Raw genomic sequence first — 115,343 nt, 5'->3', positions numbered from 1 at the left:
AATAAAAATAGAGGTGGCAATGAACATGAGGCTGGCAATTGATGCGATGGGCGGCGACCATGCGCCTAAGGAGATCGTCCTTGGTGCCATAAAAGCAGCCGACCTTTTTAGCGATATACAAATTACCCTTGTCGGGGACGAGAAAAAAATTAAGGAACACTTTTCAGGACATGACCGGATATCCATTTTACATACAGAAGAAGTGATCCTTGGGACAGACGAGCCTGTCCGGGCTGTGAGAAGAAAAAAGAATGCTTCGATGGTCCTTGCGGCGCGCCAGGTCGCTGATGGACAGGCAGATGCCTGCATCTCGGCCGGCAACACTGGGGCCCTCATGGCTGCCGGACTGTTCGTAGTCGGCCGGATAGAAGGGATCGACAGGCCTGCGCTGGCGCCAACATTACCGACAATCGGGAACGAAGGGTTTTTGCTGCTCGATGTCGGAGCGAATGTTGATGCAAAACCAGAGCATCTTTTCCAATACGGATTAATGGGCTCCGTATACTGGGAAAAGGTGGGGGGGACGGCGAACCCGAGGGTCGGCCTTCTGAATATTGGTACAGAAGAAAAGAAGGGCACAGATCTGACAAAACAAGCTTATGCTCTATTAAAGGAATCCAACCTTAATTTTGTAGGCAATGTTGAGGCTAGGGACTTGCTGAACGGAGTAGCTGATGTTGTCGTGACAGACGGGTTTACCGGGAACATGGTTTTGAAAACCGTCGAAGGGACAGCGATGTCAGTCTTCAAAATGCTTAAAGGAGCATTGACTGCATCTCTAAAAAGCAAGCTTGCTGCAGCTGTTTTAAAACCTGATTTAAAAGTGCTGAAGGATCAAATGGATTACTCCGAGTACGGAGGCGCGGCCTTGTTCGGGCTGAAAGCGCCTGTCGTCAAGGCGCATGGTTCCTCGAATGCACAAGCCATCTTTAGCGCGATTAGGCAAACTCGCGAGATGGTTTCTAACAATGTAACCGGACTAATTAAACAAGCTGCAGAAGATTCTGCTGCAGCCCGTACTGAATCTTAACATTGAGGTGTGAAAATGGGTAAAATTGCATTTATCTTTCCCGGGCAAGGTTCCCAGACTGTAGGCATGGGAATGGAACTTGCCGAAAATCATGAACCGAGCAAAACTCTTTTTAAAAAGGCAGATGAGTTGCTCGGATACAACTTAAGCAGCATCATGTTTGAAGGCCCTCAGGAAGTGCTTACAAAGACAGTCAACACACAGCCTGCTCTTCTGACTGCCAGCACCGCACTTTTGGCATTATTCCGTGAGTCTGGCATCGAAGCGGACTATGTAGCCGGACACAGTCTTGGTGAATATTCTGCGCTTGTTGCTGCCGGAGCTATTACCTTTGATGACGGGGTGCGCATCGTCAGAAAAAGAGGCGAATTTATGGAGGAGGCTGTGCCGGACGGCCTTGGAACGATGGCTGCTGTCCTTGGGCTGGATAGGGTTCCTTTGAGGGAAGCAACAGCAGCTGTCACTGATTCTGGTTATCCAGTTCAATTGGCAAATATTAATTGCCCCGGTCAAATTGTCATATCTGGAACAGTCGAAGGAGTAAAGCGTGCCGGTGAAAAGGCAAAAGAGGCAGGAGCGAAAAGGGTCATTATGCTCGAAGTAAGCGGACCCTTCCATTCGAGCCTAATGGAGCCTGCCGCCAACAGGTTGAGCGAAGTGCTGGATGGGGCCGAAATTAAGACTGCTTCCATACCGGTTATTGCGAATGCAGACGCCCTCCCAATGGAAGACGCGAATCAAATTAAACAGAATCTTGTGAAACAATTGTACTCCCCGGTTCTTTGGGAAGACTCGGTCAAGAAAATGATTGAGCTTGGCGTCGACACTTTTATTGAATTTGGTCCCGGAAAAGTCCTTGGTGGCCTGGTCAAAAAAATCGACAGAAACGTTGCCATTTATTCTGTTTCAAATGAGGAGACTTGCCGTGAAACGATTAGGGCCCTTAAGGAGGAAAAAGAATGAGACTGGAAGGGAAAGCAGCCCTTGTAACAGGTGCTTCAAGGGGAATCGGACGTGAAATCGCCCTTGAACTAGCCAGGCAGGGAGCAAATGTCGCCATCAATTATGCAGGCAGTGAAGCAAAAGCAAATGAAGTGGCTGAAGAAATTAAGGCTATGGGAAGAGAAGCGTTTGCTATCCAGGGAGATGTCTCTGACCCAGATGCCGTCGCCATGATGGTAAAAGAAACGATCGGCCGCTTCGGAAGCCTTGATGTTCTCGTCAACAATGCCGGGATTACAAGGGACAACCTTTTGATGAGAATGAAGGAAGACGAATGGGATGATGTCATCAATATCAACCTGAAGGGCGTTTTCCTTTGCACGAAAGCAGCCACGCGCCAAATGATGAAGCAGCGCAGCGGAAGAATTATTAATATTGCCTCGATTGTCGGGGTAAGCGGAAATCCTGGGCAAGCTAACTATGTTGCCGCAAAAGCAGGCGTAATCGGTTTGACAAAAACGGCCGCCAAAGAATTGTCTTCAAGGAATATTACCGTGAATGCGGTCGCTCCAGGTTTTATCACGACTGATATGACAGATAAGCTGACTGAAGATGTAAAGGCGGAAATGCTAAAAATGATTCCGCTGGCAAGATTCGGTGAGCCGCGTGATATCGCCAAAGCAGTTGTTTTCCTAGCATCAGATGACGCCTCCTATATGACAGGGCAAACCCTGCACATAGACGGCGGAATGGTCATGTAATAAGAAAAGCAGAGGCGGCCGTTTAGCGCCGTATGGACTGGAGGGCTCCGAACGAGATAAAGGAAACACGATGAACGGAGTGAATCGATGTTGACTTATCGTAAGGAGGAGACCGAAGTCCACTAGGCGTTGGCCGCCGCAGCTGGACAGAGAAAAGCGGAGGCGGCTCCCAGGGGTGACAGGCTTAAGACGAGCCGGCCAGAAGGCGTTCTTTGCCTTCTTGCAGGATTGGCTTAAGACCCCGAGCTCCTAGCCGCCGCAGCTAGATCATAAGAAAAGCAGAAGACGAAATTTCGTTCAGTTTTAACTTTATTCCTATAGGGAAATAATCTATAATAGCTTGAGGGGAGGTGACAAGCATGGCAGAAGTACTAGAACGCGTAACAAAGATCATCGTAGACCGCCTAGGTGTGGACGAATCCCAAGTGACACTTGAAGCTTCCTTCAAAGATGATCTTGGCGCTGATTCCCTTGATGTAGTTGAACTTGTTATGGAATTGGAAGATGAGTTCGATATGGAGATTTCAGACGATGATGCTGAGAAAATCGGCACAGTTGGTGATGCTGTTAACTACATAAATAGCAAAAAATAATCGCTGCTTATCTTCAAGGCTCCGTTTTCAAACGGAGCTTTCTTCTGTATTATAGAACTATTGGATCTATTCCTATAAGTACATATAAAAGCAAGGTGGAGACTTATGCGCAATAAAAAGGAAAAAACCTCAGCCGCATACCGCGCAAAAGAAAATTTATTTAAAGAATTCCAGGCCCGTATCGGCATCCAATTTACGGATGAAAAACTATTGAGGCAGGCATTTACCCATTCATCCTACGTGAATGAACACCGCCGTAAGCCTTTCGAAGACAACGAGCGTCTTGAGTTTTTGGGGGACGCCGTATTGGAATTAACCGTATCAAAGTTCCTTTTTAAAAAATATCCAATGATGAGCGAAGGGGAGCTGACAAAGCTCCGCGCTGCCATTGTCTGTGAACCATCATTGGTATCTTTTGCAAATGAACTTTCATTCGAAAAACTTATTTTGCTCGGCAAGGGCGAAGAGATGACGGGAGGCCGTGAGCGCCCGGCACTATTGGCGGATGTCTTTGAAGCTTTTATTGGCGCTCTTTACCTTGATAATGGGCTCCAGGCAGTCAATGGATTCATGGAGAAAATAGTGTATCCGAAAATTAATGCTGGTGCTTTTTCACATGTCATGGATTATAAAAGCCAACTGCAGGAATACGTTCAACGAGATGGTGCAGGAAACATCGAATATAAAGTACTTCAAGAAAAGGGCCCTGCCCATAATCGCGAGTTTGTCTCAAGGGTTTCTTTAGATGGCAAGGTACTTGGAACCGGGACGGGCCGGTCTAAAAAAGAAGCTGAACAGCTAGCTGCGCAAATGGCATTATCCCGGCTAAAGCCAGGGGAACAGCCATAACATCAGAGAAAACCGGCGCATGCCGGAGAAGGAGCAAGGAATGTATTTAAAACGGCTTGATGTGGTAGGTTTCAAGTCTTTTGCCGAACGGATTGGAATCGACTTCGTTCCCGGGGTTACAGCGGTAGTCGGTCCGAACGGAAGCGGAAAAAGCAATGTGATTGACGCCATCCGCTGGGTGCTAGGGGAGCAATCGGCAAAATCACTTCGCGGTACGAAAATGGAAGATATTATTTTTGCCGGAAGTGATTCGCGCAAGCCGCTCAATTTTGCGGAAGTGACTCTAACACTCGATAATGAAGACGAGAAGCTTGCCATTGATTATAACGAGGTCAGTGTAACAAGGCGGGTATTCCGCTCGGGAGAAAGTGAATTCCTAATCAATAAGCAGCCATGCAGGCTGAAGGACATCGTAGAACTATTTATGGATTCCGGCCTAGGACGCGAAGCTTTTTCAATCATCAGCCAGGGGAAAGTCGAGGAAATCCTTAACAGTAAAGCAGAGGACCGGAGGACTATCTTTGAAGAGGCAGCCGGGGTCCTGAAATATAAGCAGAGGAAAAAAAAGGCTGAAATGAAATTGGCCGAGACACAGGACAACTTAAACAGGGTCCAGGATATACTCCATGAATTGGAGGGCCAGGTGGAGCCTTTAAAAATCCAGGCTTCTATCGCGAGAGATTATAAAGATAAGAAAGAAGAACTTGAAACAATAGAAGTTGCTTTGACAGTCTACGATATTGAAGAACTTCATGGGAAATGGGAACAGCTCTCACAAAAGCTGAAGGAACATAAACAAGAGGAAATGAAACTTTCTGCAACGTTGCAAAAACGAGAGGCGGAAATTGAGCAGACACGGGACAGGATTGCCGCCTTAGACGAATCAATCAGCGATCTGCAAACGGTTCTGCTTCACGCAAGTGAGGAACTCGAAAAGCTTGAGGGAAAAAAAGAAGTCCTCAAGGAGCGCAAGAAAAATGCAGCACAAAACAGAAAGCAGCTTGAAAACAGCATTGGGGAGTTAACAGATAAAAAGAAAGCCCTTGATGCTGAAAGGAAAAAGCTCATTGATATTGCGGCAAATCTCGGCAGGGAGGCGGCTGACCTTCAGCAGCAGCTGAAGGACAGGCAAGCAGAGTTAAGCCTGTTCAGTGGGAACACGGAAGAAAAACTAGAATCACTCAAAAGTGAATATATTGAGGAACTGAATGCACAGGCGGGAGCGCGGAATGAGGCAATGCTTGTCGGCCAGCAGCTTGAACAGCTTGAGAGGAGAGGCGGACGCCTAGATGAGGAAAATCGGCGATTCCTCGATGAACGAGAGGGAGCAACAAGCAGAACGAAGGAAATTCAAGCGGAACTTGACATAGCTGCTAAAGAACTTGAAGGCCAGGTTAAAGACTACCTTGTTGAGAAGCGGAACTTGGAGAGTCTCGAAGCCGAATACCAAAGGCAGGAAAAGTTGCTCTATCAAGCCTATCAGTTTTTGCAGCAAGCAAAATCGAAAAAAGAAATGCTGGAAGATATGGAGGAGGACTATAACGGCTTTTTCCATGGGGTAAAAGAAGTCCTTAAAGCCCGGGGAGGAGAGCTTCAAGGAATTGAAGGAGCGGTCGCTGAAGTCGTCGATGTTCCGAAAGAATATCAGACTGCCATTGAAACAGCACTTGGCGCCTCACTTCAGCATATCATTGTGGATACAGAACAAAGCGCCCGGAATGCGATTCAGTTTTTGAAAAAGAAAGCTTCCGGAAGGGCAACGTTCCTCCCGTTGAGTGTCATTAAAGGAAGATTTCCCGGTGCTGCCCAGTTAGAACAAGCAGGGAACCATCCCGCTTTTATTGGGACAGCTTCAAGCCTGGTTACCTTTGAAGGGAAATACCGGCAAGTTATAGAGAATTTGCTTGGAAATGTGTTGGTTGCAAGGGATTTAAAAGGTGCTAACGAAATTGCCCGTGCTTTGCAATACAGAATGAGGGTTGTAACGCTAGAAGGGGATGTCGTCAACGCTGGCGGTTCTATGACTGGCGGATCAGTAAAACAGAACTCCTCTAGCCTGTTGAGCAGGAAAACCGAACTCGATGAAATAAAAGCGAAGCTTGGGGATATGGAAGAGAAAACGGTCCAGCTTGAATCATTGGTAAAAACGCTTAAAAGTAAAGTTCAGGCTAAAGTGGATTCCCTTGAAGAGTTTAGGAGGACAGGAGAAGAAAAACGTCTTGAGGAGCAGCGCTTGAAAGGGAAGCTGCGCGAGGCCGAGTTGGAACTTAAAAATATCAGTGAGCGGCTGTCTATTTATGATATGGAGAAAAGCCAAATTGAAGAAGATAGAAATAAGCTGCTAGCTAGAAAGAAAGAGCTTGAACAAAGTCTTCAATCCGCGAAAGATCGAATTTCTTCTCTGGATAAGAAAATAACTGAGCTATCTGAGCAAAAAGCAAAGGCCTTGACGTCCAGAGAGGCCTTAAATGATGAGATCAATAACCTAAAAGTGATGTTTGCTTCCAAAAACGAACAATATACGCATGCAAAAATTCAGGTTGAAAGAGTGACAGAGGAGCTAACCGCGCTAACTGAAAGGCTTGATACGCAAACGGAAGACTTGCAACTGCTCATTTCTGAAATGGATGGGAGCTCGTCAGGGGAAGAACAGCTTCTTGTCGCTGCTGAAGAAAAACTCAGCGATAAAGAAAAAACTCTGAAATTGATTTCCGAACGCCGCAAGGAAAGGATGAACCTTTTCGCTGCATTAGAGCAGTCCGAAGCTGAAACGAAAGAATTAAAAAGACAGCATCGCGGCATGGCAGAAGCATTAAAGGATGAGGAAGTAAAACTGAATAGGCTTGATGTCGAGCTGGAAAATAAACTAGTCCATCTTCGTGAAGAATATTTGCTTACATTTGAAGGGGCAAAGGAAAAACATCCATTGACGATACCGCCGGAAGAGGCACGCCGAAAAGTCAGGCTAATTAAACGGTCTATTGAAGAACTTGGTAATGTCAACCTTGGAGCAATTGAAGAGTATGAACGGGTCTCCGAACGTTATGAATTTTTGCTTGAGCAAAAAAATGACCTTCAGGAAGCCAAGGATACCCTTTTTGTTGTCATCGGGGAGATGGACGAGGAAATGATTAAGCGGTTTGAAGAAACCTTTTCTGCTATCCGGATGCATTTCGAGCCTGTCTTTAAGGCGTTGTTTGGAGGAGGGCGTGCAGACCTTAGACTGACAGTGCCCGAGGACCTATTGAACACGGGTGTGGACATTGTTGCCCAGCCGCCAGGTAAAAAACTGCAAAACCTGGGACTGCTTTCCGGCGGCGAGCGGGCATTGACTGCCATTGCACTCTTGTTTTCGATTCTTAAAGTAAGGCCGGTGCCTTTTTGCATACTAGACGAAGTAGAAGCGGCCCTTGATGAGGCGAATGTCTACAGATTCAGCCAGTATTTGAAGCGGTATAGCGCAGGTACTCAATTCATTGTCATCACCCACCGAAAGGGAACAATGGAAGAAGCCGATGTCCTCTACGGCGTCACAATGCAGGAATCAGGAGTATCGAAGCTAGTTTCCGTAAGGCTGGAAGAAACAAAAGAACTAGTCGGGCACTAAAACCATGCGGAAGCGGCCGTTTAGCGCCGTATGGACCGAAGTCCACTAGGCGCTGGCCGCTGAAGCTGGACAAAGAAAAGCGGGAGCGGCTCTCATAAGATAGTTGATAAGGATGTGTCAAAATGAGTTTTTTCAAAAAGTTAAAAGAATCATTCACCAAACAAACTGACAGTGTGACAGAAAAATTCAGGGATGGTTTAACGAAAACACGCGATAGTTTTTCCGGGAAAGTAAATGACCTTGTTGCCAGGTACCGTAAAGTAGATGAGGATTTCTTTGAGGAGCTCGAAGAAATTCTCATTCAGGCGGATGTAGGCTTTGACACTGTGATGGAATTGATTGATCAATTGAAATATGAAGTGAAACGCCGTAATATTACCGACACCGCTGAGGTCCAAACTGTCATTTCCGAAAAACTAGTTGACATTTATAATAGTGGCGAGAATCAAACCTCAACACTCAACATCCAGGACAATGCACTGACTGTCATTCTTTTTGTTGGAGTCAATGGTGTCGGGAAAACGACAACCATTGGCAAGCTTGCCCATAAATTTATTACTGAAGGCAAATCTGTCTTTCTCGCAGCAGGCGATACGTTCCGCGCCGGTGCTATTGACCAGCTGGAAGTATGGGGAGACCGAGTCGGTGCACCTGTAATCAAGCAAGCAGAAGGTTCTGATCCGGCGGCCGTTATGTTCGATGCCATCCAGGCAGCCAAGTCAAGAAATGCGGATATCCTTCTGTGTGATACAGCCGGCCGGTTGCAAAATAAAGTAAATTTAATGAAAGAGCTGGAAAAAGTAAAAAGGGTAATTGAAAGAGAAATTCCGGGCGCACCGCATGAGGTGTTGCTCGTCCTCGATGCAACAACTGGACAGAACGCCCTCATCCAGGCAAAAACTTTCAAAGAAGCCACGGATGTTACAGGAATTGTCCTGTCAAAACTTGATGGTACGGCTAAGGGTGGAATCGTTCTTGCAATTCGGAACGAATTAAAGATACCTGTAAAATTCGTCGGCCTTGGAGAAAGAATGGATGATCTACAGGAATTCGATCCTGAAAAATATGTATACGGCCTGTTTGCCGACCAGGTAGACAAAACCGATTAATAAAACTCGAACAGTATCGAAAATTTTTTCGATACTGTTTTTTTTCTAGATTGCTCTTTAAAAAATAAAAGTGTAAAATTACACCAAAGAATTCCGGTTTTTTGAAGCGTATTCCAATTTAATTACGTCTAATGAGTGAGGATTAGATAGGGGGAATCATGGTGGCTGGCTGCTATAGAAAATGTGCATTTTTTTTGATTTTCATTTTTGTGTTCAGCTTAATCGGAATGCCTGTACAGGCTGCCGAAAACGAAATTAAAATTACGACTAAAACAGGCTTTGATGGAAAAGTAAAAACAGGTCGGGGGTTTCCCGTCCAGGTAACAATCGAAAACAACGGCAAGGATTTTAAAGGAGACCTTCTTGTCAATTTTTACCCGACCTATAATTCAACAGGTTCGAAGGTACTGCACATTGATGTCCCAAAAGGGAGCACCAAAACATTTAATGTATCCCTCCAAGGTTTATCCGAGGAAAATCAATATAATAATCAAAATGTCCAATCATTGTTCCTTTACGAGGGCAGCTGGAAAAACGGTAAAGAAGTTGGGTTTCGCGGATCAAAAAACCTTTCGCCCAGATACACCGACCCGGAACGGAAAACACTCGGTTTACTAAGTGAAAACCCCGATCGGCTTAAAGAACTGAAATCGCTTCCTTCAGATGCGATGATTGATACAATTGTTATGGATGAAAGTATACTGCCTGAAGATCGTCTTGGCCTTGACTTGATTGATTACTTGGTCATTGACGAATACCCGTTTTCAAGCCTGAAACCTGCTCAGCAAGAGGCTATTTTAGAATGGGTGAAAAATGGAGGTATTTTAATTGCTGGTGGGGCTCCTGATGCGGTTCAGGCGTATGGAAGCCTAATTCATGACCTTCCGATGGAGCCTGTAAATGAAGCGGAAGCGAATTTAACAGGATTGAAAAGTGCCATAAAGCCTGGCAAGGAATTGGAAAAGGTGCCTGTATTCTACGGAAAAACGAAAGCGGATTCGGAAATCGTCTACAAAAGCGGCGATATTCCAATTGTGGCGAAGCGTATTTCCGGCTCAGGCGAAATATGGCAAACCGCTTTTTCAGCAGGGGCCCAGCCAATTGCATCATGGAAGGGCTATGGAGACTGGCTTGCCTTTCTTCTATCGCAAAGCCACGTATCCACAAATGTAACTTCGCAAGGTTTTATTAATCCATATGAACAGTATTATATGGATTTTGCGGAAGTGAATTCCTACTTTCCTTCTTCCCATTTCTCACTCGGGCAAATTTTTCTGATGCTGCTTGCTTATGTAGTCCTCATCGCGCCAGCTCTTTATTTCGCGTTGAAAAAGTGGGATAGACGGGAACAGGCCTGGTGGATCATTCCCTCTTTTGCCCTCCTTTGTTCGGCTGCTATTTTTGGCATTGGGGCGAAAGACAGGATTGCAAGCCCTCAGGTCAGCCAGATAGGAGTTTTTAAGGCCGAGGGAGGACAGCTGCAAGGGATAAAGGCCGTTTCACTTTTATCGAATACGAGTGGGGATTATGGATTTGCCTTCCCAAGGGGGGAATTTAGCGGTATTCCGGAATCTTCTTACAACTCACCGAAGCATTTTTCCGTTTTTGAGTCGGGCAGAAAAGAAGACATTGTCACATTCCCGAATGTTGAGTATTGGGCAACACGGACATTATATGGGCCTGCGACAAAGAAAGAAGCAGGGGAATTTGTAATGGACTTGAAGTTTGCGGGAAGTAAATTAACGGGGACAATTGAGAATCGGTTCCCGTATGATTTTGAAAATGTGTATGTCTGGTCGGGCTCAAAACAAATAAAACTAGGAAAATTGGACAAAGGCGGATCTTTAAAGGTCCATGAAACGCTAGGGCAAAATTATTTATCAGGCCCGTTAACCCCCGGCTATGGGCATCAGATGCCTAGTACGGCGCAGGATATTCCAAAAATGAAAAAATCCAAATTGGAGTATGGCGCAGTTGAATTTCTTTACAACAAGTCTAGGCTTAGAAATATTCCGATCGTGTATGGTTTTACAAAAGATCCAGTTGTAAATGCCGACTTGACCGGACAGTCAGAAAAAAGCACGAGCGTATCGCTCATTTATCAGGCTGCCGAAATCGAGATGGAAATGAGCGGCCCTTTTTCCCTCAAAGAGGAAGAGCTTTCGGCAGACCTTGTTGCCATTAAAGGGGAAGTATTCGAGGTTCCCCGGGGAGGACGCGAGGCATCGATTGATGTTGGGCAATATGAGTATATTCTTCATGTGCCTTCTCAGCTGAATAAAGATTCTACCCGATTTGAGGAAATTTCCGTTACCTTGATCCCTGGGAATGCGGTTTTTTCACTCATAAATGCGGAAACAGGGGAATCCATCAAACTTACAGACAAGACAACTAAATTCACTGACAAGCCAGGGAGATTTATTACAAAGGATGGGTTGATAAAAATCAAGCTGGAAAAAACCGGGCAGAATGACCCGTTTGTCAGAATGCCATCGGTAACGATCAAGGGGGTAGCGGGTAAATGATTGAAATTCATGGGCTTACAAAAAAATATGGTAGATTCACCGCGCTTGATTCGCTTACCCTTACGATAGAGAAAGGAACGGTTTTCGGCTTTGTCGGCCAAAATGGAGCGGGGAAATCAACGACTTTCTCAATATTGGCAACCCTGATGGCACCCACTTCGGGAACAGCTTATATTAATGGATACAATATTTCAAAAGAGCCTGCGAAAGTCAGAAGCCAAATTGGGTATATGCCGGACTTTTTCGGAGTGTATGATCAATTGAGAGCAGTGGAATACCTGGATTTTTATGGCGCCAGCTACGGGATTGGTACAGGGGAAAGGGAAAAGCTTATTCCCCAGCTGCTTGAGCTTGTCAACTTAACCAATAAGGCGGATTCGTATGTAGATGTTCTTTCCCGCGGAATGAAGCAAAGGCTTTGTCTCGCTAGGTCATTGATCCATGATCCTGAAGTTCTTATTCTTGATGAGCCGGCTTCAGGGCTGGACCCCAGAGCAAGGGTCGAAATGCGGGAAATACTGAAAGAACTGAAATATATGGGGAAAACGATCCTGATTTCCTCCCATATTTTGCCCGAGCTTGCTGAAATGTGCGACACAATTGGCATCATTGACCAAGGCAGACTTGTTGCGCAAGGATCAGTTGCAGAGATACAGCAGAGGCTAGCAGGTGAAAAGCTTATCACTGTAAAAGTTTGGGGAAGCTTAAATGAGGCTGTTGCCTATTTCGAGGATCACCATCTAGTCAGTCAACTTGAAAAGCGGAATGACGGCTCTGGCATACAGTTTGTATTCAGCGGCAATGAGGAGGAACAGTTCAGCCTTCTTCATAACGCACTTCTTGCAAAAATTAAGATTTTCAGCTTTTCAGAAACAGAGACAAATCTTGAAGATGTGTTCATGGAAATTACGAAAGGAGTGGAGCTTTCATGAAACTGTTGATGAATCCAGTAATGAACAAGGAATTCAAGTTACGGTTCCGCTCCTTTAAAAGTTTCCTGGGGCTGATGTTTTACCTGATTGCCTTATCGATCATTATAGTCGGTTTTATCTTTATTCAATCACAATCTTATGGAACCAATTATTTCCGTCCTGAGGAAAGCAGGATTATGTTTATGGTCCTCTCATTTATCCAGCTGGGACTAATTCTGTTTGTCACACCGGGGCTGACGGCCGGAGTGATTAGTGGAGAAAGGGAAAAACAAACACTGAATATCCTTTTGACTACGACACAGACTTCGGCAGGGATTATTATTGGGAAGCTAATTTCTTCTGTTTCCTTCCTGCTGTTAATGATTGTCGCGAGTATGCCAATCTACAGTATCGTGTTCTTATTCGGCGGCATTTCACCCCTCCAGGTTCTGACGGTACTCGGCTACTATATCCTCATTATTTTCGTATTTGGAAGTTTCGGAGTTCTGTTTTCCACACTCATCAGAAGAACGATCATTTCAATGATTACAACATATGGAACAGCCTTATTTTTCGCAGGAGGAACGGCATTCCTGTTCGTTGTATCGATGGAGTTCGGTGGGCTCATGCCGGGGTCTTCACCGGTACCATACTTTATTGCGATATTGAATCCGTTTATTGTTTTAATGGGATTTCTGGAACCTTCTCTCGTACAAGAAATTAACAGGCAGACAGGGATCTTGTTCCCGCTGTGGGCAAGCCAGCTGATTGTTTATGGTATCCTATTTTCTGTTGCATTGGCTGTAAGTATTAGGAGATTGAGGCCGAGAGCAGCAACAAAATAATTTTGCGAAGGGTGAATGGAAATGGATGATCAACAGCAATTCCTAAAGCTCCTCTCATCTGTCTTGAAGCAAATCCGGTTGAATTGGGCTTGGCAATGCTTTCAATATGGAATTGCGGGGGCTGGGGGAGCTGCCCTATGCATACTCCTTTTAGCCCGAATAATCGTTTTTCCATATTATCACCAGGCCGCTCTTTTCAGTGCGGCCGTTGCCCTGGCCATCTCTTTCATATGGGCTTTCCGGAGTTGGCCCGACTTCAAGGAAGCAGCGAATCTTTATAATCGATATGTTCCAGAAGACAGGGTGATTTCCGCTTTTTCCTTTTACAATAAGGATGGAATTGTGCAAAGGCTTCAGTTGGCTGAAACTGTTTCGTATATGAAAAGAGAAGAGAGTGCTGTCCTTAACCGGAAAAATAAATATCCTTTAACAAAATGGATTGCCATCGGGCTACTCTTTCTTGCATTTGGTTTTCTGTCGGATTTAGTACCAACAAAAAAAATGGAACTTTCCGAAAAACGAGAGACCGAGCTGGAGGTAGTGAAGAAAACCGAAAAGTCCCTTAAAAAGAAGATAGCACAAGAAAAAGATCCTTCTGCTAAGAAGGCTCTGGAGGAACTTAAAAAGGAACTTGCAAAAGCAAAGTCTCCCGAAGAAGCATTAAAAATGATGGATAAAAAGAAAAAAGAACTCGCGCTAAAAGAATTAAAAGAAGCTGAAAAAGGGAATGAACTGGCGAAGCTGGCAGATGAGCTGGAAAAAGCGGGGCTCGAAAAGCTGGCGGCCGCAATCGACCAGAAAGATATTGAAAAGGCGGTCAATGAGCTCGGGGAGCTGAACAAAAGCCGTAGCAGTTTGACAGATTCCCAGAATCAGGCTTTAAAGAATCTGACCGGTCAAGAAACGGAACTTTCGGCGGAACAGCTCGACAGCCTTCGCAAGAAGCTCGAAGAAGCAATGAAGTCCGACGAAAAAATGAAACAGCTTGCTTCCGCGCAAAATTCTGTCACGAATGTAGGGAAGGCGATGCAAAAACTCATGGCTTCCAACGGGCTGCCGCCGAGTCAAATAGCGATGGGTTCTTCTGGAGGAAACCAGCCGGGACAAAACTCTTCTGGAAAATCCGGAGGCAAGCCTCCATCGGGAAATGCTGGCAATCCTGGTTCTCAGCCCGGCAACCAGCCGCAAAATGGCGCTGCCGGCGGAAACAGCTCTGGCAGCGGACAAGGTGAAGGCCAGGAGAACGGCCAAGGAAGCGGGCAAGGAAGCGGGCAAGGCAATGGTCAAGGAAATGGTGGAACTGGCGCTGGAGCGGGATTGGGGCAAGGATCAAGGGAGTTCCTGACGATTCCGGAAATAACCGAAGGAAAAACAAATGTTGAGACCGATTCCGGGGGGCTCGGCGAAGGAGGCCCCCGCGAGCAATTTGAAAGTGACGGGCCGGTTCTCAAAGGGACGATTAGGCCGTACGAACAGGTCTACAATGACTATGCAGCCTCTTACCGGAACAGCCTTGATCGAAGAAAGCTACCCGGCGGACTTGAAAATATCGTAAAAAATTACTTTTCGGATCTTAACCCTAACAAGGAGTGATTCTATGGATGCTTTAAAAGATAAAGAAAATCAGTTCCGTTCTGCGGCCAATCAACTGGAAATGGTCAGGCAGGAAATAAAAAAATTCATCGTTGGCCAAGATGAAGTGATTGAACAAGTTCTTTGGTGCATCATTTCCGGCGGACATTCTCTATTGGAAGGCCTGCCTGGGCTAGGAAAGACGATGATGGTCAGGACGATTGCTGAGTGCATTGACCAATCCTTTAACAGGATTCAATTCACTCCGGATTTAATGCCGTCCGATATTACCGGTACGATGCTCCTCCAACCAGGATCAGATGGCAGGCAGGAATTCACTTTTCATGAGGGGCCTGTTTTTTCCAATATTGTCTTGGCTGATGAAATAAACAGGGCAACCCCTAAGACCCAAAGTGCCCTCTTGGAAGCAATGGCTGAACGAACTGTGACGGTTATGGGAAGCACAAGAGAGTTAGATAAGCCGTTTTTTGTCCTGGCGACCCAAAACCCTATCGATATGGAAGGGACTTATCCGCTGCCTGAAGCGCAAATGGACCGCTTTATCTGTAAAATCCTTGTCAGCTACCCGACCGCAACAGAATTAAAAGAAATTGCGAGACGGACAACAGGAACAGAATTTCCAGTTCTAAAGCAAGTAGTATCGGCGAAAGAGGTTTTAACCCTCCAGCAGCTAGCCAGAGAAATTCTTGTTTCGGAAGAGATGCTTGATTTGGCCGTATCCATTATTACGCGGACCCATCCTGAAAATGAGGGCGCCCCTGAAGTTGTCAGGAATTATGTCCAGTATGGGAGTGGCCCGAGGGGTCTGCAGAGCCTGCTGCAAATGGCTAAAGCCAGGGCTCTGTTTGCAGGGCGCTACCATATATCTACTGGAGATTTGAAAAAGTGTGCAATCCCGGTACTTCGCCATAGGCTGCTCATGAATTTTGAAGGGGAAGCGCGCGGGATTTCAACGGATGAAATTATTACAGACATTCTTGAATCCACCAGGCAAGGTGCTGAAGCGAAATGAGGAGCGGTCATGAAATGATGCTTGGCAGGCTGCACCGGAGGAAGCTTTATGTCAAGACTCGGAGGCGTGGAACCCAAAAAGGATCGCGGCGTGCGGGAAAGGCAGGAACTTCTTTGGAGTTTTCTGACTTTCGTTCCTATCAGCCCGGTGATGATATCCGCCTGATTGACTGGAATATTTACGGCAGGACCCAAAAGCACTATATTAAAAGATTCCTAGATGAACAGGAAATCCATGCCGCTATTTTGCTCGATGCTACCCTATCCATGCAGGCGTTAGACACGAAATGGGTTCGGGCAAAGGAAATTGCCGCTGCCTTAGCCTATATTGCATTAAACGGAGATGACCGGCTGACGTTCATACCTGTCTCGGCTTCGGCCGCCGGGAAAATAACCCGTAAAGGAACTGTTTATGCAAAAAATGTTTTTAATAGCATCCTTTCAGTCTCCGGCTCGGATAAGCCGGAATCCTTTACTGAAAGCATCCTCAAGGAAAGCCTAAAACATACGCAGACGGCAATCCTGATTACGGATGGTATGGAGAGTCTTGAAGGTTTCGAAGCGCTGTTCCGGAAGCTTGCAGGGTTAAGGATTGAAGGAAAACTTATTCAAGTATTGTCACGTGAGGAGGTTTTTCCTGAAAAAACAGGGGACTTAATGTTAATAGATAGTGAAACGGGGCAATCCGTCAATGTCAGCATGCACGAAAATGTCATAAAACTTTATCAAAAAAGGCTTGATAGCCATAATGGCAGACTTGAAGACTTGTGCAGGAAATACGGTTTTACCTATATCACCGTTACGGATGCCGACGATTTACAACAATTTATTTTCCATACTTGCACGGCCAAAAAAGTGCTGGAATGAGGTGAACTGATATGCACTTTGCCAATCCTGCCTATTTCTTTCTTGCAAGCCTGATCGCTTTTATCATTCTCCTCTATTTTTTCCGGAAACAGTATAAAACCGTTCTAAATCCTTCCAATCTTTTATGGACACAGGTAATGAATGAATGGCAGGCATCTCCATGGCTGAAGAAACTTCAGCATAATCTTATCTTTTGGCTCCAGATTGCCGCGCTTTTGCTATTGATGCTCGCCCTTGTAAAGCCTATCTGGCAAAGTGAAGGAATAGCGGGGGAACATCTGATTTTCATCGTGGATTCATCTGCGACAATGTCTGCGGTAAATGAAGGTGAGACGAAGTTCAATTTTGCAAAAAAAGACATGTTGGAAATATCGGAAAAAATTGAGAATCAGGAAGTGACGATAATTACCGCCGGGCAGAGGCCTGAAGTCGTTCTTAACAGGGAGTCAGCGAAAGGACCTGTTAAACGGGCAATCAACTCCCTTGGTCTTACCTATGAACATGACAATATTGAAGAAGCAGTAAAGCTGGCGGTCTCCATGTCCGGTGGGAAAAGTACTGCGATACATATATTTTCTGACTCCGCAACGAAAGAAGACATCCAATCATTTGCCGGTAAGCAGTTTATCCAGGTACATAATACGGGCAAAGCCATTGAGAATCTGGCTCTTCTCTCGTTCGGGGTCGCCAGGATGGATCAATCGATTTCCGCGGCGGCTGTAGTGGAAAACCAGGGCAAGGAAGAAAGGGAGACGATTTTCCGTGTCAAGAGCGAGGGGGAAGTGTTGTTTGAGGAGAAGGTAGCCATAAAGCCTGGAGCTCAGGAGATTATTGATATCCCAGTCCTGCAGGAGCATCGGTATTATATTGCCGAAGTGACCGCTGATGACGGATATCAGGCAGACAATGAGGCCGCAGCAGTGCTGGCACCCGCCGAACCTCCTGTTTTTGCAATCGGAGATGTAAACCCATTTTTGCTAAAAGGGTTAAGATCCATCGGGATTGAAAGCTATCAACTAAATAACGACTACGAGTCAATGAACGAAGGGATCCTCCTTTTTGAAGGCGAAGTGCCTGATCGTCTGCCGAATTTGCCGGTTTTACTTGTGAAAAAGCAAAAAACGAAAAAGATTACAGTAACAGAACAGGTGAAGACTTATCAATCACCGCTGCTTGAATATACAGAGTTTGAAAAAACGTATATTCAAAGCACTTCCGAACCTTTTAGTGAGGATTTGGAAACCGTAGCCGAAAGTGGAGGGCATCCATTAATCCAATCAGGGTTCTTAAAGGGGCAGCCGGCCATTGCAATCAATTTTGCAATAGAGGACTCTGATTGGCCGCTTCAGCCGGGGTTTCCAATCTTCTTATACAATAGCTACCATTGGCTGTCACAGCAGTCAGGGTTTTTAGGTTACTTTCAGCCAGGGGAGGAAAAATGGCTCAATATGGATGCTCCTGAAGGGAAGGTTGAGGTGTTCGATGTGAAAGGAAATAATCTTGGGGATTTCAATCCGGCAAAAGAAAACTTCAAGGCTCCCTTCACCCCGGGAATCTATCAGGCATCGGCCGGAAACCGGATTGACTATTTTTCTGTAATTCTGGATGACCGCGAGAAAACTCCTTCCCATTCGGAATCGTTTGTTTTAAACAAAGGTTCGATCGAAAGCCAGGAAAAGGGGATAAAGGAAAATGAGACATTCTGGCTCCTTTCAGGCATCCTTGCCCTGGCGGTTTTATGGATAGAATGGGAGGTGTACAGGCGTGGGTTTGGACGTTAAATATCCATTGATGTTCGCCTTAGCCCTCCCGGGGGCCTTCCTAATGTATTTGTATTTCAGGCGGGCAGGCACGGTAGAGAAAAAGGTGGTCGGCCTACTCCGGAGCATCGTTTACCTACTAATCATTTTCGCACTGGCCGTTCCCCAGCTTCTGCTCCCGGTAAAGACAGAAACAGTCGTTTTCCTAGCCGACCGGTCCAAAAGCGTCGAGAAGTCCGAGGAGGAAATACTAGACTGGATTAGCGAGGCTGTGAAAGGGAAAAAGGCTGAACAAAAGTATGCGATTGCCTCCTTCGCAAATGGGACGCAGATGGAAGGCTCGTTGTCAGGCAGCGGGAATATACCCGAACAATTCAGCGGACAGCTTGATCAGTCTGAAACAGATATCGCATCAGGCCTGCAATTTGCCTCCTCACTTATTCCGGGCGGGAAAGGCGGAAGGATCGTCCTTCTTACGGACGGCAATCATACAACTGGAGATGCGCTGTCCGCGGCGCGTCTATTGAAAAATAGGAATCTTGAAATCGATTACGTCCCGCTGAAGCATGTGAGCCTGATGGATGCTGCTGTCACTTCACTAAAAGTTCCCCCCTCTCTCTATGAAGGGGAGGAGACTTCTGTAAGTGTCACAGTTTCCAGCAACACGGCGGTCAATGCAACAATCAGGTTATCGGTGAATGACAAAGATATTTTACGGCAAAAGGTAAATGTCAAAGAAGGAGATAATGTTTTTACCTTCACACATAAGGCAGCCGAACCGGGCCTTGCTGTCTACAAGGCGGAACTGGTCAATGCCGGAGATGCCCATATTGAAAACAATTCACTCCATGCGGTATCGACAGTAAAGGGTACCCCAAGGGTTCTCGTTGTTGAAGGGAACACAGAGAGCCCGCTCCCGGGAATTTTAAAGGGGTCGGGCCTTGTTGTCGACTTATTGGCCCCGGAAAAACTTCCGACTGCTCTTGGCGGGTATCTTCGGTACGAATCGATTGTTTTTAATAATGTATCCGGCCATCGAGTCACTGAGGGACAAATGGAATTGATCGAAAAAGCAGTCCGGGAATTTGGAACAGGTTTTGTGATGACAGGCGGGGAGGACAGCTTTGGCCTCGGAGGCTATTTCAAAACGCCAATAGAAAAACTTCTGCCCGTTGATATGGATATTAAAGGAAAGAACGAGATGCCTTCCCTTGGCCTTGTTATCGTCATTGACCGGTCCGGGAGCATGAGCGGGAACAAATTCACCCTAGCAAAAGAGGCAGCGGCTCGCTCAGTCGAATTGCTCCGGGAGGAAGACACCCTGGGTTTTATTGCGTTCGATGACCGTCCCTGGGTCATTGTCGAAACGGCCCCAATGAAAAACAAAAAAGAAGTCATCAAAAAAATCCGCTCCGTTTCGGTTGGCGGAGGAACGAATATATATCCTTCCCTTGAAAAAGCCTATGAGGAGCTGCGTGAATTAAAACTGCAGCGGAAACATATTATCCTTCTTACAGACGGACAGTCGGCCACTGGAGGGGACTATGAAAAATTAATAGAGGACGGAAAAGCAAAAAATATTACTCTTTCAACTGTTGCGCTCGGCAGTGACGCAGACCGGGCTCTCCTTGAGGACCTCGCGGAAATGGGCAGCGGCCGATTCTATGATGTTGCCGATGCTTCTGTCATCCCAAGTGTTTTATCGAGGGAAACCGTCATGACAACGAGGACATACATTGAAGATAATCCGTTTTATCCTATTATTGCGCCTTATCCTGAATGGTCATCCCGGTTTTCAAAGGGCGTTCCACAAATGAATGCGTACATTGCTGTCACCCCGAAGGACCGGGCGAGAGTTCCTGTTTCAAGTGCAAAAGATGACCCTGTCCTTGCTCAATGGCAGTATGGGCTTGGTTCAACACTCGCATTCACTTCGGATGTTTCCGGCAAGTGGTCCGGTGACTGGGCAAGATGGGAGGGTTGGCCGGGATTTGTTAATCAGCTCATTACAGCGTCACTGCCCCAGTTCGATAGTGAGCCTTTTTCAATTTCAGTCGGGAAAGAAGAGGGGAATACAGTGGTTTCCCTGGCGAGCAGCAGCAAAGATCCGCTTCCTATTGAAGCGGCTGTATTGTCGCAAAAAGGCGAGCAGATTGATGCAAATACAAAGCTCGTTTCACCTGGTAAATATCAATTGGTTTATCCGGGTAAACCGGGGATGTACTACTTATCCACAAGGCAAATGCAGAAAAACGGGGTAATGAAAGTATATCGGACAGGTTTTTCAGTTCCTTATTCCGAGGAATTTTTGCTAAAAGGAACAAATAAAGAGTTTCTCAAAGAATTGGTTTCAGGTAACGGAGGAAGGGAGCTTACTGACCCGAAAGAAGCATTCAGGCCTTTGAAATACAAACCGGAGGACAAACAGCCGATCAGTGAATATTTGCTGCTTGTGGCATTTTTGGTCCTAGTACTGGAAATTTTCATTAGGAGACTAGGCATATCGGTATTTGGCAGGCTGTTGCCTAAACGGAAGCTTCAGGCAGAGAGCGATCTTCCTTCTGGGGGCGAAGCTGTTTTCGGCAGGCTTGCCGGCGCAAAAGAAAGGGCTGAGCGAAACCGTCTGGCTAAAGCGGTGGAACTAAATGCCGCGGAAAATGCCAAAGTTGTTCCCAAAAGGAAAGAACCACTAACGGGGGTCTCTACGGGAAAAAGGGACAAAGTAACGGTTGAACAAAAGCATGCTGTTCCTAAAGAATTGACTGCCGAGGAGAAACAGGACCGGATGCAACGGCTCCTTGAAGCGAAGAAGAGGAGAACATAAGCCGAAAACACCGCATTTATCCTGCGGTGTTTTGTTTTTGGGAATGATTTTGTACGCGTGGATTATGATTGGGCAACCAGCGATGGGGAAAAAAAGGGGAGATTTTCCCCTAATGCTGGAGAATAGGGCTCGGTTTGCAGGATATAAGGGAAGATTTTCAGCTTAAGCAATGCAAAATTACTCTTTTTTACGTTTTATTAGGAAATAGGAGAAATTTCTCCCTCTATTTAAGCTATTTTCAGTGCTATTTTCTAAATAAGAGAATTTTCTCCGCTTATTTATTAAACATTGATTTGTCAACCCTCGAAGCACCTTGACACCACTACGCCTTAACTGTAAACTAGCGATGTAAAGGTTTTTCACTTAACAAGGAGGGATAGCATGCTTGAGAAAACAACGAGAATAAATTATCTTTATGATTTTTACCATTCGTTGTTGACAGAAAAACAGCAGAGCTACATGTCTCTCTACTACCTGGATGATTATTCGCTCGGGGAAATTGCCGAAGAGTATGATGTCAGCCGCCAGGCGGTATATGATAATATTAAACGTACTGAAGCAATGCTTGAGGAATACGAAGAAAAGCTTCTGCTGCTGCAGAAGTTCCAGGGGCGCGTTGCCCTTTTAGGCAAAATCAAAGAGTTGATCAACTCCGATCCACCCCCTAAGCAAGCCCTGCTTGATGCAGTGGCTGAGCTTGAAAAACTAGATTAGGAGGCGGCATTATGGCATTTGAAGGATTAGCCGACCGACTGCAGAATACCCTCCAGAGAATCCGTGGAAAAGGCAAGGTAAATGAAGCGGATGTCAAGGAAATGATGAGGGAAGTCCGGCTGGCCCTGCTTGAAGCAGACGTCAACTTTAAAGTAGTCAAGGAGTTCGTTAAAAAGGTCAGCGAACGGGCTGTCGGCCAAGAAGTCTTGAAAAGCCTGACACCAGGCCAGCAGGTCATCAAAGTGGTCAAAGAGGAACTGACCGAGCTGATGGGCGGCGAACAAAGCAAAATCGCTGTTTCAAACCGGCCCCCAACCGTTATCATGATGGTCGGCTTGCAAGGTGCCGGTAAAACAACCACAACTGGGAAGCTCGCCAATCTGCTCAGGAAGAAATATAACAGGAAACCGCTGCTTGTCGCAGCCGATATATACAGGCCGGCGGCCATCAAGCAGCTTGAAACACTCGGGAAGCAGCTTGATATGCCGGTGTTTTCACTCGGTGACCAAGTAAGCCCTGTTGAAATTGCGAAGCAGGCGATCGCCAAAGCGCGCGAAGACCATAACGACTATGTCCTGATTGATACCGCGGGACGCCTCCATGTCGATGAGGCGCTCATGGATGAACTGAAGGACATAAAGGAACTGGCAAAGCCAAACGAAATTTTCCTAGTCGTAGATGCGATGACAGGACAGGACGCCGTCAATGTTGCCCAAAGCTTCAATGAGCAGCTTGGCCTGACAGGTGTTGTCCTGACAAAGCTTGATGGCGACACGAGAGGCGGTGCTGCGCTTTCCATCCGATCCGTAACCAACACTCCGATTAAATTCATTGGTCTTGGTGAGAAATTGGACGCCATTGAAGCGTTTCACCCTGAAAGGATGGCATCCAGGATTCTCGGCATGGGCGACGTCATGACCCTCATCGAAAAAGCCCAGGCGAATGTTGATGAGGAAAAGGCGAGAGAGCTTGAGCAGAAAATGCGGACAGCATCTTTCACGCTCGATGATTTCCTTGACCAGCTCGGACAAGTCCGAAATATGGGTCCCCTCGAGGATATCCTGAAAATGCTTCCAGGGGCCAATAAAATCAAGGGCCTGAACAACGTCTCCATTGATGAGAAGCAAATTGCCCACGTTGAAGCAATTATCAGGTCGATGACTCCAAAGGAAAAGGAACATCCCGAGATCATCAACTCGAAGCGCAAGCAAAGAATTGCAAAAGGAAGCGGAAGGACCGTACCCGAGGTCAACCGTCTGCTCAAGCAATTCGAGGACATGAAGAAAATGATGAAACAAATGACAGGCATGCAACAAAAAGGCAAGAAAAAAGGCGGCTTCAAGCTTCCGTTCAATCCTTTTTGATAGGAAACAGTTCGTTGAGTTTCTCCCTTTGTAGATTTGAGCGGAGGGCACCGACTCCGGCAGTATGTAGCGGCAAGGTGAAGACCCACAGGCGCTAATGCGCCGAGGAGGCTCCACTGACCCCCCGCGGAAAGCGTGTGCCTGGAGCGGAAATCTACAGAAAAAGCAGCATTATTTTCCTGATTTTAGGTGTTAAGAAAAAAAGCTTTACAAACTAAAAAACAATTGGTATTATACTATCTTGTGTGACACTATTCGGAGGTGCAAGTAAAAATGGCAGTAAAAATTCGTTTAAAACGCATGGGAGCTAAAAAATCTCCTTTCTATCGTATTGTAGTAGCAGATTCCCGTTCACCACGTGATGGACGCTTCATTGAATCAGTAGGAACTTACAACCCTGTAACTGCTCCTGCAACAGTGGACATCAATGAAGAATTGGTTCTGAAGTGGCTTCAAAATGGCGCAAAGCCATCTGACACAGTACGCAACCTATTCTCCAAAGCTGGCATCATGGAAAAATTCCACAATGCCAAGCTTGGCAAATAATAGCGGCGGTTCACGATGAAACAGTTGATTGAAACGATTGTAAAGCCTATTGTTGATTTTCCTGAGGATGTTCGTGTGAATGTTAGTGAAGAAGATCAACGCGTTACCTATCATCTTTCCGTCAACAAGATTGACATGGGAAAAGTAATTGGGAAGCAAGGGCGTGTTGCAAAAGCAATCCGTACCGTTGTCTACGCGGCAGGTGCATCAGAACAAAAGAAACTGTTTTTAGAAATCGGTGAATAATTTAAAGCGAAGGCGGCTCGTTCAGCCCCGACAAGCGCTGGAGGGCACGAAGGAGAAGTCGTTTTTTGACTTCACCTTCGGGACCGAAGCGACCTCGAGGGGCTAGCCGCCGCAGCTAGATAGTATTAAAGCGGAAACACCATTAAGGCGCTTTCGCAAAGAAAGGAGGGAGAAATCCCTCCTTTTTTGGTACGTTTACATAGGGAGGCTTTTTCATGAAAATTCTCCAAAACATAGCAGTGAAGCAAATATTGACTGAAGAAAGCCGCCAAAAGCTGTTAGCGCAATACACGGAAAAGAAGCTGCGGCTTGAAAAGGAATGCAGCCAGCTCCAGTTCGAGCAAAAGAAAATGGAGAAAGCGGGAAAACTGCCGTCTGGGCAAATAAAAAAGTATTTTGAATATGAAACCCGGTCCCGAAGAGAAAGAATTGAAGTAATCGAGTTTCAAATCAGCCAACTGCATATGCTACCATTAGGAAGTGAACTGAAGGAAACAGAGGTTCAGGCGATCATTGAAATAAAGCCAGGCGACATTTGGGAAGCAGGCCAGCATCAAGTGGAAATTATAATTCGAAATGGTAAAGTAGAAGAGATTCGCAAGAGGTGATACAGATGGATAATTGGTTTAATGTTGGCAAAATTGTCAATACCCATGGAATAAAAGGTGAAGTCAGGGTGATTTCGCGGACCGATTTCGCTGAAGAGCGGTACAAGCCCGGGAGCAAACTTTATTTGTTCCTGCCAAAAGAAAAAGAACCGCTTGAACTGACCGTAACAGCCCACCGGCAGCACAAAAATTTTGATTTGCTTATGTTTGAGGGATACCCAAACATAAATGATGTGGAAAAATTCAGAGATGGCATCCTTAAAGTGCACGAATCCCAGTTGGGTGAGCTTGAGGAGGATGAATTTTATTTTCACGAGATTATTGGTTGCAAGGTTTTGACAACAGAGGGAGAAGAGATTGGGAAAGTGACTGAAATCCTTACTCCAGGTGCGAATGATGTCTGGGTTGTGAAAGGAAAAGGCGGGAAGGAGCACCTAATCCCGTATATTGCCCAAGTTGTTTTAAAGGTCGATATACAAGGAAAACTGGTTGTGATTGACCCTCTGGAAGGCATGCTGTCATGATGAAAATTGATGTTTTAAGCCTTTTTCCGGAAATGTTTACAGGTGTATTCGGAAGTTCCATTTTAAAAAGGGCGGAAGAAAAACAGGCGGTTCATTATCGTGTCGTTAATTTTCGCGAGTACTCGGATAATAAGCATAAAACAGTCGACGATTACCCTTATGGTGGCGGGGCAGGCATGGTGCTTAAGCCGCAGCCTATTTTCGATGCTGTCCGCTATTTAACCGAAACGTCCGAAACGAGGCCAAGGGTCATTCTTCTTTGCCCGCAGGGGGAACGCCATACACAAAAGAAGGCAGAAGAATTAGCTGGTGAAGAGCATCTGATCTTTATTTGCGGCCATTATGAAGGGTACGATGAACGGATTAGAGAAATCGTTACCGATGAAATTTCGATTGGCGATTTTATCCTTACGGGCGGAGAGCTTGGTGCCATGACCGTAATCGATAGTGTCGTCCGCCTTCTTCCGGAAGTGCTTGGAAAAGAAGAATCACATCTTCAGGATTCCTTTAGCACTGGATTGCTGGAGCATCCTCACTATACGAGGCCCGCTGATTTCAGGGGGCATAAAGTGCCTGATGTCCTTCTTTCCGGCAACCATAAGCATATCGATGAATGGCGCGTGAAAGAATCGCTCCGAAGGACATGGGAGCGTAGGCCGGATCTTTTTGATCATATTGAGCTCGATCCACTCCACCAAAAATGGCTCGAGGAAATCAAAAAAGAAAGCCGCTAGTTATTGCCTAACCCCTATGTTTATGGTAAGATACATCTTGTGACTTAGGCCGGCCAGTCTTGCCTTTGTCTTAAAACGATGTTCCGCTGCACAAAGTATTTGATTGCAAGAGCATCTGTGGGAGGAGTTGAATACGATGCAACAATTAATCAATGAAATCACAAAAGAACAGCTACGCACAGATCTTCCTGCATTCCGCCCTGGTGACACAGTACGTGTACACGTTAAGGTTGTCGAAGGAACACGTGAGCGTATCCAGCTGTTTGAAGGTGTTGTGATTAAGCGTCGTGGTGGTGGAATCAGCGAAACTTTTACTGTTCGTAAAATTTCCTATGGAGTAGGCGTAGAGCGTACTTTCCCTGTCCACACACCAAAAATTGCGAAATTGGAAGTAATGCGCCGCGGTAAAGTACGCCGTGCGAAACTTTACTACCTGCGCAAACTACGTGGCAAAAAAGCCCGTATCAAAGAAATTCGATAAGAGCACAAGGAAGCGCCTTCGCCAGGTCCCGCTGCCATTTCGGCCGGTGCCCCGATGGCGCTTCATTTGTTTTTCCGGGGCTGTTCATCTAACAGTCCTTTTTTTGGCTTAAATGTGAACAGGCAAAGTGAAAGAAGATATTCTTTATTTGATGGAGCAATCGGTTTGTGCCGGAAGTTCATTTTGAAAGAGGCCGCTTTAAAAAATGTTTCATATTTTTTACAATCATCTGTCCAGACGCTAATAAATTCAAATAAATCGTGTTTACGTACATAATGTTATGTAAAATAGATGTAGGACAATATATTTTTTAAAGGAAATGGGTGGGAAGAAGTTATGACAAAAAAGAAAAACGAAGTATGGGAATGGACTAAAGCACTGCTTGTAGCAGTAGCACTAGCTGCAGTCATCCGCTATTTCCTTTTTGCCCCGATTGTCGTTGATGGACAATCCATGATGCCAACCCTGAAACATCAGGACAGGATGATTGTGAATAAATTCAGCTACCAAGTTGGCGAGCCCGAACGTTTCGATATCATCGTCTTTCATGCTCCGGAGCAGAAGGATTATATTAAGAGGGTCATTGGGCTGCCAGGAGATCACATCGAATATAAAAATGATGTTCTTTATGTGAACGGCAAGGCGTATAAAGAGCCATATTTGGATGAATATAAGAAAATGGTAGTTGACGGACCGTTAACAGACCCTTTCACTTTAGAGGAGAAAATCGGCAGGAAAACTGTTCCGAAAGGTGAATTATTCGTAATGGGTGATAATCGCAGGTATTCGAAGGACAGCAGGCACATTGGCACGATCCCGATGGAAAAAGTCCTCGGAAAAACGAGTATTGTCTATTGGCCGATCGAAGACATGCGAGTTGTTAAACCAGACGAATAAACAACAGCCTTGTAAAAGAAATAATAGGATTTTAGGAGGTGGCCGCTTTGACCATCCAATGGTTTCCGGGCCACATGGCAAAAGCCCGCAGGGAAGTAACAGAAAAACTTAAACTCGTTGATATTATTATTGAACTGATTGATGCAAGGATCCCTTATTCATCGCGAAACCCGATGATTGATGAGATCATCCAGCACAAACCAAGGCTCGTTCTCCTTAATAAAGCAGATATGGCCGACAGGGAAGCGACAAAGAAGTGGATTCGCCATTTTGCAGATAAAGGGGTCCGCGCCATTGCAATAAATGCCCAGGCTGGTGAAGGGCTGAAGCAAATTACGGCAGCTTCACATGAAATACTTAAAGAGAAGTTCGACCGTCTGAAAGCGAAAGGCGTCAAGCCAAGAGCCATCCGGGCCATGATTGTTGGTATCCCAAATGTAGGGAAATCGACATTGATCAATAGGCTCGCAAAAAGAAATATAGCTAAAACAGGCAATACCCCGGGTGTTACGAAAGCCCAGCAATGGATTAAAGTTGGCAAGGAGATGGAACTCCTTGATACTCCAGGGATATTATGGCCTAAATTCGAGGATCAGGTAGTCGGCAAAAAGCTTGCCATTACAGGCGCGATAAAGGATACACTCTTAAATCTTCACGATCTTGCCCTATATGGCCTGAAATTTCTTGAGGAAAAGTATCCTGACCGCCTCCAGGAGCGTTTTAAACTCACGGCCCTGCCAGAGGACCCAGTTGAACTGTTCGAGCATATCGGACGGCTCAGAGGGGCTTTGGGCGGTGGCGGGCTTGTTGATTATGATAAGGTTGCCGAGCTTGTAGTTAGGGAAATCAGGTCGGAAAAATTCGGTCCGCTAACATTTGAATGGCCTGAAGAAGGCTTGGCAGAATAAACATGGCGTGTTTAGCAGCGAAAAGTTGCTGTAAACTTGCCAATACCGTTTCTTGGCGAGTTTATCATATGAAAAGTAGGCGTATGTTCGACAATAAAGCATCTTGGCGAATTTAGCGGAGGAAAAGCCGTCCATAGTTCGCCAATAGCCTTCTATCGAGTTTGTATTATTTTAGCCGGCTCTCAAAAATGAGGGCCTTTTACTCTTTGTTATAAGCCGGCAGGTTCCGAAAATAAGATACATAGAGGGTGAAACAGGATGGAGAAACTTAGCATAGGTGAAATTGGGGCAATCCTTTCTTTAAAGAAGGACGAAACCGATCCCTTTATCTCAGAGGCTGAGAAAGATGGCCGCAAAGGCGTTCAAAAGCTGTTAATGAAATGGAAAAAGGATCGTGAAGAAGAGAAAAAGCTGAAAGAAAAGTTTTATGAGATGACGCTATTTGAGCGGAAAGCAAGGAGCAGAGGCTATAAGCTGATTGCTGGAATCGACGAGGCTGGACGGGGTCCGCTAGCTGGCCCGGTTGTAGCTGCAGCTGTTATTTTACCTGAAGATTTCTTTCTTCCAGGCCTGGATGATTCAAAGAAAATACCAGCCAGAAAACGGCATGAGTATGAACGAATCATTAAACAGGAAGCCCTGGCATTCTATGTCAGTTTTGTAAGTGCTCAAGAAATAGATAGGCTGAATATATACCAGGCTACCATAAAAGCGATGAAGACGGCCGCCGCTTCACTTAATCCCATTCCGGATTATTTACTCGTTGATGCTGTCAATCTTGAAACGCCATTTCCAGTTGAACCAATCATTAAAGGCGATGCAAAGAGTATTTCAATTGCCGCGGCTTCCATTTTGGCAAAAAGCGCGCGGGACAGGTTCATGGTTGAATTAGCACAGATGTACCCTTCTTACGGGTTCGAGAAGAACATGGGCTACGGTACAAAAGAACATCTTGGAGCGATTGAAAAATATGGTGCAACTCCATATCACAGAAAATCCTTTGCTCCAATAAAACCAACAATGTAAACGATAAAATTGACGTGTAAGACGAATGAAGCCAGCTTAATTTTAAGCTGGTTTCAATTTTTTATATTAAAAACTGAAGATTCTTAACATTTGGAGCAATAGGAATGTTTAACCCTAAAGTGTGGACAAGCCTGCAGGCATTATATAAAATGAAAGCGCAGTGCAATTATGAGATAGGTTGTTAGGAGGATGGGAAATGAATATCCACGAGTATCAGGGGAAGGAAATACTCAGGAGTTACGGGGTAACTGTCCCTAATGGAAAAGTGGCATTCACGGTTGAAGAAGCGGTCGAGGCTGCCCGTGAGCTTGGAACACAGATTTGTGTTGTAAAAGCACAAATTCACGCAGGCGGCAGGGGGAAAGCCGGCGGTGTTAAAGTTGCCAAAAATCTTGACGAAGTACGTACATATGCAAGTGAAATTCTCGGAAAAACGCTGGTAACGCATCAAACTGGCCCGGAAGGAAAAGAAGTGACACGCCTCTTAATCGAAGAAGGCTGCGATATTAAAAAGGAATATTATATCGGCCTTGTTCTTGATAGGGCAACATCACGCGTTGTCCTGATGGCATCCGAAGAAGGCGGGACAGAAATCGAAGAAGTGGCGGAAAAGACGCCTGAAAAGATTTTCAAAGAAGAAATCGATCCGGTCATCGGGCTCCAGCCTTTTCAGGCCCGCCGCGTTGCGTTTAATATTAATATTCCAAAGGAACTTGTCAACCAGGCTGTTAAATTTATGCTGAGCCTTTACCAGGCTTATATTGAAAAAGATTGCTCCATTGCTGAAATCAACCCTCTAGTTGTAACTGGCGACGGAAAAGTGATGGCACTCGATGCGAAGCTGAATTTTGATTCCAACGCCTTGTTTCGCCAAAAGGATGTCCTTGAGTACCGTGACCTTGATGAAGAAGATCCAAAGGAAATCGAAGCCTCCAAATACGACCTTAGTTATATTGCCCTGGATGGAAATATCGGCTGCATGGTGAACGGGGCCGGGCTTGCAATGGCGACAATGGATATCGTCAAGCATTATGGCGGGGACCCTGCGAACTTCCTTGACGTTGGCGGCGGCGCAACTGCTGAAAAAGTAACCGAAGCTTTCAAAATCATTCTTTCCGATTCAAAAGTAAAAGGCATTTTTGTCAACATTTTTGGCGGAATCATGAAGTGTGATGTCATTGCAACAGGTGTTGTCGAAGCAGCCAAACAAGTTGGCCTTGAAGTGCCGCTTGTTGTCCGTCTTGAAGGGACGAATGTTGAACTTGGCAAGCAAATCCTAAACGAATCCGGCCTGAATATCGTTGCTGCGGAATCAATGGCAGATGGTGCCGAAAGAATCGTTTCCTTGGTGAAATAAGAGGGGGGAAAAGTTGTGAGCGTTTTTATCAATAAAGATACAAAAGTCATTGTCCAGGGAATTACTGGCTCAACAGCACTTTTCCATACAAAGCAAATGCTTGAATACGGCACGAAAATCGTCGGCGGTACGTCGCCGGGAAAAGGCGGCCAGGAAGTGGAAGGCGTGCCTGTTTTCAATACGGTTCGTGAAGCTGTAGAGGCAACCGGTGCCAACGCATCCGTCATATATGTGCCGGCTCCTTTCGCCGCTGATGCAATTATTGAAGCTGTGGATGCCGACTTGGATTTGGCCATCTGCATTACCGAACACATTCCTGTCCTTGACATGGTGAAAGTCAAGCGCTATATGGAAGGGAAAAAGACCCGCCTTGTAGGACCTAACTGCCCTGGTGTCATTACGCCGGATGAATGCAAAATCGGCATTATGCCCGGTTATATCCATACAAAAGGGCATGTCGGTGTTGTATCCCGTTCCGGAACTCTCACATATGAGGCTGTCCATCAACTGACTCAGGCTGGCATCGGCCAGACGACTGCCGTTGGAATTGGCGGCGACCCTGTCAACGGGACGAATTTCATCGATGTCTTAAAAGCGTTTAATGAAGACCCTGAAACATATGCTGTTATTATGATCGGTGAAATTGGCGGTACAGCCGAGGAAGAAGCTGCCGAGTGGGTAAAAGCGAACATGACTAAGCCTGTTGTCGGGTTTATCGGGGGCCGAACAGCTCCTCCTGGCAAAAGGATGGGGCATGCCGGCGCCATCATCTCTGGTGGCAAGGGAACGGCTGACGAAAAAATCCGCGTTATGAATGAATGCGGTATTAAGGTTGCAGCCACTCCGGCTGTAATGGGCGAAACGCTTATAGAAGTTTTAAAGGAAAAAGGCCTATACGAAAAATGTAAGACCCATTAATAATGGACAATCAGGGATGAAGCCCTTCAGTTATTAGAAGGGCTCATTCCGGTACAAAAAAATACGGAGGGCATTATATGGAACCAATCAGAAGAAAGCTGATCGAGTTAATCCACTATCCCAACGCGACCTGGAATTCGACAGCCCGCGCAATGAAAAAAGAGCTGCTCCTAGAACAACTCCCCGAATCCTCTTTAACTGGCAACATGCAAACATTCGAATCTCCACTCCACGATGCCCCAACATCAATTCTTCAAACCGAAAGAATCTCCAGACTGCTTCTCCAATACGCAGCGAACAAAATCTCCATCATAACAATTTTTGATCCGGAATACCCCTATTGGTTAAAAAATATTTATCAGCCCCCCTGGGCACTTTTTGCAAAAGGCGACTTGTCGCTTTTGCAAAAAGAACCTAAACTCGCCGTCGTCGGATCCCGCCAGGCAACCTCATACGGAAAAAATGCCATTAGGCTTCTCTTTCCTTCGCTTATTGAAAAAGGGGTCGTCATTGTAAGCGGCCTAGCAAAGGGAATTGATACCTCAGCTCATGTTTGCGCGATGGGGAATGGAGGCAGAACAATTGCAGTTATTGCCGGAGGCTTGTATCATGTATATCCTGAAGAGAACAGACAGCTTTTTGGTGAAATGGCGAAGAGCCAGCTGGTCTTATCGGAGTTCCCTCCGGATACAAAGCCAGCACGGTGGCATTTTCCAATGCGAAACCGGATTATCAGCGGCCTTTGCAAGGGTACATTTATTGTGGAAGCGAAACAAAAAAGTGGTTCGCTCATAACGGCAAATTATGCTGTGAACGAGGGACGAGAGGTCTTTGCCCTTCCCGGCAGTATTTTCAATCCTTTTTCGAATGGAACGAATGATTTTATTCGGGAAGGGGCGAAACTTGTGACAAAAGCGGAAGATATCCTTGAAGAAATGTCTTTTTACAAGTAAACTTGGCAGGGACAGTCAGACAGTCGGAGTTCAGATAGGAAACGAAAATCAATCGTCTATATAGGCTGAACTTAAGATTTGCACCTAGTTGATTGGAGTGGAAGGCACGTAGACTCCTGCGGGATGCGGCGGCAAGGTGGAGACCCCACAGGCGCCAAAGCGCCGAGGAGGCTCCAATGACGCCCCGCGGAAAGCGGAGTGCCTGGAGCGCAAATCAGCGACAATGTTCAAAAGTTAAGTTCGTTTTATATAGATATTCTTAGGACTTTTCTTAAAATCATTCCAAAATCTCGTTTTTTTGGAAAAATTTGCGTAAAATTAATGAAAAAGGTTGAAATTATCAGGAAACTGGTATACATTTTGCAACAGGTATTAGAATAACCCTCGCAAGGAGGACGGCAGAATGGCAGAATTTCTTGTCATCGTAGAATCGCCTGCTAAGGCGAAGACAATAGAACGGTATTTAGGAAAAAAATACAAAGTAAAAGCGTCCATGGGCCATGTGATTGATTTGCCCAAAAGCCAGATGGGCGTTGATATAGAAAATAACTTTGACGTTAAGTACATCACGATCCGCGGCAAGGGTCCTGTTTTGAAGGAACTTAAAACAGCCGCCAAAAAGGCGAAAAAAGTATATCTTGCAGCCGACCCCGACAGGGAAGGAGAAGCAATTGCCTGGCATTTGGCCCACAGCCTTAATGTTGATGTGAATTCAGATTGCAGGGTTGTTTTCAACGAAATAACGAAGGATGCAATTAAAGAGTCCTTTAAACATCCAAGAGCAATTAATACGGATCTCGTGGACGCCCAGCAGGCTAGGAGGGTCCTGGACAGACTCGTCGGCTATAACATAAGCCCGTTGCTTTGGAAAAAAGTAAAGAAAGGCCTTTCAGCAGGCAGGGTTCAATCAGTCGCAGTCAGGCTGATTAATGACCGCGAAAAAGAAATAAAGGCTTTTGTTCCGGAAGAATACTGGACAATTAATGGAAAGTTCATAAAGGGAAAGGAAACCTTTGAGGCCTTCTTTTATGGTGTAGATGGGAAAAAGAAGGAACTCAATTCCGAGCAGGATGTAAATAGTGTGCTTAAAGGAATGAGCGGGGACCATTTCAAAGTCGCCTCCGTAACAAAAAAAGAGCGAAGAAGAAATCCCGCTCCACCATTTACGACTTCTTCCCTTCAACAGGAAGCGGCTAGGAAATTGAATTTCCGTGCTAAGAAAACCATGATGCTTGCCCAGCAGCTTTACGAAGGGATTGACCTAGGCAAAGAAGGCACAGTCGGATTAATTACGTACATGAGAACAGATTCAACAAGGATCTCCGAAGTAGCCCAGGCGGAAGCGAAAAATTATATTCGGTCGGCCTATGGTGAACAGTTTTTAAAAGAGGAAGCGGGCAAAGAGAAAAAACAGACCAATTCCCAAGACGCTCATGAAGCTGTTCGACCGACCTCTGCATTTAAGGAACCCGCGTCTTTAAAAGAATTTTTAACTAGGGATCAGCTTAGGCTGTATAAGTTGATCTGGGAGCGTTTCCTGGCCAGCCAGATGGCCCAGGCAGTCATGGACACAATGAGTGTCGACCTTATAAATGGAAATGTGACATTCCGTGCCACAGGCTCAAAAATTAAATTTCCTGGTTTTATGAAGCTTTACGTTGAAGGGACAGATGACCAGGTTGAGGAAAAAGACCGGATGCTCCCTGATTTAAAAGAAGGCGATGAAGTAAAAAAAGCTGACCTTGAACCAAAACAGCATTTTACACAGCCACCACCGCGCTACACAGAGGCTAGGCTTGTCAAAACCCTGGAAGAATTGGGTATTGGAAGGCCGTCAACATATGCGCCGACTCTTGATACAATTCAGAAGCGCGGCTACGTTGCACTTGACAATAAACGGTTTGTCCCTACAGAACTAGGAGAAATCGTCATTGACCTAATGATGGAGTTCTTCCCTGAAATCCTTGATGTCGATTTCACCGCAAAAATGGAACAAAACCTTGATGATGTTGAAGAAGGGAAAATGAAATGGGTAGAAATCATAAGTGATTTTTACGAGGACTTCGAAAAGCGTCTGAAAAAGGCAGAACTAGAAATGCAGGAAGTAGAGATTAAGGACGAACCCGCAGGCGAAGATTGTGAAAATTGCGGAAACCCAATGGTTTTCAAGATGGGCAGATTCGGTAAATTTATGGCCTGTAGCAATTTCCCTGATTGCCGGAACACAAAGGCAATTGTCAAACACATTGGTGTTACGTGTCCAAAATGTGAAAAGGGGCAAGTCATAGAGCGGAAAAGCAAGAAAAAGCGTATTTTTTACGGATGTGATCGTTTCCCAGAATGCGATTTCCTTTCTTGGGATAAACCGCTGCCAAGAAACTGTCCAAAATGTGACAATGTTTTGATAGAAAAGAAGTTGAAAAAAGGTGTTCAGGTACAGTGTTCCTCTTGCGACTATAAGGAAGAGCAGCAAAGTTAGGAGTGGGCGGACAGCCCGCTCCTTTCATTTGCAGCAGAATCATATGGTAAGTTTTTGTTTTCAACTTCATCCATATGAAACTTTTTGCTTGCCTGTACGTATTGATAAACGCATGATGGAGATGAATGAAATAACACAACCTTACATAAATTTATTTGGGGTATACATTTTTTATGGGTTATGTTGTTGGTGCTGGCAGTGAAGCTGCATGGCAGATTGCCAAAGAGGAAGAAAGCTACGATTTTATGAAAAGAAGAACCGAACCGCAATACACAAACAGAGCGCTTGAAACAATTCAGAAATTTGTGAAATGTTTGTAAAGTCCTTGCGCAGCTATTTTTATTATGATACTATTTAAAAGGCCGTGCGAGGTGATTTTAATGGGAAATGTGAACGTTTGTTTAAAGTTATTTGTTGAATATTTACAAATTGAAAAAAACTCCTCACAATATACAATTGATCATTATGAATATGCAATTGTTGAATTCTTCGAAATGTTGGCTGAACAGGGCATTGTAAACGTGGAGGAAGTTCAATATCATGATGCCCGTCTATATTTAACGCGATTGTTTGAGTTAAAACAGGCGCGGAAGACCATTTCGAGGAAAATTTCGAGTCTGCGCAGTTTCTACAAATTCATGCTTAGGGAAAACTTGATTAAAGAGAATCCTTTCTCACTGGTTGTTCTGCCGAAAAGTGAGAAAAGGCTTCCGAACTTTTTTTATGAGGATGAGCTTGAAGTTTTGTTTCAATCCTGCAAAACAGATACACCTTTAGGCGAGCGGAATTTAGCAATTCTTGAGCTTCTTTATGCGACTGGCATCCGAGTCAGTGAATGCTCGACAATTGCTGTCAAGGATCTGGATTTCTTCCTTTCTACAGTCTTGGTTAAGGGAAAAGGCGGCAAGGAAAGGTATGTGCCTTTTGGCACAAAGGCGGCTGAAGCTTTAAAACTGTATGTTGATAATGGGAGGAAGCGGCTTCTTGAAGGCAAGCCTAACCAGGATGCGCTCTTTCTTAATAGCCGAGGCGGAGCGTTGACTGCGAGAGGAATCAGGCTAATTCTGGATAAAATGATTGAGCAATCATCCCTTACTGCTAAAATTCACCCTCACAAACTCAGACATACGTTTGCCACCCATCTACTTAATAATGGAGCCGATTTGCGGACAGTTCAAGAATTGCTTGGGCATGCGTTTTTGTCATCGACACAAATCTATACGCATGTCACAAATGAAAAATTGAAGAAAACATATATGGCCCATCACCCAAGGGCATAATATAGTAATAATGCTCACTTTTTAGGAGGGACACGATGTCTCAATTTCACGCCACGACCATATTTGCAATTAAACATAAAGGGAAGAGTGCCATGGCTGGTGACGGGCAGGTCACCTTTGGCAATGCAGTAGTGATGAAACACACAGCAAAAAAAGTCAGGAAGATATTTAATGGTAAAGTAATAGCGGGATTTGCGGGATCCGTGGCTGATGCCTTCACTTTATTCGAACTGTTTGAAGCAAAGCTTGAAGAGTATAACGGAAACCTCCAGCGGGCCTCTGTGGAATTAGCAAAGCAATGGCGCAGTGATAAGGTTTTAAGAAGGCTGGAAGCGATGCTGATTGTAATGAATGAAGAGTTTCTTCTCCTGGTAAGCGGAACAGGGGAAGTCATTGAACCTGATGATGGCATCCTGGCCATTGGTTCAGGCGGGAACTACGCACTCGCTGCAGGCCGGTCACTAAAGAGCTATGCTGGGGAGCATTTGTCTGCGAGAGAAATCGCTAAAGCTTCTCTTGAGGTGGCAGCTGATATATGCGTTTATACAAACACCAATATCATAGTGGAAGAGCTTTAACGGGAAGGAGAATGCAAAAATGACAAACGCAGCAAATTTAACCCCCCGCCAGATAGTTGAAAAGCTTGACCAGTATATAATTGGCCAAAAAGAAGCAAAAAAAGCTGTTGCTGTGGCTCTTAGGAACAGATACCGCAGGGAGCGTCTGGACGAAAGGTTACGGGATGAAATCATTCCGAAAAATATCCTTATGATTGGTCCGACTGGGGTAGGAAAAACCGAAATAGCTCGCAGAATTGCAAAAATTACTGGTGCTCCTTTCATTAAAGTAGAGGCAACGAAATTCACTGAGGTCGGCTATGTGGGCAGGGATGTCGAATCAATGGTCCGCGACCTTGTTGAAACTGCTGCCAGAATTGTAAAAGCAGAGAAAATCCAGAGAGTGAAAGGGCGGGCGGAGGAAGCTGCCAACCGCAGGCTGATTGATTTGCTCGTACCGACCGCAAAAAAACAGACCAATTACAAAAATCCGCTTGAAATGCTGTTTGGCGGAAATGCTGAGCCGGAACCGGAAACGGAAACGACGGCTTCCGAGGAGTATTCAGTCAAGCAAAAAAGAGCTGTGATAAAGGAAAAGCTGGCGAATGGGGAACTGGAAAATGAAATTGTCAGTGTGGAAGTAGAGGAACAAACGCCATCCATGTTCGATATGCTTCAGGGGTCTGGAATGGAACAAATGGGTATGAATATGCAGGATGCACTGAGCAGTTTCATGCCGAAAAAGCTTAAGCGCAGGAAGCTAACGGTCAGAGAAGCGAGAGTGGTTCTGACAAATGAAGAAGCCGCCAAGATGGTTGACATGGATGAGGTAACCCAGGAGGCTGTCTTCCGAGCAGAACAGTCGGGGATCATCTTTATTGATGAAATCGATAAGATTGCCAGCCGGAACACAGGAGGGTCTTCTGCTGATGTTTCCCGGGAAGGAGTTCAGCGTGATATTCTGCCAATTGTAGAAGGTTCTACAGTGGTAACAAAATACGGACCGGTCAAAACAGATCATGTCCTATTTATCGCTGCCGGGGCGTTCCACATGGCTAAGCCATCAGACTTAATTCCGGAGCTGCAGGGCCGGTTTCCAATTCGTGTGGAGCTGGGCAAACTGACAGTCGATGATTTTTACAAAATCCTTGTTGAACCGGACAACGCTTTAATAAAACAATATATTGCATTACTTGAGACGGAAGGTATACAAATTGAATTTTCTGACGAAGCTATTCAAAAGATTGCCGAGGTTGCCTTTGAAGTGAATCAAAATACCGATAATATCGGTGCGAGGCGGCTGCACACAATTATGGAAAAGCTTCTCGAGGATCTGTCCTACGAAGCTCCGGATATCAACCTCGAAAAAATCACAATCACTCCGCAATATGTTGAGGAAAAACTAGGGCCGATTTCCCGTAATAAGGACTTAAGCCAGTTTATCCTTTAATGCGCTGTTTACAGCGTTTTTCAAAGGGTAAATTCTTATATACATTTAAAATTTTATTCAATTAAACGAAGTAATGGATGCAGCTAATAGGAGGAATAGAAAATGGATTTATTATCAAAAACGAGGAAGATCAATGCGCTTCTTCAAAAAGCAGCAGGAAAACCAGTTAACTTTAAGGAAATGTCCGAAACATTGAGCGAGGTCATCGAAGCAAATGTTTTTGTTGTCAGCCGCAGAGGGAAACTGCTAGGTTTTGCCATCAACCAGCAAATTGAAAACGAGCGGATGAAAAAAATGCTTGAAGACCGCCAATTCCCTGAGGAATATACAAATGGCCTGTTTAACATTAAGGAAACATCTTCTAACCTCGATGTTGAAAGTGAGTACACTGCTTTCCCAGTTGAAAACAAGGACCTTTTCCGCGAAGGCCTTACAACCATTGTTCCGATTATTGGTGGCGGGGAGCGCCTTGGAACATTGATTCTTGCAAGGCTCCATGAGAAGTTCCAAGATGATGACCTGATTCTTGGCGAATATGGCGCAACTGTTGTCGGTATGGAAATTCTCCGTGAAAAAGCGGAAGAAATTGAAGAGGAAGCAAGGAGCAAAGCTGTTGTCCAAATGGCGATCAGCTCCCTTTCCTACAGTGAGCTTGAAGCGATTGAGCATATTTTTGAAGAGCTGAACGGTACCGAAGGCCTTCTTGTTGCTTCCAAAATCGCCGACCGCGTCGGTATTACTCGCTCCGTCATTGTAAACGCCTTGAGAAAGCTTGAAAGCGCCGGGGTAATCGAATCCCGTTCCCTCGGAATGAAAGGTACTTACATTAAAGTTCTGAACGATAAATTTTTAGTTGAACTTGACAAACTGCGTTCAAATTAATTATCACCCGCCTGCCGGCCAACCGGCAGGTGTTTTTTTCAAAAAGAATAAAAAACGCTTTTTTCTGAGGTATTTCTTGATTGTCAAATCTACTTATGCTATATTACTACATGGTGTTAATCACACACGCCTGCTGATTCAAGCGGATGGTGCCGGCTGGTCCGGTTCCCGCTGAAACTGAAGCTGGCGGAGGAAAACAAACCATTAGGAGGAAAAAACATGTCAGTCATTTCTATGAAACAACTGCTCGAAGCTGGTGTACACTTTGGTCACCAGACACGCCGTTGGAACCCTAAGATGAAGAAATACATCTTCACTGAAAGGAACGGCATCTACATTATCGACCTTCAAAAAACTGTTAAGAAGGTTGAAGAAGCTTACAATTTCGTTAAGGAGCTTGCTGGCCAGGGCGGAACTATGCTGTTCGTAGGCACAAAAAAGCAGGCCCAGGATTCTGTTAAAGAAGAAGCAACTCGCTCTGGTATGTTCTACGTTAACCAACGCTGGTTGGGCGGAACATTGACAAACTTCGAAACCATCCAAAAGCGTATCGCGCGTCTGAAAAATATCGAAAAAATGGCAGAAGACGGTACTTTTGACGTCCTACCTAAAAAAGAAGTTGTTCAATTGAAAAAAGAGCAAGATCGTCTTGAGAAATTCCTTGGCGGTATTAAGGATATGAAGACTCTTCCAGATGCATTGTTCATCATTGACCCTCGCAAAGAGCGCATTGCTGTTGCAGAAGCACGCAAATTGAACATTCCGATCGTAGGTATTGTTGATACAAACTGTGATCCGGATGAAATCGATGTTGTCATCCCTGCAAACGATGACGCTATCCGTGCTGTAAAGCTTCTAACAGGCAAAATGGCTGATGCGATCCTTGAAGCGAAACAAGGTGAAGAAACAGCTGTACCCGCAGAACAAGCTTAACGGATTATTCATCTACGTATGAAAACAAAAAGGTGATTAGAGGGAACCCCTTTATCACCTTTTTTTAAAGTGGAAATCAGGTTTAGATTGGCCCAGGCCGGCTATGATAATAGAGTGAAAATCTGCACAGAGGCCGCAATTACGATTGAACCTTATGTACATAGATTAAAAGGAGGAAATATTAATGGCTATTACGGCGCAAATGGTAAAAGAACTTCGAGAAAAAACAGGTGCTGGCATGCTTGACTGCAAAAATGCGCTTCAGGAAATGAATGGGGATATGGAGAAGGCAGTTGATTTTCTTCGTGAAAAAGGAATTGCTAAGGCTGCCAAGAAAGGTGACCGTATTGCTGCGGAAGGCCTTGCTTCCATTAAAGTGGAAGGAAACGAAGCAGTCATTCTTGAAGTGAACTCTGAAACAGACTTCGTTGCTAAGAATGAAGGTTTCCAGGCACTTGTTGAAGAGCTTGCTTCCCACCTTCTTAACAACAAGCCTTCTACTGTTGAAGAAGCAGTAGGACAAAAAATGGGCAATGGCCAATCCGTTGAAGAGCATATTAATGCTGCAATTGCTAAAATTGGTGAAAAGCTTACCCTTCGCCGCTTTGAAATCAAAACAAAAGGCGACAACGACGCATTTGGAGCTTACCTCCATATGGGCGGACGCATTGCGGTTCTAACTGTTCTTGAAGGATCAACGGACGAGAGCGTTGCAAAAGATGTTGCCATGCATGTTGCTGCGCTTAACCCGAAATACGTTTCCCGCGATGAGGTTTCTGCCGAAGAAATCGAACGCGAGCGCCAAGTTCTTACTCAGCAGGCCCTAAATGAAGGCAAACCTGAGAAGATCGTAGCAAAAATGGTTGAAGGCCGCCTTGGAAAGTATTTTGAAGATGTTTGCCTTCTTGACCAGACATTTGTTAAAAATCCGGATCAAAAAGTTCGCCAGTTCGTTGAATCCAAAGGCGCTACAGTACGTGAATTCATTCGCTACGGAGTAGGCGAAGGCATCGAAAAGCGCGAAGATAATTTCGCTGAAGAAGTTATGAGCCAGGTTAATAAAAAATAAGGCGTTTGCAACTGTTTTAAATGGATAGGGAACACGGAGTGTTCCCTATTTTTAAAGATATGATTAACTTAGGACAAACAGCCTGGGTTTTAACCCGGGCTGGGTCCCTAATTAGTGGCATACAATGGCCTCAAACTACATAGGAGGTTTTTATGAGCAGTCCGATATACAAACGAGTTGTCTTGAAATTAAGTGGTGAGGCCCTTGCTGGCGAAGCAGGCTTCGGAATCAATCCTGCTGTTATTAAATCCATTGCTGAACAAGTTAAGGAAGTAGCCGAGCTGGGAGTCGAGGTTGCGGTCGTTGTTGGGGGTGGAAACATTTGGAGAGGGAAAATCGGCAGTGAAATGGGAATGGACCGTGCAACCGCCGATTATATGGGTATGCTTGCCACAGTCATGAATTCCCTTGCCCTCCAGGACAGCCTTGAGCAACTCGGCATAGAAACCCGTGTACAGACCTCAATTGAAATGCGCCAAGTTGCCGAACCTTATATCCGTCGCCGAGCAATCCGCCATCTTGAAAAGAAGCGGGCTGTCATTTTTGCAGCTGGTACAGGCAATCCTTATTTTTCTACAGACACAACCGCTGCGCTTAGGGCGGCTGAAATCGAGGCAGATGTCATCCTGATGGCTAAGAATAATGTGGATGGAGTGTATTCTGCTGATCCGCGCCATGATAAAAACGCCACGAAGTATGAGCATCTCTCATATCTAGATGTTTTAAAGGAAGGGCTTGCCGTTATGGACTCAACAGCATCTTCGCTGTGCATGGATAACGATATCCCATTAATTGTTTTCTCTATTATGGATAAAGGCAATATCAAACGTGCCGTGATGGGCGAAAAAATCGGAACTATTGTTAGGGGGAAATAATAATGCCGAAACAGGTCATCAGCAATACAAAGGAAAAAATGGAAAAAGCGATTCAAGCATACTCCCGTGAACTGGCAACAATCAGGGCAGGAAGGGCCAGCGCTTCACTTCTGGACCGTATCACAGTAGACTATTATGGTGCTCCTACACCTGTTAACCAACTAGCCGGAATCAGTACGCCAGAAGCAAGGTTGCTAGTGATTCAGCCTTATGACAAGAGCATCCTAGGGGATATTGAAAAAGCGATTCAGAAATCAGATTTAGGACTTAATCCGACGAATGATGGTTCTCTTATCCGCATCGCTGTTCCGCAATTGACCGAAGAGAGACGGAAAGAGCTTGTAAAGCTTGTGAAAAAAGAAGCTGAAGATGCAAAGATCGCCGTTCGGAATATTCGCCGTGATGCCAATGATGAACTGAAAAAGCTGGAGAAAAACGGTGAAATTACAGAAGATGATTTACGCGGTTATTCCGAAGATATCCAAAAGCTGACAGATGATCATATCAGCAAGGTGGATCAAATTACAAAGGATAAAGAAAAGGAAATCATGGAAGTATAATCTCCAATTCAGTACGTTAAAAGCCCCTTTACGGGGTTTTTTCACTTGAAAGCACTGAAAAACAGTTTTCATGCATCTTTAAAGAGATATCTTGATGCATTTTTGGTATGATAAAAACATCCATAAAATATACATAGAAAAGCGAAGGCGTCCGTTTAGCGCCGCAGCTAGCCAAATAGAAAAGCGAAGGCAAGCTGCTTCCTGAGAAACTTCATTGCAGCTTTGCGCCGAGCTGAACGAAGCTTCCCCGAATAAGCTGGCGCAGGAGCACCTTGGCATCTGGCAGCTAGACAAAAAGAAAAGTGGAAGCGTCCTTCTCTGCAAAATGTTTACCCTTTTTCGGAGGGAAGATCCATTGAATTGGAGGAGTAAGATAATGTTCAATAAATTAAAACGCTGGAAACCCCAAAATTCCTCTTCCTCTCTCCGAGATAGGATAGAATCTGTAAAAAAAGCGGGTGTTCCTTCCCATATTGCAATTATCATGGATGGAAACGGCCGCTGGGCAAAAAAAAGGGCGATGCCGCGAGTCGCTGGACACCATGAGGGTATGAAAGTTGTCAGGAAAATTACCCGGCTAGCTAACGAACTTGGAATCGGTGCTTTGACCCTTTATGCCTTTTCAACAGAAAACTGGAAAAGGCCTAAAATGGAAGTAGACTATCTTATGCAGCTTCCGGAAGAGTTTCTTGGGTCCTTTCTTCCGGAGCTCATTGAAGAAAATGTCCGGGTCGAAATGATGGGATATCAGGAAAATCTGCCGGTCCATACTTTAAGGGCCATAAATAAAGCGAGTGAAGAGACAAAGAACAATACCGGGCTAGTCTTGAATTTTGCATTGAATTACGGGAGCAGGGCTGAGATACTAGATGCAGTCAGGCATGTCTTAAAAGACTGTCAGAGTGGTATAATGGATGCTAATAGTCTGAATGAGGAAGCTTTTTCTTCTTACTTGATGTCATCCAAGCTGGCAGATCCCGATTTGCTTATCCGTACGAGCGGAGAAATACGGTTGAGTAATTTTATGCTTTGGCAGCTCGCTTATACTGAATTTTGGTTTACGGATGTATTATGGCCGGATTTCAATGAAGAACATCTCCTTAATGCTGTCGAAACCTTTCAGAACCGGCAAAGAAGATTTGGCGGAATACAAGGTTCTTAGTGTGACTGATTGAATGAGCCTGCAAGTGGGCCGGCCCGACTTTTTAAAAAGTTGGCTGTGTTAAAGGGTTCTTGATTTTCAACTACGTTGATTGGAGCGGAGGGGACCGACTCCGGCGGGATGAAGCGGCAAGGTGGAGACCTCGCAGGCGCTTTTAGCGCCGAGGAGGCTCCACTGACGCCCCGCGGAAAGCGTGTCCCCGGAGTGGAAATCAACAGCCATATTTAACATAGCCAAAATGTAAAGGAGGAAAGGCAATATTCCCTTTTTCTAGAGTTTTATTGGGGGCTATTTGCCTGAAGAAATATGAAGCAAAGAATTATAACAGCAGTCGTGGCAGCGGCCCTATTCCTGCCGATTGTCATTATTGGTGGTAGGCCGCTTATCCTGCTGGCATACTTGCTTGCAAGTGCCGGCTTTTATGAACTTGTAAAAATGAAGAAATTAAACCTGGCTTCCTTTCCCGGAATTGTGTCCCTCGTTACGTTGTGGCTTCTGATTTTGCCGCCAGACTATACTGAATGGATTGGGCGCTTTGGCTATGGAAAACAGGACATAGCCGTTATAGCAGTCCTGCTCCTTTTGGCATATACTGTTGCCTCTAAAAACCGCTTTACATTTGATGATGCGTCATTTTTAGCAATGGCCGTTGCCTATGTAGGCGCTGGCTTTTACTTTTTTATGGAAACAAGAAACGCTGGCGGGCTCTCATGGCTCTTTTATTCCCTGTTCATCATGTGGGCTACTGACTCAGGAGCTTATTTTGTCGGCAGGGCCAAAGGCAAAAGGAAGCTCTGGCCTGAAATCAGCCCAAATAAAACGGTAGAAGGCTTTTTGGGAGGAATTATGTGTGCACTGCTGGTCGCAATAGGCTTTGTCGTCTTTAGTGATTTGGGTGTACCCGCCGTTAAACTGCTTATAGTGACTGCTTTTTTGTCTGTATTTGGACAACTTGGCGACCTGGCGGAATCAGCTTTCAAGAGAAATTATCATATTAAAGATTCAGGCAACATCCTTCCTGGCCACGGGGGTATTCTAGACCGTTTTGACAGCCTCTTGTTTGTCTGGCCCTTAATTCATATATTTCAGCTGATTTAGTCCCGCCAAGCTGCATTTAACCTGCGGAAAGCTTTAGGAGAGATTAATTAATGAAGAAAATTAGTTTAATGGGTGCCACAGGATCAATCGGCATTCAAACCTTGGATATCCTTCGGTCAAATCCGGAATCATTCAATCTTGTCGCCTTTTCGGCAGGCCGGAATATCGGACTGGCCAGAAAAATTATCGAAGAATTCAAGCCCGCGTTTGTATCAATGCAGGAGAAGGAAGATGCGGAAAAACTCCGAAGTGAATATCCAGGAATCACTTTTTCGTATGGAGAAGAAGGCCTTTCTGGAACAGCAACTCACGAACAGGCGGAGATCGTCTTAAATGCGGTTGTTGGCAGTGTTGGCCTCAAGCCGACACTGGAAGCGATTAAATGCGGAAAAACAATCGCGCTTGCAAACAAAGAAACGCTTGTTACCGCGGGACATCTCGTTATGAGCGCCGCTAAAATGAAAGGGGTCAGCCTGTTGCCGGTCGATAGTGAGCATTCAGCCATTTTTCAATGCTTACAGGGTGAGAATGATAAAAACATTGAAAGGCTGATTATTACTGCATCAGGAGGAAGCTTCCGGGACCGAACCCGAGAAGAATTGGCTGATGTCGCGGTTGAGGATGCCCTTAACCATCCAAATTGGTCAATGGGAGCAAAAATAACAATCGACTCTGCTACAATGATGAATAAAGGCCTGGAGGTCATAGAGGCGCATTGGCTATTTTCACTTCCATATGAAAAAATCAGTGTTCTCCTGCACCGGGAGAGCATTATCCATTCAATGGTTGAGTTCCATGACTCAAGTATTATCGCGCAATTGGGGAGCCCTGATATGAGGGTACCAATTCAATATGCGTTGACATATCCGGACAGAATGCCACTTGAGTCGGCAAAAAGACTAAACCTTGCCGAGGCAGGGAAATTGCATTTTCAAGAAATGGATTTTGAGCGGTTCCGCTGCCTGCAATTGGCGTATGAAGCTGGCAGAGAGGGTGGTTCCGCCCCAACAGTATTAAATGCGGCAAATGAGATTGCGGTTGCTGCATTCCTTGATGGCCGTATCCGTTTCCTTGAAATAGATGACCTGGTAGAACGTGCTTTGGAGACCCATAGCCTAATAAAAGAGCCAGATTTGGAAGCAATTCTGGAAACCGACAAAAGAACAAGGCAATACGTCCAATCGCTACTTGCCTAGACAATTGGCGGGATAGTGCTCAGCCTAAAGTATAAAGGCTGTGCCCGTAATTACCCTTAAGCAAGACAAACCCCGGAAGTTCTTTCGGGACTCTTAAAAAAAGGTGGTAGGTCTTATGAGTACAGTCATTGCGTTCATCATCATATTCGGGGCGCTCGTCTTCTTTCATGAATTAGGGCATTTTATTTTCGCGAAAAGGGCGGGAATCCTTTGCAGAGAGTTTGCCATTGGCATGGGCCCGAAGGTTTTCAGCCATAAAAAAGGAGAAACGCTCTATACGATCCGTCTCCTCCCGATAGGCGGGTATGTAAGGATGGCTGGTGAAGATGCTGAAGCGGTTGATATTAAACCGGGATATCGGATTGGCCTGCTGTCAAGTCCTGACGGAAAAGTCGAAAAGATCATATTGAATAATAAGGATAAATATCCTGATGCAAGAATTGTTGAAGTCGAGCATGCCGACCTTGACCGTACCCTTGTTATTAAAGGTTATCCCGAGGATGAAGAAGAGACGCTTCGGGCATTCTTAGTTAACCCAGATGCGGTAACAATTGAAAACGGGGTTGAAAACCAAATAGCTCCCTATAACCGCCAGTTCGGTTCCAAAACACTGTGGCAAAGGACGCTGGCCATTTTTGCCGGGCCAATGATGAACTTTGTTCTAGCGTTTTTCATTTTTCTAATCCTAGCTCTTGTCCAGGGCGTCCCTTCCAATGAACCAAAGCTCGGAAAGATTACTCCAGATGGAGCGGCACTGCAAGCAGGCCTAAAAGAAGGGGACGTTGTTCAAAGTATATCCGGATCGGAAATTTCCAGTTGGACTGATGTCGTGGAAGTTGTCCGGAAAAACCCGGAAAAGGAAGTCAATTTTATCGTTGAACGTGACGGCAAGGAAAGGGAAATCCTCGTTACCCCACAGGCACGAGAAGCTGAAGGAGAAAAGATTGGGATCATTGGCGTTTACAGCCCGGTTGAAAAATCACCATTGCGCGCGCTAAGTTATGGTTTTGAAGAAACAGTATTCTGGACTAAGGAAATCTTTGTTATGCTCGGTAAGCTTGTCACGGGACAATTTTCGATCAATATGCTGAGCGGCCCGGTGGGCATTTATGTTTCAACAGACACTGTTGCAAAATCAGGCGTTTATTATTTAATGAAATGGGCTGCCATTCTAAGTATTAACCTTGGTATTATGAACCTTCTGCCATTTCCGGCTCTCGATGGAGGTCGACTAATGTTCTTTGCTGTTGAGGCTTTGAGAGGAAAGCCGGTAGACAAGCAAAAAGAAGGAATGGTCCATTTTATCGGATTCGCCCTTCTCATGCTCCTCATGCTCGTCGTAACGTGGAACGACATCCAAAGGTTTTTCCTATAAAGGTTTAAGCAGCGATTTTCCTGGAAACGATTGTTAATTATTTGAAAAGTCGCCGGCGGGAACCCTTTCCGCCGGCATACATATGCAAACGATTTATGTTTAGGCAAGTTTAGATAAAGAATGTTGGAGGCGAAAAAAGTGAAGCAAAGTATGACCTTGATCCCTACATTAAGGGAAGTGCCTGCGGATGCGGATGTAAAAAGCCATAAGCTTCTGCTTAGGGCCGGTTTCATTCGGCAGAACGCCAGTGGAATTTATAGCTATTTGCCCCTGGCTAAACGAGTATTAACAAAAATAGAATCCATTGTCCGGGAAGAAATGGACAAAGCCGGTGGGGTTGAGCTCCTCATGCCAGCTCTACAGCAGGCAGAGCTATGGCAGGAATCGGGGCGCTGGCAATCGTATGGGCCGGAACTCATGAGGCTCCATGACCGCCATCACCGGGAGTTCGCACTGGGCCCGACTCATGAAGAAGTCATTACAAGCCTTGTCAGGGATGAAGTGAAGTCCTACAAGCGGCTCCCCTTGACTCTATATCAAATCCAAACAAAATTCCGTGATGAAAAACGTCCACGGTTTGGATTGCTTCGGGGACGGGAGTTTATCATGAAGGATGCTTATTCCTTTCATTCGAGTAAAGAAAGCCTTGATGAAGTATATGATAGGATTTTTAAGGCCTACTCAACTATTTTTTCACGGTGCGGCCTTAATTACCGAGCTGTCATAGCAGACTCCGGAGCTATGGGCGGGAAGGATACACATGAATTTATGGTTTTGTCAGACATCGGCGAAGATACGATTGCCTATTCGGATACCTCCTCATATGCAGCTAATATTGAAATGGCACCTGTTACAGCTACATATGTTAAAAGCGGGGAAGCTCAACAAAAAATAGAAAAGGTAAAGACTGAAAACAAGAAGACAATTGCCGAGGTTTCTGAGTACTTGAATGTAAATGAGAACCAATGCATTAAATCACTGTTATTTAAAGTTGACGGACGCCAAGTACTCGTATTGGTCCGGGGCGATCATGAAGCAAATGATATCAAACTTAAAAATCTCTTCGAGGCCAGCACTGTCGAACTTGCAGAAGCTGGAGAGACGAAGGAAATCCTGGGCTGTGAAGTTGGTTCAGTGGGGCCGGTCGGCGTTTCAAATGTAGAAATCATTGCGGACCATGCAATCGAAGCAATTGTCAACGGGGTTTGCGGCGCGAACGAAGAGGATTATCATTTTATAAACGTGAATCCGGGCACCGACTTTGAAGTTACCCGCTACGCGGATATTCGTTTCATACAAGAAGGAGATCCTTCTCCAGACGGCCAGGGCAACATTCTTTTTGCAAAGGGAATTGAAGTCGGCCATGTCTTTAAACTTGGAACCCGTTACAGCGAAGCGATGGAAGCATTCTATCTGGATGAAGGCGGCAAATCAAAGCCGATGATTATGGGCTGTTACGGTATTGGGGTATCGAGGACACTTTCTGCTATAGCCGAGCAGTTCAATGACGACAGAGGCATAATATGGCCTTCAGCGGTTGCTCCCTATCATGTACACCTTATTGCGGTGAATATGAAGGATGAGGCTCAAGCCAGTCTTTCTGAAGAGTTATATGAATCGATTGGCCAGCAATTTGAGATTCTGTTCGACGACCGCCAGGAACGCCCTGGGGTGAAATTTGCCGATTCTGATTTGATTGGCATCCCAGTACGGGTGACTGTTGGCAAAAAGGCGATGGATGGAATTGTCGAAGTAAAGAATCGAAAAACCGGTGAAGTCATAGAAGTGCAGACCGAAAAACTTTTAGACACAATCCAATCGCTGCTTGAAAACAATTAAAGAAAAAGGTGCCGATTTGAATGCGGCACCTTTTTCTTTTTTGCAGCTTCATGCCGAAAGGGTTCGGTTTCTATGATATAATTAACTTTTGAAAAATAGACAGTACTAGATGGGGAGAGTGAAGAATGAACACCCATTCAGATGAAAGAATAGAACGGTTTCTAATTTTACTGCAACAGCTAGGCATGACAGACGACGCGATTGTCCCTCATTTTGAAAATGCCCGGATAGACCAGGTGCAAATCAGCAGAAAACAAAAAAAGTGGCATTTTTTATTTACAATCGGCAAGATTCTTCCTGCCAGCCTTTTTACTATGCTCGAAACACAGCTTAAAGAGAAATTTTCATCTTATGCAGAGGTTGTCTCTTTTGAAATAAATGTTTTAGACCAGGCTTTTACGAAAGAAATGATTTGGGATTACTGGAAGAGATGCCTAAATGAAATTGATGGCATGGCCCCTCCGCTCATGAATCTTTTGTACGGGCAAATGCCTGAACTTCATGGCACGAAGCTTTTGGTTAAGGTTAGGAATGAAACGGAAGGCGGCGCCATAAAAGGCAAATACAGCGCACTTTTTTCCTCTATCTATCAGTCTTTCGGATTTCCATTTCTTGTTGTGGATGTAGAGCTACAGGAAGAGGAAAAAAACGAGGAATATCAGCAATTCATGGAGGCAAAGCAAAAAGAGGACGACGAAAGAGCCATGCTTGCCCTCATGGAAATGCAGAAACGCGAGGCCGAAAAAGACCGAAATGGAGCAGGGGGAGATGGGCCGCTCGTTATTGGGTTGACGATAAAAGGGGATGCCGATTTCCGCAACCTTATTGAGATTGTCGATGAAGAACGAAGAATCGCAATTGAAGGGTATATTTTTGATGCGGAAACACGGGAGCTTAGAAGTGGCCGGACATTGCTGACGTTTAAGATAACAGACTACACTAGTTCGATCATGGTAAAAATGTTCTCGCGGGATAAAGAGGACGCAGCCCTTTATCAGCGGGTGAAGAAAGGCATGTGGGCAAGGGTCCGCGGAAGCATTCAAAACGATACGTTCGTCCGCGATCTGATAATGATTGGCAATGATGTCAATGAAATCAGGCCAGTCACTAGGCAGGATAGTGCACCGCCAGAGGAAAAGCGGGTTGAGCTGCATCTCCATACCCCGATGAGCCAAATGGATGCCGTCACTCCTGTTGCCTCACTCGTCGAGCAGGCGAAGAAATGGGGCCACCCGGCAATCGCTATTACGGACCATGCTGTCGCTCAATCTTTCCCGGAGGCTTTTGCTGCAGGCAAGAAAAATGACATAAAGATACTTTATGGGATTGAAGCGAATCTTGTGGATGATGGTGTTCCAATAGCCTATAACGATTCACACAGGAAGCTCGCCGATGAAACCTACGTTGTCTTTGACGTCGAAACGACCGGATTATCCGCCGTTTATGACACGATTATTGAATTGGCAGCTGTCAAGATTAAGGATGGGGAAATTATTGACCGCTTTGAGTCTTTTGCGAATCCTCATCACAGATTGTCAGCCACAACCATTAATTTAACAGGCATCACAGATGATATGGTGCAAAACGCCCCAGAAGTAGGGGAAGTTGTTCAACGGTTCAGGGAATGGACGGCCGATTCAATTTTCGTCGCTCATAATGCCTCTTTCGATATGGGATTCCTGAATACAGTGTATAGAAAACTGGGCTTTGAGAAAGCGAAGAACCCTGTCATTGATACATTGGAACTCGCTCGTTTCCTGTATCCGGAAATGAAAAACCACCGCCTGAATACATTGGCGAAGAAATTTGATGTGGAGCTAACCCAGCATCACCGGGCCATTTACGATGCCGAGGCAACAGGCTATTTATTGATGAGGATGTTGAAGGACTCACTTGAACAGGGCATTGAGTACCACGATCAATTCAACGACAACATGGGGAAAGGCAATGCGTTCAAGCGCGCGCGTCCTTACCATTGCACACTCCTTGCCCAAAATGAGACAGGGTTAAAAAACTTATTCAAGCTCATTTCAATTTCGCTGATCAACTATTTTTTTCGGGTTCCACGCATTCCAAGGTCTGTTTTGCAGAAGTACCGGGAAGGAATTCTAGTCGGCTCGGGATGTGACCGCGGCGAAGTTTTTCAAGGGATGATGCAAAAGTCGCCGGATGAAGTTGAAGAAGCAGCTGGGTTTTACGACTACCTGGAGGTTATGCCGAAACCCGTTTACGCTCCATTGCTCGAAATGGAACTGGTCAGGGACGAAAGGGCACTTGAGGAGATTATCGGCAATGTCGTAAAACTGGGTGAAAAATTGGAACTGCCGGTTGTCGCAACCGGGAATGTCCATTACCTGAATGAAAACGATAAAATCTACCGGAAGATCCTTGTCAATTCGCAGGGCGGCGCCAATCCTCTGAACAGGCATAATCTTCCTGATGTCCACTTTAGGACAACCAACGAGATGCTCGATGCTTTCAGTTTCCTTGGCACAAAAAAAGCTAAGGAAATTGTTGTGGAAAACACGAATAAAATTGCAGATATGATTGATGCGATTAAGCCAATCAAGGATGACCTCTATACGCCTAAAATTGAAGGCGCCGATGAGGAAATGCGGGAAATGAGTTATTCGATGGCGCGCAGAATCTACGGGGATCCTCTGCCTGAAATTGTCGAGGCCCGACTGGAAAAAGAATTAAAGAGTATCATTGGCCATGGCTTTGCGGTTATTTATCTCATTTCTCATAAACTTGTAAAGAAATCACTTGATGATGGGTATCTGGTTGGATCGAGGGGTTCGGTCGGTTCCTCCTTTGTTGCGACAATGACGGAAATCACCGAGGTAAATCCGCTTCCACCTCATTATGTTTGTGTAAAGTGCAAGCACTCTGAGTTCTTTAATGATGGGTCAGTTGGTTCCGGGTTCGACCTGCCTGATAAAAACTGTCCTGAATGCGGGGCTAAATACCGGAAGGATGGCCATGATATTCCGTTTGAGACCTTCCTCGGCTTTAAGGGGGACAAGGTTCCGGATATTGACCTTAACTTCTCCGGGGAATACCAGCCAAGGGCGCATAACTATACGAAGGAATTATTCGGAGAAGAGTATGTCTATCGCGCTGGAACAATTGGCACGGTTGCTGATAAAACGGCTTTCGGTTACGTAAAAGCGTATCAGCAGGAGAATAATCTTCAATTGAGGGGCGCGGAGATTGACAGGCTCGCTTCCGGCTGTGTCGGTGTTAAGCGGACAACCGGACAGCACCCGGGGGGAATCATTGTTGTCCCGGACTATATGGATATCTATGACTTTTCGCCAATTCAATTCCCTGCCGATGCGGCCACGTCGGAATGGAAAACGACCCATTTTGATTTCCATTCCATCCATGATAACTTGCTGAAACTCGATATACTTGGCCACGATGATCCGACCGTCATCCGTATGCTCCAGGATCTTAGCGGCATCGATCCGAAAACAATTCCGACTGATGACCCTGAGGTCATGAAGATTTTCAGCGGGACGGAATCACTGGGCGTGACAGAAGAACAAATTATGTGTAAAACAGGAACATTGGGTATTCCGGAATTCGGAACAAGGTTCGTCAGGCAAATGCTTGAAGATACGAAACCGACGACGTTCTCAGAGCTTGTCCAGATATCCGGATTGTCCCATGGGACGGATGTATGGCTTGGAAATGCTCAAGAATTGATCCATAACAAAATCTGTACACTGAGCGAGGTCATCGGCTGCCGGGATGACATTATGGTTTATTTGATTTACCAGGGCCTAGAACCTGCCCTCGCTTTCAAAATTATGGAGTCAGTCCGTAAAGGAAAAGGACTTACAGAGGAAATGGAAGCGGAAATGCGAAAAAACGAAGTGCCTGAATGGTATATCGATTCATGTAAGAAAATTAAGTACATGTTCCCCAAGGCGCACGCGGCTGCTTATGTTTTAATGGCTGTAAGAATTGCCTACTTTAAGGTACACCTCCCTCTTTTATATTATGCAGCGTATTTTACTGTCCGGGCGGAGGATTTTGATATTGAAGCAATGGCCAGGGGCTCTGAAGCCATCAGGGCGATCATTGAGGAAATCAATGCAAAGGGCCTTGATGCGGCTCCTAAAGAGAAAAACTTGCTGACTGTTCTTGAATTGGCCCTTGAAATGTGTGAGCGCGGATTTTCGTTCCAAAAAATCGACTTGTACAAGTCTTCTGCGTCTGAATTCACAATTGAGGGAACAACATTGATCCCTCCTTTCAATTCAATCCCTGGGCTTGGAACGAATGCAGCAGTGAATATCGTCAAAGCAAGGGAAGAAGGAGAATTCCTTTCAAAAGAAGACCTCCAGCAGCGTGGAAAAGTTTCTAAAACCGTCATTGAATATCTTGACAAACAAGGTTGCCTTGACGCACTTCCCGAGCAGAACCAGCTTTCCCTTTTTTAGGGGTTTTCAGGCAGTCCGCTTCATTTGCTTTCAGTAATTGTGTATGGTATAGTTTTATTGGAAATACTAAGCAAAATGTCCGGAAGAGTGGGGAAACCCACTCTTTCGTTGTTGTCCAGGGCATTTTTCGGGTATAAATGATAAAAGTCTCCGTTAGTAGTGCAAAATACCGGTTAGTAGCAGTAAAGGAGGTTAGCAATGAGTAAAGTGACAGAAATAGTAGAAAATTTGGCTACCCCGATTGTAGAAGAACTTGGATTGGAATTAGTTGATATTGAATATGTAAAAGAAGGCCGGGATTGGTTTTTGCGGCTATACATTGACAAGGAGAACGGGGTCGACATAGAAGAATGCGGAATCGTCAGTGAACGTGTAAGTGAAAAGTTGGATGAACTTGATCCAATCCCCCACAATTATTTTCTTGAAGTGTCTTCACCTGGTGCCGAAAGGCCGCTAAAAAAGGAGAAGGATTACCGAGATTCCATCGGAAAAAATGTTTACGTGAAAACATATGAGCCGATTGATGGAGAAAAGTCATTTGAGGGCATTTTGCTTGATTTTGACGGTGAAACCGTAAAACTGGAAATCAAAATAAAGACACGTAAAAAGACAGTTGAGATTCCTTTTGACAAGGTGGCAAACGCCAGGCTTGCAGTCACGTTTGGCTAATTCAGCCCTGCAGGCAAATATTCGCATGGGAATATTTACACACTGTGATCCTGGACTTAAGATAACTCATGACTGACTAAAGGGGGATAAGTACCAATGAGCAGCGAACTTTTAGATGCTCTGACAATACTGGAAAGAGACAAGGGTATTTCCAGAGATGTATTAATTGAAGCAATTGAAGCGGCCCTAATATCGGCATACCGAAGAAACTTCAATCAGGCGCAAAATGTAAGAATCGATATTAATACCGATAATGGGTTGATGCGTGTTTTTGCCCGGAAAGAAGTTGTCGATGAAGTTTTTGATCCGCGGCTGGAGATTTCCATTGATGAAGCCCGGGAAATCAATCCGAATTACCAAGTGGAAGATGTAGTTGAAATGGAAGTAACGCCGAAAGACTTCGGTAGGATTGCCGCCCAGACAGCGAAGCAGGTTGTGACCCAGCGTGTCCGTGAAGCGGAGCGGGGCATCATTTATTCGGAATTTATCGATCGTGAAGAGGATATTATGACAGGAATCGTCCAAAGGATTGATTCCAAGTTCATCTACGTCAGCCTTGGAAAAATTGAAGCACTTCTTCCGGTCAATGAGCAAATGCCAAATGAGCATTATAAACCCCATGACAGGATTAAGGTGTTTATTACAAAAGTGGAAAAAACAACAAAGGGTCCCCAAATCTTTGTGTCCAGAACGCATCCAGGCTTGTTGAAGCGGCTATTTGAAATTGAAGTGCCAGAGATTTATGACGGTACGGTTGAAATCAAATCAGTAGCCCGCGAAGCAGGAGACAGATCCAAAATTTCCGTCCATTCGGAAAATGAGGAAGTCGATCCGGTTGGTTCTTGCGTCGGCCCTAAAGGGACGAGAGTCCAAGCTGTCGTGAATGAACTGAAAGGGGAAAAAATCGATATCGTCAAATGGTCGGAAGATCCGGTTGTTTTCGTGGCGAATGCGCTCAGTCCGTCCAAAGTGCTTGATGTACTTGTGAACGAAGGTGAAAAGGCAACAACAGTCATCGTTCCGGATTACCAGCTTTCCCTTGCAATCGGCAAGCGGGGACAGAATGCACGCCTAGCGGCAAAGCTAACTGGCTGGAAAATCGATATCAAGGCTGAAACCGAGGCAAGAGAAATGGGTATTTTCCCTCGTGAAGAAACGATTAGGCTTTTTGACGAAGAGGAAGATTTTTACGAAGAAGATGAAGATTACGATTACGAAGACGATAAAGAGTAATAAGCGGAGGGAATAGACGTGAACAAAATGAGAAAAGTTCCGATGCGTAAATGTGTCGCAACAGGGGAAATGAAACCCAAAAAAGAACTTGTTCGCATCGTCCGCTCAAAAGAAGGAGACGTTTCAGTCGACCTGACAGGAAAAAAATCGGGCCGCGGCGCGTACTTGTCTTTAGACCGTGAAGCAATCCTTTTGGCAAAGAAGAAAAATGCACTGGCAAACCATTTGCAAACTGATATAGATTCAGCTTTATATGACGAGCTCCTTGAGCTTATGGAAAAGGAGAAACGGCAATCCTGATGAAATCAAATCAATGGATGTCATTGCTTGGCTTGGCAAATCGGGCACGAAAAGTCATTTCAGGAGAAGAGCTTTCCATAAAGGAAATCCGAAGCAATAAGGCAAAGCTCATCCTGTTATCCGCAGATGCTTCCGCTAATACATCTAAAAAAATCACCGATAAGTGCAAATCCTTTCACGTACCGTGGAAAATAGTCGATAACAGGTATGACCTCGGTTCGGCAATTGGAAAGGAAGCACGTGTGGTAGTTGCTGTATTGGATGAAGGGTTTGCGAAAAAACTAATGACACTGCTCGATTAATTTCAGCGGGGGTGAAAGAATGAGTAAAACACGTGTATACGAATACGCAAAGAAATACAATGTTTCTAGTAAAGATGTTATTGCAAAACTGAAAGATATGAATGTAGAAGTTTCTAACCATATGTCTACAATTGAAAAGGACGCCTATAATAAATTGGAAGCCATCTTCAATAAGAAGGATGAAAGGCAGGCAAAGCCTCAGCAGCCAAAGCAGCAGCAGGGAAGCCAGCAGGGCCGTCCGCAAGCTAGCCGTGAGGGAAGGCCTCAGGGCAGCCAGCAAAACCGTCCGCAAGGTAACCAGGAAGGGCAAGGGCGGTCCCAGACCAGCCAGCAAAGCCGCCCTCAAGGGAATAGGGATAACCGTCCGCAAGGGAGCAGAGATGGAAGGCCTCAGGGCAGCCAGCAGGGCAGCCAGCAGGGACGCGGGCAGGGGACCCAGCAAAACCGAAACCAGCAAAGCGGACAAGGCAGGCCGCAAGCAAGCCGTCCGGGTGCTCAAGGCCAGCAGAGCCGTCCACAGGGCGGACAGCAAAACCGCAGCCAGGGCGTGCAGCAGGGCAGGCCGCAACAAGGCGGGGCTTCAAACCAACAAAGGCCAAACAGGCCATCTGCTCCTAAGCCGGCAGATAATAAAAAGAATGAAAATAAACCGTTCAATAAAGGGAAAGCTCCTAATAGGCCAAACCAGGGCCAAAACAGGAACAGACCTGGCAAAAAGCAGCATCAGCAGCAGGCCGCTCCACCGGTTCGAAAGGAAAGGGAACTTCCGGCAAAAATTACTTTCAGTGAATCGCTGACAGTCGCGGAGCTGGCGAAAAAGCTGTACCGGGAGCCTTCTGAAATCATTAAGAAACTTTTCCTTCTAGGTGTAATGGCCACCATTAACCAAGAACTCGATAAAGATGCAATTGAACTCATTGCAAGTGAATATGGAGTGGAAGTGGAAGAGGAAATTAAGATTGATACAACCGACCTTGAGGTTTATTTCACTGAGGACGAATCAGGTGACTTGGTTGAAAGGCCTTCAGTTGTAACGATTATGGGACACGTTGACCATGGGAAAACCACCCTGCTTGATTCCATCCGCCATACGAAGGTAACGGAAGGTGAAGCAGGCGGGATTACTCAGCATATCGGTGCTTATCAAGTGGTAGAAAACGGCAAAAAAATCACTTTCCTGGACACTCCTGGACACGCAGCATTTACAACGATGCGTGCTCGTGGAGCAAAAATTACCGATATCACCATTCTTGTTGTGGCAGCTGATGACGGCGTCATGCCGCAGACTGTAGAGGCGATCAACCATGCCAAGGCGGCGGAGGTTCCAATCATCGTAGCGGTGAATAAAATGGATAAGCCGGCAGCAAATCCTGACCGAGTCATGCAGGAGCTGACTGAGCACGGATTAGTCCCTGAAGCTTGGGGCGGTGATACGATTTTTGTTCCGATTTCGGCTAAGAATAGGGAAGGAATCGACAGCTTGTTGGAAATGATTCTTCTCGTAAGTGAAGTTGAAGAGTACAAAGCAAATCCGAACCGTAAAGCAGTGGGAACGGTTATTGAAGCCCAATTGGATAAAGGGCGCGGTTCGGTTGCAACCTTGCTTGTCCAAAATGGAACCCTTAAAATTGGTGACCCAATCGTTGTTGGTGCCACATTCGGCCGCGTGCGCGCAATGGTCAATGACAAAGGGCGCCGCGTAAAAGAGGCAGGTCCTTCCACTCCGGTAGAAATTACCGGTTTAAGTGACGTTCCACAAGCAGGGGACCGCTTTGTTGTATTTGATGACGAGAAAACCGCACGCCATGTTGGTGAAGCACGCGCCCAGCAATCTTTGGCTGCTTCCCGCGGTGAGAAAACCCGCGTCAGCCTTGATAACTTGTTTGAACAGTTAAAGCAAGGGGAAATGAAAGATTTAAACATCATTATCAAAGCGGATGTTCAGGGGACCGCTGAAGCGATGGCCGCTTCACTGATGAAAATTGATGTTGAAGGCGTCAATGTCCGGATTATCCATTCGGGCGCGGGAGCAATCAATGAGTCTGACATTACCCTCGCAGCAGCTTCCAATGCAATTGTCGTTGGTTTCAACGTACGACCGGATGCGAACGCCAAACGGGCTGCAGACGCGGAAAAGGTAGATGTACGCCTGCACAGGGTCATTTATAAAGTCATTGAAGAAATTGAAGCCGCAATGAAAGGAATGCTGGATCCGGAATTCCAGGAGAAAATCATTGGCCAGGCCGAAGTGCGCCAGACCTTCAAAGTATCTAAAATTGGAACGATTGCCGGTTCATATGTCACAGATGGAAAAATCACCCGTGACAGTGGCGTGCGCCTCATCCGCGATGGCGTAGTTATTTTTGAAGGAACAGTCGATGCCCTTAAGAGATTTAAGGATGATGCCAAAGAAGTGGCACAGGGGTACGAGTGCGGAATCACCATTAAAAACTTTAATGATGTCAAAGAAGGAGATATCATCGAAGCATTTGTAATGGAGGAAGTGGAAAGGAAATGATTGTGGGCCTTGCAAGATGCGAGTGCATCATTTATGATGCCGGCTCGCTTAAGGATAAGCGGGCAGTCCTGCAAAGGATCATGACCCGCATCAGGCAAAGACTGAACGTTTCCGTTTCTGAAGTGGATTATCAGGATGCCTGGCAGCGTACCGCTATAGCGTTAGCTGCCGTGGCCTCCTCGAAAGTCCCTGCTGAAAAGGAAATACAGAATGCCCTAAAATTGATTGATTCCTTTCCGGAAATAGAAAGAACCATCACCGATATAGAATGGCTTTAAAAAGAGGTGACATAGATGAGTCTTAGAGCGAACCGGGTTGGAGAGCAATTGAAAAAGGAACTTGGTGAAATCATCGGCCGAAAAATTAAGGACCCGCGCATCGGCTTCGTTACCGTAACCGATGTCCAGGTAACTGGTGACCTTCAGCAGGCAACTGTATATATTTCAGTGTTGGGCGATGAGGAACAACGGGAAAACACCCTAAAGGGACTCGCAAAAGCCAAAGGTTTCATCCGTTCCGAAATTGGAAACAGGATCAGGCTCCGCAAAACCCCGGAAATTGCTTTCGAATTTGATGAATCCATTGACTACGGAAACAGAATTGAAACACTCCTCACAAAAATCCATAACGAAGAAAAACAATCTGGAAACGATAAAGAGGAGTAAAGCGGATGGATAGACGGAAGTCTATCCATCTTTTTTGAGCTTTAATCTGGAAATAAAAAAAGATATGGAGTGTAATCAGATGATTGAAGCGGAGGGCACCGCCTCCTCGAAAATGCTATCGCATTTTCTTCGTGCGATGATTATTCGAAGAGGCGGGTTTGTCCTGCGGGATGCGGCGGCAAGGTGGAGACCCCACAGGCGCTATAGCGCCGAGGAGGCTCCACTGACGCCCCGCGGAAAGCGTGTGCCCGCAGCGGAAATCATAGTTAAAACTTGAAAGGAGCAGGTGAAATGGAAGGAATTTTGCCACTATATAAACCAGCAGGCCTTACCTCCCACGACTGTGTCTTTAAACTCCGGAAACTATTAAAGACAAAAAAGGTTGGCCACACAGGCACACTTGACCCTGATGTAACGGGGGTCCTCCCAATCTGCATAGGAAGGGCGACCAAAGTGGCCGAATATATTACCGACGCGGGCAAGGCGTATGAAGGAGAAGTTACTCTTGGAGTTTCAACAGAAACAGAGGATGCTTCTGGAGAGATTATTGAAGAGATAGCCATTAATCGTACCATCACTAGGCAGGAAGTCCTTGATGTGCTTGCCTCACTGACAGGAGAAATTGTCCAAATTCCGCCAATGTATTCGGCTGTAAAAGTGAATGGGAAACGCCTGTATGAGTATGCCCGAAAAGGCGAGGTAATTGAGCGTCCGTCAAGGAAAGTGAATATTTATAAACTCGAATTACTGGATGGCCGGACGGAGTTCAGCGGTGATAAAATAGCTTTCCGGTTTAGGGCGGAATGCAGTAAAGGTACATATATTAGAACTTTGGCCGTCATGATTGGCGAACGGCTTGGTTTTCCAGCCCATATGTCTTCTCTTGTGAGGACCCGATCGGCCTCTTATACCCTAGAGGACTGTTTCCGTTTTAGTGAAATAGAAGAACTCGTTGAGAAAGGTGAAATACTCAATGCTTTAAGGCCGATTGAGTCTGCATTAATGCATTTGCCGAAATACAGGATAAGTGATAAAGTAGCAGAGAAAGTGAAGAATGGCGCGCGACTGCCGCTGCCTGAGCAGTTTGGCAAAGAAGCCGGCCCGATTGCTGTCGAAAATATGGCAGGGGAAGTTCTCGCCATTTATCGTAAACATCCGGACAAAGAAGAGCTGATGAAGCCAGTAAAAGTGCTCCGGATTGAATAGGAAATTTCATAAATACTTTTCCCCTGACATGTATTTTAGCTGGGGAATAGGTTTTTCTCAGGAAAGGTGAACCATTGTGGAAGTAATTAGGCTGGGTTATCCCCATTACAAGGATAAAAATAAATTGCCGGCAACAGCTGCTGCTCTTGGGTATTTTGACGGTGTCCATTTAGGCCATCAAAAAGTCATAGGCAATGCGATGGAAATAGCACGAGAAAAGGGTTTGGAATCAGCGGTTATGACCTTTTATCCCCATCCGAAGGCCGTGCTAGGACAAGTGAAACAGGAAGTAAAACATATTACTCCTCTGCCTGAAAAGATTTCTCTTATTGAACAACTCGGAGTAGATTATTTGTTCATTATTGATTTTTCAACTCAGTTTGCAAGTCTGACTCCTCAGGAATTTGTTGATCAATATATTATCGGGCTGAACATCGTTCATGTTTCTGCTGGTTTTGACTATACTTACGGCCGGATGGGAAAAGGAACGATGGAAACTCTGCCCTTTCATTCAAGGGGAATGTTTTCCTATGCTACTGTCGAAAAATTGGCCAAGGACGAGGAGAAGGTCAGTTCAACAAAAATCAGAGGACTCATTTCCAATGGACTGACAGACGAGGCTAAGGGCCTCTTGGGAAGGCCGTATACAACTGCCGGAATAGTCGCCCATGGAGATAAACGCGGCAGGACAATTGGATTCCCTACAGCAAATATAGAGTTTAATGACCCGTATGTCCTGCCTTCACCAGGAGTATATGCGGTCCGCGTCAGAATCCGCGGAACTTGGTATTATGGGGTCTGTAATGTCGGTTATCGTCCTACATTCGAGATTGATCAACCTAAGCGCTCCTTTGAGGTTCATATTTTCCATTTTAATGATGAAATCTATGGGGAACAGGCAACAATTGAGTGGCACAAACGTTTGAGGGAAGAAAAGAAGTTCTTAGGTATCGAGGAGCTTGTTGCCCAAATCTCGCTGGATAAACAGCGTACCGCGGCATACTTTGGAATAAGCGGGGATTGACCCTTACACCGTAACGAGCAGTTCAATGATAATGCTTGCTTTTTGCAAGAAAAAGATGTATTCTTATAAACGTATTAAAAAGAACCTTTGCTTGGCAAGACGAGTCACCGACGTTTGCTCAGTAAATGGGGATTGAAATTTTAGGAGGTGAACCAGGATGGCAATCACACAAGAACGTAAAAACGAATTGATCAATGAGTTCAAAACTCATGAAAACGACACTGGATCCCCAGAGGTCCAAATCGCTGTCCTTACAGAATCGATTAACAATTTGAACGATCACTTGCGCACACACAAGAAAGATCACCACTCACGCCGTGGTCTTCTGAAAATGGTTGGTAAGCGCCGTAACCTTTTGACTTACCTGCGTAACAATGACGTTCAACGCTACCGTGTGTTAATCAATAAGCTTGGCTTACGTCGATAGTCAAAAAAAGCGGGATTTTTCCCGCTTTTTTGTTAGGTAAAAATATGGCCAAGTCTCTATACATATTTTAAGTTACTTACAATTTGAGCATACTAACATTAATTTGTTATGAAATAAATGAGTTGCATTTTGAATGCATAGAGCCAGAAAGAGGGGAATAACTATATGGAATCAACGAAACAAGAGTTTTCCATGGACTGGGCGGGACGTAAACTGACCGTCGAAACAGGACAGCTTGCAAAGCAGGCGAATGGAGCGGTGCTTGTCCGTTACGGTGATACCGCTGTACTTAGTACCGCAACAGCTTCGAGAGAACCAAGAAACGTCGACTTTTTCCCGTTAACAGTGAACTATGAAGAGCGCCTTTATGCCGTAGGCAAAATTCCTGGTGGCTTCATTAAACGTGAAGGACGCCCAAGTGAAAAAGCGATCCTTGCGAGCCGCCTTATTGATCGTCCGATCAGACCGCTATTTGCGGAAGGTTTCCGGAATGATGTTCAGGTTATTAGTATCGTCATGAGCGTGGACCAGGATTGCCCATCAGATATGGCAGCCATGTTCGGTTCATCTTTGGCATTATGTGTATCCGACATCCCTTTCCAAGGGCCGATAGCCGGTGTTATTGTCGGCAGGGTGGATGGCAAGTTCGTCATCAATCCGACTGTCGAGCAAAGCGAATCGAGTGATATCCACTTGGCTGTTGCGGGGACAAGGGATGCTATAAACATGGTTGAAGCTGGTGCCCAGGAAGTTCCGGAAGAAGTTATGCTTGAAGCGATCATGTTTGGACATGAGGAAATTAAAAAGCTCATCGCGTTCCAGGATGAAATCATTAAGGCATGCGGCAAGGAAAAACGCAAGATTGCTCTTTATGAAGTTGACCAGGATTTAAAGTCAGAAGTACTCGAGCTGTGTGAAAAAGACATGATTGACGCAATCCAGGTACAGGAAAAGCATGCACGCGAAGTAGCCATCAAAGAAGTCAAAGACCGGGTCCTGGATAAATATATTGAACAGGAAGCTACGGATGAAGACCTGAAGCAGGTTAAACAAATATTGGACAATCTTGTTAAAGATGAAGTCCGCCGCCTGATTACAGAAGACAAAGTCCGCCCGGATGGACGGAAACTGGATGAAATTCGCCCACTATCCTCACAGGTTGGTGTTTTGCCGCGTACCCATGGCTCTGGCCTGTTTACACGTGGTCAAACACAGGCCTTAAGTGTTTGTACGCTTGGTGCGATGGGAGACGTCCAAATTCTTGACGGCCTGGGACTGGAAGAAGAAAAACGATTTATGCACCACTATAATTTCCCTCTGTTCTCTGTCGGGGAAACAGGGCCAATCAGGGGACCGGGCCGAAGGGAAATCGGCCATGGCGCGTTGGGTGAAAAAGCGCTTGAACCAGTCATTCCGGCTGAAAAAGACTTCCCTTATACAATCCGCCTTGTTTCTGAGGTGCTTGAATCCAATGGATCAACCTCCCAGGCAAGCATTTGTGCCAGCACTCTGGCTATGATGGATGCAGGTGTCCCTATTAAAGCACCGGTTGCGGGGATTGCAATGGGCCTAATTAAATCAGGTGAAAATTATTCAGTATTGACTGATATCCAGGGGATGGAAGACCACCTTGGCGATATGGACTTTAAAGTTGCCGGAACTTCTAAAGGGGTAACGGCACTGCAGATGGATATTAAAATTGAAGGGCTTTCCCGTGATATCCTTGAGGAAGCACTTCAACAAGCCCAAAAAGGCCGGATGCAAATCCTGGACTCCATGCTCGCAACGATTTCCGAACCAAGGCCACAGCTGTCTAAATATGCTCCTAAGATCTTAATCATGACAATCAATCCTGACAAGATCAGGGATGTTATTGGCCCGAGCGGAAAGCAAATTAATAAAATCATCGAAGAAACCGGTGTAAAAATTGATATCGAGCAGGACGGAACGGTTTTCATTGCTTCTTCCGATGAAGAGATGAACCAAAAAGCAAAGCGGATTATAGAAGATATTGTCCGCGAGGTCGAAGTAGGCGAAATGTATCTCGGTAAGGTAAAAAGAGTTGAAAAGTTTGGCGCGTTCGTCGAGATTTTTGCTGGTAAGGACGGGCTCGTGCATATTTCCGAGCTTGCTGAAGAACGAGTCGGAAAAGTGGAAGATGTTGTTAAGATTGGTGATGAAATGCTCGTAAAGGTTACTGAAATCGACAGACAGGGACGAGTCAATCTTTCCCGTAAAGCCGTTCTAAAAGAACAGCGTGAAAAAGCGGAACAAAACAAGTAATCCTCTTTTCTTCATCCGGATAGTAGGAATTGACAAAAAAACCATTTCGAAGCCAGGGGATACCCTGGCTTTTTTATCTTTGGGCTAAAAGAACCCTCCGAAACATTGCAAGCTGCCTTGAAGGCTTGTTCTATCCCACTTGAGGTAAACATACTGTTTATGGAAGGGAGAAGGATAGGATGAGACGGACTGGCTTTTTTCTTTTTGCAGGTCTTCTTGCAGTTGCTCTAGTGGCGAACCCTTATGTAAGCAGCTATCTTCATACGTTGAAAACTGGCGGGGAGCCGGTTTTAAAGCAGAGTGATCCGTTATACGATAAAATTTCGGTTTCCGCAGCGGAACTTCGCATACCGCCAACAGATGCGAGAATCGATAAAGTATGGAAAGCCATACCAGGTTATAATGGACTCGAAGTAGATATTCCAGCTTCTTATAAAAAAATGAAAACTGTGGGAAAATACACGGAAGCTAAATTGGTTTTTAAGGAAGTAAAGCCAAAGATCCATTTAAAGGACCTTCCGCCCGCACCTGTCTACAGGGGGAACCCTGACAAACCAATGGTTGCCTTTATTGTAAATGTGGCATGGGGAAATGAATATTTGCCCGATATGCTGGCAACGTTGAAAAAACATAACGTTTATGCGAGTTTCTTTCTGGAGGGAAATTGGGTAAAGAAGAATCCCGAACTTGCAAAAATGATTGCCAATGCGGGACACGAAATTGGGAACCATTCTTATTCCCATCCTAATATGAAGAACATTTCTTCTGAAAAGGCGATAGAAGAAATGAAAAAAACAAATGAAGTCATTAAAGCTACCACAGGCATCACTTGTAAATGGTTTGCTCCTCCAAGCGGGGCCTTAGGTACGAATACACCAGAATTGGCCGCAAGCCTTAATATGGGAACAGTCATGTGGACCGCTGATACAATTGACTGGCAAAAACCGAGCCCTGAAACAATCATAAACCGGATTATTCCAAAGGCCGAAAAAGGAACCATTGTCCTTATGCATCCTACAGAACCTACTGCGAAGGCACTTGAAAGAATGATTGTATCTATTAAAGAAAAGAAACTTAAAATAGCCCCCATTTCAGAATTGCTTTCAGAAAAGAGGGCCGGGGGTATAGAATAAGAATGGGAAATATAGTTGGAATTTGGAGAAATCCCATTAAACATGTAAAATGATTTCAGAACAGCCGCAGCAGTTGTCCAAGAACAGGAGGATTTCGATGATTAACAAGTATACTTGCCAAAATGGAGTAAGAATTGTTTTGGAAAATATCCCGACGGTTCGATCCGTTGCAATAGGAGTATGGATAGGTACAGGATCCAGGAATGAGGGGCCTGTAAACAATGGAATTTCTCATTTTCTGGAGCATATGTTCTTTAAGGGAACAAAAACACGCTCAGCCCGCGAAATTGCCGAATCCTTCGACAGTATCGGAGGGCAGGTAAATGCATTTACTTCCAAGGAATATACCTGCTATTATGCAAAGGTACTCGATACCCACGCAGATTTTGCGCTGGAAATCCTTTCCGACATGTTTTTTAATTCGACTTTCGATAGTGAAGAACTAAAGAAGGAAAAAAACGTTGTTTTAGAAGAAATTAAAATGTATGAGGATACCCCTGATGATATCGTGCATGATATCTTAAGCCAGGCCGTATATGAAGAGCATCCGCTTGGGTACCCGATCCTTGGGACAGAGGAAACGCTTGAAACTTTTACAAGTGAAAAGCTTCAAGAATATATCTATAACCATTATACTCCTGGCAATGTGGTCATCTCGATTGCAGGGAATATTGAAGACTCTTTTATTAGCAAGGTTGAAAAGCAGTTTGGTTCATATGAAGGAGGGAACGGGGCGGCTGTGGAAGAAAAGCCTTTTTTCCATGCCAACCGCCTTTCAAGGAAAAAAGAAACGGAACAAGCTCATCTCTGTATTGGCTTTGAAGGGTTACAAGTAGGCCACGACGATATTTACAACCTCATCGTCCTGAATAATGTATTAGGAGGAAGCATGAGCAGCCGGCTGTTCCAGGAAGTCCGTGAACAAAGGGGCCTTGCCTATTCTGTGTTCTCGTACCATTCTGCTTATCAGGACAGCGGCATCGTGACCATTTACGGTGGGACAGGTGCCCGCCAGCTCGACCTTCTGTACGAGACAATCCAGGATACACTTGATACTTTGAAGCGGGATGGAATCACGGACAAGGAGCTTAACAACAGTAAAGAACAGCTAAAGGGCAGCCTGATGCTTAGCCTTGAAAGCACAAACAGCCGGATGAGCCGGAACGGGAAAAACGAATTAATCCTAAAACGGCACCGATCTCTCGATGAAATAATTGATTTAATTGATCGTGTGACTAAACCAGGTGTTGATGAACTGGCGAACAGAATTTTTACAGACCATTACTCCCTTGCCCTCATCAGCCCGGACGGCACTCTTCCAAAATAAAACGTTTTAATTTGAAAATGGCTGTCGCTTTTGCGGCAGCTTTATTTTGTAGAGCGAGTAACACCATATGCTTTATTCGAGTTTTGGAGCCACTAACCAATCCTCTGTCCTAATTCACTTAGTCTATTTCCGCCCAAAGGAAGATAAACTATACAAAGGAGATAGGGGGAGGGAGTTCATTGAGGCTAAGTGAGTTAAGCGGGAAAGAAATCGTCGATGTGAAAAGAGCTGAACGGCTTGGAGTACTTGGACAGACAGATTTGGAAATCAATGAGCAGACAGGGCAAATACAGGCTCTGCTGATTCCGTCATTGAAATGGTTCGGGCTCCGCAAGCAGGGGGAAGAAATCCGTGTGCAATGGAAGCATATAAAAAAAATTGGTGCAGATATGATTATTATCGATTTACCGGGAAGTGAATTTGAGTAAACAGGCAGTTATGGACTTTCATTGGATAGTGTGGGATTTTGACATCCGATAAAAAAATACACGGAATATAACGGCATCCGCCTTCAAAAACGGCGGGTGCCTTTTTCTTTTTCACCGAAGTCCGCTATTGCACATAAAATGTTAAGTAGCTTGAAGACTTGGTCAAAAGGTATGATTTTGTAAAAAAGAAGGTGAACGGTTTCATGCTGACAGGGATGCAGATAGCCATTATCGGCGGTGATGCGAGGCAGCTTGAGATAATCAGGAAACTGGCCGAGCTGGATGCGAAGCTTTCACTGTTCGGATTCGAACAATTGGATCATGCTTTTACAGGAACGCACAAAGAAAAGATATTTGAGGCAGATTTCTCTGGAATAGATGCGATTATTTTGCCTGTTTCGGGAACCAGCCTTGAAGGCCACGTAGAAACGATTTTTTCAAATGAACAGGTTATTTTGACTGCAGACATAATTGCAAAAACGCCTGAAACATGCACGATCTACTCGGGTATCAGCAATTCTTACTTGACAGGGATTGCAAAGCAGGCAAAGCGGAAGCTTGTGCAGCTTTTTGAACGGGATGATGTTGCGATATACAACTCGATTCCAACTGTTGAAGGAACCATAATGATGGCGATCCAGCATACAGACTTCACGATCCACGGATCCAAAGTGGCCGTACTTGGGTTAGGAAGGACTGGAATGAGTGTAGCCAGAGCTTTCTCTGCTCTAGGCGCAAAGGTCAAGGTTGGCGCGAGAAAGAGTGAATATTTGGCGAGAGTTACTGAAATGGCACTCCAGCCATTCCATTTATCCGAAATTGAAAAGGAATTATGTGATGTAGATATTGTGATTAATACGATTCCTCATCCGATTGTTACGGCTTCAGTTATTTCGAAAATGGCCGCACACACTTTAATCATTGACCTCGCTTCGAAACCTGGGGGAACAGATTTCCGCTATGCAGAAAAACGGGGGATAAAGGCGTTATTGGCCCCTGGATTGCCGGGGATTGTCGCACCAAAAACAGCTGGGCGGATTTTAGCGAATGTTCTCTCGCAATTACTGCAGGGAGACCTAAAAAACCGAAAGGGGAAAGCAATATGAGTCTAAAAGGGAAAAGAATCGGTTTTGGGCTGACAGGGTCACATTGTACGTATGATGCCGTCTATCCGGAAATCAAGCGGCTTGTAGAAGAAGGAGCTGATGTTGTCCCCATCGTCACTTTCACGGTAAAAAACACAGAAACCCGCTTTGGCAAGGGGGAAGACTGGATTGAAAGAATCGAAACACTGACAGGGAAAACAGTCATTGATTCAATTGTAAAAGCTGAGCCTCTCGGTCCCAAAGAACCGCTTGACTGCATGGTCATTGCCCCGATGACAGGCGCATCGATGAGCAAGTTCGCAAACGCAATCAATGACTCGCCGGTACTGATGGCAGCTAAGGCAACGCTAAGGAACCAAAAGCCCGTCGTACTTGGGATCTCGACCAATGATGCTCTCGGACTGAATGGAGTCAATCTTATGAGGCTTATGGCTTCGAAAAACATCTATTTTATTCCATTCGGGCAGGATGATCCAACTAACAAGCCGAACTCCATGGTCGCAAGAATGACGCTGCTAAAAGAATCAGTAGAATTCGCCATACAAGGAGTCCAACTACAGCCAGTTCTAGTTGAACGGTATTTAGATTAAGGAAAGGTCCTGGTTACCAAATGGTTAGTGTGTTTTTCGCTATGAGATTATGATAGAATGTTTAAAAGTTTGTCGGCGGGCATGTCCCGCTGATATACTTTAAAAGGGACGTTAACTGTTCCGAAAAAGTGAAAGATCATCATCGTACGCTTTTTAAACGGGAAGGAGCATTCAAAAATGAACGATCAAAATGGATTAACTATCGCAGTAGTCGGCGCAACAGGTGCTGTTGGCCAGCAAATAATTGAAACTCTTATGAAACGGGACTTTCCGTATAAAAAGCTTGTCTTGCTATCATCAGCCCGCTCTGCGGGAAAGAAAGTCAATGTGGGTGGAAATGAACTTATAATACAAGAAGCAAGGCCTGAGAGCTTTGACGGGATAGATATTGCCTTGTTCAGCGCAGGAGGAAGCGTATCGATGGAACTCGCTCCGGAGGCTGCAAAACGCGGGGCCATCGTCATTGATAATACGAGTGCTTTCCGGATGGATCCGGATGTTCCGCTCGTGGTACCTGAGGTAAACGAAGAGGATGTCCGCTCCCATAAAGGAATTATTGCAAATCCGAATTGCTCGACCATTCAGATGGTTGTCGCATTGGAACCAGTCCGCAAGAAATACGGCCTGAAAAAGATTATCGTGTCCACTTATCAGGCAGTCTCAGGTGCGGGGAATGCGGCGATTGAGGAACTCGAACTTGAAACACGCGCACTGATTGATGGGAAACCATATGAACCGAAAGTGCTCCCTGTGAAAACAGGAGAAAAGCATTATCAAATTGCATTCAATGCGATACCGCAAATCGATAAATTTGAAGATAATGGGTATACATTTGAAGAATTGAAAATGATGAACGAAACAAAGAAAATCATGCACGATTCAAATCTTCACGTTGCTGCTACTTGTGTCAGGCTTCCGATTGAGACGGGCCATTCAGAATCTATTTATTTTGAAATAGAATCAGACGATGTGACTGCGGACTCGATTAAGGAGCTTTTGAAAGAAGCGCCTGGAGTTGTCCTCCAGGATGATCCCGCCAATCAAGTTTATCCAATGCCTGCTGATTGTGTTGGCAAAAAAGATGTGTTTGTCGGAAGGATTCGAAAGGATTTGGATAACAACAAAGGTTTCCATATGTGGGTTGTGTCAGACAATCTACAAAAAGGCGCTGCATGGAACACCGTCCAAATTGCTGAGAGCCTCGTCAACTTAGGCGTTGTCAAGAAGAAATAAACAGAAACCAGTTTTGGGGTGCTTGAATGAAAGTCATAGTCCAGAAGTTTGGCGGTACATCCGTCAGAAATGAAGAGAGCAGGCAGAATGCAAAAAAACATATAGAAAATGCCCTTTTAGAAGGCTATAAGGTAATCGTTGTCGTATCGGCGATGGGCCGAAAAGGCGATTCGTATGCGACGGATACATTATTATCATTAATTGAAAAAAGTTACGGAAAAATCAGCAGGCGGGAGATTGATATGCTGATGTCCTGCGGTGAGATTATTTCCAGCATTGTATTTACGTCACTTTTGCTTGAATCAGGTATTAAGGCTGTTGCCCTTAATGGAGCCCAGGCAGGATTTCGGACAAATGATGACCATACAAATGCGAAAATAATGGAAATGCAGTGTGGCAGGCTCCTCGAGGAACTGGAAGAGGCAGATGTGGCTATTGTGGCAGGATTCCAGGGAATAGCCGAAAATGGTGATGTCACCACCATCGGAAGGGGAGGAAGCGATGTGTCAGCCGCCGCTATTGGGGCTGCCCTTAACGCGGAATGGATTGATATTTTTACAGATGTAGAAGGAATTATGACAGCAGATCCGCGCATCGCCGAAAATGCGCGGCCGTTGCCGATTGTCACCTATACAGAGGTCTGTAATTTGGCCTATCAGGGAGCCAAGGTCATCCATCCGCGCGCAGTTGAAATTGCCATGCAGGCAAAAGTCCCAATGCGCATCCGTTCCACCTATTCCGAGGGGCAAGGCACGCTTGTCACTGGCCAGTCGAAATCTGGTGCGGGAATTGATGTAAATGAACGGCCAGTGACTGGAATTGCCCATGTCCCACATGTAACGCAAATAAAGGTTTTTGCCAAGAAGGACCAATATAATTTGCAGTCAGAAGTCTTCAAGGCCATGGCAAATGAAAAAATCTCGGTAGACTTTATTAACATCTCTCCTAATGGGGTGGTGTACACGGTATCCGAAGATTCAGCTGACAAAGCAATCTCGGTATTAAACAGCCTTGGCCATGAACCTTCTGTTGAAAGGGCATGCGCCAAAGTATCGGTCGTCGGCGCAGGAATGGCGGGGGTTCCCGGAGTCACCGCGAAAATTGTGACCGCACTGGCGGGCCAAGGAATTCGGATCCTTCAATCTGCGGACAGCCATACAACCATCTGGGTGCTCGTAAAACAGGAGGACTTAGTCAAAGCCGTCAATGCACTGCACGACGCATTCGAGCTTGAAAACGAAACAGCAGAACCGTACAGATCAGATTATTACTAACGCTTTTTCCAAACACACTCAGCCGGCAGGTGCCGAGCCTGCCAAATCATTCAGGCTTTGTTAAAGGAGAAGGGTGATTTTAAACTACGTTGATTGGAGCGTAGGGCACCGACTCCGGAGGGATCTAGCGGCAAGGCGGTGACCCCACAGGCGTTTTATGCGCCGAGGAGGCTCCACAGTCGCCCCGCGGAAAGCGTCTGCCCGTAGTGGAAATCAACAGCCAAATTTAACAGAGCCACCAATTAAAAGGACGGGTGATAAAGAAAATGATTAATTTTGGAAGAATCTCGACAGCAATGGTAACCCCTTTTGACAAAAAAGGCCATATCGATTTTCAGAAAACAACTCAGTTAATTAACCACTTAATTGACAATGGGACAGACTCTTTGGTAATAGCAGGAACTACCGGTGAATCACCAACAATGTCAAAGGAAGAAAAGCTCGCCCTGTTCGCGCATGCAGTCAAAACAGCTGCCGGAAGGATTCCTGTGATCGCTGGAACAGGTAGCAACAATACCTACGAATCCATTGAAATGACGAAGAAGGCTGAACAACTTGGCGTGGATGCTGTTATGGTAGTTGCCCCTTATTACAATAAACCGAACCAGGAAGGGCTTTACCAACATTTTAAGGCAGTGGCTGAATCAACTTCATTGCCAATCATGGTCTACAATATTCCAGGCAGGGCATCAGTCAATATTTCCCCGGATACAATCATCCGCCTGTCCCAAATCCCGAATATCATCGCTGTAAAAGAAGCGAGCGGAGACTTGAACGCAATGACCAAAATCATCGCAAATACTCCGGATGACTTTATTTTATACAGCGGGGATGATGGATTAACACTGCCAGTTCTTTCAATTGGCGGGTATGGCATCGTATCCGTTGCCTCCCATGTCATTGGCAAAGAAATGCAGGAAATGGTTCAGGCCTTTTTTATGAACGACACAGGACGCGCGGCAAAGCTTCATCAGGAACTGCTACCGGTCATGCTTGGTCTTTTTACGGCACCTAGCCCTGCTCCAGTAAAGACAGCATTGCAGCTAAAAGGGCTTGATGTTGGATCAGTGAGGCTTCCGCTTGTTCCTTTAAATGCTGAAGAACGTGCAACATTATCATCCGTTTTAGGCATCCATCAGCCATCGTAATCGGTACAAAGACAATTCCAGTGAATACATCAGCAGCAGGCATGATGACAGCCTGCTGCTTTTTTTGCCGGCCAGAAAGATTGTTTAGTTCAGCCAAGTGAATTTTATGATTTCAAGGGGGTAAAGGGTATAGGGTTGTAAAGATTTTCCGCATTCAAGTATAATGATGATAACTGATCTAGAGTCGGGCTAAATCATCGTAGGAGGAAACAGAAATTGCGAAAGAAAAAGAATAAGTCAATTAGAATCATCGCCCTTGGGGGAGTGGGAGAAATAGGAAAGAATATGTTCCTGTGCGAGGTGGACAGGGATATCTATGTCATGGATGCGGGCTTAATGTTCCCCGAGGATGAAATGCTTGGCATCGACATTGTGATTCCTGACATCTCTTATTTGCTTGACAATAAAGAAAGGGTAAAAGCCGTCTTTCTTAGCCATGGGCATGAAGACCATATCGGTGCGCTATCCTATCTGCTCCGCCAAGTGAACGTACCTGTTTATGGCACCGAGTTCACTTTAGCGCTTGCTACCGCCAAGCTAAAGGAACAAGAATTTAAAAGCAATGCGGAGTTTATTGAAATTACTTCAGACTCAGTCATTGATCTAGGAAGCGCAACTGCTTCATTCTTTAAAACGAACCATAGCATTCCCGGGTCAGTGGGAATATGCATCAATACATCCGAGGGAGCAATTGTCTACACTGGGGATTTCAAATTTGATCAGGGTGCCACAGAATTGTACAGGCCCGAAATCGGCAAAATGGCAGCAATCGGCGAGCAGGGGGTCCTTTGCCTGCTCTCAGATAGTACTGAAGCTGAAAAACCGGGTTATACCGTTTCAGAAGCCATTGTCGCCAGGGAAATGTGTGATACATTTTATAGCGCTCCCGGACGGATTATTGCCGCATGCTTCGCCTCGGATATAAACCGGGTACAGCATGTTTTTGATGCTGCAAGGGAAACAGGCAGAAAGGTCGCTGTCGTAGGCAAAAGCCTTGAGCGTATTTATCATATTGCAGTGGAGCTTGGGTATTTGGAGATCGGTGAAGACTTAATTGTGCCGGCCGGTGAAATCGGCCGGCTCCCTGACAAAGAAATCGTTGTCCTTATGACCGGGTCACAGGGTGAGCCAATTGAAGGTCTTCAGAAAATGGCAAGAAAATCCCACCGCCAATTGAATATTAAAGAAGGAGATACTGTCCTTATAGCTGCCTCCACTCTAAGGGGAAGCGAGCTTTTTCTCGCAAAAACGGTCGATATGCTCCTCCGTGCCGGAGCGAATGTGGTATCCAATAGGAAAACGATTCATGTTTCGAGCCATGGCAGCCAGGAAGAATTAAAATTTATGATCAACCTGATGAGGCCGAAACTTTTTATTCCGGTACACGGGGAATACCGGATGTTGAAGGCGCATGAGAAAATTGCCAGAGACTGCGGTCTATCAAGAGAGCAGATTTACATTCCCGACAATGGGGAAGTTGTTGAAATTAAAGATGAGAAATTTGTGCCTGGCGGTAAGGTACCTTCCGGCAATACCCTGATTGACGGAATTGGCGTTGGGGATGTTGGAAATATTGTCCTCCGTGACCGCCGATTGCTATCACAGGATGGGACATTGATTGTTGTAGTGACGTTGTCGAGAAAGGAACGGAAAATCCTGGCGGGCCCAGAAATTATCTCTCGCGGGTTCGTTTACGTACGCGAATCAGAAAAACTGATGGAGGAATCAGGAAAGTTGGTCAGGGATATTGTTGAAAAAAATATCTCCCGTGACTTCTTTGATTGGTCAAGTTTAAAGCAGGACATCAGAGATGATCTGAACAAATATCTTTACGAGAGAACGAAAAGGCGTCCAATGATTTTGCCTATTATCATGGAAGCATAAACATACAAGTGGTCACCCTTGTATCTAACTTTCCGAGTTTATCTTGAGCACCAGCATCTGCTGGTGCTTTTTCCTATTCAGTTACATGAATTTCCTTCCGTGGTTTCATACTAACCGTATAAACTGAAGGGAGAAGGTTGTCATGGACCAAACCAATCCAAATGGAAGAATGGCGGATCCGGATGAAGGGAACGAGGAAAAAGAGGAGAAAAGATCTTCCGGACTAATTGAGAAAATCCAGCAATTAGGGGTAACAAATGTCCCCCAGCTGTCAAGTGACTCACGAATCCATTGTATGACGATAGTTGGCCAGATTGAAGGTCATCTCGCCCTGCCCCCGCAGAACAAGACGACTAAATATGAGCATATTATCCCGCAATTGGTCGCAATAGAGCAAAATCCGAAAATTGAGGGGCTTCTGGTCATATTAAACACTGTCGGGGGGGACGTAGAAGCAGGCCTCGCAATTTCAGAAATGCTGGCATCCCTGTCTAAACCAACCGTATCAATCGTCCTTGGCGGTGGACATTCAATAGGAGTTCCGATTGCAGTATCCTGCGACTATAGTTTTATTGCAGAAACAGCGACAATGACCATTCACCCCATTCGGTTAACCGGGCTTGTAATCGGGGTCCCGGCAACATTTGAATATCTTGATAAAATGCAGGAGCGGGTCGTCAAATTTGTCACAAGCCATTCAAATATTCCTGCTGAGACCTTTAAAGACCTTATGTTTGCAAAAGGGAATCTGACACGGGATATTGGAACGAATGTTGTTGGCGTCGATGCAGTTGCCACAGGCTTGATTGATGAGGTTGGCGGGCTTGGAGTGGCAATGAGGAAGCTAAATGAGTTAATCGAGTTGCAAAAGACTGAAAAAGAAGTGTTGATTCAATGATTCTATACACGATGATGCCTGAGGAGCTAATTTATCCCCCTGTGGACAGTTTGAACGCCGACCGACAAATCATTCAAGTAGACGGGGTGCCTTTGGAGGCGGAGCAAGACGGTCAAGGGTATACGATTGTCAGAATACTAAGTACAGATCCCGCCCATTTCATGGATAGCCGATTCATGCCGGGTTCGAAAATTTCCGGTTAAGAGAAAGTCCATTGTATGCATGGTTTATGTTATAATCAGTTTACGGTTTAAGAGATAAGGCGGTTTGCATGTAGTTACTTACTGTGAATGGCCGTTGGAGAAAGCAGCCGGAGGGCTGCTTCTTCTATTTATATTTGGCGGCAATTTAGCAATCGCCCAATATACATACAAGGTGATAATATGGCAAAAAGAAAAAGAAGACAGGCACGAAAAAAAGAAAGTCAATTACTATCTACAATTAAATACGAGCTTACCGGGTTAATTTTGCTGGCCTTATCGGTCATCTCGATGGCTGAGTTGGGAGCAGTCGGAAAAGGAGTATCGATGTTTTTCCAATTCTGGCTCGGGGAATGGAGCATGGCAGGGATGGCAGGGTTGCTCCTCTTCAGTATCGTTTTAATGTGGAAAAGGGCATTACCTGCTCTGTTTCCGGCAAAGCTAGTTGGGGTTTATCTTATTCTTACTGCTTTGCTTATCCTTAGCCATATGACCCTATTTGGGCTTTTGGCGCAAAATGGCCTTTTTGAGAATCCGAGTGTCATTGCGAATACATGGACACTTTTTTGGGATGAGGTTAAAGGCAGGCCAGGTCTGGATGATTTAGGCGGCGGTATGATTGGGGCTGTCTTGTTCGCGATGTTCCACTACTTATTTGCGGAAACAGGGACTAAAATTATTGCAGGCCTGCTCATAGCTTGTGGTCTCATTCTCTTAACAGGGAAAACATTCGGTGAAGTACTCGGTAAACTATTCTCGTTTTTTGCAAAAACGTATACTTCACAGTTAGAGGCATTTAAAGCAGATTTTGCCGAGTGGAAAGAAAAAAGAAAAAAACAGCGTAAAAAGCAAAAACAGAAAAAAACAGAGATTGCGACAGCAAAAAAACAGCCAATCGACAATGAAGAAGCAGAGACTCCTGTTGTTGAAATACCGCAAGAGCCCTCCCAACCGGAACCGATTATATCTAGCTTTGCAGATAAAGCCTATCATTCAATGGATGGAACCGCACCTGAAGAAAAAGAGGAACTACCAAGAGGGGGGAGCGGCGAAGAGGAAATTACCCCTCCGATTACATTTACTGAGGTAGAGAACAAGTCTTATGAGCTTCCGCCCCTAAGTCTCCTAAAGCCTCCTGGGAAATCCGACCAGAGTGGTGAATACGAATTGATCCACGCAAATGCTGCCAAGCTGGAGCGTACTTTCCATAGCTTTGGGGTGAAAGCAAGGGTTACCCAAGTCCATCTCGGACCGGCTGTGACCAAATATGAGGTACATCCGGATGTAGGGGTTAAAGTCAGTAAAATTGTCAGCCTGCACGATGATTTGGCCCTCGCCCTTGCAGCAAAGGATATTAGGATAGAGGCGCCGATTCCTGGGAAATCAGCAATTGGCATCGAGGTGCCAAACTCTAAAGTCGCAATGGTTTCTCTTAGGGAAGTATTGGAGTCATCGCAAAACGACCGGCCGGAATCCAAGCTTCTTATTGGGCTTGGCAGGGACATTACAGGCGAAGCTGTTTTGGCAGAATTGAATAAAATGCCCCATCTACTGGTCGCCGGCGCGACAGGGAGCGGAAAAAGTGTGTGCATAAACGGTATCATCACAAGCCTTCTCATGCGGGCAAAACCGCATGAAGTAAAATTGATGATGATTGACCCTAAAATGGTTGAGTTGAATGTATACAACGGCGTTCCTCATTTGCTCGCTCCAGTCGTAACTGACGCAAAAAAAGCCTCACAGGCATTAAAGAAAGTCGTCAATGAAATGGAAAGAAGATATGAACTGTTTTCATTTACTGGCACACGGAACATAGAAGGCTACAACGATCATATCCGCCGACACAATGCCGAGGAAAATGAAAAACAGCCATTGCTTCCGTTTATCGTTGTAATTGTTGATGAGCTCGCAGACTTAATGATGGTTGCTTCCTCTGATGTGGAAGATTCAATTACGAGGCTTGCACAAATGGCAAGAGCAGCGGGAATTCATTTAATCATCGCTACCCAGAGGCCTTCTGTTGATGTTATTACCGGGGTTATTAAAGCCAATATCCCATCGAGAATTGCATTCGCCGTATCTTCCATGACGGATTCAAGGACTATCCTTGATATGGGCGGCGCGGAAAAGCTACTCGGCCGTGGAGATATGCTCTTCCTTCCAGTTGGAGAGTCCAAGCCGATTAGGGTCCAAGGTGCGTTTCTTTCAGACGAAGAGGTAGAAGAGACAGTCGATTTTGTCATCTCACAGCAAAAAGCCCAGTACCAGGAGGAAATGATTCCGGATGACATCCAAGAGGTAACTGGAGAAGTGGAAGATGAACTATATGATGATGCTGTGGAATTAATTGTAGAAATGCAGACTGCATCCGTTTCCATGCTCCAAAGGAGGTTCAGGATCGGCTATACAAGGGCTGCGAGGCTGATAGATGAAATGGAAGCCCGTGGAGTTGTTGGGCCATATGAAGGCAGCAAACCAAGGACTGTACTCATAGCAAAACAAAAAGAAGAAGCGGGATCATAATAATAATTCCTTAAAGGAGCCGGTTTTCCGGCTCTTTTTTCTATTACTTGCTCCTGCTAGGTCATACCAAAGTGATAGAATAGGAGCTTTTACCTATTTTTGAGCATTTTTTTGGAACTTAGACAAGGAAAAATCAGAAAAGTCAACAAAAAAATTGCTGAACAGACTATTTATTTATGGAATAAAAAGTGTTATAGTATTGTCGATTAGTAGGAATGATAATACATCAGATGTCTGATGTCTCAGAAAACCCTGGAGGATGAAGAATGTCTATTAAATCTGATAGCCGTCACTTGTATTTACAAGTAATCGATCGGTTAAAGCAAGATATTGAAGAAGGCGTTTACAAGGAGAGAGAAAAACTACCTTCGGAATTTGATCTTGCCAAGCAACTTGGGGTAAGCAGGGCGACTCTTCGGGAAGCTCTTCGCATACTGGAAGAAGAAAACGTTATCATTCGCCGGCATGGCGTAGGTACGTTTGTTAATGCGAAGCCGCTGTTTACTTCAGGGATCGAACAGTTAAATAGTGTGACGGATATGATTTTGCAGGCAGGAATGAATCCAGGAACTATCTTTCTGAGTTCATCAACACAGTTTCCTGGAGAGGAGGACATTCGCCGCTTTTCAGCATCCAAGGAAGAAGGGATTGTTGTAACCGAAAGGGTCAGAACGGCCAACGGGGAACCAGTTGTCTACTGTGTAGACAAAGTTCCTGTAAACATTTTGCCAGAAGGGTTCTCCCATCAAGAGGAATCACTCTTTAGTATTTTGGAGGGTCAGGCTGGCAGGAGGATTACATATGCCGTGACACAAATTGAGCCACTCGGTTACCATGATAAGGTTTCCCCGATACTTGAATGCGAGCCTGAAACAGCGCTTCTTGTCCTGAAGCAGCTTCATTTCGATGAGGCTGATGAACCAATCCTCTATTCGGTGAATTATTTTAAAGCCGATAAATTCAGTTTCCGTGTTCTTAGGAAACGACCTTAATTTATGGCTGCATTTCTACTTAATCAAACAATCCATTAGGGGGTTAATTCCTTGAAGAAACGCAAATTTGGTCTGTTTATGTCCTTGCTATTGTCTGCAGGAATGCTTTTGTCCGCTTGCGGCGGCAAAGATGATTCCAAAGGCGGTAAAGATGCTGAAAAGAAAAATGACCTTAAAGTAGGGATGGTTACCGATGCTGGGACGATTGATGACAAGTCGTTCAACCAAGGTACTTGGGAAGGAATTTTGAAAGCGAAGGACGAGCTTGCGGTTCAAAACAAATATCTGAAACCATCAGGTACAACAGAAGCGGATTACCTTAAAGAAATTGGTAACCTGTATGATGCTGGATACAAGTTCATCGTAACTCCTGGTTTTAAGTTTGAAACTGCTGTGTTCAAGGCACAGGACAACTATAAAGATGCTAAATTTGTCATTATTGATGGAAATCCGCATAGCGGAGATTTTAAGCCAGTGGTGAAGGACAATACAGTTGCGATTTTCTTTGCAGAGCATGAAGCAGGCTTCCTTGCGGGTGTCGCTACCGCCCTTGAACTAAAAGAAGGGGAAGCGGGCTTTATCGGCGGTATGGAGATTCCTCCAGTCCAAAAGTTTAACTGGGGCTTCCAGCAGGGGATTAAGTACGCGAATGAAAACCTTAGCACAAAGATTGGCATGAAGCCAGAAAACTTCCTGTACCAAGGATCATTTGACAACGTAGCTGCGGGCGGCCAGATCGCAGCCTCAATGTTCGACCGCGGGGTTGACGTTATCCACGCGGCTGCTGGCGGAGTAGGAGTCGGCGCAATTAAGGAAGCAATCAACCGTGTTAAAGCCGGTGAAAAAGTATGGATCGTCGGCGTTGACGTAGACCAGTATGAAGACGGTAAATATGACGGTGACAAGTCTGTCATCCTTACTTCCGCAATGAAGAAGATTGACCAATCTGCATTCGACATGATTAAGGACGAACTTGACGGTAAATTCAAGGGCGGAGAGACCCTCGTTTTTGATGCTAAAAACGACGGTGTCGGCATTCCTGAGAAAAACCCTAACCTGAGCGATGATACACTCAGCAAGGTTAAAGAGGTTTTCGAAAAAGTTAAGAGTGGAGAAATCGAAGTAAAAGGCGAACAAGGCGATTTGTTCAAGTAAAAAAGAACTATACAATTGAGACGGTTTTTCCGTCTCTTTTGTATATTGGCTCTCTTCGAATCTACTAAAATTGCAGTTAGGGAAACTCGGCTGGCTTCATGGCCGGATATAATAGAGCGTTGCCTAGAAAATAAGGAATCAGTAAATGGCAAAGGTGAGTGTTACGATGAGCTATGTAGTTGAAATGCTGAATATCCGGAAAGAGTTTCCGGGTATAGTTGCCAACGATAATATCTCCCTATCTTTAAAAAAGGGAGAAATACACGCTCTCCTCGGTGAGAATGGAGCAGGTAAGTCCACCCTGATGGGGGTCCTGTTTGGAATGTACCAGCCGGAAAAGGGAGTCATTAAGGTGCGTGGCGAGGAAGTGCGCATTACCAACCCTAACGTGGCGACAAGGCTCGGGATCGGAATGGTGCACCAGCATTTTAAGCTGGTTGACAATTTCACAGTTACGGAAAATATCATTCTAGGAAGCGAGCCGTTAAAAGGCGTTGTTCTAGATATAGATGGTGCGGCCAAAAGGATTGAAAAGTTATCAAAATCATATGGCTTGAATGTTGATCCCCACGCGAAAATTGAAGATATTTCTGTAGGGATGCAGCAGAGGGTTGAAATTCTCAAAATGCTTTATAGAGAAGCCGAAGTACTTATTTTTGACGAACCGACAGCGGTATTGACTCCAAACGAAATCGACGAACTGATGAAAATTATGCGGAACCTTATAAAAGAAGGTAAATCGATCATCATCATTACCCATAAATTAAAGGAAATCAAAGCAGTGGCAGACCGATGCACAATTATCAGAAGAGGCAAGTCCATTGGGACAGTCGACGTGGCTGAGGCAAGCACACAAAGCCTTGCTGAGATGATGGTTGGCCGCCATGTTTCATTCAAAGTGAATAAGAAAGAAAGTACGCCAGGCGATGTCGTATTGAAGATAGATTCTCTTTCTGTAAAAAACAGCAGGAAAGTTTTGGGGCTTAAGGATTTCTCGATTGAAGTCCGTTCTGGTGAAATCGTCGGGATTGCGGGTGTAGATGGAAATGGCCAGACCGAGCTTGTCGAGGCGATTACAGGATTAAGGAAGGCTGAGTCAGGCAGGATTGAATTAAATGGCGAAGAGATCACTTCCATTCCAATTAGGCAGCGTATTGAGAAGGGCGTCGGACATATTCCAGAAGACAGGCAGAAGCGCGGCCTTGTGCTAGATTATACATTGGAATCCAACATGGTTCTTGAAGTCTATAACAAAAAGCCATTTTCAAAATACGGCTTACTGAATGAATCCGCTATGAAAACGTACGCCAAGAACATCTTGGAGAATTTCGATGTTCGCTCTGGTGAAGGGGCGGCGTCAATTGCACGGACGCTTTCGGGAGGAAACCAGCAGAAAGCCATTATTGGAAGGGAAATTGAACTAGATCCGAAGCTGTTGATCGCGGTACAGCCTACGAGGGGCCTCGATGTCGGTTCAATCGAATACATCCATAAAAGGCTAATTGAGCATCGTGATAAAGGAAATGCCGTCTTGCTCGTTTCACTCGAACTTGACGAAGTTCTTCAGCTTTCCGACCGTATTGCCGCAGTAAACAACGGGGAATTGATCGGAGTCGTACAAGCTTCCGAAACGAATGAAAACGAAGTTGGCCTAATGATGGCAGGGGTTGCTAAGGAGAGAAGCTTATGAGAAATACCATTGTATCATTAATATCGATTGTCCTGGGACTTATTGCCGGCGGTCTCCTGATGCTTATGATCGGGAGCAACCCGTTTGAAGGATATATGTATTTAATTCAGGGAGCTTTTAAAAATATCTCGCGTATTGGTGACACCCTTGCCACCGCAACGCCGCTTATCTTCACAGGATTATCCGTCGCATTTGCGTTCAGGACAGGTCTATTCAATATAGGTGCTTCCGGCCAAATGCTGATTGGGGGCCTTTGCGCAACGGCTGTAGGTCTAACGTACGATTTTTCCAGGCCGGTCCTTTTGCTGGCCATGATTCTGGCAGGCGCTTTGGGAGGTGCTCTTTGGGCATTTCTTCCAGGTTTGCTCAAGGCGAAGTTTAATGTTCATGAAGTTGTAGCAACTATTATGATGAACTGGATTGCCTATTGGACCGTTTATTATGTTGTGCCAGGATATTTCAAAGGCGAATTCCTTGAAACTGAATCAAAGACTCTATCAGAAAAAGCATCTTTAAAAATGCCTTTTTTGACAGAAATGTTCCAAGGATCTTATATTAACTTTGGAATCTTTCTTGCTGTAATCTGCGTTATTATCATTGCTTTCATCATTAACAAAACAACACTCGGTTTTGAACTGAAGGCAGTTGGCTTTAACAGGCATGCTGCGGAATATGCCGGCATGCGGGTGAACAGAAATATCATTCTCTCAATGGTCATTTCCGGAGCGCTTGCAGGCTTGGGCGGAGTCGCTTTATATACGGGCAATGCATCAAGCATCCAGATTGGGATTCTCCCATTCCAGGGATATGACGGCATTGCTGTCGCTCTGCTTGGAAATAATGCACCTTTTGGTGTGTTCTTTGCGGCAATCTTATTTGGTATCCTATACTCCGGTACAGGTTTTATGAACGCAATGACAGAAATCCCACCGGAGCTTGCAAATACAATTATTGCTATCATTATATACTTTGCGGCAACTAGTGTCTTGATTCACCGCCTTGTCAATAAATTCTGGAAGCGCGGTGGCGGTAAAGATGTCAATGCCTCCGCAGTTAAGAAGGGGGAAGCATAATATGTGGACCATCATAGAGCAAATATTTCCTTATGCGATTGCTTTCACAATTCCTCTTCTCATCACTGCATTGGGCGGCTTATTTAGTGAAAGAAGCGGTGTTGTCAATATTGGTTTGGAAGGATTAATGGTCATCGGCGCTTTTTCGAGCGCGATCACGGTCCACTTCCTTAATGGGGTCTGGTCGAATAATACGGCGGTCCTTTGGGCGGGTATTTTAGCGGGAATGGCTGCGGGACTGCTTTTCTCCATCCTTCATGCTTTCGCCAGTATCAATTTGAGTGCAAACCAAATCATTAGTGGTACAGCCATCAATCTAATCGCAACTGCGCTAACGATTTTTTTGGCCAGGAATATTACCGGGAGTGGAAACATTCGGATTAAAAGTGGCTTTTCGCCGGATACGATTCCCGTTCTTTCAAAAATACCGGTTATTGGTGACTTGTTCTTTACAAAGACTTACCCAACAACATGGTTTATTCTGATTATCCTTTTTGTGAGTACCTTTATGTTGTATAAAACAAAATTCGGACTGCGCTTACGTTCATGCGGTGAATATCCGCAGGCAGCTGAAGCAGCGGGAATTAACGTAAGAAGCATCAGGTATGCGGGTGTCCTCATTTCGGGCGCTTTTGCGGGATTGGGCGGTGCCATCATCATCCTGACTTATGCAGGTGAGTTCACGGGCACAGTTGCTGGCCTAGGCTTCCTTGCACTCGCCTCCTTAATATTTGGGCAGTGGAGGCCTCTAGGGGTGCTGGGCGCTACATTCTTTTTCGGTTTCGCCAGCACAATTGCCAACGTCTCACAGGTTATACCTGAACTGGCAGTCATTCCGCCAATTATATTAAAAATATTCCCTTATGTGGTCACATTGATTGCACTAGTTGTCTTTTCGAAGTCGTCACAAGCACCAAAGGCTGTTGGTGAGCCATTCGACTCAGGTAAGCGTTAAAAGGGCAAATCATCGAAAAAAATCCTCCTGTTTCCCGGGAGGATTTTTTTGGTGTCCGCTGACAACTGATAGGCGTGAAGCGATATCATTTGTAAATACGTGCCCTGAGAAATTATAGTTAGAATAGAATATTATTGCTGTGGGAAAATTAGAATGGAATCATAATGGGTATTATTGTAGAGTGTGTAAATAAGAGGGAGGCATCGCAATGGAAATTTTGCCAGAAAGAACGTTTCCCATGGAGGGGTTCAAGCTCCATGTTGTAAAAACGGGAAAATATAAAACAAATGCTCTTGTCTTTAAAATGAAAGCCCCACTAAACGAAAAAGAAGCAACACTAAGAGCTTTATTGCCGCATGTCCTGCAGAGCAGCTCAGCCCTTTACCCAACCACGACAAAGCTAAGGGCCTATTTGGATGAACTTTATGGTGCAGTCCTCTATGCTGAACTTGCAAAAAAAGGCGATTATCATATTATTACATTTTTCCTAGAAATTGCGAATGAAAAATTCCTCACTGACTCTTCGCCGCTCCTTAGGAAGGGCTTTGAGTTCCTAAACGAAATTCTTTTAAATCCCTTCACGGATGGGAATGGCTTTGACGAGGCCACTGTGGAAAAAGAAAAACGCACCTTGAAGCAAAGAATCCAATCCACCTATGATGATAAAATGCGTTACTCCAATTTCCGGCTGATTGAAGAAATGTATAAGGGCGAGGCCTATGCGATCAACGTCAATGGCAGGCAGGAAGATGTTGACGGAATCACTCCTGCAGGCCTGTATGAGTACTACCAGAAAGCTTTAGAAGAGGATGAACTGGATTTATACGTCATCGGAGACGTGGAGGAGGAAGAAGCAAAGGCGCTTGCTGGGGGACTGTTCAGGTTTCAGCCAAGAAAGCCGATCTATGTAGAAAAGAGCACATCATCCTTCAAGAGAGATGAAGTTAAGGTTGTGAAAGAGCCTCAGGACGTGAAACAAGGAAAATTGAATATAGGATACAGGACAAATATTTTCTATGGAGATAAGGATTATCATGCGCTGCAAGTTTTCAACGGGATCTTTGGCGGGTTTTCCCACTCCAAACTGTTTATTAATGTCCGAGAAAAAGCAAGCCTTGCCTATTATGCGGCCAGCAGGCTTGAAAGCCATAAAGGACTGATGATGGTCATGTCTGGTATTGATCTGAAAAACTATGACCAGGCCGTCGGAATTATCGCTGAACAAATGGATGCGATGAAAAATGGGGACTTCACTGAAGCTGAAATGGAACAGACAAAGGCTGTCATTGTGAATCAGCTTCTTGAAACGATTGATACGAACCGCGGGATTGTAGAGGTGCTATACCATAATGTTGCCGCGGGTAAAGAAATCCCATTTAGCAATTGGATAGAGGGAATGAAAAAAACAACCCGTGAAGAAGTGGTTGACGTTGCACAAAAAATCAGCCTTGACACCATTTATTTTTTGACAGGAAAGGAGGCGGCCGAACATGGAGAAAATTGAATTCAAACAACTGAATGAAGAGCTTTATTATCAAAAGCTTGCCAACGGCCTCGATGTTTATATTCTTCCGAAAAATGGGTTCAATAAAACCTATGCCACTTTTACAACAAAGTACGGTTCCATTGACAATACATTTAAGCCACCGGGTAAAAGTGATTTCGTATCCGTTCCTGACGGCATTGCCCATTTTCTTGAGCATAAGCTGTTTGAAAAAGAGGATGGGGATGTGTTCCAGCAATTCAGCAAGCAGGGCGCTTCCGCGAATGCATTTACCTCGTTTACGAGGACGGCTTACCTTTTTTCATCTACATCGAGAGTGGAAGAAAATCTTGAAACATTGATGGATTTTGTCCAGGAGCCGTATTTCTCCGAGAAAACAGTTGAAAAAGAAAAAGGGATTATCGGACAGGAAATCACGATGTATGATGACAATCCAGATTGGCGGCTATATTTTGGACTGATTGAAAACATGTACCATAACCATCCTGTCAAAATCGATATTGCCGGGACGATTGAGTCAATTGCTAAAATCGATAAGGATATGCTTTATGAATGCTACAACACCTTCTATCATCCGTCTAATATGCTCTTATTTATTGTCGGCCCGGTGGATCCTGAAAAAATAATGGACCAGGTCAGGGCGAACCAGTCGAAAAAACAATTCAGCGACCGGGCGGAAATTGAGAGGAAAGTTGAACAGGAACCGCCGCAGGTTGCCAAGGAAAAGCAGGTTCTGAAAATGAATGTCCAGACGTCCAAGTGCCTGGTAGGCCTAAAAGCTGCGGGGGTCGGCACGAGTGGAGAGGAAATGTTAAAACAGGAGCTTTCGATTAATTTAGTGCTGGAAATGCTTTTTAGCAAAAGCTCCGAAAATTATTTCCGCCTTTATGAGAAAGGCTTAATTGATGAAACGTTTTCTTTCGATTACACTCAGGAGCATGGGTTTGGCTTTGCGATGGTTGGCGGGGATACGGCCAATCCCGATGAACTTGCGGGTGAACTCCGGATAATTTTGGAAAATGCGAAAGAAGGCAGTTTTACAAAAGAGCAGCTTGAGAGGGCAAAACGAAAGAAAATCGGGTCCTTCCTAAGGGCGGTCAATTCTCCTGAATTTATTGCCAATCAGTTCACAAGATATGCGTTTAATGAGATGGATTTATTCTCTGTTGTGCCAATCCTTGAAAAATTAACGCCTGAAGAAATTCAAAAAGCTGCAAACGAATTATTTGAAGAAGAACGGTTTACAGTATGCCAGGTTGTACCAGCCGGAGAGTAAAGGATGTACAAAAAGCGCCAGCCCGGCGCTTTTTGGTTTTTCTGAAAATGGGGGAAAATGATGAAAAAGTATGCATTAATTACAGGTGCGAGCGGCGGGATTGGTAGGGCGGTTGCCCAGACACTTGCTGAACAAGGGTATCATTTATATTTACATTATCACTTAAACAAAGGGTCGATCGACTCATTGATGGCTGATCTGTCTGGCAGGTTCGGAGGGGAATATGTTCCTATTCAGGCCGACCTCGGGAGGGCATGCGGCTACAAGGACATCCTTCCGAAAATCTTTGGTTTGGATGCGATTGTACACTGCGGTGGAACGAGTGTTTATGGACTCTTTCAGGATCTAACCGATGAAGAAGCAGGAAGGCTATTTAACATACACACCTTGAACCCTATATTGCTGACGAAAGCTCTCTTGCCAAAACTGTTGGCAAAAAAGTCCGGAAACATTGTGTTTATCTCATCAATTTGGGGCGAAACTGGCGCGGCTTGCGAAGCAGTTTACTCAGCTGCAAAGGGGGCGCAGATTTCATTTGTAAAGGCATTAAGCAAAGAGCTTGCCCCTAGCGGGATTAGAGTCAATGCAATTGCCCCTGGAGCTGTGGAGACGGCAATGCTCAATCAGTTCACAAACACTGAGCTTGCTGACATTGCCTCGGAAATCCCAATGGGAAGGCTTGGCCGGCCGGATGAAATTGCGAATGGGGTCGTATTCCTCGTGTCCGACCTGTCATCATATATTACGGGACAAGTCCTTTCCATAAACGGCGGCTGGTACACTTGAATATAGAAATTCGCGTATATTTCCTGCTACCCTCCGGAAAACTAAGGTTGTACTACATTTAAGGAGGGTAAAAGATGTCTATTCTTGATAACTGGAAACAGTGGGAAGACTTTCTCGCAGACAGGCTGCACCAGGCACAGGATGAGGGAGTCAGCAAAAATGTTGTTTCAGACCTTGCGTACCAGATTGGGGACTATCTTGCAAACCAGGTAGAGCCGAAAAACGAGCAGGAAAGAATTCTTGCAGATTTATGGTCAGTAGCTGACAAAGATGAACAGCAGGCGATTGCCAACATGATGGTCAAACTAGTCCAGAATAACGGAACCCGCTAAAGAGAGGACCTCCTCTCTTTTTCTTTTTGGCTCTGGCTGACCTTGTATGCAATTGTATTTGTTTTTTCCTTTCATCTTCTAACAAAATCATATAATATAGGTTTAGACAAATATGATGAAATTTGTCATAAAGGTAACCCAGGAGGTTCACATGGCTAAAAAAGAGTGGTACGTTGAATACGAAATCCGTAAAAACCGTCCCGGCCTGCTGGGTGATATTTCTTCACTATTGGGAATGCTCTCCATCAATATTGTGACGATTAATGGAGTGGACCAAGGTAGGAGGGGCTTGTTAATCCTCGCCGAAAATGATGATCAGATTCAACGTCTTGAGTCGATTTTACATACAATGGATACAATAAGATTAATAAAAATCCGTGAGCCGAAGCTTCGGGACAGGCTTGCAGTCCGGCACGGGCGCTATATCCAGCGGGATGCTGACGACAAAAAGACATTCCGGTTTGTCCGCAGCGAGCTCGGGGTACTAGTTGATTTTATGGCTGAATTGTATAAACAGGAAGGTCATAAACTGATTGGGATCAGAGGAATGCCGAGAGTTGGCAAAACAGAATCAATCGTTGCCGCCAGTGTTTGCGCAAATAAAAAGTGGCTATTTGTTTCCTCGACCCTCCTGAAACAAACGATAAGAAGCCAGTTGATCCAGGATGAGTACAACTCGGATAATATCTTTATCATAGACGGAATTGTTTCAACAAAGAGAGCCAATGAAAAACACTGGCAACTTGTAAGGGAAATCATGCGGCTCCCTGCTGTAAAAGTGATTGAGCATCCGGATATTTTTGTGAGGAACTCCGAGTATACGATGGACGATTTCGACTATATTATTGAACTCCGCAATCATGCGGATGAGACGATAACATATGATGTAGTTGAACAAGGCAACGAACTGTTTTCTGCATCGGAATTTGGAGAATTCGATTTTTAAAAAAGTTGGAAGGTGTTTGAATTGACTGAACTAGGTAACCGGTTGAAAGAAGCGAGGCTCGAAAAAGGACTGAGCCTTGATGATCTCCAGGCTGTTACGAAAATACAAAAACGGTATTTATCCGGAATTGAAGAAGGAAATTATTCAACGATGCCGGGGGATTTTTATGTCCGCGCCTTTATTAAACAATATAGTGAAGCAGTGGGGGTGGATCCGGATGAAATCTTTGATACATATAAAGCTGAAATACCTTCAGCCTATCAACAGGACCTGCCCGAACAACTATCAAGGGTAAAATCCAGAAAAGGACTGCCTGAAGGAAGTTCAAAGATTTTGGGTGTTCTTCCAAAAGTATTAACCTGGGTATTTGTCATTGGGATTGCAGCATTCATCTATTTTCTCGTCCAACATTTCACAGGCAATAACGCCGCTTCTAATAAAAATCAGGATAAGCCGCCGACGACAATTGTTAAACCTCCTGGCGAAGAACAGAAGGATGATGAAAAGGATAACGGAAACAACAGCGGCACTGATGGAGATGAAAACAAGAAAGAGGAAGAACCTGCAGAACCTGAAACACCAGCGCAGGAACTTATTGTTGCGGAATCTTCAGGACGAAATTCTACGTATGATTTGAAAAACGCGGAAAAATTCGAAGTAAAGGTCGTTTCCACAGGAGAAACCTGGGTAAGTATTAAGAATGGCAAAGGAAAGTCTTTCTTCCAGGGAATGCTGGCTGTTGGCAAAAAGGACAGTGAAACAGTTGATTTTTCAAATGAGGCGGAAGCTGTCATCATCGTGGGCAGGACGGTCGATACCGAAATATATGTAAATGGGCAAAAGTTGGATTATGCAGTCCCGGCAACTGAGAGAGTCCGCCAGGATATAACAATCCGCTATATTAAGGGGAATGAATAGTCATCCTGTTGATGGCTATTTTTTCTCGCCCTAGCTTAAACCATCTGGAGGAAAGAAAAATGAATATACCTAATAAAATTACCATCTCAAGAATACTCATGATTCCTTTGTTTTTAATTATTATGCTTTTCCCGATTGACTGGGGGGAAATCAGCCTGCTTGGAGCAAAAATGCCCGTAACCCATTTTGTCGGTGCACTATTGTTTATAATAGCGGCTTCAACCGATTGGGTTGACGGTTATTATGCGAGAAAATACAATCTTGTGACAAATATGGGGAAATTCCTTGATCCGTTAGCAGATAAACTGCTTGTATCAGCAGCACTCATTGTACTCGTCGAACTGCAGTTTGCCGCGTCTTGGATTGTCATCGTTATCATTAGCCGGGAGTTTGCTGTTACCGGGCTAAGGCTCCTCCTAGTTGAAGGGGGAGAAGTGGTCGCGGCCAATATGCTTGGCAAAATTAAAACGTGGGCACAGATTATAGCGATATCGGCGCTGTTGCTTCACAACATTATTTTTGAAATGGTCTCCATTCCATTCGCCCAGATCGCCCTGTGGGTTGCGATGTTTTTTACTGTTTGGTCAGGCTGGGATTATTTTGCGAAAAACATGCATGTGTTTAAAAACTCAAAATAGAACAATGCAAACGTGAAGGTGATGATTTTGTGAATGCTGAAATTATTGCAGTAGGTTCTGAATTGCTGCTCGGCCAAATTACCAATACCAATGCCCGCTTCCTTTCCGGACAGCTAGCCTTGATTGGTATCAATGTTTATTATCATACAGTTGTCGGTGATAACGCGACCCGGTTTAAACATGCACTGGAAATTGCCGAAAGCCGTTCGGATTTTATTATCATCACGGGTGGCCTTGGGCCGACAAAAGATGATCTGACAAAAGAGACCGTCGCTTCCCATCTCGGACTGCCGCTTGAGTCAGATGAAAATGCCATGGAACAGATTGAGCTTTTCTTCAAGAGGACGAAAAGGGAAATGACCGAAAACAACCGTAAACAAGCCCTTATTTTACAAGGAGCCCAGGTTCTCCCGAATAACCATGGAATGGCGCCAGGAATGGTCGTTACAAAGGAAGATAAGCTATATATGCTGCTTCCAGGCCCCCCAAGCGAATTGGAGCCGATGTTCCTCACTTATGGTACAGCAGCGCTTGTTGGCCGTTTATCGAGTCAGGAACAAATTGTTTCGAGGGTCCTCCGCTTTTTTGGAATAGGGGAGGCGCTGCTCGAGAATGAAATTGAAGATTTAATAGACAACCAGAGCAACCCGACAATCGCACCACTCGCTGCCGAAGGTGAGGTAACGTTAAGGCTGACTGCTAAGCATTCTGTCATCAGCAGTGCAATTGAATTGATTGACGAAATGGAAGAAAAAATCCTTAGCCGTGTCGGACAATATTTTTACGGATATGATGAAATATCGTTAATGGACGAATTGGCCAAGCTTCTGAAAGAAAATAAGCTAACTATTTCATGTGCGGAAAGTCTGACCGGAGGAATGTTCCAGGAACAGTTTACAAGCATACCCGGTGCCGGCGGCAGCCTAAAAGGCGGGGTTATCTGCTACACGAATGAAGTAAAAGCGAATGTCCTGCATGTTAGGAAGGAAACAATTGAGCATGATGGAGTCGTTAGCCGAAAGTGCGCGGCTGAGCTTGCCGAGAATGTTGCTTCGTTAATGAATGCGGACATTGGGATCAGTTTTACGGGTGTGGCGGGTCCGGATGAGCTGGAAGGCAAACCGGTGGGCACCGTCTATATAGGCATAAGCGTAAATGGAAAGCCGGCCGCTGTGGAGAAACTGAATCTGGGCGGAACCAGGGCAGCGAATCGAATTAGGACAGTCAAGTACGGCTGTTATTTCCTGCTCAAAAAATTAAAGGAAATTCAGGAAGCCTGATTGAGGGCTTCCTTTCTTTTCTTATTCAAGAACAGTCTGGCAATAGTCAGAAACAAGCAAGAAATCGGTTTTTGACTGGGGAGAAATGCACAAAAAGAGCAATTCAAAAGGGGATTTTATAAGTTTGGCGGCTGTGTTCGAGTGAAAACAATCGAATAAATGTTCGTGTTTTTGCTGGACATGAGCGTTGAAAAATAGTATATTATTTATAGAAGTAATTTGCTAGATTTTAGTCAATCGCTTAATGCTTTTTATATATGAATTTGAGGAGGAAACATAGTGAGTGATCGTCAAGCTGCCTTAGAAATGGCTCTTAAGCAAATAGAAAAACAATTTGGTAAAGGTTCCATCATGAAACTTGGAGAAAAGACAGACACACAGATTTCCATTATTTCAAGCGGATCCCTTACTTTGGATATCGCACTTGGAGTAGGCGGATATCCACGTGGGCGTATTATTGAAATTTATGGCCCTGAAAGCTCTGGTAAAACAACAGTTGCACTCCATGCAATTGCGGAAGTCCAGGCAAATGGAGGAACGGCAGCATTTATTGATGCTGAGCACGCCCTCGACCCTGCATACGCGCAAAAGCTTGGCGTCAATATCGATGAATTGCTGCTTTCCCAGCCTGATACAGGCGAGCAGGCACTTGAAATCGCGGAAGCCCTTGTACGCAGCGGGGCAGTTGATATCGTTGTAGTAGACTCTGTAGCGGCACTAGTACCTAAAGCTGAAATTGAAGGCGAGATGGGTGACGCCCACGTCGGGTTGCAGGCCCGCCTAATGTCCCAGGCACTAAGGAAGCTTTCTGGTGCAATCAACAAGTCTAAAACCATTGCTATTTTCATTAACCAGATTCGTGAAAAAGTTGGAGTCATGTTCGGCAATCCAGAAACAACACCTGGAGGCCGCGCACTAAAGTTCTATTCCACTGTCCGTCTGGAAGTGCGCCGCGCCGAAGCAATAAAGCAGGGCACTGAAATGATTGGGAACAAAACAAAGATTAAAGTTGTAAAAAACAAGGTCGCTCCGCCATTCCGTACAGCAGAAGTCGACATCATGTATGGTGAAGGCATCTCGCGTGAGGGCGAAATTGTAGACATAGGTTCAGATCTCGATATTGTCCAAAAAAGCGGCTCCTGGTATTCATACAATGAAGAGCGGATTGGCCAGGGAAGGGAAAATGCCAAGACATTCCTGAGGGAAAATCCTGAAATCCGTGATCAGGTCAGGCAGAAAATCCGTGACCATTATGGACTCGACGGTGTGAAAGTTGTACAAGAAGAAGAGGACGATTCGGAACAGTTTGAATTGATCGATTAATCCTATCACAGAAGCAAAGCCGTTTCGGCTTTGCTTTTTTTAAAATTAGGCTGGGTTAAATGGGATTGTTCATTTTTATAGAGTTGATTGGAACGGAAGGCAACAACTCCTTGAAAATGCCTGCCAATAGAGGTCCACGCTTGAGTAACCCTTGACAATGAATATTGTCAGCTTTACAATTAACATTGTATATTTTACATTTTTGGTAATTTTACATGTTAAAAGCCTTGGTGCTTGCTGTATGTTGAAACACAATGTACATGCCGACACTTGAAAATGTAACACAAGTTCATAGCAAGAGGAGGTGTAACGATGGACCCTATTACTATCATCATCTCCACATTGCTTGGCCTATTCGTCGGTGCGGTTGTTGGCTATTTTATTCGTAAGTCCTTTGCTGAGAAACAAGTAGCTGGCGCAAAGAGCGAGGCAGCTCAAATCCTTGATGATGCAAAACGCGATGCGGAAGCATCAAAAAAGGAAGCCCTGCTTGAAGCGAAGGATGAAATTCACAAGCTTCGTACAGAAGCGGAACGTGAGGTTCGGGAACGAAGAAATGAACTGCAAAAACAAGAAAACCGTTTGCTGCAAAGAGAAGAAAACTTGGATCGGAAGGATGAAACGCTAAACAAGCGGGAAAACCTTTTAGAGAAAAAGGATGATTCTCTTAACCAAAGACAACAGCATATTGAACAGATGGAAAGCAAAGTGGACGAGTTGGTACGGGCCCAGCAGACCGAGCTTGAGAGAATCTCCGGTTTGACAAGGGAAGAAGCTAAATCAATTATTTTGGATCAGACGGAAAAAGAACTTGCCCATGACATGGCCATGATGATCAAGGAAACTGAGAACCGCGCGAAAGAAGAAGCGGACAAGAAGGCGAAGGATATCCTGTCGCTCGCAATCCAGCGTTGCGCTGCCGACCATGTGGCAGAAACAACAGTTTCAGTTGTCAACCTTCCGAATGATGAAATGAAGGGCCGCATAATTGGCCGTGAAGGCCGGAATATTAGGACTCTTGAAACTTTGACAGGTATCGACTTAATTATCGACGATACCCCTGAAGCCGTAATTTTATCTGGTTTCGACCCGATCCGCCGTGAAACAGCCCGCCTGGCACTGGACAAGCTGGTGCAAGATGGCCGCATCCACCCGGCTCGGATTGAAGAAATGGTTGATAAGGCGCGCCGTGAAGTGGATGAGCATATCCGCGAAATTGGGGAACAGACGACCTTTGAAGTCGGAGTTCATGGATTACATCCAGACTTGATTAAAATTTTGGGCCGCCTGAAGTTCCGTACAAGCTACGGACAAAATGTCTTGAAGCACTCCACGGAAGTAGCCCAGCTTTCTGGGCTGTTGGCTGCCGAGCTTGGCTTGGACGAAACTCTTGCCCGCCGGGCGGGTCTTCTCCATGATATCGGCAAGGCAATCGACCATGAAGTGGAAGGAAGCCATGTTGAAATCGGCGTGGAGCTTGCAACTAAGTACAAGGAACATCCTGTGGTTATTAACAGCATTGCTTCCCACCATGGTGATGTGGAGCCAACTTCGATTATCGCAGTCCTTGTTGCTGCTGCTGATGCATTGTCAGCCGCACGTCCAGGGGCAAGAAGCGAAACGCTGGAAAACTACATCCGCAGGCTTGAAAAGCTTGAAGAAATTTCCGAATCCTATGAAGGTGTTGAGAAATCTTTTGCCATCCAGGCAGGGCGTGAAGTCAGGATTATGGTTAAGCCTGAAGCAATTGATGACCTCGCGGCTCATAGACTGGCAAGGGATATCCGGAAGAGGATTGAAGAAGAACTTGATTATCCGGGTCATATTAAAGTCACAGTCATCCGTGAAACCCGGGCAGTCGAATATGCGAAGTAAAAACAATGGACAGCGGCGAAGCCGCTGTCTTTTTGTTCTCATTGAGGGCAGTTGGGGTTAAAGGAATGAACGATGTGATACAATGATAAAAAAATATGTAGAACTGGAAGGTTTAATACATGAATATATTATTTATTGGCGATGTAGTCGGTTCACCGGGGAGAGATACGGTAAAGGAATATCTGCCGAAGCTAAAGGAAAAATATAGGCCGCATCTGACAATCATTAATGGTGAAAATGCTGCAGGAGGCAAGGGAATTACAGGGCAGATTTACAAGAACTTTCTTGAATGGGGGGCTCAGGCTGTTACATTGGGAAATCATGCTTGGGATAATAGGGATATTCTTGAATTTATCGATCAAGCGAAAAATATGGTAAGGCCAGCAAATTTTCCGGCCGGAACCCCCGGTAAAGGCCTGGTTTACCTGAAACTGAATGAACTTGAAGTTGCTGTCATTAATCTGCAGGGAAGAACCTTTTTGCCGGCTATTGACTGTCCATTTCGAAAAGCAGATGAGTTGGTTGAAGAAGCAAGTGCTAGGACGCCTTTTATCTTTGTTGATTTTCATGCGGAAGCAACGAGTGAAAAAATGGCAATGGGCTGGTATTTGGACGGCCGGGTATCTGCAGTCGTTGGCACCCATACGCATGTCCAAACATCGGATAATAGGATATTGCCGGGCGGAACAGGGTTTATTACGGATGTGGGAATGACCGGTCCGTATGATGGCATTCTAGGCGTTGAGAGGGACGCGGTTATAAAAAGATTCCTCACCTCCATGCCAGTCCGTTTTGAAGTGCCGAAGGAAGGTCCTGTGCAACTCTCGGCCATAATGGTTGAGTTGGATAGGAAAACAGGTAAAACAAGAAAAATCGAGAGGATTTTGATTAACAGCGACCATCCTTTTTATTCCTAATTTTGCTATTGCTTTTACTCGTGAAATGATTTGGAAAAGGAAAGCATACATGAAAAGTGCTCCAAGCCGGAATATGTCCAACATGCCATGAATATAGTATGAATGGAATGATATATACCTGACTTGTCCATGAGCTGCTCATGCGGGATCGGGATTATATGAGGAGGAGCTAGGAATGGAAATATTAAAAGTTTCAGCAAAATCTAATCCTAATTCTGTAGCTGGTGCGCTTGCCGGGGTTCTGCGTGAGAGAGGCGGGGCTGAAATCCAGGCAATCGGTGCAGGTGCACTGAATCAGGCGGTAAAAGCAGTAGCGATAGCAAGAGGATTTGTAGCCCCTAGCGGAGTAGATCTGATTTGCATCCCTGCCTTTACCGATATTCTCATCGACGGGGAAGAACGAACAGCAATTAAGCTAATTGTAGAACCAAGATAAAAACCTTGCTGTCCGGAAATGAGCTTATGAAAGAGGAGAACTTGTTTACTGCACCAGGACAAAAGCCTGCTTGAATCTTCAAGCAGGTTTTTTAGTGCCAAAAATAGAATTGTATAATTAAAACGTGTGGAGGGATTAACAAAAGTGAAACTATTTGATGCGCATTGTGATGCTTTATTAAAAATGTTCGAGGACAAATCCATCTTATTCAAAAACTCACCAAGCCTTCAGGCAAATCTGGAGGGAATCAGGAAAGCAGGGATAAAAGTCCAATGTTTTGCCATCTATGTTCCGTCTGACATCAAACAAGAGGAAAAATTCAAAGCAGCGGAGCAAATGGCCCGAATTTTCCATGAAAAGGTAATCGGTAGTTCTGAAAGCGTGGTTCAAGTGAGGAATAAAAAGGAAATCGACCGGTTAAAGAATGATGAAATCGGTGCGATGCTCACCCTCGAAGGCTGTGATGCAATTGGGGATGATATGAGCAAACTAGTGAAGTTGCTTGATTATGGAGTTGCGTCTGTGGGCCTCACATGGAACTGGGCAAACGCGGTAGCGGACGGGGTCATGGAAAAAAGAGGGCGAGGCCTTACCCAATTTGGAAGAAAAGTAGTAAAACTTCTTAATCAAAAAAAGATTTGGTGTGATGTCTCCCATTTATCCGAAAGGGGATTTTGGGATGTGATGGAACTGGCCGATTTCCCGGTTGCTTCCCATTCAAATTCGTATACAAAATGTCCACACCCCCGCAACCTTAAAGATGACCAAATAAGGTCTTTAATCAGAGGGGACTCAGTCATGGGCCTTACTTTCGTCCCGTATTTCCTCACAACTTCGGGTAATGCGCATATAAGTGACATCCTTAGCCACCTTGATCATATTTGTTCACTCGGCGGAGAAAACCATGTCGGATTTGGATCGGATTTTGACGGGATTGACCAAACCGTCGTAAAGCTATCAGAAATGGGCCAATACTTAAATGTAATAAATGAACTGCAAAAATATTATTCTGAAATACAAATAGAAAAATTCTTATATAAAAATATGGAATCAAGGCTTCCTGGCTAAATTGCTGAATAATGTGGCTTGATGGATTACGTAACTCCTTAAGGTACGGAAAAATCTCTAAAAATAAAATGTTAAGAAAATATTCAAATTTTAGACACGAAAACTCCACAAAGGGTTGCATTTTTTGTCACATAGGTCTAGAATTGATAGCGTTTAGTACCCCTCCAAATAGATGCTTTTTAGTCGGAATTCCTTGTATCATAAGCTGATTTCTAGGTATTTATTTGGAAAAGTGCTACACTTTTAGTTGAAAGCCATACTAATATTTTTTTACATATCCAAAGGGGTGTAAAGCATGATCAATCAACTTTCCTGGAAAGTTGGAGGGCAACAAGGGGAAGGTATTGAAAGTACAGGGGAAATTTTTGCAGTTGCGTTAAATCGCCTCGGTTATTACTTGTATGGATACCGGCATTTCTCGTCCCGAATCAAGGGCGGCCATACAAATAATAAAATCAGGGTAAGCACGACACAGGTAAGGTCCATTTCGGATGATTTGGATATTCTGGTAGCTTTTGACCAGGAAACAATTGACCTTAATTATAAGGAACTGCACAGCAGGGGTGTCATCATTGCCGATGCGAAGTTTAATCCGCAAAAGCCAGCTGACGCTCAGGGAGAATTGTATTCGGTTCCATTTACAGAAATTGCTACAGAGCTTGGTACATCACTGATGAAAAATATGGTTGCCATTGGTGCGACTACGGCGGTTCTAGATCTTGATATTCCGGTTTTTGAAGAGGTTGTCCGTGAAATTTTCGGGCGCAAAGGCGACCAGGTTGTCGCAAAGAATATGGAAGCCATCCAGGCAGGCCGCGACTTTATGACAGAACAGCTCGCAGGCATTCGCACAATGCAGCTTGAGAAAGCAGACGGAAAAAAACGGATGTTTATGATTGGAAATGATGCTATAGCCCTTGGCGCTCTAGCCGCGGGATGCCGCTTTATGGCCGCATATCCAATAACGCCCGCTTCTGAAATTATGGAATACTTAATTAAAAAGCTTCCTCCTCTTGGCGGGACAGTCATTCAAACGGAGGATGAGATTGCGGCAGCTACTATGGCGATTGGCGCCAACTATGCAGGTGTTCGGGCCATAACAGCTTCAGCAGGCCCTGGGCTTTCTCTTAAGATGGAAGCCATCGGGCTGGCGGGTATGACCGAGACCCCAATTGTCGTTATCGATACACAGCGCGGGGGCCCGTCTACTGGACTTCCTACGAAACAGGAACAATCAGACCTAATGCAGATGATTTACGGTACACACGGAGAAATTCCTAAGATTGTTATCGCTCCAAGCACAGTACAGGAAGCGTTTTACGATACAGCTGAAGCCCTTAACCTTGCTGAGGAATATCAATGCCCGGTTATCGTTCTGTCAGACCTTCAGCTTTCTCTCGGAAAACAAACTGTAGAGCCGCTTGATTTCAGCAAGATTGAAATCCGCCGCGGCAAGCTTGTGACAGAAGATTTGCCTGAACTTGAAAACAAAGGGTACTTCAAGCGCTACGAAGTGACGGAAGATGGAATCTCACCACGCGTCATTCCAGGGGTGAAAAACGGGATCCACCATGTTACCGGAGTCGAACACGATGAGACTGGCAAGCCGTCTGAATCAGCTGCCAACCGTATTGCTCAAATGGATAAGCGTTTCCGGAAAATTAAGAACATCCGCTTTAACAATCCGGTTCATAAGAATGCTCCGCATGAGGATGCCGACCTGCTAATTGTAGGTTTCAACTCTACAAGAGGCACGATTGAAGAAGCCATTTCCCGCCTGACTGCGGACGGCCATAAAGTGAATCACGCACAAATCCGCTTGATTCATCCTTTCCCAAGCGAGGAAGTATTGCCGCTTGTCCAATCAGCAAAAAAGGTGATGGTTGTTGAAAATAACGCGACCGGCCAGCTTGCGAAGATTATCAAGATGAATGTCGGCCATGCTGACAAAATGTTCAATCTCTTAAAATATGACGGCAACCCATTCTTACCGAATGAAATTTACACAAAAAGCAAGGAGTTGTTCTAAATGGCAACATTTAAAGATTTCCGCAATAATGTAAAGCCGAACTGGTGTCCAGGCTGCGGTGATTTTTCGGTGCAGGCTGCCATGCAGCGAGCGGCTGCAAACGTTGGTCTTGAGCCAGAACAACTTGCTGTTATTTCAGGGATTGGCTGTTCTGGGCGAATCTCCGGATATATCAACACATATGGTTTACACGGAATCCATGGGCGCGCACTTCCGATCGCCCAGGGAGTTAAAATGGCGAACCGGGACTTGACTGTCATTGCGTCCGGCGGTGACGGAGACGGTTTTGCAATTGGGATGGGACATACAATCCATGCAATCCGCCGCAACATTGATATTACTTACATCGTCATGGACAACCAAATTTACGGGTTGACAAAAGGACAGACATCACCGAGGTCAGCAGCTGGGTTCAAAACGAAATCTACTCCAATGGGTTCGATCGAACACGCCATTGCTCCAATGGAAATGGCTTTAACAGCAGGCGCGACCTTTGTCGCACAAAGCTTTTCAACAGACTTAAGAGAGCTTACTGCCCTGATTGAAGCGGGCATTAACCATAAAGGGTTTTCTATGATTAATGTTTTCAGCCCTTGTGTTACGTATAATAAAATCAATACGTATGACTGGTTTAAGGAAAACCTGACGAAGCTCAGCGACGTCGAAGGCTATGACCCTAATAACCGTGAGATGGCCATGCAAACACTGATGAAGCACGACGGCCTTGTTACCGGCCTGATTTATCAGAATACTGAGCGCCCATCCTATCAGGAACTTGTCCAAGGTTATGCAGAAGAACCGCTTGCATCTGCGGACTTGAATCTCGACCAGGCGCATTTCGACAAGCTCGTAGCGGAATTCATGTAAAGCTTCATATTGGAACAAACACCCCAATCCATACATTGGGGTGTTTTTCTATCGCTGTGATGGGAATGCTGGGTAATTTATTATTACGTTGATTGATCATTTACACTTCCGCGAATTCGGACTCTTAATGGGTTTTTCAAGCCTCGAGAGTCCGAATCACCCCTGTATTCGGACTCTTAACGAGTTTTTCGAGCGTCAAGAGTCCGAATCCCCCTTGAATTCGGACTCTTAACCAGTTTTTCGAGCGTCGAGAGTCCGAATCACCAACCTCTGATAAAAGACAACTCTTTAATCGCCCACACAAACCTAAACCGCCAACGGACGGAAGCAGCAGAACCGTCCCCGTGCCTCACCCGTGTCTCATGCGGGGAAGGTTTCTATTGTTTTCGCTCTTGTAACCCTTTATACTATTATAATGTGCACAATTTTATTCAATAATTGTTTTTTTATAGAAGTGAGTAGTGTGGAAAGGGGTTAGTGTGATGAACGAGAATCAGCGTTTAGATTCCGGGAAGGCAACTGCTGAAAATTCTGCGGACAAAAAATCCGTCAAGGACTACAGCAAGTATTTTGAAACCGTGTTTGTTCCTCCTTCATTAAAGGATGCAAGGAAGCGCGGGAAAGAAGAAGTGAAATACCACGATGATTTTTCCATTTCCGAGGAGTTCAGGGGGATGGGGGATGGCAGAAAGTTTTATATCCGTACTTACGGCTGCCAGATGAATGAACATGATACTGAAGTGATGGCTGGTATTTTTATGGCGCTTGGCTATGAACCAACCGATAAGACCGAGGATGCGGATGTTATTCTGTTAAACACTTGTGCTATCCGTGAAAATGCGGAAAACAAAGTTTTCGGTGAACTCGGCCACCTGAAGGGCCTAAAAAGGGAGCGCCCTGACCTGCTTCTTGGGGTCTGCGGCTGCATGTCCCAGGAAGAATCCGTTGTCAACAAAATCCTGAAAACCTATCACCATGTCGATATGATTTTCGGAACTCATAACATCCATAGGCTGCCGAACATCCTCAGCGAAGCGTATATGTCGAAGGAAATGGTAGTGGAAGTATGGTCGAAGGAAGGGGACGTTATTGAAAACCTTCCTAAAGTGCGCAGCGGAAACATTAAGGCATGGGTCAATATTATGTACGGCTGTGATAAATTCTGTACGTATTGTATTGTTCCATTTACTCGTGGAAAAGAACGGAGCCGCAGGCCTGAAGATATAATCCAAGAGGTACGCCAACTGGCTGCTGATGGCTACCAGGAAGTTACTTTGCTTGGCCAAAACGTGAATTCATATGGAAAAGATATAGAAGATATTCAATATGGGCTTGGTGACCTTTTGGATGATATTCGTAAAATCGGCATCCCGCGTGTCCGTTTTACAACGAGCCATCCATGGGATTTTGACGATCGCTTGATTGAAGTGCTTGCCAAGGGCGGGAACCTGATGCCGCATATCCATCTTCCTGTCCAGTCAGGGTCAACGGATGTACTGAAAATTATGGGGCGTAAATATACACGGGAAGAATACCTTGAGCTTGTCCGGAAAATCAAGGCTGCCATCCCGAATGTCGCATTAACGACTGACATAATTGTCGGTTATCCAAATGAAACAGATGAGCAATTTGAAGAAACAATGACTCTTTATGAAGAAGTCGGTTTTGAGTTAGCCTATACCTTCATCTATTCGCCAAGAGAAGGAACCCCTGCGGCGAAAATGACAGATAATGTTCCGATGGAGGTTAAAAAGGCACGCCTTCAGCGCCTGAACAAACTTGTCAATGATCTGTCGGCTAAAGCGATGAAAACTTATATCAACCAAACTGTTGACGTATTGGTTGAAGGGGAAAGCAAGAATAATCCGGATGTCCTTGCCGGTTATACTGATAAAAGTAAACTGGTCAATTTTATTGGACCTAAGTCAGCCATTGGCAAAATTGTAAAAGTAAAAATTACTGATGCAAAAACATGGTCATTAAACGGGGAAATGGTACAAGCAGCCGAGAAGGCTGAAGCACTGGCAGAGGTGAAATAATATGGCAAAGTATACTAAAGAAGAGATTATTGCACGCGCAAAAGAACTGGCCAATATGATTGCAGAAACAGAGGAAGTGGATTTCTTTAAGAGGGCAGAAGCCCATATCCATGAAAACCAAAAAGTGAGCACCCTCATTTCTGATATTAAAGGGCTTCAGAAGCAGGCGGTGAACCTTCAGCATTACGGGAAGCCGGAAGCGCTGAAAAAAGTGGAAGAGAAGATTGCTTCTATTGAGAAGGAGCTTGATGAAATACCAGTTGTACAGGATTTCAAGCAATCTCAGGTTGAAGTGAACGAACTGCTGCAAATGATCGCTTCTACTATCTCGAATACAGTTACGGACGTCGTGATTGAATCCACAGGCGGGGACATTCTCCGCGGTGAAACAGGCGCAGCCGCTAATAAAGGAGACAGCTGCGGCCACGAGCACGAACACAGCCATTAATCCAGTCAGGCCCAGCAATGGGCCTGATTTCTTTTTCTCCCATACATAGACACACAGTCACATTCATGGGCATTTTGCATATGATGAAGCATGCCTAACCATTTATCCAATGCAGCAATAATTTAAGTGCACCCAAGTCTGTACGTACGCATAGGATGAAGTGAAACTGAATGAGGAGGGTTTGCTCGAATGGGAGATTACAGAGAGATTATTACAAAAGCAGTCGTAGCAAAAGGACATAAATTTACCCAATCCCAACATACGATTTGTCCGGCTCATAATCCATCCAGCATACTTGGCTGCTGGATTATCAATCATAAATATGAAGCGAAGAAAGCCGGCAAGACAGTAGAAATCCACGGCTCCTATGACATCAATGTGTGGTATTCGTTCAATGATAATACAAAAACAGAAGTCGTCACCGAACGGGTCCGCTATACTGATGTAATCAAGCTGAAGTACAGGGACAAAGACTGTATCGATGATGACGGCATTATCGCCAAAGTCGTTCAGCAGCCGAACTGCTGCGAAGCTGTCATCTCAACGGGCGGAAATAAAATCGTTGTCCATGTGGAAAGGGAATTCGCTGTAGAAGTAATTGGAGAAACGAAAATCTGTGTCAGAATCAATCCCGATGGCTGCGATTGTGACGATGAGTGGGATATCGGATTGGATGATGATGAATTCGAAGAGATCGACCCAGATTTCCTGGTTGGATCGGAAGAAGAATAATCAGCAACTAGGGAGATTCCTTCCTAGTTTTTCTTTTGCAAAAGGCAAGGAGCGGCCTTGCCTTTCAATTTAAACGCTATAAGGACTAAAATACCCGTTCTTGCTTCTCGTATCGCATATGTTGCATAATGGCCCAGGACTTGATACGTTTGGATTCTTCCAGGTGTGGAAGGGAGTGTTGCAATCGGGGCAAGTCAATCGTTCAACCGCCAATTCCATAGGCTGTGAAGGATAAGCTCTTTGCACGATTTTGATGGCATCTTTTCCGCAAATATCAACACAGAGGCTGCAGCCGTTACAGGAGCCGCTGTTGACGGATAACAGTCCTTCTTTAAGAGAAAAAACCTGTTGAGGACACATTTTAAAGCAAGCTTCACAAAGATTGCACTGCTCCTGGTCAATAATCACTTCATATACCGCATAGCCAGGAAACATGGAAGTGATTTCAAATTGATTCTGATTGAACCTCCATTTCGCGGGCGTAATGGTTGCCGCAGCTATTTTTTTGCCTTCAAATGCGGCTTTTATGAAGAAGGATCTCCTAGTAAAGGTGGGTTCTTCGTTGTAAACAGGAATGGAATCTACGATTGTGAATGGCTCATAACCCATCGCGGTAAGAAGTGAATCCGCCTCTTTTAGGATGTGAATGTCTGGGCTAGCCGTACTGTCACAGTTAACGTTCCTCACACCTCTTTTGTAAAAATAAAGCAGTTCCTTAACCGATGGAAAAGGGCTATCCTCGATTAGAAGTGTCTCATTCACGATTTTTCGTTCCGGTGATCTCCCTGTAATGGCCTGTACCGGACAGACTGGAACACAATGGCCACAGTTCGTACATAATGAGGAATCCCTTTCCGCCCCTTGCTTTGAAAATGATATCGCATTTTCCGGACAGTATGGAAGGCACTCGGCACAGTTGCTTTTTGGGCTTTGAGATCGGAGGCAAGCCGAGGAAATTTCAACATCGTATGCGAGGCTTTCCAACCAAGTTGTCAAGATTGACATGCAACTCATCTCCTGCCTTTTTCCTTCATTGTAACCTGTTTTAATCATGAAAAGCTTATAATGCTCAAAATTTCACAAATGTTTTAAAAGTAATACCTACATAAAGAATATATTAGTTGGAATGATACGTGTAGGAGGTGTAGTATGACTGAACCAAATAGACCGGGGAATGAAAAAATGCCTGATTTTAAGGAACTAGGGGACAGGGTTATTGCAGAAGCGCCCAAAGGCCCCTTTCTAGTCATTAAAACGAATTTGGACCCGGATTATCCAACGGAAGATAATCCTTACTATGAAAACAAAGAGCAGACTGATAATGGCAAGTTCAAGGAATACTTTTCAGACTAATTGAGAAAAGCAGAATCAATTCTATTGCAACAAAAGCAGCCCCGAATGGAGCTGCTTTTATCTTTCTATTTTTTCAAAGGTTGAAAGACAGTTGAAAATACTGGCTGCCGTTATTCCCGTAGAGCGGTTCTTCAGTGAACCATTGGACATCTTCATCCGTATCATTTGCTTCAAAGCCGGCTGCTTTGAAATCAGGGCTAACCGAAACTTTTCTTTTTTCGGTTCCAGCGGGAAAAACAATGAGGTCGCCAGGTTTTACTTCCAATTGTACTTTTCGAACTCCGCCGAGTTCAAGTGCGGCACTGCCTTGCATGACCCCAAGAATTTCATGACTCGATCGGTGGTTGCGATAGTATCCTAAGATACCGCTGCCCCATTTGCGAATCAGTTCCCGTTCATTTTCAATCGTTTCCTCTTTTAGCGCTCCAGGATAATAAAGGACTGGCTTTGGCATGCGGCCCGGTACATAACGGTTTTCCAATAAATAAATGACCTTTACATCAGAATATTTCATACCAACCCTCCCGATATCAGTCATATCCACATTTTTCTCTTGTCTTAATCTATGGAATTCTTCCCTAAAAACTGAATAATTAAACAACTCACCCTTGTTTCCAGTTGGTTTTTGCCGTCCAAAAGAACAAAATGCGTTTCTCCGGACCGGATAAGGAGGGATTTATGCTATAATAGATTGTCGAAGGAACTCGAATAAAAAAACATATAACATGTAATTTTGGAGGCTAAAATGGCAGCTTACACGCCGATGATCCAACAATATTTAAAGATAAAGGCAGAGTACCAGGATGCCTTTTTATTTTTCCGCCTAGGCGATTTTTACGAAATGTTCTTTGAAGATGCGCTCAGGGCTGCGCAGGAACTGGAGATTACCCTGACAAGCAGGGAGGGGGGGACAGAAGAAAGGATTCCGATGTGCGGTGTCCCCTACCATTCTGCTCCAACCTATATTGAACGTTTAATAGAAAAGGGCTATAAAGTAGCCATTTGTGAACAGACAGAGGATCCAACACAGGCAAAAGGGATTGTCCGCCGGGAAGTTATCCAGCTGATTACCCCGGGAACAGTCATGGAAGGCCGAAGCCTCCATGAAAAAGAAAATAACTATTTAGCGACTGTAACCCATTTTTCAGATGGTACATACGGATTCGCCTATGCCGATTTGTCCACTGGCGAAAGCAGAGTCACCCTTCTGCCTGCAAAAGAAGAAGAAGTCCTGAATGAAATTTCCGTTCTCGGCGCAAAAGAGGTCGTCATTTCAGCAGACCTTGATGAAGGGCTGCAAAAGAAAATGAGGGACCGGAATGTGCTTGCGATCTCGTATGAAGAGCAGACGGGATTGGATGAGGCTTATTCCACGCTTACAGAAGATTTGAACCAGGATAAATTCAAGGTGACTGTGGCGAGACTGTTCAACTATTTACACCGCACCCAAAAGCGGAGCTTGACCCACTTGCAGCCGGTAACAACTTACCAGGTCCACCAGTATATGAAAATTGACTACTATTCAAAACACAATCTGGAGCTGACAGAAACAATCCGCTCAAAAGGAAAGAAGGGTTCGTTACTCTGGCTGCTTGATGAAACAAAGACAGCGATGGGTGGAAGGCTTCTTAAGCAATGGGTTGATAGGCCGCGCATCGACAGGGAAGAGATCGAACGAAGACTCTCAGTGACCGGCCAATTTATGAATGCTTATTTTGAGAGGAAGGAACTTCAGGAAGGGCTAAAGGAAGTATATGACCTAGAAAGGCTTGCCGGCAGGATCGCATTTGGAAATGTGAACGCCCGTGACTTGAGACAGTTGCTCAGGTCCCTTCAACAAATTCCTTATCTTCATGAAATCCTTTCCCGCACTCAAGGAGAAGAGACGATCGACCTGGCCCGGAAGCTGGATTATTGTGAAGAGATTGTCGATTTGCTGGAACAATCCATTGTCGATAATCCGCCGATTTCAATCAAGGAAGGAAATATCATACGCGATGGTTTTAATGAACAGCTTGACCAGTATCGAGATGCAAGCCGGAATGGGAAATCGTGGATTGCCCAGCTTGAAAGGGAAGAACGGGATAGGACCGGGATCCGGTCTCTTAAAATAGGCTACAACAGGGTTTTTGGCTACTATATTGAGATTACTAGGGCGAACCTTCATCTTTTGAAAGAAGGCCAGTATGAGCGCAAGCAGACGCTTGCAAATGCCGAGCGGTTCATTACACCGGAGTTGAAGGAAAAAGAAGCACTGATTCTCGAAGCGGAAGAAAAATGCGGGGAGCTTGAATATGAGCTGTTCAGCGAGATACGTGACAGGATCAAGGAACAAATCCCAAGACTTCAAGCATTGGCAAAAGTAGTCAGCGAGATGGATGTGCTGCAAAGCTTTGCGGAAGTCAGTGAAGAACGAAAATATGTAAAACCTGAATTCTCGGATAACCGGGAGATTTTGATTGAAGAAGGAAGGCACCCAGTTGTAGAAAAGGTGCTCGATTCCCAGGAATATGTCCCGAATAGCTGCAAAATGAATGGAGACCGTGAAATTCTCCTGATTACCGGCCCGAACATGTCAGGTAAAAGCACATATATGCGCCAGGTGGCTCTGACGGCCATACTCGCGCAAATTGGCTGTTATGTACCGGCAACTAAAGCGGTCCTGCCAGTCTTCGACCAAGTTTTCACGAGGATTGGCGCGGCGGACGACCTTGTATCCGGCCAAAGTACATTTATGGTTGAAATGCTGGAGGCTAAAAATGCAATTGCAAATGCGACCCAGGATAGCCTTATTTTATTCGATGAAATCGGACGCGGAACCTCCACGTATGATGGAATGGCGCTTGCCCAGGCTATTATTGAGCATGTTCATAATTGGATTGGCTCGAAAACACTGTTTTCAACCCACTACCACGAATTGACTGTCCTGGAGGACGAACTTGACAGGCTTCATAATGTACATGTGAGCGCGATTGAACATCAAGGCAAGGTGGTTTTCCTTCACAAAATTAAGGAAGGGCCGGCAGATAAAAGCTATGGCATCCATGTCGCTGAATTGGCGGGGCTTCCGAAAGAACTGATTATCCGTGCGAACGAAATCCTTACCTCGCTCGAGCAGGCAAAAATCGAAGAGCCGGTTCCGGCCATGCCGGATGGAACGTCTGAAGTGAATGAGGCTGTTGCCCCGTCATCCGGAACGGCTCAGCTTTCCTTCTTTGCTGAGCCTGTTAAGGCAAAGAAACAGGAGTTTAGCGGCAAGGAAAAGAACGTAATCGAGAAAATCCGCGAGTTGGATATTTTAGATTTAACCCCGTTGCAGGCGATCAATGTCCTTTATGAATTGCAAAAGAAAATTAAAAATTAGCCGGGGGTGACCGAATGGGAAAAATCATTCAGCTTGATAACGCCTTATCGAATAAAATTGCGGCTGGCGAAGTTGTCGAGCGTCCGGCTTCTGTCGTCAAGGAACTCGTTGAAAACTCGCTTGACGCAGGAAGCACTGTAATTGAAATAGATGTCGAAGAGGCAGGCCTCACAAAAATCAGGATCATCGATAATGGGGAAGGAATTGTGGAAGAAGATGTTTCGAAAGCCTTCCACCGCCATGCCACAAGCAAAATTAAAGATGAGACCGATTTATTCCGCATCCGGACGCTCGGATTCAGGGGGGAGGCCCTGCCTAGTATCGCTTCTGTATCGCGTCTGGAGATGAATACTTCGACTGGTGATTCGGCTGGTACGAGGATTGTCGTAGAAGGCGGCAAGGAAACCGCCTTTGAAAAGACATCAAGCCGAAGAGGAACGGATATTACTGTGACAGATTTGTTTTTCAATACACCGGCGCGCCTGAAGTATGTGAGAACGATTCATACTGAACTCGGCAACATCACGGATCTCGTAAATCGGCTCGCCTTATCCCACCCAGAGGTTTCCTTCAGGCTTACTCATAACGGAAAAAGGCTGCTGCATACAAATGGGAACGGAGATGTCCGCCAAGTCCTCGCTGCTATTTATGGTATGGCGATTGCAAAGATGCTTGTCCCGCTTGAAGGCAAATCTCTTGATTACCGTATCTCAGGGTTTGCTTCGCTCCCGGAAGTAACAAGGGCATCGAGGAATTATATCTCCACCATGATTAATGGCCGCTTCATCAGAAACTTTGGCCTTGCGAAAGCTGTCATGGAAGGATATCATACACTGCTTCCGATAGGGCGCTATCCAATCGCGCTATTAAATATTGAAATGGATCCAATCCTCGTGGATGTCAATGTCCATCCTTCCAAAATGGAAGTTCGAATCAGTAAAGAAGCGGAACTCTATGAACTTGTTAAGAATACAATTTCCACTTCGTTTAAAGACAGACTGCTGATCCCATCAGGAGTAAAGGTGGAAAAAGCGGAAAAGCCTAAATCAGAACAGACTTTTTTTGAACTTGAAGGTGCACGGACCGTAAAACCTGTCAGTCCAGCCGATGGCAAGTTCGTACGAAAGGAAAATTTCAAGTCGTATGGACAAGAAGGCAACTTACGACATGAATCTCCATCTTCCAACGTGTTTCAACGTCCGGTAGACAAGGATGAGGATGCCAGCCATGGAAGCGGGGGAGTTGGTTCCTTGGCTGGGAAATCGGAAACCCCGTGGTCAGGCCTGCCAAGCCAGGTAAAGGAAATTCTTTTGCCAACAGGAAGAACTGCGACATCTCAAGATCTTCCTGTTGATTCTTCCTGTGACGTAAGTGTCCAGTCAACGAATGAAGCAAGAGAAGTACAATTGGAAAGAGTGCCGCGCATGTACCCGATAGGGCAAATGCATGGCACGTATATTCTCGCCCAAAACGAAAATGGCCTTTACATCATCGACCAGCATGCGGCGCAGGAACGGATCAAATATGAGTTTTTTAGAGAAAAGGTTGGACAGGTAGCAAACGAGCTGCAGGATCTGCTTGTTCCGCTTACATTCGAGTACTCAACAGATGAATGTGTGAAAATAATGGAATATAAAGACGAGCTCGAAAAGGTCGGTGTGTTCCTGGAGGACTTTGGTCCGAACAGCTTCATTATTCGTTCCCATCCCCAGTGGCTCCCGCAAGGGGAAGAAAAAGAGGTAATTGAAGGAATGATTGAGCAGCTTTTGTCCATGAAGAAGGTGGATCTTAAGAAGCTGAGAGAAGAGGCGGCAATCATGATGAGCTGCAAAGGGTCGATCAAGGCGAATCATTATCTGCGGAATGATGAAATTCAAGCCCTCCTGGATGAACTCCGCCTCGCGTCGGATCCATTCACCTGTCCGCACGGCCGGCCAGTTATCGTTCACTTCTCTTCTTATGAGATGGAAAAAATGTTTAAACGTGTAATGTAAGAAAGGCATCCTCCTGCAATCGATGTGGGAGGATGTTTTTTTGCCATATCTCGTTATTTCCTGCCATGTGTAAGGGTCATCGCGTTTAAGCTTCCCACATGAGTGGAAAACAGATAAGAACGAAATGGAAAGGGGATAGGATAAATGGGTGAAACTTTATTTACGTCATCTGTCACAGCGGTTGGAGGAAGGGAAGGACACGTCAAGTCTTCTGATGGAATTATCGATTTTGATATTGCGAATCCGAACACGCAGAGGGCGAAAGAGATTCCTGAAGCAACAAATCCCGAGGAGCTTTTTGCCGCTGGCTATTCTGCCTGCTTTGATGGCTCCCTGCAGCTCATGGCAAAAAAGGAGCGTATTACGTTTGACTCTGAAGTAACCGCAAATGTAAGCTTATTAAAAGACGAAGATGATGATGGCTTCAAACTCGCAGTTACTTTACAGGTTAAAGGGACGGGAATTGAGAAAGGCAAGCTGGAAGAACTTGTTCAAAAAGCACATGAATTTTGCCCGTATTCGAAAGCTACCAGAGGAAACGTTGATGTCACTCTTGAAGTAGTCGAATAACTCGTTACGAGACAAGCTAAATTGGAGTGTAAACATATATTGGAATGAAGGTGCTGCCGCCAAAGCAGCACCTTTGGTTGTATACCTTGTCTTTTTTCGATAAAATTGGAAAAAGCAAGATGTATCGTGGAGTTGATAAGTAATGAAGCCTGAAATCATTTCGAAAAAATTGAAAGCACATACCCCGAAAATATTGGGGAGTGAAAATTTTTCCAAATATGCGGTCCTCCTTCCCCTTATCCAAACAGAAGAGGGGATGTCTGTTGTATTTGAAGTGCGTTCGATGGACTTGCGCAGGCAGCCTGGGGAAATTTGCTTTCCTGGTGGAAGGATGGATCCCGATGACCTTAACGAAAGAGAGGCAGCTATCAGGGAAACAACGGAAGAGCTTGGATTAAGCCGTGCCGACATTAGCGGGGTTTCCCCTCTGGACTATTTGATCTCTCCTTTTGGCATGATCATTTATCCATTTGCGGGGTTTATTGATGACGCGGACAAAATAAAACCGAATCCCGCCGAAGTAAGCGAAATTTTCGCGGTTCCACTCAGCTTTTTTATAGATGCCAAACCGGAAATCTATTCGATCCATTTCAAGGCCGAACCGGAAGAGAATTTCCCCTTTGAACATGTAGCAGGAGGGAAAAATTACAACTGGCGAATGAGGCATATGGAGGAGTATTTCTACCATTTTGAAGGAAGAATCATCTGGGGGCTGACAGCGAGAATCCTCGCCCACTTCATCGCGATTATGAAAGAGGATGGTAATTAAGAAACCATTTGATAAAAGATACTTTTGGCAAAAAAACGGACCTCTTTTGAAGAAGAGGCCCGTAAAGGGGTCTTTATTTTGCAACTGTCTGTAGTTTTCCGATAAACTGGAGAGCCTTGCCGGTTCCGATGGCTACGGATTCAAGCGGTTCTTCGGCGACGTGGACCGGGACAAAGATTTCCTTTGATAGCCACTCTTCCATCCCTTTCATAAGGGCGCCTCCACCGGTAATAATGACCCCGCGGTCAACAATGTCGCCGCTCATTTCTGCAGGGCAATCTTCGAGGGTCGCCCGGATTGCTTCAAGGATTTGCAAAAGCGGTTCCCTTAATGCTTCCCGGATTTCATAGGAAGAAAGGGTAATCGTCTTCGGAAGTCCTGTTACAAGGTCCCGGCCGCGGATCTCCAATTTTAACTCTTGGTGATCCACAAGCGCATAGCCGATTTCCATTTTGATTAGTTCAGCGGTGCGCTCGCCAATCAGCACATTATATTCATTTCGGACATGCTTAATAATGTCCTCGTCCAAACGGTCGCCGGCAACCCTGATTGAATGGCAGGCAACAACTCCACCAAAAGAAATAATCGCTACTTCTGTTGTTCCACCACCGATATCAACAATCACGTTGGCAACTGGCTCATCTACAGGCATCCCAGCCCCAATCGCGGCAGCGACGGGTTCTTCAATAAGATGGATTTTTTTGGCGCCAGCATTCCTGACTGCATCATGGATTGCCCTGCGTTCAACACTGGTCGAACCGGAAGGCGTGCATACGACAACATCTGGTTTGCGGATGGAAAGGCCGATTTTTTTGGATGCTTTTCTCATTATGTGGGTTAGCAGCTCGGTAGTCACATCGTAATCAGCGATGACGCCATCCTTTAGAGGACGAATCGCGACGATTTTGCCGGGAGTTTTCCCAATCATTTCCTTTGCTTCTTTCCCAACCGCCAGCACAGTTTTTGTTTCAGTATCGATGGCAACAACTGACGGCTCATTAAGCGCAATTCCTTTATTTTTGCTATAAACGAGAATATTGGCGGTACCTAAATCAATACCAATTTCAGCATTTGACAACATATTTCATAAATCCCCCTATTCTTTCAGTCCCTGAAGGCAGGATGAACAGCCCGGACAATACCTTTTATACACTAGTTAGAGAAAAAAACTTCTCACTAAATAGACTTCTATTAGACTACCATTGGTTTGTGGGTAGATGCGCGTTTGTCATGGAATCGTTATCGAAATGTAAAGAAACATGTAAAATTATGCAAAGTTTGCGAAAAAAGCATAATGACTTGATTCTTTGATAATAATTCTATGGTGGTTTGCATGAATTTTGGTTAAGTCGGGTGCATTGTGTATAATAGTGTCATCTGACAGTGGAGGGCAGTGTGAGTGTTTTGGAAAGGAAGCAAAAAATAGTTGCGATCATCGGCCCGACAGCTGTGGGTAAAACAAAGTTGGGCATTGAAATAGCGAAACATTTCAACGGCGAGGTGATAAGCGGGGATTCCATGCAAATATACAGAGGAATGGATATCGGGACAGCAAAAGTAACGCCCGGAGAAATGGAAGGCATTCCTCATCATTTAATTGATATCCGAAATCCTGATGAGGTTTTTTCCGTTGCCGAGTTCCAAAGTCTTGTTGAAGAAAAAATAACAGATATTTCATTAAGAGGAAAACTTCCGATCATTGTCGGCGGGACGGGTCTTTATATCCAGTCGGTTCTTTATGATTACGAATTTACCGAATCTCCAGCTGACCCGGCGTTCCGCGAGAGGCTTGAGAAGCTGGCGCGGGAGGAAGGAAATGAGGCTGTCCATCGCGAGTTGGCTTTACTTGATCCCCGAGCCGCTGAACACCTCCATCCGAACAATGTGCGCAGGGTCATACGGGCATTGGAAATTATCAAGTCTTCAGGAATGCCGTTGGAAGAGAACAGGAAGCACAATCAGCCTGGGCAAAAATATGATGCTGCGGTTATTGGGCTGACCATGGATCGGGAAAAGCTTTATGATCGAATAAATCAGCGGGTGGACAAGATGGTTTCGGAAGGCTTGATTGAAGAAGTCCAGAGCCTATACAATCAGGGGCTTCGAGATTGCCAATCCATTAAGGCAATTGGCTATAAGGAAATTTATGATTATTTGGATGGGAAAACCACTTTGGAAGAGTCGATTGAGATCTTGAAACAAAATACGCGGCGCTATGCGAAGCGTCAGCTAACCTGGTTTCGAAATAAAATGGATGTGGAATGGGTTAATATGACAGCGGAGACGGACTTTTCAAAAAAAGTTAGCGAAATTTTTAAGGTTATTGAAGGAAAGCTTCAACTAAAATCGAATACATAACAGTAGAGATAAAAGAGGAGGATTTTTACATGAAAACAGCCATTAATATCCAGGATCAGTTCTTAAACCAGCTTAGAAAGGAAAACACCAATGTGACCGTGTTCCTTTTAAATGGATTCCAGTTAAGGGGGCAAATCAAAGGGTTCGATAATTTTACCGTTTTGTTTGAATCAGAAGGAAAGCAGCAACTCGTGTACAAGCATGCCATTTCGACATTTGCACCAGCACGGAATGTCCAGCTCGACTTGGAAGGACAATAATCCGACTGGATTTTGATAAAAGAAGGCCTGAACTTTCAGGCCTTTTTTAATTTGCTGAAATGATTTATTAAAGGTTGAATATTATTATTAGAAGGAGTTTCTTTCCGGCTATCATCTCGATTTGCCACGTTCCAACTATGGACCTTTCTTAGACAGGACATGGAACCGCACAGCCCAGAATGCGTATACTGTTTTTTAGGAGAGGTGAACGCTTTGGATCAGCCTATGCGCATGAAAGAAAATGGCCAGATCAGCATCGTCTTGAATACCCAAAAACGGAAGACTCCGGCCGCGGTTCCCCATGAAACCTTCCTCCCGCCCGGCATCGCAAAGAGCGAGCATGCCGCTTTAAAGGAAATTGAGGAGGAGCTTGGTACGCTTGTCGGCATGGAGGAAATGAAAAGGACGATAAAAGAAATCTATGCCTGGATTTATATAAATAAAAAAAGGGAAGAAGCGGGTTTAAAAGCCAAAAAACAGGCACTCCACATGATGTTTAAAGGAAATCCCGGTACAGGCAAAACAACGGTTGCCCGGCTGATTGGAAAGCTTTTTTTGAAAATGGATGTCCTCTCCAAAGGGCATCTAATCGAAGCAGAACGTGCTGATCTTGTTGGTGAATATATTGGCCATACCGCTCAGAAAACGCGTGATCTGATTAAAAAAGCATTAGGCGGCATTTTATTTATTGATGAAGCCTATTCTCTAGGCAGGGGCGGAGAAAAAGATTTTGGCAAGGAAGCAATCGATACTCTCGTCAAGCATATGGAGGATAAACAGCATGAATTCATTCTTATTCTTGCGGGCTATTCGCGGGAAATGGACTATTTCCTTTCGCTGAATCCGGGACTTCATTCGAGATTTCCGCTTGTAATAGATTTTCCTGATTACCGCATTGACCAGCTAATGGAGATAGCTGATAGAATGGTAAAGGAACGGGAATATATTCTGAGCAGTGAAGCCGAACGGAAGCTCCGTGACCATCTTATTTGGGTAAAAGCAATCATGCCACCAAACGGCTTCTCAAACGGCCGTTACATCAGAAATGTGATTGAAAAAACGATCCGGGCACAGGCAATGAGGCTCCTTTTGCAAAATAGATATGACAGATATGAGCTAATGACACTCCGCAGCAACGATTTGATTTTGGAAGAAACGTAGGAGGGCCGGAAACGGCCTTTTTGAGTTATTGCGTGCCCAGGCAAGCCGTTAATTGCTAATTGGTGAAAGTCCAATCTGAGTAAGTACCAAGACGCTCATTAGCTGACAGGCAACTGGTGGAGAAATCCTAAGGTTGAAGCCCTGTGACAACGTAA

At 45.0% G+C, this 115,343-nt stretch carries 105 protein-coding genes (1 of these 105 running past the window's edge); 102 read left to right on the top strand and 3 right to left on the bottom strand.

Annotated features, from left to right (window positions below):
- From fapR to D1B31_RS16700, 94 genes are all read left to right on the top strand, one after another.
- Nucleotides 1-42, top strand: the 3' portion of a protein-coding gene (gene fapR / locus D1B31_RS17155; protein ID WP_118922663.1) for a transcription factor FapR. The gene continues 555 nt to the left of window position 1, outside the view; only the last 42 of its 597 coding nucleotides appear in the window; the start codon falls outside the window, past its left edge; the stop codon is at nt 40-42.
- Nucleotides 26-1,030: a phosphate acyltransferase PlsX gene (gene plsX / locus D1B31_RS17150; protein ID WP_118922661.1), complete on the top strand. Its 1,005-nt coding sequence runs from the start codon at nt 26-28 to the stop codon at nt 1,028-1,030. The genes fapR and plsX overlap by 17 nt, the downstream gene beginning before the upstream one ends.
- Before the next feature lie 15 nt (nt 1,031-1,045).
- The gene (gene fabD, locus D1B31_RS17145) at nt 1,046-1,993 is read left to right on the top strand and encodes an ACP S-malonyltransferase (protein WP_118922659.1); all 948 of its coding nucleotides are present in this window, start codon (nt 1,046-1,048) and stop codon (nt 1,991-1,993) included.
- Complete coding sequence (gene fabG / locus D1B31_RS17140; RefSeq protein WP_118922657.1) at nt 1,990-2,733, top strand: 3-oxoacyl-[acyl-carrier-protein] reductase; 744 nt, start codon at nt 1,990-1,992, stop codon at nt 2,731-2,733. Before fabD ends, fabG begins: the two co-directional genes overlap by 4 nt.
- 359 nt (nt 2,734-3,092) lie before the next feature.
- The gene (locus D1B31_RS17135; protein WP_118922655.1) at nt 3,093-3,326 is read left to right on the top strand and encodes an acyl carrier protein; all 234 of its coding nucleotides are present in this window, start codon (nt 3,093-3,095) and stop codon (nt 3,324-3,326) included.
- Nucleotides 3,327-3,431: 105 nt separating this feature from the next.
- Nucleotides 3,432-4,175: a ribonuclease III gene (gene rnc / locus D1B31_RS17130; protein ID WP_118922653.1), complete on the top strand. Its 744-nt coding sequence runs from the start codon at nt 3,432-3,434 to the stop codon at nt 4,173-4,175.
- 40 nt (nt 4,176-4,215) lie between these two features.
- Nucleotides 4,216-7,782, top strand: coding sequence for a chromosome segregation protein SMC (gene smc, locus D1B31_RS17125; protein ID WP_118922893.1), 3,567 nt, complete (start codon nt 4,216-4,218; stop codon nt 7,780-7,782).
- A 122-nt stretch (nt 7,783-7,904) separates the two neighbouring features.
- Entirely contained in the window at nt 7,905-8,891 is a 987-nt protein-coding gene (gene ftsY / locus D1B31_RS17120; RefSeq protein WP_118922652.1) for a signal recognition particle-docking protein FtsY, read from the top strand.
- Between the two features lie 158 nt (nt 8,892-9,049).
- A complete protein-coding gene (locus D1B31_RS17115; protein WP_142922600.1) occupies nt 9,050-11,416 on the top strand; it encodes a hypothetical protein in 2,367 nt (788 codons plus the stop codon).
- A complete protein-coding gene (locus D1B31_RS17110; protein ID WP_118922648.1) occupies nt 11,413-12,348 on the top strand; it encodes an ABC transporter ATP-binding protein in 936 nt (311 codons plus the stop codon). Before D1B31_RS17115 ends, D1B31_RS17110 begins: the two co-directional genes overlap by 4 nt.
- On the top strand, nt 12,345-13,172 hold the full coding sequence (locus D1B31_RS17105) for an ABC transporter permease (RefSeq protein WP_118922646.1): 828 nt from the start codon (nt 12,345-12,347) through the stop codon (nt 13,170-13,172). The genes D1B31_RS17110 and D1B31_RS17105 overlap by 4 nt, the downstream gene beginning before the upstream one ends.
- Before the next feature lie 21 nt (nt 13,173-13,193).
- Complete coding sequence (locus tag D1B31_RS17100) at nt 13,194-14,765, top strand: proline-rich domain-containing protein (protein WP_118922644.1); 1,572 nt, start codon at nt 13,194-13,196, stop codon at nt 14,763-14,765.
- Nucleotides 14,766-14,769: 4 nt separating this feature from the next.
- Entirely contained in the window at nt 14,770-15,777 is a 1,008-nt protein-coding gene (locus tag D1B31_RS17095) for an AAA family ATPase (RefSeq protein ID WP_118922642.1), read from the top strand.
- Entirely contained in the window at nt 15,774-16,643 is an 870-nt protein-coding gene (locus tag D1B31_RS17090) for a DUF58 domain-containing protein (RefSeq protein ID WP_118922640.1), read from the top strand. Before D1B31_RS17095 ends, D1B31_RS17090 begins: the two co-directional genes overlap by 4 nt.
- An 11-nt stretch (nt 16,644-16,654) precedes the next feature.
- A complete protein-coding gene (locus D1B31_RS17085; RefSeq protein ID WP_118922638.1) occupies nt 16,655-18,424 on the top strand; it encodes a vWA domain-containing protein in 1,770 nt (589 codons plus the stop codon).
- Between the two features lie 43 nt (nt 18,425-18,467).
- A complete protein-coding gene (locus D1B31_RS17080) occupies nt 18,468-21,227 on the top strand; it encodes a VWA domain-containing protein (RefSeq protein ID WP_240035318.1) in 2,760 nt (919 codons plus the stop codon).
- 381 nt (nt 21,228-21,608) lie between these two features.
- Nucleotides 21,609-21,941, top strand: coding sequence for a putative DNA-binding protein (locus tag D1B31_RS17075; RefSeq protein WP_118922634.1), 333 nt, complete (start codon nt 21,609-21,611; stop codon nt 21,939-21,941).
- Between the two features lie 11 nt (nt 21,942-21,952).
- Complete coding sequence (ffh, locus tag D1B31_RS17070; RefSeq protein ID WP_118922632.1) at nt 21,953-23,305, top strand: signal recognition particle protein; 1,353 nt, start codon at nt 21,953-21,955, stop codon at nt 23,303-23,305.
- Between the two features lie 273 nt (nt 23,306-23,578).
- Nucleotides 23,579-23,851 carry a 30S ribosomal protein S16 gene (gene rpsP, locus D1B31_RS17065; protein ID WP_118922630.1) on the top strand — a complete coding sequence of 91 codons (273 nt, stop codon included), beginning with the start codon at nt 23,579-23,581 and terminating at the stop codon, nt 23,849-23,851.
- Between the two features lie 15 nt (nt 23,852-23,866).
- Nucleotides 23,867-24,097, top strand: coding sequence for a KH domain-containing protein (locus D1B31_RS17060; RefSeq protein ID WP_118922628.1), 231 nt, complete (start codon nt 23,867-23,869; stop codon nt 24,095-24,097).
- Nucleotides 24,098-24,312: 215 nt separating this feature from the next.
- A complete protein-coding gene (locus D1B31_RS17055) occupies nt 24,313-24,705 on the top strand; it encodes a YlqD family protein (protein WP_118922626.1) in 393 nt (130 codons plus the stop codon).
- 5 nt (nt 24,706-24,710) lie between these two features.
- A complete protein-coding gene (gene rimM / locus D1B31_RS17050) occupies nt 24,711-25,229 on the top strand; it encodes a ribosome maturation factor RimM (RefSeq protein WP_118922624.1) in 519 nt (172 codons plus the stop codon).
- A complete protein-coding gene (trmD, locus tag D1B31_RS17045) occupies nt 25,229-25,963 on the top strand; it encodes a tRNA (guanosine(37)-N1)-methyltransferase TrmD (RefSeq protein ID WP_118922891.1) in 735 nt (244 codons plus the stop codon). Before rimM ends, trmD begins: the two co-directional genes overlap by 1 nt.
- Nucleotides 25,964-26,099: 136 nt before the next feature.
- Entirely contained in the window at nt 26,100-26,444 is a 345-nt protein-coding gene (gene rplS, locus D1B31_RS17040) for a 50S ribosomal protein L19 (protein WP_118922622.1), read from the top strand.
- A gap of 336 nt (nt 26,445-26,780) precedes the next feature.
- The gene (lepB, locus tag D1B31_RS17035) at nt 26,781-27,341 is read left to right on the top strand and encodes a signal peptidase I (RefSeq protein WP_118922620.1); all 561 of its coding nucleotides are present in this window, start codon (nt 26,781-26,783) and stop codon (nt 27,339-27,341) included.
- A gap of 47 nt (nt 27,342-27,388) precedes the next feature.
- The gene (gene ylqF / locus D1B31_RS17030) at nt 27,389-28,249 is read left to right on the top strand and encodes a ribosome biogenesis GTPase YlqF (protein WP_118922618.1); all 861 of its coding nucleotides are present in this window, start codon (nt 27,389-27,391) and stop codon (nt 28,247-28,249) included.
- Nucleotides 28,250-28,507: 258 nt separating this feature from the next.
- Nucleotides 28,508-29,275, top strand: coding sequence for a ribonuclease HII (locus tag D1B31_RS17025; RefSeq protein WP_118922616.1), 768 nt, complete (start codon nt 28,508-28,510; stop codon nt 29,273-29,275).
- Between the two features lie 196 nt (nt 29,276-29,471).
- On the top strand, nt 29,472-30,632 hold the full coding sequence (gene sucC, locus D1B31_RS17020) for an ADP-forming succinate--CoA ligase subunit beta (RefSeq protein WP_118922614.1): 1,161 nt from the start codon (nt 29,472-29,474) through the stop codon (nt 30,630-30,632).
- 15 nt (nt 30,633-30,647) lie between these two features.
- Nucleotides 30,648-31,550 carry a succinate--CoA ligase subunit alpha gene (gene sucD / locus D1B31_RS17015; protein ID WP_118922612.1) on the top strand — a complete coding sequence of 301 codons (903 nt, stop codon included), beginning with the start codon at nt 30,648-30,650 and terminating at the stop codon, nt 31,548-31,550.
- Nucleotides 31,551-31,627: 77 nt separating this feature from the next.
- Nucleotides 31,628-32,503 carry a DNA-processing protein DprA gene (gene dprA / locus D1B31_RS17010; protein WP_118922610.1) on the top strand — a complete coding sequence of 292 codons (876 nt, stop codon included), beginning with the start codon at nt 31,628-31,630 and terminating at the stop codon, nt 32,501-32,503.
- Nucleotides 32,504-32,906: 403 nt separating this feature from the next.
- Nucleotides 32,907-34,982: a type I DNA topoisomerase gene (gene topA / locus D1B31_RS17005; RefSeq protein WP_118922608.1), complete on the top strand. Its 2,076-nt coding sequence runs from the start codon at nt 32,907-32,909 to the stop codon at nt 34,980-34,982.
- A gap of 173 nt (nt 34,983-35,155) precedes the next feature.
- A complete protein-coding gene (locus tag D1B31_RS24360) occupies nt 35,156-35,302 on the top strand; it encodes a hypothetical protein (protein ID WP_158587578.1) in 147 nt (48 codons plus the stop codon).
- Nucleotides 35,303-35,326: 24 nt separating this feature from the next.
- Nucleotides 35,327-36,262, top strand: a complete 936-nt coding sequence (xerC, locus tag D1B31_RS17000) for a tyrosine recombinase XerC (protein WP_240035317.1) — start codon at nt 35,327-35,329, stop codon at nt 36,260-36,262.
- A 35-nt stretch (nt 36,263-36,297) separates the two neighbouring features.
- A complete protein-coding gene (gene hslV, locus D1B31_RS16995; RefSeq protein WP_118922604.1) occupies nt 36,298-36,840 on the top strand; it encodes an ATP-dependent protease subunit HslV in 543 nt (180 codons plus the stop codon).
- Nucleotides 36,841-36,859: 19 nt separating this feature from the next.
- Complete coding sequence (gene hslU, locus D1B31_RS16990) at nt 36,860-38,269, top strand: HslU--HslV peptidase ATPase subunit (RefSeq protein ID WP_118922602.1); 1,410 nt, start codon at nt 36,860-36,862, stop codon at nt 38,267-38,269.
- A 102-nt stretch (nt 38,270-38,371) separates the two neighbouring features.
- Nucleotides 38,372-39,151 (top strand): GTP-sensing pleiotropic transcriptional regulator CodY, encoded by a 780-nt coding sequence (gene codY / locus D1B31_RS16985; RefSeq protein WP_118922600.1) that lies wholly within the window; start codon nt 38,372-38,374, stop codon nt 39,149-39,151.
- A 219-nt stretch (nt 39,152-39,370) separates the two neighbouring features.
- Nucleotides 39,371-40,084: a 30S ribosomal protein S2 gene (gene rpsB, locus D1B31_RS16980; RefSeq protein ID WP_118922598.1), complete on the top strand. Its 714-nt coding sequence runs from the start codon at nt 39,371-39,373 to the stop codon at nt 40,082-40,084.
- Nucleotides 40,085-40,268: 184 nt separating this feature from the next.
- Nucleotides 40,269-41,153, top strand: a complete 885-nt coding sequence (gene tsf / locus D1B31_RS16975; protein WP_118922596.1) for a translation elongation factor Ts — start codon at nt 40,269-40,271, stop codon at nt 41,151-41,153.
- 152 nt (nt 41,154-41,305) lie between these two features.
- Nucleotides 41,306-42,028: a UMP kinase gene (gene pyrH, locus D1B31_RS16970; protein ID WP_118922594.1), complete on the top strand. Its 723-nt coding sequence runs from the start codon at nt 41,306-41,308 to the stop codon at nt 42,026-42,028.
- A 2-nt stretch (nt 42,029-42,030) separates the two neighbouring features.
- On the top strand, nt 42,031-42,588 hold the full coding sequence (gene frr, locus D1B31_RS16965) for a ribosome recycling factor (RefSeq protein ID WP_118922592.1): 558 nt from the start codon (nt 42,031-42,033) through the stop codon (nt 42,586-42,588).
- 376 nt (nt 42,589-42,964) lie between these two features.
- Complete coding sequence (locus D1B31_RS16960) at nt 42,965-43,750, top strand: isoprenyl transferase (RefSeq protein WP_118922889.1); 786 nt, start codon at nt 42,965-42,967, stop codon at nt 43,748-43,750.
- 87 nt (nt 43,751-43,837) lie between these two features.
- Entirely contained in the window at nt 43,838-43,978 is a 141-nt protein-coding gene (locus D1B31_RS24740; RefSeq protein WP_204563041.1) for a hypothetical protein, read from the top strand.
- A gap of 78 nt (nt 43,979-44,056) precedes the next feature.
- Nucleotides 44,057-44,848 (top strand): phosphatidate cytidylyltransferase, encoded by a 792-nt coding sequence (locus D1B31_RS16955; protein ID WP_118922590.1) that lies wholly within the window; start codon nt 44,057-44,059, stop codon nt 44,846-44,848.
- 50 nt (nt 44,849-44,898) lie between these two features.
- Nucleotides 44,899-46,044, top strand: coding sequence for a 1-deoxy-D-xylulose-5-phosphate reductoisomerase (gene dxr, locus D1B31_RS16950; protein WP_118922588.1), 1,146 nt, complete (start codon nt 44,899-44,901; stop codon nt 46,042-46,044).
- A gap of 115 nt (nt 46,045-46,159) precedes the next feature.
- A complete protein-coding gene (gene rseP, locus D1B31_RS16945) occupies nt 46,160-47,419 on the top strand; it encodes an RIP metalloprotease RseP (RefSeq protein WP_118922586.1) in 1,260 nt (419 codons plus the stop codon).
- Between the two features lie 138 nt (nt 47,420-47,557).
- A complete protein-coding gene (locus D1B31_RS16940) occupies nt 47,558-49,258 on the top strand; it encodes a proline--tRNA ligase (RefSeq protein WP_118922584.1) in 1,701 nt (566 codons plus the stop codon).
- 125 nt (nt 49,259-49,383) lie between these two features.
- Nucleotides 49,384-53,709, top strand: coding sequence for a PolC-type DNA polymerase III (locus tag D1B31_RS16935; protein ID WP_118922582.1), 4,326 nt, complete (start codon nt 49,384-49,386; stop codon nt 53,707-53,709).
- 198 nt (nt 53,710-53,907) lie between these two features.
- Nucleotides 53,908-54,378 carry a ribosome maturation factor RimP gene (rimP, locus tag D1B31_RS16930; RefSeq protein ID WP_118922580.1) on the top strand — a complete coding sequence of 157 codons (471 nt, stop codon included), beginning with the start codon at nt 53,908-53,910 and terminating at the stop codon, nt 54,376-54,378.
- A 96-nt stretch (nt 54,379-54,474) separates the two neighbouring features.
- Nucleotides 54,475-55,611, top strand: coding sequence for a transcription termination factor NusA (nusA, locus tag D1B31_RS16925; RefSeq protein WP_118922578.1), 1,137 nt, complete (start codon nt 54,475-54,477; stop codon nt 55,609-55,611).
- An 18-nt stretch (nt 55,612-55,629) separates the two neighbouring features.
- Entirely contained in the window at nt 55,630-55,911 is a 282-nt protein-coding gene (gene rnpM / locus D1B31_RS16920) for an RNase P modulator RnpM (protein WP_118922576.1), read from the top strand.
- Nucleotides 55,911-56,213, top strand: a complete 303-nt coding sequence (locus tag D1B31_RS16915) for a YlxQ family RNA-binding protein (RefSeq protein WP_118922574.1) — start codon at nt 55,911-55,913, stop codon at nt 56,211-56,213. Before rnpM ends, D1B31_RS16915 begins: the two co-directional genes overlap by 1 nt.
- Nucleotides 56,214-56,232: 19 nt before the next feature.
- Nucleotides 56,233-58,731, top strand: coding sequence for a translation initiation factor IF-2 (infB, locus tag D1B31_RS16910; RefSeq protein WP_118922572.1), 2,499 nt, complete (start codon nt 56,233-56,235; stop codon nt 58,729-58,731).
- On the top strand, nt 58,731-59,009 hold the full coding sequence (locus tag D1B31_RS16905; RefSeq protein ID WP_192894794.1) for a DUF503 domain-containing protein: 279 nt from the start codon (nt 58,731-58,733) through the stop codon (nt 59,007-59,009). The genes infB and D1B31_RS16905 overlap by 1 nt, the downstream gene beginning before the upstream one ends.
- Nucleotides 59,010-59,024: 15 nt before the next feature.
- Nucleotides 59,025-59,396 carry a 30S ribosome-binding factor RbfA gene (gene rbfA / locus D1B31_RS16900; protein WP_118922568.1) on the top strand — a complete coding sequence of 124 codons (372 nt, stop codon included), beginning with the start codon at nt 59,025-59,027 and terminating at the stop codon, nt 59,394-59,396.
- 79 nt (nt 59,397-59,475) lie between these two features.
- Nucleotides 59,476-59,673 carry a hypothetical protein gene (locus D1B31_RS24355; RefSeq protein ID WP_118922566.1) on the top strand — a complete coding sequence of 66 codons (198 nt, stop codon included), beginning with the start codon at nt 59,476-59,478 and terminating at the stop codon, nt 59,671-59,673.
- A 14-nt stretch (nt 59,674-59,687) separates the two neighbouring features.
- Entirely contained in the window at nt 59,688-60,602 is a 915-nt protein-coding gene (truB, locus tag D1B31_RS16890; RefSeq protein ID WP_118922564.1) for a tRNA pseudouridine(55) synthase TruB, read from the top strand.
- A 76-nt stretch (nt 60,603-60,678) separates the two neighbouring features.
- Complete coding sequence (ribF, locus tag D1B31_RS16885) at nt 60,679-61,626, top strand: bifunctional riboflavin kinase/FAD synthetase (RefSeq protein WP_118922562.1); 948 nt, start codon at nt 60,679-60,681, stop codon at nt 61,624-61,626.
- Nucleotides 61,627-61,783: 157 nt separating this feature from the next.
- Entirely contained in the window at nt 61,784-62,053 is a 270-nt protein-coding gene (gene rpsO, locus D1B31_RS16880) for a 30S ribosomal protein S15 (protein ID WP_118922560.1), read from the top strand.
- A gap of 165 nt (nt 62,054-62,218) precedes the next feature.
- Nucleotides 62,219-64,336 (top strand): polyribonucleotide nucleotidyltransferase, encoded by a 2,118-nt coding sequence (gene pnp / locus D1B31_RS16875; protein ID WP_118922558.1) that lies wholly within the window; start codon nt 62,219-62,221, stop codon nt 64,334-64,336.
- Between the two features lie 179 nt (nt 64,337-64,515).
- Nucleotides 64,516-65,469: a polysaccharide deacetylase family protein gene (locus D1B31_RS16870; protein ID WP_118922556.1), complete on the top strand. Its 954-nt coding sequence runs from the start codon at nt 64,516-64,518 to the stop codon at nt 65,467-65,469.
- Between the two features lie 97 nt (nt 65,470-65,566).
- Nucleotides 65,567-66,796 (top strand): M16 family metallopeptidase, encoded by a 1,230-nt coding sequence (locus D1B31_RS16865; RefSeq protein ID WP_118922554.1) that lies wholly within the window; start codon nt 65,567-65,569, stop codon nt 66,794-66,796.
- 179 nt (nt 66,797-66,975) lie between these two features.
- Nucleotides 66,976-67,224, top strand: a complete 249-nt coding sequence (locus D1B31_RS16860; RefSeq protein ID WP_118922552.1) for a YlmC/YmxH family sporulation protein — start codon at nt 66,976-66,978, stop codon at nt 67,222-67,224.
- Nucleotides 67,225-67,427: 203 nt separating this feature from the next.
- Nucleotides 67,428-68,330 carry a dipicolinic acid synthetase subunit A gene (gene dpaA / locus D1B31_RS16855; RefSeq protein WP_118922550.1) on the top strand — a complete coding sequence of 301 codons (903 nt, stop codon included), beginning with the start codon at nt 67,428-67,430 and terminating at the stop codon, nt 68,328-68,330.
- Nucleotides 68,327-68,920, top strand: coding sequence for a dipicolinate synthase subunit B (gene dpaB, locus D1B31_RS16850; RefSeq protein WP_118922548.1), 594 nt, complete (start codon nt 68,327-68,329; stop codon nt 68,918-68,920). Before dpaA ends, dpaB begins: the two co-directional genes overlap by 4 nt.
- 177 nt (nt 68,921-69,097) lie before the next feature.
- Complete coding sequence (asd, locus tag D1B31_RS16845; protein WP_118922545.1) at nt 69,098-70,153, top strand: aspartate-semialdehyde dehydrogenase; 1,056 nt, start codon at nt 69,098-69,100, stop codon at nt 70,151-70,153.
- A gap of 26 nt (nt 70,154-70,179) precedes the next feature.
- Nucleotides 70,180-71,427, top strand: coding sequence for an aspartate kinase (gene dapG, locus D1B31_RS16840; RefSeq protein ID WP_118922543.1), 1,248 nt, complete (start codon nt 70,180-70,182; stop codon nt 71,425-71,427).
- Between the two features lie 266 nt (nt 71,428-71,693).
- Nucleotides 71,694-72,575, top strand: a complete 882-nt coding sequence (dapA, locus tag D1B31_RS16835; RefSeq protein ID WP_118922541.1) for a 4-hydroxy-tetrahydrodipicolinate synthase — start codon at nt 71,694-71,696, stop codon at nt 72,573-72,575.
- A 216-nt stretch (nt 72,576-72,791) separates the two neighbouring features.
- Entirely contained in the window at nt 72,792-74,459 is a 1,668-nt protein-coding gene (locus tag D1B31_RS16830; protein ID WP_118922539.1) for a ribonuclease J, read from the top strand.
- 169 nt (nt 74,460-74,628) lie between these two features.
- Nucleotides 74,629-75,357, top strand: a complete 729-nt coding sequence (locus D1B31_RS16825; RefSeq protein ID WP_142922601.1) for a ClpP family protease — start codon at nt 74,629-74,631, stop codon at nt 75,355-75,357.
- Nucleotides 75,354-75,560, top strand: coding sequence for a YlzJ-like family protein (locus tag D1B31_RS16820; protein ID WP_118922535.1), 207 nt, complete (start codon nt 75,354-75,356; stop codon nt 75,558-75,560). The genes D1B31_RS16825 and D1B31_RS16820 overlap by 4 nt, the downstream gene beginning before the upstream one ends.
- 180 nt (nt 75,561-75,740) lie before the next feature.
- Nucleotides 75,741-78,080 carry an FtsK/SpoIIIE family DNA translocase gene (locus D1B31_RS16815; RefSeq protein WP_118922533.1) on the top strand — a complete coding sequence of 780 codons (2,340 nt, stop codon included), beginning with the start codon at nt 75,741-75,743 and terminating at the stop codon, nt 78,078-78,080.
- Between the two features lie 266 nt (nt 78,081-78,346).
- The gene (locus tag D1B31_RS16810) at nt 78,347-79,072 is read left to right on the top strand and encodes a GntR family transcriptional regulator (protein ID WP_118922531.1); all 726 of its coding nucleotides are present in this window, start codon (nt 78,347-78,349) and stop codon (nt 79,070-79,072) included.
- 51 nt (nt 79,073-79,123) lie between these two features.
- Entirely contained in the window at nt 79,124-80,227 is a 1,104-nt protein-coding gene (locus D1B31_RS16805; RefSeq protein ID WP_240035316.1) for a BMP family lipoprotein, read from the top strand.
- Between the two features lie 166 nt (nt 80,228-80,393).
- Complete coding sequence (locus D1B31_RS16800) at nt 80,394-81,917, top strand: ABC transporter ATP-binding protein (RefSeq protein ID WP_118922529.1); 1,524 nt, start codon at nt 80,394-80,396, stop codon at nt 81,915-81,917.
- Nucleotides 81,914-82,990 (top strand): ABC transporter permease, encoded by a 1,077-nt coding sequence (locus tag D1B31_RS16795; protein ID WP_118922527.1) that lies wholly within the window; start codon nt 81,914-81,916, stop codon nt 82,988-82,990. The genes D1B31_RS16800 and D1B31_RS16795 overlap by 4 nt, the downstream gene beginning before the upstream one ends.
- A 1-nt stretch (nt 82,991) precedes the next feature.
- Nucleotides 82,992-83,945 (top strand): ABC transporter permease, encoded by a 954-nt coding sequence (locus D1B31_RS16790; protein WP_118922525.1) that lies wholly within the window; start codon nt 82,992-82,994, stop codon nt 83,943-83,945.
- A 208-nt stretch (nt 83,946-84,153) separates the two neighbouring features.
- Nucleotides 84,154-85,449 carry an EF-P 5-aminopentanol modification-associated protein YfmF gene (gene yfmF, locus D1B31_RS16785; protein ID WP_118922523.1) on the top strand — a complete coding sequence of 432 codons (1,296 nt, stop codon included), beginning with the start codon at nt 84,154-84,156 and terminating at the stop codon, nt 85,447-85,449.
- Nucleotides 85,436-86,725 (top strand): EF-P 5-aminopentanol modification-associated protein YfmH, encoded by a 1,290-nt coding sequence (gene yfmH / locus D1B31_RS16780; protein WP_118922521.1) that lies wholly within the window; start codon nt 85,436-85,438, stop codon nt 86,723-86,725. Before yfmF ends, yfmH begins: the two co-directional genes overlap by 14 nt.
- Before the next feature lie 60 nt (nt 86,726-86,785).
- Nucleotides 86,786-87,511 carry an elongation factor P 5-aminopentanone reductase gene (gene ymfI / locus D1B31_RS16775; protein ID WP_118922518.1) on the top strand — a complete coding sequence of 242 codons (726 nt, stop codon included), beginning with the start codon at nt 86,786-86,788 and terminating at the stop codon, nt 87,509-87,511.
- 74 nt (nt 87,512-87,585) lie between these two features.
- The gene (locus D1B31_RS16770; RefSeq protein ID WP_118922516.1) at nt 87,586-87,843 is read left to right on the top strand and encodes a DUF3243 domain-containing protein; all 258 of its coding nucleotides are present in this window, start codon (nt 87,586-87,588) and stop codon (nt 87,841-87,843) included.
- Nucleotides 87,844-87,994: 151 nt separating this feature from the next.
- Nucleotides 87,995-88,789: a DUF3388 domain-containing protein gene (locus D1B31_RS16765; protein ID WP_118922514.1), complete on the top strand. Its 795-nt coding sequence runs from the start codon at nt 87,995-87,997 to the stop codon at nt 88,787-88,789.
- Between the two features lie 12 nt (nt 88,790-88,801).
- The gene (locus tag D1B31_RS16760; protein ID WP_338036487.1) at nt 88,802-89,707 is read left to right on the top strand and encodes a helix-turn-helix domain-containing protein; all 906 of its coding nucleotides are present in this window, start codon (nt 88,802-88,804) and stop codon (nt 89,705-89,707) included.
- A 59-nt stretch (nt 89,708-89,766) separates the two neighbouring features.
- Entirely contained in the window at nt 89,767-90,345 is a 579-nt protein-coding gene (pgsA, locus tag D1B31_RS16755; protein WP_118922510.1) for a CDP-diacylglycerol--glycerol-3-phosphate 3-phosphatidyltransferase, read from the top strand.
- Between the two features lie 29 nt (nt 90,346-90,374).
- Nucleotides 90,375-91,625, top strand: a complete 1,251-nt coding sequence (locus D1B31_RS16750; RefSeq protein ID WP_118922508.1) for a competence/damage-inducible protein A — start codon at nt 90,375-90,377, stop codon at nt 91,623-91,625.
- 279 nt (nt 91,626-91,904) lie between these two features.
- The gene (gene recA, locus D1B31_RS16745; RefSeq protein ID WP_118922506.1) at nt 91,905-92,948 is read left to right on the top strand and encodes a recombinase RecA; all 1,044 of its coding nucleotides are present in this window, start codon (nt 91,905-91,907) and stop codon (nt 92,946-92,948) included.
- 312 nt (nt 92,949-93,260) lie between these two features.
- Nucleotides 93,261-94,823, top strand: a complete 1,563-nt coding sequence (gene rny / locus D1B31_RS16740) for a ribonuclease Y (protein ID WP_118922504.1) — start codon at nt 93,261-93,263, stop codon at nt 94,821-94,823.
- A 119-nt stretch (nt 94,824-94,942) separates the two neighbouring features.
- The gene (locus tag D1B31_RS16735) at nt 94,943-95,740 is read left to right on the top strand and encodes a TIGR00282 family metallophosphoesterase (RefSeq protein WP_118922502.1); all 798 of its coding nucleotides are present in this window, start codon (nt 94,943-94,945) and stop codon (nt 95,738-95,740) included.
- 175 nt (nt 95,741-95,915) lie between these two features.
- A complete protein-coding gene (spoVS, locus tag D1B31_RS16730) occupies nt 95,916-96,176 on the top strand; it encodes a stage V sporulation protein SpoVS (RefSeq protein WP_010193268.1) in 261 nt (86 codons plus the stop codon).
- 144 nt (nt 96,177-96,320) lie between these two features.
- Nucleotides 96,321-97,244 (top strand): dipeptidase, encoded by a 924-nt coding sequence (locus D1B31_RS16725; protein WP_118922500.1) that lies wholly within the window; start codon nt 96,321-96,323, stop codon nt 97,242-97,244.
- 295 nt (nt 97,245-97,539) lie between these two features.
- Nucleotides 97,540-99,273 (top strand): 2-oxoacid:acceptor oxidoreductase subunit alpha, encoded by a 1,734-nt coding sequence (locus D1B31_RS16720; RefSeq protein WP_118922498.1) that lies wholly within the window; start codon nt 97,540-97,542, stop codon nt 99,271-99,273.
- On the top strand, nt 99,274-100,140 hold the full coding sequence (locus D1B31_RS16715; protein WP_118922496.1) for a 2-oxoacid:ferredoxin oxidoreductase subunit beta: 867 nt from the start codon (nt 99,274-99,276) through the stop codon (nt 100,138-100,140).
- Between the two features lie 482 nt (nt 100,141-100,622).
- Complete coding sequence (gene miaB, locus D1B31_RS16710) at nt 100,623-102,179, top strand: tRNA (N6-isopentenyl adenosine(37)-C2)-methylthiotransferase MiaB (protein ID WP_118922494.1); 1,557 nt, start codon at nt 100,623-100,625, stop codon at nt 102,177-102,179.
- Nucleotide 102,180: 1 nt separating this feature from the next.
- A complete protein-coding gene (locus D1B31_RS16705) occupies nt 102,181-102,627 on the top strand; it encodes a YlbF/YmcA family competence regulator (RefSeq protein WP_118922492.1) in 447 nt (148 codons plus the stop codon).
- Between the two features lie 189 nt (nt 102,628-102,816).
- Nucleotides 102,817-103,359, top strand: coding sequence for an outer spore coat protein CotE (locus D1B31_RS16700; protein WP_118922490.1), 543 nt, complete (start codon nt 102,817-102,819; stop codon nt 103,357-103,359).
- Nucleotides 103,360-103,428: 69 nt separating this feature from the next.
- On the opposite strand, the gene D1B31_RS16695 is transcribed toward D1B31_RS16700, so the two are convergent.
- A complete protein-coding gene (locus tag D1B31_RS16695; protein WP_158587577.1) occupies nt 103,429-104,364 on the bottom strand; it encodes a 4Fe-4S binding protein in 936 nt (311 codons plus the stop codon).
- A 144-nt stretch (nt 104,365-104,508) separates the two neighbouring features.
- Between D1B31_RS16695 and D1B31_RS16690 the strand changes: the two genes are divergently transcribed.
- On the top strand, nt 104,509-104,712 hold the full coding sequence (locus D1B31_RS16690; protein WP_118922486.1) for a hypothetical protein: 204 nt from the start codon (nt 104,509-104,511) through the stop codon (nt 104,710-104,712).
- 73 nt (nt 104,713-104,785) lie between these two features.
- Here D1B31_RS16690 and D1B31_RS16685 read toward each other — a convergent pair whose 3' ends face one another.
- A complete protein-coding gene (locus D1B31_RS16685; RefSeq protein WP_118922484.1) occupies nt 104,786-105,226 on the bottom strand; it encodes a cupin domain-containing protein in 441 nt (146 codons plus the stop codon).
- 231 nt (nt 105,227-105,457) lie between these two features.
- On the opposite strand from D1B31_RS16685, the gene mutS reads away from it, so the two are divergent.
- From mutS to D1B31_RS16665, 4 genes are all read left to right on the top strand, one after another.
- Entirely contained in the window at nt 105,458-108,076 is a 2,619-nt protein-coding gene (gene mutS / locus D1B31_RS16680) for a DNA mismatch repair protein MutS (RefSeq protein ID WP_118922482.1), read from the top strand.
- 14 nt (nt 108,077-108,090) lie between these two features.
- A complete protein-coding gene (gene mutL, locus D1B31_RS16675) occupies nt 108,091-110,070 on the top strand; it encodes a DNA mismatch repair endonuclease MutL (RefSeq protein WP_118922480.1) in 1,980 nt (659 codons plus the stop codon).
- Nucleotides 110,071-110,214: 144 nt separating this feature from the next.
- Complete coding sequence (locus D1B31_RS16670; RefSeq protein ID WP_118922478.1) at nt 110,215-110,640, top strand: organic hydroperoxide resistance protein; 426 nt, start codon at nt 110,215-110,217, stop codon at nt 110,638-110,640.
- Nucleotides 110,641-110,782: 142 nt separating this feature from the next.
- Nucleotides 110,783-111,409, top strand: a complete 627-nt coding sequence (locus tag D1B31_RS16665) for an NUDIX hydrolase (protein ID WP_118922476.1) — start codon at nt 110,783-110,785, stop codon at nt 111,407-111,409.
- Between the two features lie 73 nt (nt 111,410-111,482).
- Here the strand turns inward: D1B31_RS16665 and mreBH are convergent, their stop codons facing one another.
- A complete protein-coding gene (mreBH, locus tag D1B31_RS16660; RefSeq protein WP_118922474.1) occupies nt 111,483-112,490 on the bottom strand; it encodes a rod-share determining protein MreBH in 1,008 nt (335 codons plus the stop codon).
- A 323-nt stretch (nt 112,491-112,813) separates the two neighbouring features.
- On the opposite strand from mreBH, the gene miaA reads away from it, so the two are divergent.
- The 3 genes from miaA to spoVK all read left to right on the top strand — a co-directional run bounded on the left by miaA (nt 112,814) and on the right by spoVK (nt 115,188).
- A complete protein-coding gene (gene miaA, locus D1B31_RS16655; RefSeq protein ID WP_118922885.1) occupies nt 112,814-113,767 on the top strand; it encodes a tRNA (adenosine(37)-N6)-dimethylallyltransferase MiaA in 954 nt (317 codons plus the stop codon).
- 29 nt (nt 113,768-113,796) lie between these two features.
- Nucleotides 113,797-114,027, top strand: coding sequence for an RNA chaperone Hfq (gene hfq, locus D1B31_RS16650; RefSeq protein ID WP_118922472.1), 231 nt, complete (start codon nt 113,797-113,799; stop codon nt 114,025-114,027).
- 213 nt (nt 114,028-114,240) lie between these two features.
- Entirely contained in the window at nt 114,241-115,188 is a 948-nt protein-coding gene (gene spoVK, locus D1B31_RS16645) for a stage V sporulation protein K (RefSeq protein WP_118922470.1), read from the top strand.
- The last annotated feature ends 155 nt before the right edge of the window (nt 115,189-115,343 follow it).

Source organism: Neobacillus notoginsengisoli (assembly GCF_003515685.1).
GTDB classification, from domain to species: Bacteria; Bacillota; Bacilli; order Bacillales; family Cytobacillaceae; genus Bacillus_D; species Bacillus_D notoginsengisoli.
The sequence above is the reverse complement of the archived record's forward strand: the minus strand, read 5'-3'. Positions and strand labels throughout refer to the sequence as shown.

Bases quoted from the DNA above. Each gene is read 5' to 3' on its own strand.
- plsX (WP_118922661.1), top strand. From the start codon at position 26: ATGAGGCTGGCAATTGATGCGATGGGCGGCGACCATGCGCCTAAGGAG.
- fabD (WP_118922659.1), top strand. From the start codon at position 1,046: ATGGGTAAAATTGCATTTATCTTTCCCGGGCAAGGTTCCCAGACTGTA.
- fabG (WP_118922657.1), top strand. From the start codon at position 1,990: ATGAGACTGGAAGGGAAAGCAGCCCTTGTAACAGGTGCTTCAAGGGGA.
- D1B31_RS17135 (WP_118922655.1), top strand. From the start codon at position 3,093: ATGGCAGAAGTACTAGAACGCGTAACAAAGATCATCGTAGACCGCCTA.
- rnc (WP_118922653.1), top strand. From the start codon at position 3,432: ATGCGCAATAAAAAGGAAAAAACCTCAGCCGCATACCGCGCAAAAGAA.
- smc (WP_118922893.1), top strand. From the start codon at position 4,216: ATGTATTTAAAACGGCTTGATGTGGTAGGTTTCAAGTCTTTTGCCGAA.
- ftsY (WP_118922652.1), top strand. From the start codon at position 7,905: ATGAGTTTTTTCAAAAAGTTAAAAGAATCATTCACCAAACAAACTGAC.
- D1B31_RS17115 (WP_142922600.1), top strand. From the start codon at position 9,050: ATGGTGGCTGGCTGCTATAGAAAATGTGCATTTTTTTTGATTTTCATT.
- D1B31_RS17110 (WP_118922648.1), top strand. From the start codon at position 11,413: ATGATTGAAATTCATGGGCTTACAAAAAAATATGGTAGATTCACCGCG.
- D1B31_RS17105 (WP_118922646.1), top strand. From the start codon at position 12,345: ATGAAACTGTTGATGAATCCAGTAATGAACAAGGAATTCAAGTTACGG.
- D1B31_RS17100 (WP_118922644.1), top strand. From the start codon at position 13,194: ATGGATGATCAACAGCAATTCCTAAAGCTCCTCTCATCTGTCTTGAAG.
- D1B31_RS17095 (WP_118922642.1), top strand. From the start codon at position 14,770: ATGGATGCTTTAAAAGATAAAGAAAATCAGTTCCGTTCTGCGGCCAAT.
- D1B31_RS17090 (WP_118922640.1), top strand. From the start codon at position 15,774: ATGAGGAGCGGTCATGAAATGATGCTTGGCAGGCTGCACCGGAGGAAG.
- D1B31_RS17085 (WP_118922638.1), top strand. From the start codon at position 16,655: ATGCACTTTGCCAATCCTGCCTATTTCTTTCTTGCAAGCCTGATCGCT.
- D1B31_RS17080 (WP_240035318.1), top strand. From the start codon at position 18,468: ATGTATTTGTATTTCAGGCGGGCAGGCACGGTAGAGAAAAAGGTGGTC.
- D1B31_RS17075 (WP_118922634.1), top strand. From the start codon at position 21,609: ATGCTTGAGAAAACAACGAGAATAAATTATCTTTATGATTTTTACCAT.
- ffh (WP_118922632.1), top strand. From the start codon at position 21,953: ATGGCATTTGAAGGATTAGCCGACCGACTGCAGAATACCCTCCAGAGA.
- rpsP (WP_118922630.1), top strand. From the start codon at position 23,579: ATGGCAGTAAAAATTCGTTTAAAACGCATGGGAGCTAAAAAATCTCCT.
- D1B31_RS17060 (WP_118922628.1), top strand. From the start codon at position 23,867: ATGAAACAGTTGATTGAAACGATTGTAAAGCCTATTGTTGATTTTCCT.
- D1B31_RS17055 (WP_118922626.1), top strand. From the start codon at position 24,313: ATGAAAATTCTCCAAAACATAGCAGTGAAGCAAATATTGACTGAAGAA.
- rimM (WP_118922624.1), top strand. From the start codon at position 24,711: ATGGATAATTGGTTTAATGTTGGCAAAATTGTCAATACCCATGGAATA.
- trmD (WP_118922891.1), top strand. From the start codon at position 25,229: ATGAAAATTGATGTTTTAAGCCTTTTTCCGGAAATGTTTACAGGTGTA.
- rplS (WP_118922622.1), top strand. From the start codon at position 26,100: ATGCAACAATTAATCAATGAAATCACAAAAGAACAGCTACGCACAGAT.
- lepB (WP_118922620.1), top strand. From the start codon at position 26,781: ATGACAAAAAAGAAAAACGAAGTATGGGAATGGACTAAAGCACTGCTT.
- D1B31_RS17025 (WP_118922616.1), top strand. From the start codon at position 28,508: ATGGAGAAACTTAGCATAGGTGAAATTGGGGCAATCCTTTCTTTAAAG.
- sucC (WP_118922614.1), top strand. From the start codon at position 29,472: ATGAATATCCACGAGTATCAGGGGAAGGAAATACTCAGGAGTTACGGG.
- dprA (WP_118922610.1), top strand. From the start codon at position 31,628: ATGGAACCAATCAGAAGAAAGCTGATCGAGTTAATCCACTATCCCAAC.
- topA (WP_118922608.1), top strand. From the start codon at position 32,907: ATGGCAGAATTTCTTGTCATCGTAGAATCGCCTGCTAAGGCGAAGACA.
- D1B31_RS24360 (WP_158587578.1), top strand. From the start codon at position 35,156: ATGGGTTATGTTGTTGGTGCTGGCAGTGAAGCTGCATGGCAGATTGCC.
- xerC (WP_240035317.1), top strand. From the start codon at position 35,327: ATGATACTATTTAAAAGGCCGTGCGAGGTGATTTTAATGGGAAATGTG.
- hslV (WP_118922604.1), top strand. From the start codon at position 36,298: ATGTCTCAATTTCACGCCACGACCATATTTGCAATTAAACATAAAGGG.
- hslU (WP_118922602.1), top strand. From the start codon at position 36,860: ATGACAAACGCAGCAAATTTAACCCCCCGCCAGATAGTTGAAAAGCTT.
- codY (WP_118922600.1), top strand. From the start codon at position 38,372: ATGGATTTATTATCAAAAACGAGGAAGATCAATGCGCTTCTTCAAAAA.
- rpsB (WP_118922598.1), top strand. From the start codon at position 39,371: ATGTCAGTCATTTCTATGAAACAACTGCTCGAAGCTGGTGTACACTTT.
- tsf (WP_118922596.1), top strand. From the start codon at position 40,269: ATGGCTATTACGGCGCAAATGGTAAAAGAACTTCGAGAAAAAACAGGT.
- pyrH (WP_118922594.1), top strand. From the start codon at position 41,306: ATGAGCAGTCCGATATACAAACGAGTTGTCTTGAAATTAAGTGGTGAG.
- frr (WP_118922592.1), top strand. From the start codon at position 42,031: ATGCCGAAACAGGTCATCAGCAATACAAAGGAAAAAATGGAAAAAGCG.
- D1B31_RS16960 (WP_118922889.1), top strand. From the start codon at position 42,965: ATGTTCAATAAATTAAAACGCTGGAAACCCCAAAATTCCTCTTCCTCT.
- D1B31_RS16955 (WP_118922590.1), top strand. From the start codon at position 44,057: ATGAAGCAAAGAATTATAACAGCAGTCGTGGCAGCGGCCCTATTCCTG.
- dxr (WP_118922588.1), top strand. From the start codon at position 44,899: ATGAAGAAAATTAGTTTAATGGGTGCCACAGGATCAATCGGCATTCAA.
- rseP (WP_118922586.1), top strand. From the start codon at position 46,160: ATGAGTACAGTCATTGCGTTCATCATCATATTCGGGGCGCTCGTCTTC.
- D1B31_RS16935 (WP_118922582.1), top strand. From the start codon at position 49,384: ATGAACACCCATTCAGATGAAAGAATAGAACGGTTTCTAATTTTACTG.
- rimP (WP_118922580.1), top strand. From the start codon at position 53,908: ATGAGTAAAGTGACAGAAATAGTAGAAAATTTGGCTACCCCGATTGTA.
- nusA (WP_118922578.1), top strand. From the start codon at position 54,475: ATGAGCAGCGAACTTTTAGATGCTCTGACAATACTGGAAAGAGACAAG.
- D1B31_RS16915 (WP_118922574.1), top strand. From the start codon at position 55,911: ATGAAATCAAATCAATGGATGTCATTGCTTGGCTTGGCAAATCGGGCA.
- infB (WP_118922572.1), top strand. From the start codon at position 56,233: ATGAGTAAAACACGTGTATACGAATACGCAAAGAAATACAATGTTTCT.
- rbfA (WP_118922568.1), top strand. From the start codon at position 59,025: ATGAGTCTTAGAGCGAACCGGGTTGGAGAGCAATTGAAAAAGGAACTT.
- D1B31_RS24355 (WP_118922566.1), top strand. From the start codon at position 59,476: ATGATTGAAGCGGAGGGCACCGCCTCCTCGAAAATGCTATCGCATTTT.
- truB (WP_118922564.1), top strand. From the start codon at position 59,688: ATGGAAGGAATTTTGCCACTATATAAACCAGCAGGCCTTACCTCCCAC.
- rpsO (WP_118922560.1), top strand. From the start codon at position 61,784: ATGGCAATCACACAAGAACGTAAAAACGAATTGATCAATGAGTTCAAA.
- pnp (WP_118922558.1), top strand. From the start codon at position 62,219: ATGGAATCAACGAAACAAGAGTTTTCCATGGACTGGGCGGGACGTAAA.
- D1B31_RS16870 (WP_118922556.1), top strand. From the start codon at position 64,516: ATGAGACGGACTGGCTTTTTTCTTTTTGCAGGTCTTCTTGCAGTTGCT.
- D1B31_RS16865 (WP_118922554.1), top strand. From the start codon at position 65,567: ATGATTAACAAGTATACTTGCCAAAATGGAGTAAGAATTGTTTTGGAA.
- dpaA (WP_118922550.1), top strand. From the start codon at position 67,428: ATGCTGACAGGGATGCAGATAGCCATTATCGGCGGTGATGCGAGGCAG.
- dpaB (WP_118922548.1), top strand. From the start codon at position 68,327: ATGAGTCTAAAAGGGAAAAGAATCGGTTTTGGGCTGACAGGGTCACAT.
- asd (WP_118922545.1), top strand. From the start codon at position 69,098: ATGAACGATCAAAATGGATTAACTATCGCAGTAGTCGGCGCAACAGGT.
- dapG (WP_118922543.1), top strand. From the start codon at position 70,180: ATGAAAGTCATAGTCCAGAAGTTTGGCGGTACATCCGTCAGAAATGAA.
- dapA (WP_118922541.1), top strand. From the start codon at position 71,694: ATGATTAATTTTGGAAGAATCTCGACAGCAATGGTAACCCCTTTTGAC.
- D1B31_RS16825 (WP_142922601.1), top strand. From the start codon at position 74,629: ATGGCGGATCCGGATGAAGGGAACGAGGAAAAAGAGGAGAAAAGATCT.
- D1B31_RS16820 (WP_118922535.1), top strand. From the start codon at position 75,354: ATGATTCTATACACGATGATGCCTGAGGAGCTAATTTATCCCCCTGTG.
- D1B31_RS16815 (WP_118922533.1), top strand. From the start codon at position 75,741: ATGGCAAAAAGAAAAAGAAGACAGGCACGAAAAAAAGAAAGTCAATTA.
- D1B31_RS16810 (WP_118922531.1), top strand. From the start codon at position 78,347: ATGTCTATTAAATCTGATAGCCGTCACTTGTATTTACAAGTAATCGAT.
- D1B31_RS16800 (WP_118922529.1), top strand. From the start codon at position 80,394: ATGAGCTATGTAGTTGAAATGCTGAATATCCGGAAAGAGTTTCCGGGT.
- D1B31_RS16795 (WP_118922527.1), top strand. From the start codon at position 81,914: ATGAGAAATACCATTGTATCATTAATATCGATTGTCCTGGGACTTATT.
- D1B31_RS16790 (WP_118922525.1), top strand. From the start codon at position 82,992: ATGTGGACCATCATAGAGCAAATATTTCCTTATGCGATTGCTTTCACA.
- yfmF (WP_118922523.1), top strand. From the start codon at position 84,154: ATGGAAATTTTGCCAGAAAGAACGTTTCCCATGGAGGGGTTCAAGCTC.
- yfmH (WP_118922521.1), top strand. From the start codon at position 85,436: ATGGAGAAAATTGAATTCAAACAACTGAATGAAGAGCTTTATTATCAA.
- ymfI (WP_118922518.1), top strand. From the start codon at position 86,786: ATGAAAAAGTATGCATTAATTACAGGTGCGAGCGGCGGGATTGGTAGG.
- D1B31_RS16770 (WP_118922516.1), top strand. From the start codon at position 87,586: ATGTCTATTCTTGATAACTGGAAACAGTGGGAAGACTTTCTCGCAGAC.
- D1B31_RS16765 (WP_118922514.1), top strand. From the start codon at position 87,995: ATGGCTAAAAAAGAGTGGTACGTTGAATACGAAATCCGTAAAAACCGT.
- pgsA (WP_118922510.1), top strand. From the start codon at position 89,767: ATGAATATACCTAATAAAATTACCATCTCAAGAATACTCATGATTCCT.
- rny (WP_118922504.1), top strand. From the start codon at position 93,261: ATGGACCCTATTACTATCATCATCTCCACATTGCTTGGCCTATTCGTC.
- D1B31_RS16735 (WP_118922502.1), top strand. From the start codon at position 94,943: ATGAATATATTATTTATTGGCGATGTAGTCGGTTCACCGGGGAGAGAT.
- spoVS (WP_010193268.1), top strand. From the start codon at position 95,916: ATGGAAATATTAAAAGTTTCAGCAAAATCTAATCCTAATTCTGTAGCT.
- D1B31_RS16720 (WP_118922498.1), top strand. From the start codon at position 97,540: ATGATCAATCAACTTTCCTGGAAAGTTGGAGGGCAACAAGGGGAAGGT.
- D1B31_RS16715 (WP_118922496.1), top strand. From the start codon at position 99,274: ATGGCAACATTTAAAGATTTCCGCAATAATGTAAAGCCGAACTGGTGT.
- miaB (WP_118922494.1), top strand. From the start codon at position 100,623: ATGAACGAGAATCAGCGTTTAGATTCCGGGAAGGCAACTGCTGAAAAT.
- D1B31_RS16705 (WP_118922492.1), top strand. From the start codon at position 102,181: ATGGCAAAGTATACTAAAGAAGAGATTATTGCACGCGCAAAAGAACTG.
- D1B31_RS16700 (WP_118922490.1), top strand. From the start codon at position 102,817: ATGGGAGATTACAGAGAGATTATTACAAAAGCAGTCGTAGCAAAAGGA.
- D1B31_RS16695 (WP_158587577.1), bottom strand. From the start codon at position 104,364: ATGTCAATCTTGACAACTTGGTTGGAAAGCCTCGCATACGATGTTGAA.
- D1B31_RS16690 (WP_118922486.1), top strand. From the start codon at position 104,509: ATGACTGAACCAAATAGACCGGGGAATGAAAAAATGCCTGATTTTAAG.
- D1B31_RS16685 (WP_118922484.1), bottom strand. From the start codon at position 105,226: ATGAAATATTCTGATGTAAAGGTCATTTATTTATTGGAAAACCGTTAT.
- mutS (WP_118922482.1), top strand. From the start codon at position 105,458: ATGGCAGCTTACACGCCGATGATCCAACAATATTTAAAGATAAAGGCA.
- mutL (WP_118922480.1), top strand. From the start codon at position 108,091: ATGGGAAAAATCATTCAGCTTGATAACGCCTTATCGAATAAAATTGCG.
- D1B31_RS16670 (WP_118922478.1), top strand. From the start codon at position 110,215: ATGGGTGAAACTTTATTTACGTCATCTGTCACAGCGGTTGGAGGAAGG.
- D1B31_RS16665 (WP_118922476.1), top strand. From the start codon at position 110,783: ATGAAGCCTGAAATCATTTCGAAAAAATTGAAAGCACATACCCCGAAA.
- mreBH (WP_118922474.1), bottom strand. From the start codon at position 112,490: ATGTTGTCAAATGCTGAAATTGGTATTGATTTAGGTACCGCCAATATT.
- hfq (WP_118922472.1), top strand. From the start codon at position 113,797: ATGAAAACAGCCATTAATATCCAGGATCAGTTCTTAAACCAGCTTAGA.